Here is a 115,343-nt window from a genome sequence, read left to right on the forward strand (position 1 = left end):
GACGACCGGCAATGATAATCAAGTCCGATCGCTGGAAGCCTTGGGTCATGTTGTCCAGATCATAGAAATTGCAGGATAGACCCGGCTGAATATGACCGATCGCCCGCTGCTCCAATTCCGTAAACGTGCGGGTAAGAATTTCATCGGTGCGGGTCAATCCCTGCTGAATCCGATCCTGCGTCACACTAAAGATCTGCTGCTCGGCCTGATCCAAGATCACATTCAATGGGAGGCTGCTATCGTAACCCAGCTTCACCACATGGGTACCGGCTTCAATAAGCTTACGGCGCAGGTATTTTTCCTTGACCAAGAGGGCGTAGCGATCGATATTGATCGCGCTCACTGTGCGCTCGACCAGTTCCGCCAGCTTGGTGTGCCCCCCAACTCGTTCCAATAGCCCCTGATCCTGTAGCCAAGCGGTAACGCACAGCAGATCCGTGGGGCTGCCGCGACTGTGGAGCGAAACCGCTGCCCGATAGATCTCGCGGTGGGCACTGAGGTAAAAGGCCTCAACCGGCAAAATATCCACCACGCGGTTGATGGCTTCCGGGTCTAAGAGAATACCCCCCAAGATCCACTCTTCCGCTTCGAGGTTCTGGGGGGGAATCAGTTGGCTATCGGGCTGAAAACTTGGCTCCTGAACCATCAAGGAGGCTAGCCCTAATCGGCAACGACTTGGATATTGAGTTTGACACTCACTTCGGGGTGAAGCTTGATTTCAGACGTGTAGGTGCCCAATTTGCGAATCTCCGGCAGAGTTATTTCGCGACGATCGATGGTTTCACCCGTAATCGCTTGAATTGCATCGGCCACATCTTTGGGTGTAACGCTGCCAAAGAGCATATCTTTTTCGCCCACGGGCATTGAGATGGTAATGGTGGCCAGTTTTTCGAGGGTGGCTTTTTGTTTTTCAGCAACGCCTTTAAGTTCGGCGAGCCGCTGCCGTTCTTTTTCTTGGAGCCGCTCTACGCGCCGCAGGGCACTGGGGGTTGCTGGCTCGGCAATCCCTCTTGGAAATAGGTAATTACGGGCATAGCCGGGGGCGACTTCGACAACTTGACCCATTCGCCCGAGTTTATTGACGGTTTCATTCAAGACAACTTGCACCCGCTTTGCCATGGGGATCCTCTTTCATTGAACTGGATGGGTTAACAGCAAGCGTCAGCGCTGGTGGCTACGGCTGCTATTTTAGGACAAATAACTATTCTATAGCCTCTCGGCAGCAATTGCGACAAAAAAAGGGCAGAACGCTGTTCCACCCTTGTACCGAGTTTGTTCCAAAGTTAAGGGTTCACTTAGAGGGGATGGAAGAGCAAGTCGGGATAGAAACGATTAAACTCAATCAAAATCCCAGCGGTAATCGTCATCCAAATGGCGGCCAGCACGGGCGCGGTGGAAAGATAGGTCAAAAAGTGTTTCATGGTACGTCGTCCTTATGACAGTCAACAAACAGTGAAGCTAGCGAGGGGAAACGGTGATTTCGTTGTCTTTGGCGGTGAGTTCACCCGATGCCAGCTCCTTGAGGGCAGCCAATGGCCAAGCAAACCCCGTGAGCATGCATTTGATGGCAAGGGGCACATCAATAATGATTTCTTTTTCATTGGCCTCACCGCTGTTGCGCACAGCAATCAAGTAGGCGCGACCCACCCAGCCAATCCAGCCGGCAATGTACAGGAAGAGCACACTGGGAATGAGAAAATCACCGGCACGGCTGAGGCGACCATCCACAACGAGGTGGGGCAAACCATCTTGGCCGCATAGGGCTTGACTATAGCGCTCAAACCGTTTTTGACCGGAGGCGGGATCAGCGGTGGTATTCACAGCAGCGGCAGCACGTTTTTGAAAGGCAGGAGAATCTTTGCAGGGGACGAGTCCTGCCACATCAGCGGCGGCTAGAGGGGTAAAACCTAGCCACAGGGTCAAGACAAGGAGTAGGGCTAACAATCGACGCATGGAGTGTTGTCCTCAAATGCAGACAGGTCAAAGTGCATTCACGGAGAGAGCAATCCCTCCCAAAGCTGCCATCATTTTAGCGGATGGGCTTCAACCCAACCCTAGGGGAAAGGTTAATAATTTTTACGAGGGCAAATGCTGACTAATGCTTCCTCTGGCGATCGTTCTATGGTTGATTGGTGCTACCGCACAAACTGCATCTATTGAGCCAGACAAAGCTCCTTTGCTAGACTGGATCTATTGCTGGATTTGACTTTGAAACATCTACACATCGGTGGCGCTGGGGGGAGAGCTGACCCACGGTGATTTCGCAACCATGAAAAGTGTTTCTCCTATTTTACCCCCCATGGATGCTGACCTGACCTTTAACTTGCCCGACCAAAAGATCCTCGAGACCTTACCTGCCCAACAGTTAGTGGCGATTATTTTGCGTCAGCAGCAAATTATTAATCAACTCCGCCATACCCTCTCGCAGATTCCCGGCGCCCCTGAGGTCGTTCACCTTGAGACCCCACCCCCCTCAGAACCCCATCTGGCACTGGTGAGTGAGGACACGGTTTGTTATTTTCCCTTGACAGGGGGGAACTGCTGGACCATTGGCCGCAGTGAAGACAATTCCATTGTGCTCAGCGATCGCTGGATGTCACGGAACCATGCCATGATTCAGCGCATGGGACAGGGGGAGTTTTATCTCATTGATCTCGGCAGTCGCAATGGCACGTTCGTCAATGGTCGCCGCGTCAGTATTCCCGTGGCCCTGCACAATGGCGATCGCATTACCTTTGGCCAAACGGAACTGGACTTTTTTAACGAACCCTTTGCCTCCCTATTTGCCGAAAATGCCACTCTGTCTTTGCCTCAATCCGAAGGCTCCTCCACAGCACTGCTCCATGTCCGCCGCCTGTTGACGGTTCTGGTGGTGGATATTCGTGACTTTACCAAGCTAACGCGGCAACTCGAAGAGGAGCTACTGTCGGAGCTAATTGGCACGTGGTTTCATCGGGCGGGCGAGATTATTCGTCAGTACGGCAGTTGGGTTGATAAGTACATTGGCGATGCGGTCATGGCGGTTTGGATCCACGAAAGCGAGGAGATTGGCTATCAAGAAATTTGCCACACCCTCTCTGCCTTAGAGGATTTACGGCTGATGACGGGAGAACTGCACCAGCACTATCCCTTGCCGTGGCCACTGCGCATTGGTTCTGGTTTGAATACGGGCTATGCCATGGTGGGTAATACGGGGAGTGGCGATCGCCCCGACTATACTGCTCTGGGAGATACCGTTAACGCTGCCTTTCGCCTTGAGAGTGCCACCAAAACCATTGCCGCTGATCTGGCTATGGGGGCAACCACCTACCACTACCTTGTGCAGTCTTGTCCAACCGTTGTCCCCTTTCGACCCCAAGTGCTGAACCTCAAGGGCTATGATGCTCCTGTACCCGCCTACGTGGGCAGCTTTGATGACCTCCATCGGTTCCTTGCCCAAGCCATCAAAGGGAGGGACACCCTGCACTAAACACCTGAAAAAAGGGATTAAGGGACGGCCTCCCTCTGATATTATTGAATCACCTGTAGGGGGCAGTCTAGACATCAGTCTATTGTGGGCGTGATGCCTCAGTTTCCTCTGTCACCCTGCTGGCGATCGGCTACCGCCGCCTGCGCTCGCTGTGCGATGTGGTCAGTTCTTTGCTTTGACTCTTAATGAACCGCTGTTTTTTGTAATGACCTGTGAGATTTGGGAGGTAAAGGAATTATGCAACGTTTGGGCCGCTGGCTAGCACTGGCTTACTTCGTGGGCGTTAGCCTGTTGGGCTGGATCAACTGGAGTGCCCCAACCTTGGCGGCAACTGCATCCACCGAGGAAGAACTGGTCAATGTGATAGATGAGAAACTTGGCACTGCCTATGGTGAAAAAATTGACCTTAACAATACCAATATTGCCGCCTTTATTCAATACCGGGGGTTATACCCAACCCTAGCTAAGTTAATCGTTAAAAATGCCCCCTACCAATCCGTTGAAGATGTCCTGAATATTCCCGGCTTGACGGAGCGGCAAAAGGAAATTCTGCGGGAAAACTTGGATCACTTTACCGTGACCGAGGTGGAAACGGCTCTCGTTGAGGGTGGCGATCGCTATAATAATGGGCTATACAAATAACTACCCTCATTAGATCAACTTTGGGTTAGCGTTGACTCCCGCAACTTCTGGATTTGATGTCTTAATCATTGGCAGTGGTGCTGCGGGTCTCAGTGCTGCCCTTGCCCTTCCCCCTAGTTATCGCATTGGCCTGATTACCAAAACTGACCTTCGACAATCTGCCAGTGGCTGGGCACAAGGTGGTATGGCTGCGGCCATTGACCCGGCGGATTCTCCCCTACTCCATGCCCAAGATACCCTTGCTGCGGGGGCTGGCCTCTGTGATCCAGTGAGTGTCCAGTTTTTGGTTGAGCAGGCACCGGCACAGGTGGAGCGGCTCTTGGCGATGGGGGTAGCTTTTGATCGCGTGGGCGATCGCCCGGCTCTGACCCTCGAAGCGGCTCATTCTCGTCCTCGGGTACTTCATGCCGCTGACACCACAGGTCAAGCCCTGATTACAACACTGCTCGAACAGGTCACTGCTGCACCCCATATCGCGCTTCTGCCCAATAGCTTTGTCTTTGATCTGTGGCTAGAGTCGGGGCGATGCTGTGGGGTGTGTCTGTTGCGTCAGGGACAACTTCAGTGGCTGCGCTCGGGGGCAGTTGTTCTCGCCACAGGGGGCGGCGGTCAAGTTTTTGCCCAAACCACGAATCCCCCCTTAAGCACTGGCGATGGTGTGGCAATGGCATGGCGGGCAGGAGCACACATTCGGGATGTCGAGTTTTTCCAATTTCATCCCACCGCTCTTGCCGTTGAGGGAGCACCGCGATTTCTGATCAGTGAAGCAGTGCGCGGTGAAGGGGCACATCTCATAGACCACACAGGGCATCGCTTTGTGGCGGACTACCATCCTGCTGGCGAGCTGGCACCACGGGATATTGTCAGTCGCGCCATTTACCGTCACCTTCAGCAGAGCCATGCCCCCCATGTCTGGCTGGACTTACGACCGATTTCTCGCGATCGCCTGCACTACCGTTTTCCGAAAATCATTGCTGTCTGTCGGCAGTGGGGCATTGATGTTGAACAGCAACCCATTCCCGTGTCTCCAGCAGCCCATTACTGGATGGGAGGAGTCGTCACCGATTTACAGGCCAAGACCAGCCTTCCCGGCCTCTATGCCGTTGGTGAAGTTGCCAGTACTGGTGTCCACGGTGCCAATCGCCTTGCGAGTAACTCCCTTTTGGAATGCTTTGTCTTTTCAGCTCAACTGGCACATCTGCACCCTCAGCCCCTTCCCTTGGCGGTGTCCCCTGTTAGCCAGCAAGCCCTTGAAATTGAGCCAGTGAGTTTTCGGCAGTGGCGCCAAGATCTGCGGGAACTCCTGTGGCAAAGTGCTGGCATTTGTCGCGATGCTCCCACACTGATGGCCGCTCTTTCCCAAGTGAAAGAATGGCGCCAAGAACTGCTGGCTCATCCGATTGCGATCGCCCTTCGTGAACTCAACCCCAATCACTGCTATACCCTCAGCAATACAGCCGCCCAGACAACTCTTTGGGAATGGGGCGAGCTACGCAATCTCTTGGACATTGCCTACTTAATTCTCAAAAGTGCCCTCTTTCGGGAGGAAAGCCGCGGAGGCCACTACCGTCAAGACTACCCCCAACCCGATCCCAATTGGCAAATGCACACCCTAATTTGGGGAGAGCACTGGCAAAAAGCGGCAATTCAAGGCGTCCAGAGTAAACTATAGTTGCTATAGATTCCAAAAATTTTTTGCGGTGATCTATCCCTATGATGCAGTCACGGCGTGTGCAGGAAAGTTTGGTGGGTCTGGTGATCCTTGCGGGCTTAGCCACATTAGGGGTCGGCCTACTCTGGTTGCGGGGCAACCTTGCCGGTACCAATAGCTACACCCTTGAGGTGGAATTGGATACAGCACCCGGCTTAGCGGTGGGGACACAGGTGCGCTATCGCGGTGTCCAAGTGGGTCGCGTCACGGCCATTGGGTTTGACGCCAATGGTGTCCAAGTGAGTGTGCGCGTCAATAATGTGTTGATTCCCCGTAGTGCTGTACCGGAGATTCGCCAGTCGGGCTTTATTGGTCAGGCTTTCTTGGACTTTACCCCCAAGGAGCGAGTACCGGAGATTCCCGAGGGCGTCACTGCCTTTGCCCCCAAGTGCCAACCAGACTTGATTTACTGCAATGGCGATCGCGTGACGGGCGTCCGAACAGCCAGCCTCGAAGACCTCATACGGGCAGCTACCCGCTTTACTCTAGCGCTGGAAGAATCAGGGATTATCAATAACGCCAATACCCTCATTCTGGGCGCAACCCGCACCGTCAATCGTGCCGATCAATCCCTGACGAAGGTGACCACTGCCCTCGATAGTTTCAACGCCCTCAGTAATGAAGCCCGTGCTGAACTACGGAACTTTAGCACAGCCTCGCAAGCGGTGACCCGTGCGGCCAACCAGATCAGTGAAATGGTTGAGGTCAACCGCAACACGATTAACTCCGCCTTGCGCAACATTGATGGCGCGGCCCGCGATCTGAGAACCACGCTTCATGCCCTTCGTCCCCTGACCAAGCAGCTGGAGCAGGGGGAATTATTGGCCAATTTGGATGCCCTCATTAAAAATGGTGCTGAGGCAGCAGCCAATCTCAATAAAGTCTCTGGGACACTGAGCAGTCCTATCATTATGCTGTCGATCGCCCAAACCCTAGATGCAGCACGGGCAACATTTATCAATGCCCAAAAACTCACGAATGACTTGCTCAAACTCACGGGCGATGAATCGTTCCAGTCTGATTTGCGACGCCTCATTAAAATCCTCAGCCGCCTACTGGCTTCGAGTGAGGAGCTTGAGCAGCAATTCTTGGCACTCCATGCCACTTCCCTAGGAGAAACTCAGCCACCACCCCCCAACCCTGCCCCGAGTCCAAGTGTGGCTGCGACGCCCCCCAAAGAGGAAGAAGCTGCCGTGACCAGTGATCCCTAGGTTGGCAATTGGTTGAGCGGGCGGTTTCTGTGCTACCCATACAGGTAAAGCGCACTTCGCTACGACGACGGGAAACATCTGGATTGCGGTTTACTGGTGCGAGTTGACCATTGAGCCAGTAGGGCTGCCCCGCAGAGTAGGCGCGAAATTTCAGGCCAGCCAGTTTGGGTTGTTTTGCTTGGGCCTTGCGCAGTTCGTTGGCGATCGCCAGCGCCCGCATCAGACCGAGATCAGCATTCGAGCCGGGGGTCAAGCGGTTCAATGTATTACTGGCTGCCGCCTGCTCTAGCAAGGCAAGGATTGGCGTTTAGTACAGCCCTTTTCCAAAATATCCCGTGCCCAATCCCGACGTAAAAATCCGTAACGTTGATTTTAACGAGCTGTTCGGGTTTCTCCTGTGCGGGTAAAGCGCACTTCGATACGACGCCGGGAAGCATCTGGATTGCGGTTCGCTGGTGCGAGTTGACCATTGAGCAAGTAGAGCTGCCCCGCAGAGTAGGCGCGAAATTTCAGGCCAGCCAGTTTGGGTTGTTTTGCTTGGGCCTTGCGGAGTTCGTTGGCGATCGCCAGCGCCCGCATCAGACCGAGATCAGCATTCGAGCCGGGGGTCAAGCGGTTCAATGTATTGGTGGCTACCACCTGCTCCAGCAATGTATCGAGATTACTGCCACTGCCTTGATTGGGCTGGCCGTCGGTATGGCCAATGATTTCCACGGTGTCAATGGCGTATTCGTCGCGAGTAGCCATAATCTTGGCGGCTCAATCAACCCAAATGTATTGGCGAAACGGTTCAGAGAGTTGCGCACTGCCTGTAGGGAAACAAAATTTTTCATTATCTGGAATAGAGCGATCGCCGGCAACCGCAAGTGGATTCATGGTCAGTGGATGAAATTGCGAGATTTCTAGGGTTAAAGGGGTCGCCTCTGTTTATCATAGACCTAAGGAATAAATGCGTAGAGCCTCAATTTTAGAATGATCGGTTGTTACTGGGGATACGACTTACCATGGAGAATGCCTTACCTGCGGTTTATTTAAGTGTGTTGATTATTCTACTCGGCGTCTCAGCTTGGTTTGTGGTCAAACAAATCCTCAAAACCCGCCGCATTGAATCTACTTTGGCACGCCTGCAACGAAAACTCAAGCAGGAACTAGGGACCACTCAAGAATACTTTGAACTCGGCAGCATCTACCTCACCAAAAAACTGGCCAGTCAAGCGATTCCCCTGTTTCAAAAAGCCCTGAAGGCGGCTGAAAGTGAAGGTGAAACCTATGTGGCTCCCATCTACAATGCCCTTGGCTATGCCTATTTCATGCAGGAGCAGTATGATCTCGCAATTCGCCAGTACAAGGAGGCTCTGAAAAATCAGCCTGAGTACATCACGGCTGCCAACAACCTAGGCCATGCCTATGAGAAAAAGAATCTAGCCCAGCCAGCCCTTGAGGCCTATCAGCACACCCTGAAATACGACCCCAACAATGCGATCGCCCAACGGCGGGTGAATTCCCTGAAAAAACGGCTGAGTGGCGCGGCGGCTTGAGGATCCCTCGTCAAGCAAAAACTGGTTAACAATAAAAAACTGGCTAGGACATTCCCCAACCAGTTCGCAATTCACTCTGTGTATTTAGCTGGATAAGCTACCCCTCGGTTTAGGCGTCTCCTTCGATGTAGAGGAACAGCAACCCCATCACCACCGTGGGCATCAGCCAGCACACCACGGGAATAAAAATCCAAGGCAAAAAGGATGCAGCGTAAGATCCCATCATAATCAGCGGTTCTCCTTCTGGGTGATCAAAAGTAAAGTGTGACCAAGACCCTAGTTAAAGAGGCCGGTCATGATGCCATCCACAACAGCAAAGTTTTCGAGGAGGAAGAAGGCAACAAAGGCACCACCCATAGCCCCCACAAAGAAGCCAGCCGTAAACTGACTCCAACCCTCACCGGTTTTCAGGGGATCGCTGCTGCTGCCACCCTTTTGAAAACTCACAAGGCCATAGGCGGCTAGGCAAGCTGTGGCAATCAAAATCAGGGCGATACCAGAAATTAAACCGCCCAAGTTGGCCACATCGGAATCCCGCAAGGGACCGAGCTTGACCCAAGGACCAATGACAAAGTAGCCGTGAGCCATCCCTACTTCTAGCCCCCGCAGAATGGGCGAGAGGCCTTGACGATAGGCGGGGAGATTGCCAATAAAGGTCTTGACTAGGCCAGAGTCAGAAATGGGTGTAGATAGGTGACCGATAAAGGGATCACCATTGTATGGCTTAACCAGTTCTTCTGCCATGATTTTTATTTCCCTAGCATTCCGTCATGTCCGCGCACAGGCACGAACCTAAGTGGTTATTCTAGGCAAGGGCGGGCGATCGCGCGAGAGAGAGCGTTCATCTCTTTAAGAAAGTTCATGTATCGCAACATCCCCTTACGCAGCCCCGCCCTCAAGTTGGGGTTAGTAGGTGGGTACGCTGGGATCGACTTCCTGACTCCAAGCGTTGATGCCCCCTTTGATATTGATCCCCTCAATGCCAGCCTGTTTCAGTATGCCCAAGGCTTTGGCAGAGCGACCCCCCATCTTGCAGTGCACCAAGAGGCGATGGCCATTCACCAGATTGCGGATTTTCTCCACACCGGGGCCATTTTCAATCTCCGAGAGGGGAACGAGTACAGCGCCGGGAATCCGAGCAATTTCGTACTCGTTGGGGTTGCGCACATCCACAAGAACGTAATCTTGGGCACCGCTGTCCATGAGGGCTTTGAGTTCCTGGACGGTCATTTCGGGAATTTCTGCCATTTGGGCGGCCTCCTGTGCTTTGGCTTGGCGAATACCACAAAATTCTTCGTAGTCAATGAGCTTGTCAATGACTGGCCGTTCGGGGTTTGGGCGCAGCTTGAGTTCACGGAATTTCATCTCTAGGGCGTTGAAGAGCAAGAGGCGGCCACTGAGGGTTGTGCCTTTGCCAAGAATAATTTTAATCGTCTCCGTGGCTTGGATGACGCCAATAATACCCGGCAGAATCCCAAGAACGCCCCCTTCCGCACAGGAGGGCACTAGGCCCGGTGGCGGCGGTTCCGGATAGAGATCACGATAGTTGGGGCCGCCTTCATAGTTAAAGACCGTGGCTTGGCCCTCAAAGCGAAAGATGGAGCCATAGACATTGGGCTTATTCAGGAGCACACAAGCATCGTTCACCAAGTAGCGGGTGGGGAAGTTATCGGTGCCATCCACCACAATGTCGTAGTCCGCCATAATCTCAAGGGCATTGGCGGCGCTCAAGCGAGTTTCGTAGAGATCCACTTGGCAGTAGGGATTGATCTCAAGGATGCGGTGCTTCGCCGATTGAATTTTCGGCTTGCCCACCCAAGAGGTGCCGTGGATCACCTGCCGTTGCAAATTGGAGCTATCCACCACATCAAAATCTACAATGCCAAGGCGGCCAATACCGGCAGCGGCGAGATAGAGCAGCAAAGGCGATCCCAATCCACCCGTGCCAATGCAAAGCACGCTGGCAGCTTTGAGGCGTTTTTGACCCTCAACACCCACCTCTGGCAAAATCAGATGGCGGGAATAGCGTTCATAGTCGTCTTTCGTGAGTTCAATCGTAGAAAGGTCTGGATTTAGCATGGTAGCCCTTCATAAAAAATGCGGCTGATCTAACCCGATCAGCAAGGGTGAGGGGATTTTCTTATTTTACTTAGGGGCGCGACAGAGGATCTGCCAAGGTTTCAATTGTCAACACTTGCGGGGGGGTGGCATCCGGCGGATAGAGCAGGGTGAACTGTACCCAGCGGATTTCTTGGGGTTGTAGCGTGAGCCGCACCAGATCGTCCCCCTGCTGGCCTTGGCGTTGGACAAGGTGAATGATCCGACTTTGGGGGGTGCCTTGATCATCGCGGAAGCGCAATCGGACACTGCCTCGGAAAAAGATGCGGTTGGGTGGTTCAGCAAAGAACCGTAAGCCCCTGGCGGGGGCGTCGAATTTGATGGGGGTTTGGAGGGCAAGGCGCAGGGTCTGGGGGCGATCGCTGGTGTTTTGTAGCGGTAGCACCAGATCATATTCAATGCCATAGTTGCCATGGGCAGCATAGGCCGTATCGGGATAGCGCACCACGAGGGGAGCCGTTTGCACTTGTCCTGTGCCCAAGCGCCCTGCCACTAACGAACTAATGGGATAGGAGAAGGCGGTCCCCGCGGCGGGAATCGGAATTGGTTGTTGTTGGGGATTGTGCCAGCGGGAGCCAAGGGCGACACCCGCCACTCGGCCATAGATAATGCTGCCCCCTTGATCGGGGGGGGTGGGGGCGCGATCGCGGGGGGTGACCAATTCCCCTGCCGTCAGTGTCTGCTGCCATTGCTCTAGGGTCGGCGGTTCATTGCCAAAGCGGGCTAAACTGGCGAGGTAGAGGTTGCCACTACTGCGGGCACGAATCAGCAGCGAACGGCCATTGAGGGGGGGGTCGAGTCCCTTGACCGGAATCGGTAAATTGGCGATCAGGGCATAACTGCGCGGGGGAATCATGATTTGTGCGGGCCATCCCGATTGCCGCCGTTGTCGCAAAATATCCAGCATGACGCGATCGCCCGGACCAGCAAAAACTTGGCCGAGATCATTGGCCTGCTGATTGGGCAGAGGACGAAAGGGCGCATCCGGCTGACTCAAGTAACTGGCGGCATGGATCAAATTCACCGTTACCGGTTCAGAACTGGGGTTGTAGGCGAGAATCCCTAGGTAGAGGGTCGTGAGATCCTGCGGGTCGAGGGGCTTCGCAATATGGTGGGCAAAAATATCAAAGCGATCGCGAAAAGCAAAGTTCAAGTGGGCACTAGGAGTTGCTTTGCCCTCTGGCGGAAATGTGGACAGGAGAATCCCTGATCGCTGCACCACCTCTGGGCTATTGCTATTCAACACAGGCACCCGATCAAGGGCACCCGGTAAAGGGAGCACTTTTTGCGGTTTTTCAATTGTTGCCGGCACCTGAGCTAGCACTGGGAAAATGACAACCAAGGCCGCACCGCTCGCCAACCACCAACGGAAATCAACAGACATTACCGAGACCTAGTAGCTCATTTGCAGCGTTACACTCGCCTCTACCTGTAATTCCCCGGACACCACAGGGGTGCTATCGGCCATGTTTGCTGCGCGAACGGCAAGGGGTCTTGGCGGGGGTGCCGCCTGATTAATTTGAATGCTCACCACTTGGCGCGGTTGGAGATTGAGGGCACTGAGTACCGCTTGAGCTTGACTTTGGGCATCTTGGGTCGCTCGCTGCAGGGCAGTGCGTTGGGCAGCGGCAATCGTCGCCTCTGGTGCGGTGAAGCTAATATTGTCAATCGTGGTTGCGCCAGCTTGGACAGCGGCATCAAGAAGGGGCCCCACGCGATCGCTAGCAATGCGAAAACTCACCGTATTGCGCCCGATATAGCCCACCAGTATCCGCTGATTGTTGGTGTACTGATAATTGGGACTGAGGCTCAGCCCCGTGGTTTGCAGTTGACTGACTTCCCGTGCCCGCAGAACCGCCAAAACGGCATTGGCTCGCCGCGCCACCTCTTGCTGTACCTCTTGAGCCGTGCGACCTTGCACCTCGACCCCTAGGCTGACTTGGGCAAGGGTTGCTGAAATGGCTTCTGTCCCTCGACCTGTAACCGTCAGGGTACGTTGGGCTTCTTGGCTCACGGCGGGTCGCTCAGCAACCACCACAGATCCCCCAACAAGAAGCGCGGCAAGACTGAGGGTATAAAAAGGCGTTAACGGATGTTTCACAGCGGTATTCACCACAGCTCAGCAAAAAACTCATGAACCTTGTTTCTCTCCAGACCGCCTCCCACTCGGATTCTGTTCCCCTTTAGGCGCTAATCGTATGAATTTTAATAAAATTCGTTCCTTGGGGAGTTTGGGCAGGAATGCCGCCCAGAATCAAAATTTTATCGCCCTCAGTGACCATCTGGCGCTCCTTGAGTTGGTTCTCAGCCACGGCAATCATCCCTTCAAAAGTCATAGGCAGCGTTTCCAAAAGAATCGGCTTCACACCCCAGAGCAAATTCATCCAGTGATAAACGCGGGGGCGATCGGTAAAGGCGACAATCATGGGTTTCACCCGTTCCCCAGAGGCAATGGTTGCGGTATAGCCCGTTTCCGTAAAGCAGGCGATCGCCCGCAGATCGAGGATTTGAGTAATGGTGGTTAAGGCTTCACCTAGGGCATGGGTCTCATCATTGCGGTAGGCGGGCATATTGTCAAACTCAAGGTGCGGCTCCACATCCGCTGCAATCCGCGCCAACATCTTCACCGCCTGCCGGGGAAAAGCCCCCACAGCAGATTCGCCCGACAACATCACCGCATCTGTACCATCAAGAATGGCGTTGGCGACATCACTGGCCTCTGCCCGCGTCGGACGGGGATTGTGAATCATGCTCTCTAGCATTTGGGTTGCCGTAATCACAGGAATACTGCGGTAGTTGCACTCGCGAATAATTTGCTTTTGCAGCAGCGGCACCTTCTCTACCCGCATCTCCACACCGAGATCGCCCCGCGCAACCATGATTGCATCGGCCACCCCCAAAATCGCTGAGAGATTTTCCACTGCTTGGGGTTTCTCAATTTTTGCCAGCACGGGCATATCACTGGCACCGTGGGCCGCCAAGTACTCCCGCAACTCCCAGAGATCCTCAGCTCGGCGCACAAAACTCAGGGAGATAATATCAACCCCCTGCTCAATGCCAAATTGAATATCCTGCTTGTCTTTGTCTGTGAGGGAAGGCAGCCGCAGATTGAGATCTGGCAAGTTTACCCCCTTACGACTTTTGAGCGTGCCCCCCTGCACCACCCGGCAGGTGACCCGATCTCCCGCAATGGCCTCGACCACCAATTCCAAGAGGCCATCATCCAAGAGCACCTGCATCCCCGGCTGCGCCTCTTCGGCAAGATAGGGATAATCAATGCCAATGCCTTGTGTCTCTTCCTCAGTGAGCGGCACGAGGTGGACTTGCTCCCCTTCCACTAATTCGATGCTCCCTTCAGGAAGCTGGCCAACGCGAATCTTCGGCCCTTGCAAGTCTTGCAGCAGGGTTAAGGGGGTTGCTGCTTCATTGGCCACTTGTCGTAGCAGAGTAATGGTTTCGGCATGATCTTTATAGTCACCATGGGAGAAATTTAACCGTGCCACATTCATGCCGGCGGTTAGCATCTGCTGAATCACTTCCCGCGATCGACTGGCAGGGCCAATGGTGGCCACAATTTTGGTGCGACGAAACAGCATAGGAGAGGGGGATAACTTCATGCTCTCCTAAATCTTAGGCATAGGTCAGGGAATCCGGTGGTGTTCTGGCTTGCATTGGACATTAACTTTTGTGGCTACAGGGATGTGGCTATAATTTGCCTCGTGGAGACTACCGCTGGAGGCCGCGATGGCACGCCCCCTTACCCCCGATAATCAAACGCTGAATCGTGCTTGGACTTGGCAAGATGGCCTGATTATTTTGGCCTTGATTGCCCTGATCTTTTGGATTGTCAACACGGCGGCGCAGTTTACAGGACAGTATGACCCCACGATCACCATTGAGCTGAGTCCAGCGGTCTTGCCCAGTTACACCGCTCAAACGCTGCTGCGGATGCTCATTGCCTACGTCATCTCCTTGGTGTTTAGCATCCTCTATTCCTATATTGCCTACTACAATCGCACTGCTGAAAAAATCCTGCTGCCGCTGCTGGATATTCTGCAATCGATTCCCGTGCTGTCGTTTTTGCCGGGGGTGGTGCTGGCACTGATTGCCCTCTTTCCGGGGAGCCGTATTGGCGTGGAATTGGCGGCCATTATCCTCATCTACACGGGAATGGCTTGGAATATGACGTTTAGCTTTTATCAGTCTTTGATTAGCGTGCCTCGAGAGCTGCGGGAGGTGGCAAAAATTTATCGGCTGGGGTGGTGGCAGCAGGTGTGGACGCTGGATTTGCCGGCGGGTGCCATTGGCCTGATCTGGAATAGTGTGATGTCAGTGGCGGGGGGCTGGTTTTTCCTGATGGCGATCGAGTCCTTTACCATTGGCGAGAAAACCTTTACGTTGCCGGGGTTAGGTTCCTATCTGGCGGAAGCAGCCAACCAACAGGACTATGCAGCATTGGCCTACGGTCTGGCGGTATTAATTGGCATCATTATTGTAATTGATATTCTGGTGTGGCGCCCTCTCATTGCTTGGGGCGAAAAATTCAAGATGGAAATGGTCGAGGCGGAGAATGTGCCTAAATCCTTCGTTCTTGATTTCCTGCGGCGATCGCCCACGTTGCGAGCCTTCCACCAAAATATCTTTGCCCCCGTCTGGGAACGACTGGATGAGCAGTTGCGCCCCAAACCCCCACGTCAATCCGTTGCCCCCCAGAATGACCAAGGCAACTGGCCGATAACCCCCATCATTTTGCTGATTTTTGCCGCCTTCGTGGGTTGGGGAGCGATCGCCTTTTTGCGGCAAATGTTTGGTGTCAGTTGGCAAGATTGGCAGCAAATTGGTCTAGGGGCGGTTCTGACCACGGTGCGGGTAGCGGTGGCACTGGTTCTCTCCCTACTGTGGACAGTTCCAGTGGGGGTGGCGATCGGTCGCAATCCCCGTGCTGCTCAAGTGTTGCAACCCATTGTCCAAATTGCGGCATCGGTACCGGCTACGGCGCTGTTTCCAGTGCTGCTGTTGGCGCTGGCCAATGTGGGTGGGGGTTTGGAGATTGGCTCTGTGGCGCTGATGATGCTGGGCACGATGTGGTACATCCTCTTTAATGTCATTGCCGGTGCCCAAGCGATTCCCACGGAATTATTTGAAGCAGCGGTAGTCTATCAACTCTCTTGGTGGCAGCGGTGGCGCACCCTGATCCTGCCCGGCATTTTTCCCTATTTGATTACGGGCATCATTACGGCGGTGGGCGGCGCTTGGAACTCCAGCATCGTCAGTGAATATGTGGAATTTCAGAATCAAACGGAGCAAACCCTTGGCTTGGGGGCCACGATTTCTGAGGCTAGCGTTCGGGGGGATTTTCCCCTACTGATGGCCGCCACGGCAGTCATGTCACTATTGGTGGTTTTGACCAACCGCTTGGTTTGGCGCCCCCTCTACCGCTTGGCGGAAACCAAGTATCAACTGCTGTAGGCGGTGAAGATGCGCGTTATTGGCCTCATGAGCGGTACCTCGGTGGATGGCATTGATGCGGTTTTAGTGGAGCTACAGGGGGGCGATCGCGACCTTGAGGTACAGGTGCTGAATTTTTGTACGGTGCCCTATCCCACAGCCCTACGGCAGCAGATTCTCGACATTTGTGGCGCAAAACCTTTGACCCTTGCAGCGTTGGCGGAGTTGGATGAGGCGATCGCCGAGGCCTTTGCTTTGGCAGCACAAACGGTTCAACAGGGATATCCCCGCGCAGATCTCATTGGCTCCCACGGTCAAACGGTCTTTCATCGCCCCCCCACGGGCGATCGCCTCGGCTACAGCCTACAACTGGGACGGGGAGATTGGATTGCTTGGCGCACGGGGATTACCACCATTGCTAACTTTCGTGCTCAAGATATTGCCCTAGGCGGCCAAGGAGCGCCCCTTGTGCCTCGGATCGATTGGTGTCTTCTCAGTCATCCCACGGAAGTCCGCTGTGTGCAAAACATCGGTGGCATCGGCAATGTTACCTACTTGCCGCCTCAACGAGAGGATCCTGAGGGCAAAGGGGTTATGGGTTGGGATACAGGTCCCGGCAATGTGCTGCTTGATCTGGCCGTAACGGAGTTATCGGGGGGTGAATTCACCTACGATGCCGATGGGGCATGGGCGCGGCAGGGCAAAATTATCGATCCCCTAGTAGAGCACTGGCTGCAAGACCCCTTCTTTCAGCAGCTGCCGCCAAAGTCCACAGGGCGAGAATACTTTGGTCTGCCCTTTTGGCAGCGATGCCGCACTGAGGCTGCTGGTCTGGCGCCTGCGGATCTGCTGGCCACACTGACGGAATTTACGGCTCGCAGTATGGTTGAGAGCTATCGCCAATTTTTGCCCCAAAAACCGCAGCGGCTCTTCCTCTGTGGCGGCGGTGCCCACAATCGTTTTCTCAGGGAGCGCCTTCAGGTGCATTTAGGAGACATTCCCGTGGAAACCACTGCGACGGCGGGCGTACCGGTGGATGCCAAAGAGGCGATCGCCTTCGCTATTCTCGCCTACTGGCATGAGTTGGGCTTGCCGGGGAATTTGCCCCAAGTCACAGGTGCGCGCCAAGCGGTTCCCTTGGGTCAGTGTTGGCTGGGACAGTCATGAAAACAACCTTTCCAGCCATTGTCACCACGGCTGAAATGCAGGCAATCGAAGGGGCGATGTTCAATGCCGGCTTTCCAGTGCCTGCCCTGATGGAAAAGGTGGGACAACGCCTCAGCGACTTTCTCCAGCGTCAGTTTCCACCGTATTCCCGTGTTGGGGTTTTGGCCGGTCCGGGGCACAATGGCGGCGATGCTCTGGTGGTGGCGCGGGAACTATGGCACCGCGGCTATGGGGTGAAGGTCTGGCAGCCCTTTGAACGTTTGAAACCCCTGACGGCAGATCATGCCCGCTATGCCCGCTTTCTCGGTCTGCCCTTTGTCGAGACAGTGGACAGCTTGCAAGAGGTTGACCTGATCGTGGATGGTCTTTTTGGCTTTGGCCTAGAGCGGGAACTGACGGGTGACCTTGCCGCTGCCATTGACCAAATCAACACATGGCGGCAACCACGGGTGAGTATTGATGTCCCCTCGGGGCTACACAGTAATACCGGGGCAGTTTTGGGTACGGCAATTCAGGCCGATCGCACCCTCTGTTTAGGACTCTGGAAGCGGGGGCTACTGGTAGAGGAAGCACAGCCTTGGGTGGGGCAGGGGGTGTTAATTCCCTTTGATATTCCCTCGACGCTGATTGAAGCGGTGTTGGCGACTGCGCCTCGGCGATATTGCTTAGATGCTTCCTGTTGGCAAGAATTGCCCCTGTCGCGATCGCCCATTACCCACAAGTATCAGCAGGGACAACTGTTACTCATTGGCGGCTCTGCCCAGTTTGGCGGCAGTATTCTCCTCAGTGCCCTTGCTGCACGCTGTACGGGTGTGGGAATGCTGGTGGTGGCGGTGCCCCAGTCCCTGAAGTCCCTTGTGCTCTCACGAGTCCCCGATGCCATTGTTGTTGGCTGTCCAGAAACAGCGAGGGGGGCGATCGCTGGCTTGCCGGAACCACTAGACTTGAGCAAGTTCTCAGCCATTGCCTGTGGGCCGGGGCTAACCCCTGAGGCGGTGCCCGTTGTGGAAACCGTTCTCGGTGCCGGGCAACCCCTTGTCTTGGATGCCGATGCTCTGAATATCCTAGCGACGCTCTCGCCATGGCCGCTGCCAAGTCCGACCATTTTGACCCCCCACTATGGCGAATTTCGGCGGCTCTTTCCAGACCTTGTCACCGGCGATCGCCTTGATCAAGTGACCGCCGCCGCGAGCCGCAGTAATGCCATTGTTCTTCTCAAGGGCGCACGCACAGCCATTGCCTCTCCGAAGGGTGAGCTTTGGATCAACCCCCACAGTACCCCTGCCCTTGCCCGAGGGGGTAGTGGGGATGTTCTCACTGGCCTCATTGGTGGCCTTTTGGCGCAGCAGGAAGCCCTCAGCGCCACCTATGGTGGGGTTTGGTGGCATGCCCAAGCCGGCCTTCAGGCAGAACGAGAGGCCACTGCTCTAGGGGTCTATCCTGAACAACTGATTGCCCACCTGTTACCGACGCTGCACGCTGCTCTAACTGCTGGCGTTTAGCTTTTTGGCCAAGAGTTGATTGGTCAGCTTCGGGTCGGCTCGCCCTGCTGTTTTCTTCATGATTTGGCCAACAAAGAAGCCCTGAAGTTTCGTTTTGCCCGCGCGGTATTGTTCCAGTTCATTGGGGTGCGCTGCTAGCACTTCATCAATCATTGCCTCTAGGGTAGCCACATCGGAAATTTGGCTGAGGCCTTTTTTCTCGACAAGGGCTTTCGGGGAGCCACCTTGAGCCAGTAATTCCGGCAGCAGATCCTTGGCCATTTTGCTACTGATAGTGCCCGCCTCAATGAGTTGGATCAATTCCGCCAATTCAGCAGGTTTCAGAGGTAGTGCCTCGATCGCCAGTTTTTGTTCCTTGAGATAGGCGGTAATATCGCCCATGATCCAGTTGGCCGCTAATTTCGGGGGTGCCCCGGCGGCAACGGTGGCTTCAAAGTATTCGGCAACGGCTCGCTCATCGGTGAGGACACGGGCATCTTGGGGGGGCAGGCCCCACTCGGTCTCGTAGCGGTGCCGCTTTTGCGCTGGCAGTTCAGGCAAATCCGCACGCCAAGTGGCCAGTTGCTCCGCACTGACTTCAATGGGGCCGAGATCGGGTTCAGGAAAGTAGCGGTAGTCACTGGAGCCTTCCTTGACCCGCATGGTGCGTGTTTGCTGCGTGGCCTCATCCCAGAGGCGGGTTTCTTGAACGATGGCTTCGCCCGCTTTCACAGCAGCGACTTGCCGCTCAATTTCATAGTCAATGGCGCGTTGGATGGCACTAAAGGAGTTCATGTTCTTAATCTCGACCTTGGTGCCAAAGGTGTTGCTGCCCACGGGGCGCACGGAGATATTCACGTCGCAGCGCAGCGACCCCTCCTGCATATTGCCATCGCAAACCCCCAAGTAACGGAGAATACGCCGCAGTTCTTGGGCATACTCGGCAGCTTCTTGACCCGTGCGCAGATCTGGCTCAGAGACAATTTCCACAAGGGGCACCCCTGCCCGATTCAAGTCCACTAGGGAGTAGGTGGAGCCAGACAGGCGATCGCTCCCCGCGTGAACCAGTTTGCCGGCATCTTCCTCCATGTGCAGGCGAGTAATGCCAATTTTTTTACGGTGGGCGGTGCCGTTGTCATCCACCAGTTCAATCTCAAGGTAGCCATGCTGGGCAATGGGCAGGTCGTACTGCGAGATTTGATAGTTTTTCGGCAAGTCGGGATAAAAATACTGCTTGCGATCGAATTTGCTGTAGGGGGCAATCTGACAATTGAGGGCTAAGCCCGCCTTCACGGCATACTCGAGCACCTTTTCATTCAAGACAGGGAGTGTCCCCGGCAAACCCAAACACACTGGGTCAATGTTGGTATTCGGGGGTGCCCCAAACTGGGTCGAGCTAGACGAGAAAATTTTGGTTTGGGTACTCAGTTGGCAGTGAATCTCTAGGCCAATCACCGCCTCGTAGGTGAGACTGGCGGGATCCACAGGGGTGGGTTCAGGCGCAATGGTTGCTGCCTGCTGCGTCGAGGTTGGTGGGGTGGATTTCGCCGTTTTTGATGTTTTTGAGGTTTTCGATGCTTGCCGTTTGCTTGATTTTGCCTTTGCCATCAGAAACTCCACAAGGGTACCGCCACTATAAAGCAGCTTACAGCCCTTTTCCCAAGGATGGAACACGCTCAAGGCTGTGAAAGCAAGTACAGGAGAGTATTTGATTGCCCTAGGTCTATATGCATTTTCAGAAAAGGACTGTCTTCAGGGGGGGGAATTGAGGATCAAGAGCTAGGGGCGATGATTGCGCTCCTCCATGGGCACATAGGGCTGATTGTGGGCACCCGTATAGACTTGGGTGGGGCGATAGATGCGATTGGCCTCCAGTTGTTCTTTCCAGTGGGCTAGCCAACCGGCCACGCGGGCGATCGCAAACACAGGCGTAAACAGATCACTGGGAATGCCCAACCGCCGATAGACAAGCCCCGAGTAAAAGTCCACATTGGGATAAATCCCCTTGTAACTGAGGTATTCACCCACCACTTCTTCCAGTTTCAGGGCAATGTCGTAGTAGCGATCGCCACCAAACTTATCAAACAACTGCTCCGCCAGCTTCTGCAAAATCGTGGCACGGGGATCCTTGACCTTATACACGCGGTGGCCAAAGCCGGCAATTTTGATCTTATTCTGAACGCACTTTTCCACATAGGGACGCACATTCTCGACACTGCCGATTTCCTCGAGCATATTGATCACCTCTTCATTGGCGCCCCCGTGGAGCGGCCCTGCCAGTGTACCCACCGCTGAAGCAACCACAGCGTAAGGATCTGTCAATGTCGAGGCCGTCACCCGCGCCGAGAAGGTAGAGGCATTCATCGTGTGCTCGGCATGGAGAATCAAGCAAATATCAAATACCCGTGCCGCAAAGGGATCGGGACGCCGCTCATTGAGCATGTAGAGAAAGTTGGCCGCATAGTCCAGCTCATCACAGGGCATGACCGGATCATTCCCCTTGCGAATCAGTTGAAACGCCGCCACCATTGTTGGAATTTTGGCCAAGAGGCGGATGACTGCTGCCCGAATGTACTCCGGATCGTCGAGGGCCCGCCGCGAATAGAACAATCCCAAGGCGCCCGCCGAGGCCTGTAGGGCATCCATGGGGTGGCCACTTTCTGGGAAACATTTCATCATGTCGCGAATGCGATATTTGACCCGACGGTGGTAGGTAATATCGTGCTCAAAAGCGGCCAGTTCTTCCTTAGTGGGCCAGTAGCCCCAAATCAACAAAAAGGCGGTTTCCAAAAATGTGCTTTTTTCCGCCAGTTCCTGAATTGGGACACCGCGATACTCCAGAATACCGGCTTGGCCATCCACATAGCTAATGGCCGACTGGGCAATGGGAATCCCTTCAAGACCAGGGCTAAATTCGCAAGCAACCATGCGTGGGTGTCCTTAAAAGGGGGCAAACTGAATCGCAATTGCAACATCTATCAATTTTAGGGGAGAGGGGAAAGATGTTGAGATGTTAAGCTGCATTCCCGCTTCCTTGAAGTTTTCCAACGTTTTGTCGGGCGAGGGAAAGAGCCTCGCTACGATCGCGATCGGACATCAAAATGCCTTTGCCCAAGGAGTTGACGCGATGAAACTTGCCTACTGGATGTATGCAGGGCCGGCCCACATTGGTACTCTGCGCATTGCCAGTTCCTTCAAAAATGTTCATGGCATTATGCACGCGCCCCTTGGAGATGACTACTTCAACGTCATGCGATCGATGCTCGAGCGAGAGCGCGACTTTACGCCTGTCACCGCCAGTATTGTCGATCGCCATGTCTTGGCACGCGGCTCCCAAGAAAAAGTGGTGGACAATATCACCCGCAAAGACACTGAAGAGCACCCTGATTTAATTGTGCTCACCCCCACCTGCACCTCTAGCATTCTTCAGGAAGACTTACAAAACTTTGTCCAACGCGCCAGCCTCAGCACCACTGCCGATGTCCTCTTGGCGGATGTCAATCACTATCGCGTCAATGAATTGCAAGCCGCCGATCGCACCCTTGAGCAAATCGTGCAGTTTTATATTGACAAAGCCCGCCGCCAAGGCACCTTAGTGACCAACAAAACCCCCACCCCTAGCGTCAACATTATTGGCATCACCACCCTCGGCTTCCACAATCAGCACGACTGCCGCGAGCTGAAACAACTCATGGCCGACCTTGGCATTCAGGTGAACCTTGTCATTCCTGCCGGTGCCAGCGTCCACGACCTTGCCCGACTGCCCCAAGCTTGGTTTAACCTAGTTCCCTATCGAGAAATTGGCGGTCTCACCGCCCAGTACCTAGAAGCCGAATTTGGCCAGCCAAGCGTCAGCATTACGCCGATGGGTGTGGTGGAAACCGCCCGCTGTATCCGTGCCATTCAAGCGGTGCTCAATGCTCAGGGGGCCAATGTGGACTACGAAGCCTTTATTGAACAGCAAACACGGGAGGTGTCCCAAGCCGCTTGGTTTTCCCGCTCCATTGACTGCCAAAACCTCACCGGTAAAAAAGCAGTGGTCTTTGGGGACAATACCCATGCAGCGGCAATGACCAAAATTCTCAGTCGGGAAATGGGCATCCACGTTGTTTGGGCGGGGACGTACTGCAAATACGATGCCGATTGGTTCCGCGCAGAGGTGGCGGGCTTTTGTGACGAAGTACTCATTACCGATGACCACACGGTGGTGGGGGACGCGATCGCCCGCGTTGAACCCGCGGCCATCTTTGGCACCCAAATGGAACGCCATGTGGGCAAACGCCTCAACATTCCCTGTGGCGTCATTGCCGCTCCCATCCACATCCAAGACTTTCCCGTGGGCTATCGCCCCTTCTTGGGCTATGAGGGCACGAATCAACTGGTGGATTTAATCTACAATTCCTTTACCTTGGGCATGGAAGATCACCTGCTAGAGATTTTTGGTGGCCATGACACCAAGGAAGTGATTCACAAGGGGCTTTCCGCCGACTCGGATTTGACATGGACCGCGGATGGGCTAGCGGAATTAAACAAGATTCCCGGCTTTGTGCGCGGCAAGGTGAAGCGCAACACCGAAAAATTTGCCCGCGAACAGGGGATTAGCGAGATCACCGTAGAAGTGCTCTACGCTGCCAAAGAAGCCGTGGGGGCTTAAGTTTCACCTCTGGAACCTGTATGAACCTGACCCTTGCAGCGTATAGCGATTGGCATTTAACAAGCAATTGCTATGGTATTGCTGAAACGTTTCATTGCCCTTGGTTTACTGGCAGCAGGGGTTGGCTTTGCACCAAGTGCCCTTGCGCAGCGGGTGCCGCGTTTACGCCAAGGCATGAGCTATGCGGATGCCCGCCAACGCCTCCTTGATCGGGGTTGGCAACCCGTGGTTAATCCAGCAATGGTGAATCCGACAACAACGACCCCGATTGTGGCCTATCTCGTCGGTCAAGGCTATAGCGAACTGATGGGTTGTCAACTAATAGGGGGGGTAGATCTCTGCACCTTTCAGTTTCGCAATCGCAAGGGGCATCTTTTGGAAATTGGCACCGTGAATTTGCTCATTTTCCCCGGCGGCACGGTGACCAGTTGGGTACTGCGGAAGAATTCCCCCTAGGCGATTCTTGCGTATAATGGGGAGCCGTAACCTTTTTTAAGGAACCGCAGTATGGTGTCTTCTCCGATTAAATCTGAAGCCCCTGTTCGTCACGATGTCAAAGACTTGAGCCTTGCACCCTTAGGGCAGCAGCGCATTGAGTGGGCCAGTCGGGAGATGCCGGTACTGCGGCAGATTCGCGATCGCTTTGAGAAAGAAAAGCCCCTTGCCGGTATTCGCTTGGCCGCCTGTTGCCATGTGACCACAGAAACCGCCAATCTAGCGATCGCCCTCAAAGCCGGCGGTGCTGACGCGGTTCTTATTGCCAGTAATCCCCTCTCCACCCAAGACGATGTCGCCGCTAGCCTAGTGGTGAACTACGGCATCCCGGTCTTTGCCCAAAAAGGGGAAGACACCGCCACCTATATGCGCCACGTCAATATTGCCCTTGATCACCGTCCCAACATCATCATTGATGACGGCTGTGATGTGGTTGCCACCCTCGTCAAAGAGCGCCAGCACCAACTCAGTGACATTATTGGCACCACCGAAGAAACCACCACTGGCATTGTCCGCCTCAAGGCCATGTTCCGCGATGGCGTCCTCACCTTCCCCGCCATTAATGTCAACGATGCCGACACCAAACACTTCTTTGACAACCGCTACGGCACTGGTCAATCTACCCTCGATGGCATCATTCGGGCAACGAACATTCTGCTTGCCGGTAAAACCGTTGTCGTGGCTGGCTATGGCTGGTGCGGTAAAGGGACAGCGCTGCGGGCACGGGGCATGGGTGCCAATGTGATTGTGACGGAAATTGATCCTGTGCGTGCCATTGAAGCAGTCATGGATGGCTTCCGGGTCATGCCCATGCTTGAGGCGGCGCCCCTTGGGGATATTTTCATTACCGTGACGGGGAATAAGCATGTGATTCGCGCCGAGCACTTTGCCGTCATGAAAGATGGGGCAATGGTAGCCAACTCTGGTCACTTTGACATTGAAATTGACCTTGCCACCCTGAAAACCCTCGCCAAGGAAGTCCGCGTCGTGCGCAACTTCACCGAGGAATACATTCTCCCCAGCGGTAAATCCATCATTGTTTTGGGTGAAGGCCGCCTGATTAACCTTGCGGCTGCCGAAGGCCACCCCGCCAGTGTGATGGATATGAGCTTTGCCAACCAAGCCCTTGGCTGTGAGTATCTTGTCAAAAATAAAGGTCAGTTGGCAGCCGGCATCCACCCTATTCCCGCAGCAGTGGATCAAGAAATTGCCCGTTTGAAACTCCAAGCCATGGGCATTGCCATTGACACCCTCACTCCCGAACAGGTGGAGTACATGAACTCTTGGACCTCTGGCACTTAGACCCCCCATCCACCTGCAAAATCATTAGAACGTTGCGTGCTGCGTCCTAGCTAGGGCTAACCTCAGGGTGCAGCTTTTTATTTATCGCTTAATTTATTGTCATCAACAGCCTTTTTCTAAAATAGTGGCTACCGCTACCGGCTGTCATCTTGTTATAGAGCAATTTGGGCTGTTTTAGTTGTTTGGGCAGATTTAATCTCCCGCCCTGAAGTTAAGGTTAGATACAGTTTTGGCATATTTTTAATACGGAAACTGTATAGCGACAAAGAAAATGTAGCAAAATTTACAAATGTTCATGATTGACCTGCCTAAATTGGGTGTTCAAGTAACCCGTTGAAACCAAGGGCAACAACCGTGAGCAACAAAATTGAAGCCATTAAAAAAGAGAAAGATGTTTTAGCGGTTAAACAAGAGCTAGAGAAATTCGCAGCCATGGGCTGGGAAAACATTCCTGAAGCTGACCGCGATGTTCGCCTCAAGTGGCTTGGGATTTTCTTTCGCCCCGTTACCCCTAGCAGGTTCATGATGCGGCTGCGGGTACCCAATGGGATTCTCACCAGTCAACAACTGCGAACCCTTGGCGAAATTGTGGATCGCTATGGTGAGAACGGCAATGGTGACATCACCACCCGTCAAAACATTCAGATTCGGGGTCTGCCCATTGAGGATATTCCTGAAATCATAGAGCGGCTGCAAGCCTGTGGCCTGACCTCTGTGCAATCCGGCATGGACAATGTGCGCAACCTCACTGGATCGCCAGTGGCGGGCATTGATGCGGCCGAACTCATTGATACTCGCCCCTTGATCATGAAATTGCAGGCCATGATTACCAACAATGGTCAGGGGAATTTGGAATTCAGCAATCTACCCCGCAAATTCAACATTGCGATCGAGGGGGGGCGGGATAACTCTGTCCATGCGGAAATTAACGATGTTGCCTTTGTGCCTGCCTATCGGCAAGGGCGTTTGGGCTTCAATGTTTTAGTCGGTGGTTTCTTCTCTGCTCGGCGTTGCGCTGCCGCTATCCCCCTCAATGCTTGGGTGCCTCCCGATGATGCTGTGGTGCACCTCTCACGTGCCATCCTTGAAATTTTCCGTGACCATGGCCTACGGGGCAATCGCCAAAAAGCGCGGCTCATGTGGCTGATTGATGAATGGGGTATCGAGAAATTCCGGGCAGCAGTCGCCGCTAAACTCCCCTTTGAACTCCTCAGTGCCGCTCCCAAGGATGAAATTGACTGGGACAAGCGAGATCATCTGGGGGTGCATTGCCAAAAACAGCGGGAGTTGAACTATGTGGGACTGCATGTGCCCGTAGGGCGCCTCTATGCCACTGATTTTTACGAGTTGGCACGGCTAGCTCAAGTCTATGGTCAATCGGAAGTGCGGCTGACCGTGGAGCAAAATCTGATCATTCCCCATGTACCTAGCGCTGTTTTACCAAGCCTGCTGCGCGAACCCCTCCTCACTAAGTTTCGGCCGGAACCACCGCCTTTAGAACGTGCCCTCGTTTCCTGTACGGGTGCTCAGTTTTGCAACTTTGCCCTCATTGAAACCAAAAATCGTGCCCTTGCCCTCGTCCGCTGGCTGAATCAACAACTGGTGCTCCCTCAACCGGTGCGCATTCACTGGACCGGGTGTCCCAACTCCTGTGGTCAACCCCAAGTAGCCGATATTGGCCTAATGGGTACAAAAGCCCGTCGTAACGGCGAAACCGTGGATGCCGTGGATTTGTACATGGGTGGCAAGGTCGGTAAGGATGCCAAGCTGGGCACCTGTGTGAAAAAAGCGATTCCCTGTGATGAACTGCCGGAGGTACTGCGCCAACTGTTGATTGATCACTTTGGTGCTCAGCCCATCAGTTCACATACGCTGCAGGTTCCGATACACGCTGAATTAGCCTTGTCGATTGTTTAGGAATTAAAGGATTTGTAAACCAATGGTGACTTTCTCCCGGCGTCACTTTCTCGTGACCGCTGCGGCTACAACGGCCGTGACATTGATCTCCCACGGTTGTGGTAATAGCCAGCAAACTAGTGATGTTGCCCAACCCACCACCCTAGCGGAAACTCCAGAAGTGATGGGAGCGAAACTGGGCTTTATTGCTCTGACGGACGCGGCTCCCCTGATTATTGCCAAGGAAAAGGGCTTGTTTGCCAAGTATGGGATGCCCGATGTGGAGGTGATTAAGCAGGCTTCTTGGGGCGTGACCCGCGACAACTTGGTCTTGGGTTCTGCCGGGGGTGGCATTGATGGTGCCCACATTCTCACACCAATGCCCTACCTGATGACCGTGGGAACCATTACCGGTGGCAAACCTGTACCCATGTATATCTTGGCGCGGTTAAACACAAATGGTCAGGGAATTGTCTTGGCTAATGCTTACAAGGATCTCAATATCAGGACTGACAGTAGCCCCCTGAAGGAGGCCTTTGCTAAAACCCGTGCTGAACGGCGTGCCCAGAATCAGCAAGAGCAGATCAAAGTGGCAGTGACATTTCCAGGGGGCACCCATGATCTGTGGATGCGCTACTGGCTGGCTGCCGGCGGCATTGATCCTGAGAAGGACGTTTCTGTGATCGTTGTGCCTCCTCCGCAAATGGTGGCCAATGTGAAAACTGGAACCATGGAAGCTTTCTGTGTGGCTGAGCCATGGCCACAACAAGCGGTGAATCAAAAGGTGGGGGTTGATGCTATTACCACGGGTGAATTTTGGCAGGATCATCCTGAGAAATCGCTGACTTTGCGGGCGGATTGGGTTGATCAGCATCCGAAGGCCACTAAAGCTCTATTGATGGCTGTGATGGAAGCACAACAGTGGTGTGACCAACCTGAAAATAAACCAGAAATGGTCAAGATAATTGCCCAGCGGCAATGGTTGAAGGTACCCGAGAAGAATATTTTGGATCGCTCCCTCGGTAAGTTTGACTTTGGCAATGGCCGTACCTTTGACAACCCCGATCTAGCGATGAAGTTCTGGCGAGACAATGCCTCTTATCCCTACCAAAGTCATGATCTGTGGTTCCTGACGGAGGACATTCGCTGGGGGTATTTGCCGCCGAATATGGACACTAAAGCTCTCATCCAAAAAGTGAACCGTGAGGATCTGTGGCGCGAAGCCGCTCAAGCGATGGGGGTGCCGGCAGCGGAAATTCCCACCACCACCTCTCGGGGCGTGGAGACCTTTTTTGATGGTGTGGCCTTTGATCCCCAAAATCCTCAGGCCTACTTGAGTGGTTTGGATTTGAAAAAAGTTTAGAGGTAAAGAGCAATGGCAAGTTCTTCTATGGGTTTCACTCAATCTCGACGGCGGCGCTGGTTAAAGCATCTCAAGAAGTCAGCGATGTTCCGCAAAGTGGTACTGGGTAGTTTGGGGGCGCTGTGTTTCTTGGTCATTTGGCAGTTTGTCTGCATGGCGGGGCTACTTCGCCTGCCAACGCCCCTCACTGTTATTACTGAAACTTGGGGGTTGATAGTTGATCCCTTTTATCAAGGGAGTGGCACGGATGTGGGGTTGGGGTGGCAAATTCTCTCCAGTCTGCGGCGGGTGGCCGTTGGCTTTTCCTTGGCAGCAGTCATTGGAGTGGGGCTGGGGATGCTGATTGGCTCTAGTCGAGTGCTCTACGATGCAGTGGATCCCATTTTGCAGGTGTTGCGTCCGGTGCCCCCCCTTGCGTGGTTGCCCATTTCCTTGGCGGCTCTGCGGGACAATGAACCGGCAGCGATTTTTGTGATCTTCATTACCGCAATTTGGCCGATTATCATCAACACAATTGTTGGTGTGCAGCAAATTCCCAAGGACTACAAGAATGTGGCACGGGTGTTGCAGCTTTCCCGCAAGGATTATTTCCTGAATATTCTCGTACCAGCAACGGTGCCCTATGTGTTTACGGGGCTGCGCATTGGCATTGGGCTGTCTTGGTTGGCGATCGTGGCGGCGGAGATGCTCATTGGCGGTGTCGGCATTGGCTTCTTTATTTGGGATGCCTGGAACAGTTCTCTGATTAGTGAAATTATTGTTGCCGTGATCTATGTCGGCATTGTCGGCCTGGTTCTGGATCGCTCGGTGGCCTTTGTGGGTCGCCTGCTCAGCCACGGTGAAGAGGCGCATTCCTAGCTCCCTCACGTAACCCATCCTCCCCTCTTTTCCCCTTACTGTCGAACATTAGGTTGTTTAACCCTATGGCCAAGTCTTTACCGTTTATTGAAATTGACCATGTGGATCAGGTTTTTGATCTGCCCGGGGGCGATCGCTACATTGCTCTCAAGAATATCCACCTCGAAATCCAAAAAGGGGAGTTTATTTCCCTTGTCGGTCACTCTGGCTGCGGCAAGTCCACGCTCTTGAATATCATTGCTGGCTTTCAGCGGCCTAGCAGTGGTGGCGTGGTGATGGCAGGACGGCAAGTGACGGAACCGGGTCCCGATCGCATGGTGGTGTTCCAAAACTATTCGCTGTTGCCTTGGAAAACGGTGTACCAGAATGTGGCCTTGGCGGTGGCGGCGGTGCTGGGGCATTTGAGCAAGGCAGAGCAACGACAGCGGGTAGAGGCGGCGCTGGAACAGGTGCACCTCAGTAAAGCCCGCGAGAAGTTCCCTGCCCAACTGTCGGGGGGGATGAAGCAACGGGTGGCGATCGCCCGTGCCTTGGCGATTCAACCGGAGGTGCTCCTGCTGGATGAACCCTTTGGTGCCCTTGATGCTTTGACGCGAGGCTCTTTGCAGGATGAGTTGATGCAAGTGTGTCAAGGCAGTCAAACCACCTGCATTATGGTCACCCATGATGTGGATGAGGCACTACTGCTCTCTGATCGCGTGGTGCTGCTCACCAATGGCCCTGAAGCCCACATTGGCCAAATTCTCAAAATTCCCTTTGCCCGTCCCCGCAATCGCCATGACGTGCTCAACCATCCCAGCTACTATGGCCTGCGCAATGAGATGATTGCCTTTCTCAATCAGCAGAAACGCCGCCGCCCGCCTTTGGAGGTGCCCATGGTTGCACCAACAGTGCCGGCAGGTCTGACCCTTGGCTTTATGCCCCTGATAGACAGTGCCCCCCTCATTGTCGCCAAGGAAATGGGCTTCTTTGCTAAGTATAGTTTGGAGCCAGTCACGCTGCATCGCGAAGAAAGCTGGCAGGACTTGGTGATGGGGGTGATCGCGGGTCGCTTGACGGGCGCTCAACTGTTGGCGGCCATGCCCTTAGCCATGACCTTGGGGTTAAACGGTCAGCCTTCACAACCGCTGATGACCTCGTTGGTGCTGAGTCGCAATGGCAATGCCATCACCTTTAGTCGCCAGTTGTGGCAGCAGGGGGTGAAGACTGCTGAAGATCTGCGCGCCTATATTCAGCGCACGGGCGATCGCCCCCGGCTGGGAGTGGTTCATGCCGCATCAATGCACAACCTCCTGTTGCGGTACTGGCTGGCCGCCGCTGGCATTGACCCCGATTACGATGTCGAGTTGTTGGTGATTCCCCCCTGCCAAATGATCTATCACCTCAAGGCCGGCCATATCAGTGGCTTTTGTGTCGGTCAACCGTGGAATTCCCATGCAGTGCGCGAGGGTATTGGGGTGATTGTCGCTACGGATTTGGATATTTGGTCGGGGCACCCGGAAAAAGTTGTGGGTATGCGTTCCGATTGGGTGCAGGCCAACCCGCAGCTACACCAAGCGTTGGTCAAGGCATTGATCGAAGCCTGTGAGTACTGCGATACGATCAAACATCGCCCCGAAATTGCCCAACTGCTTTGTCGGCCAGAGTATGTGGGGTGTACTCCTGAGGATGCCTATGCCGGCTTTGTGGATCCCCTTGATTGGGGGGATGGCATTGTTGCTGCTTTTCAACCCCGGTTTCACCAGTTCTACGTGGATCGCTCTCCCTGTCCTGGGCGGTTGGAAGGGCTGTGGATCATGACCCAATTGGCTCGCTGGCAACTTACGCCCTTCCCAAAAAACTGGCTAGAAATTGTTGAGCAGGTGCGGCGGGTAGATCTCTTTGGGGCGGCAGCGCGGGAACTGAAGGTTGTAGATAATGAGCCAGATCGTTCTGCCTTTGCTCTTTTCGATGGACTGCCCTTTGACCCCGATAATCCCCTTGGCTACATTGAGGCGGCTGCGATTCGCCGTGGCCTTGATATTCGCACTGTTGATCCCCAAGAGGTTGTTGCTGTCTAGGTATTTTTGAGAGAAGTCTATGGAAACCCTCTATCGTCTTGACCCCCATTTAACGGCCACCCAGCATCTACGCATTGATGGGGTGAGCAAAGCCTACCCTACGGCTAATGGCGACCAGGTGGTACTTGAGGATATTCACCTTGAGGTGAGCAGCGGCGAATTTGTCTGTTTCATTGGCCATTCCGGCTGCGGCAAAACCACACTCTTGAATATGGTTGCGGGTTTTACAGCGCCAACACGAGGGGAAATTACTCTCAATGGCGTGCCCGTGCGCCGTCCGGGGCCGGATCGCATGATGGTGTTTCAAAACTACGCGCTGCTGCCTTGGCTGACGGCCTATCAAAATATTGAGCTAGCAGTGAAGTCTGTCTATCCCCAGAAAACTCGCCAACGCCGGCGCCAAATTGTCGAGGAGCACTTGGAACGAGTGGGGCTAACAGCGGCTGCCCACAAACGCCCTGCTCAACTGTCGGGGGGCATGAAACAACGGGTGGCGATCGCCCGCGCCCTCGCCATTCGCCCTGAAGTGTTGATTTTAGATGAACCCTTTGGTGCCCTCGATGCCATCACGAAGGAGGAGTTACAGGATGAACTCTTAAAGATTTGGCGCAGCCACCGACTGACGGTACTGATGATTACCCACGACATTGATGAGGCGCTGTACCTCGCGGATCGGGTGGTGATGATGACCAATGGCCCTGCCGCCCGCATTGGCGATATTGTGAAGATTCCTTTTCCGCGGCCACGGCGGCGATCGCAACTCCTTGAGGATCCGCAGTACTACGATCTCCGCAACCAAGTGGTTGACTTTCTGTACACGCGGTTTGGGCACTAAGTAGCGTATGAGTACCCCACGGGTTGGCTCGTTAGCCGTTCAGTCCAGTCGTTACCTCTGCTACTACCGCAATACCAGCGAGAGCGTTCAGCAGATTTATTTGTCAAATCAGCCCACTTGGCAACGGGTAGTGTTTCCGAGGCAAGAGCTTTTTTTCCATGGCGATGCTACAGCGGATCTGATCATTTGCTCAGAGCAAGGGGTCAGGTGCTGTTCCTGTGAATTCCTGCGGTTTGAGGAAAAAGGGCGTGCTGTGCCTGAACCAAGTGAGCCAGTGTCCTCGCTGTGTCCCTACTGTGGGGTGGGCTGTGGCTTAGAAGCAGTCCCTCAAGGCAAGGGAGCCTATAAAATTCGGGGCGATCGCCAGCATCCCTCCTCCCAAGGCATGGTCTGTGTCAAGGGGGCAACTATTCTAGAAGCCCTTGATCGCGATCGCTTGGTTTACCCCCTGTGGCGGGAGCGTTTGGATCAGCCCTTTACGGTCATTTCGTGGGACGAGGCCATGACCCGCCTTGTGGAACGCATCCAATGGGTACGCTGTGAGCGGGGCACCGATGCCATTTGTATGTACGGTTCCGGTCAATTTCAAACCGAGGACTACTATGTGGCGCAAAAGCTAATCAAGGGCTGTTTGGGTACGAACAACTTTGATGCCAACTCGCGGCTATGTATGTCCTCGGCAGTGTCGGCCTACATGGCTAGCTTCGGCGCTGATGGCCCCCCCTGCTGCTACGACGATTTGGAGGCTACCGATTGTGCGTTCCTTATGGGTACTAATACTGCCGAATGCCATCCCATTGTCTTTAATCGTCTGCGCAACCACCACAAGCGCGATCGCCGCGTCAAGTTGATTGTTGTGGATCCGCGGCGCACCCCGACAGCGGAAGTGGCGGATCTGCACCTTGCCATCCGACCTGGCACGGATATTGATCTGCTCCACGGCATTGGCCATTTGCTACTGCAATGGGGACAGATCGATGCTGAGTTTATAGAGGAGTGTACCCAAGGCTTTGCCCAGTATGTAAAGCTGCTGGCGGCCTACACCCCAGACTGGGTAGCGGAACGCTGTGGCATTGCTCAAAGTGATCTAGAACAGGCGGCTCGCTATTGGGGGCATGCCCAAGCGGTACTCTCCCTTTGGTCAATGGGCATTAACCAGTCTGCTGAAGGGACGGCCAAAGCTCGTTGTCTCATCAATCTCCACCTGTTGACGGGGCAAATTGGCCGCCCAGGGAGTGGTCCTTTTTCGCTGACGGGGCAACCCAACGCCATGGGGGGGCGCGAAGCCGGCGGCTTGAGCCATCTGTTGCCCGGCTATCGCCAAGTGACCAATCCACAGCATCGCCAAGAGGTAGAGGACTTTTGGGGACTGCCGCGAGGGCAAATAAGCGATCGCCCCGGTCGCACGGCATGGCAAATTGTCGAAGGTCTAGAACAGGGAGAAGTGGGTCTGCTGTGGATTGCGGCCACCAATCCTGCGGTTAGTTTTCCCCATTTAGAGCGTGCCAAGGCGGCCTTTCTCAAATCTCCTTTTACCGTCTATCAGGATGCCTACTTTCCCACTGAAACAGCAGCCTATGCCCATCTGATTTTGCCGGCGGCGCAATGGAGTGAGAAAACAGGTGTGATGACTAACTCTGAACGCCGCGTCACCCTTGCCCCCGCCTTTCGATCGCCCCCCGGTCTGGCTCGCCCTGATTGGGAAATTTTTGCTGAGGTGGGGCGCCGCTTGGGATATGGGCATCTCTTCCCATTTGCCGATGCCGCTGCCGTCTATGCCGAATTTGTCCAACTCACTGCCGGTCGCCCCTGCGATCAATCGGGTCTGAGCCACGAACGCCTTGCCCGTTTAGGCGCCTTGCAGTGGCCCTGTCCTGCCGGTATGGATGATGAAGAAGCCCGCAAACCCAAACGCCTCTATACTGACTGGCGATTTCACACACCCAATCAACGGGCATATTTTTGCCTTGCCCACAGTCAGGGCGTGGCGGAACCCACCGATCACATCTATAGCTTTACCCTGACAACGGGTCGTCTCTACGGCCACTGGCACACTCAAACCCGTACCGGTCGCATTGCCAAAATTCAAAAAATGCACCCCGATCCCTTTGTGGAAATGCACCCCGACGATGCCGCAAACTTACATCTCAAAGACGGGGATTGGGTGGAGGTGCGATCGCGTCGCGGTCAAGTGTGCCTGCCGGTCATCCTCACCAAGGCCATTCGTCCGGGCACTCTCTTTGTACCCATGCACTGGGGCTTTCTCTTTGCTGATAGCGGTGAGGCAAACCAACTGACCCATCCCATTGCCTGTCCGGTCTCAAAGCAGCCAGAACTCAAAGCCTGTGCGGTGCAGGTGCTGCCCCTGAAGTTGCGGCAGACGCCCCATACCCCCACCATGCAGGAAAGCGGCACTGCCCTCAAGCAATAATAGAATCTGATTCCCTGTGGAGGGTTATGGCTATTGATGTCCCACTTCTTTGCGTTTGAGGCCGAATTCACGGCTTCGTTACGCTGTATTCCAATGATTGTTCGCTATAAACTAGATTTATGTGGGGTCAAGCTGAAGCTGCTCCACTGGCATCAACTTTCCCAAGAACAGCGACAATGGCTTGTGGTGACTTCCTGCGACACCCCCGAAGCTCAGGCAGACTATCGTCAGCAACTGCGGGATTGGGTGACCCACACCCATGGAACCCCACCGAGTGATATAGAGATTCGCCAACCCTACCCTTGGGACATCACCACTGAACTGCCAGAGACAGTGCAGCAACAACTGACCAACGTACCTCACCACAGCCTGACGGTGGAAAAATGGTCAGCCCTGACCCCCCTGCAACGCTTTGCCCTTGTGAAGCTCAGCCAGCCCGGCCACGAGAATCGCAATTTTTGGCCAGCATTGCAGGAATTTGGTCTGGCCTAGAGGGCTAGGAGAGTTGTAGTGGCATTTTTCTGCTGAGGTAGTACAGAGTTGTACCAACAAGGGTGCCCACTAAGAAGCCTTGGGGCACACTGAGGGCGATCGCCCCCACTAAGAGGGTAATCATCCAATTTGCGGGCATGGCGGCTTGATCTTTAATAAAGCCCATGAGTACCCACGCTTCAAACAAAAGAATGACCCCCAAAATCGAGAGGGGAAAAATTTCCAGCAGCTTATCCACACTGGAACCAAAAAAGAGACCCAAGAGAAGGTAGAGACTGCCATAGATCACCACCGCCCCACCTGTGCGGGCACCAAGGGCATAGTGTCCTGCCAAACCGCTACAGCCATGGCAGAGGGGGACACCACCAAAGAAGGGCAGGATCAAGTTGGTGAGGCTATACGTGAGGCCAATTTGGCGAATCGAGAGGGGGCGATCGGGAAAGAGATCGTGGGCAGTTTGCTGGGTTGCAATCACTGCATTGGCGATCGATAGGGGTAACTGCGGCAGTGCCAATAGCACGAGTCCGGGAATCAAGGCCTGAGGATCTAAAGGCTGCAGGTAGGGAAGCTGCCAAGCAATGGTTAACTGCAATTCTGTCTCAGCCAGAACACGGCTAATCGCTACACCCACCCCCAGCAACACCACCAGTAACCCTGCGGGAACTCCCCGTTCCTTGGGTAAAAGGAGCAAGATCAAAAAGCCCATGGCACCCAACAGATAACCAAAGAGGCCACCCGCGGGCAAGTAGGTCTTGAGGGCAACGGCGGCTAGGGACAGTCCCAGTCCCAATTGACACCCCCGCACCACGGGTTGGGGAATCCAGCGAGCCAGTCGGGTCAGGATTCCGGTGGACGTTAACACCAACATCATCGCTCCTACCATCAGTCCCCCTGCCCAAAGGATAGATCCAGTGAGTTTTTCCGTCATCACAATTACAGCCATTGCCTTTAGGGGTTGCATCGGCATGGGAAGGCCATAGAATACCCCCGTGAGAATTTGTGCCACGCCAAACAGAGTGAAGACGTTAGCACTATCCAACTGGGCAGCCATGATCATCCCCACCAGTAGGGGCAAATCCGTACCCAAATCACCAAAACTGCCACTGAGTTCTTGCCAATTAAAGCGCAGTCGCTCCCGCAACATCTATATCTTCTCCAACATGGTTTGCAATTTCTGTAGGTGTTGAGCCACCCGACCACTACGGAGGAGTTCGCTGCTGAGTGCGAGTCCGGAATTGAGACTATCGGCTTTGCCCCCCTGCCACAGGTAAAACCCACTGTTCCAGATAACGGAGGTGGTGAGGAGCTGCTCCTCGGCAGCTAAGACGGCAGCCATCATTTTTGCAGCAGTTGTTGTGTCCGCTGGCCAAGGCACATTACTGCTGGCCATACCATACTCTTGGGGATGGAGACGCAGGCGTTGCCAAGGAGGGTCTTGATCACGGGCAAGGCCGATAATGGCGGTGCGTTCGCGGGGCAAATCACAACTGCCTTCAAGACCTTTGACGGTAGTAAATTCATGAACACCGTGGAGATAGAGGGCATCGCGCATGATCCCTTCCGTCGGCGGATGAACAAACCCTGCTACGAGGTGACTGCGCCCTTGGTAAGGATTCCAGATTAATTCCAATGTGGCAATGGGGGGACGTTTACCAATTTGCTCCCGGTAGGGGACTAGCCCTTGGGCTGCTGGAAAATGACGCGGGAGATAGACAAAACCTAAACCCGTTTGCTCTAGGCAGTGGGTGATTTGTTCTAGGGTTAGGGTTGACCAGTCCACCCCTAAACATCGCCATAGCTCAATGAGGGGAATGCCTTCTTTGGTGGGTATGCGATCGCCCCCGTGTTGAAGTACTGGAATCCCAGCAGCCGCCAAAACCAATGCTGTTAATGGACTCAGGGGAAACGTGCGATCGCGACCATCATAGGGCTGACTGAGGATCATCACGGGGCAACTGGTCTCAACCGCTGGAATCTTTGGCCCTAGCTCGTTGTAGGCATCGAGCATACCCGCCATCTCTTCCGAGGTGGGTCGCTTAATCCGATGAGCAATCAAAAACGCCCCAATTTGGGCAGGGGTTGCCACCTGCTCCAGCATGAGTTGCAACGCCAAGGCTGCCTCGGTGCGGCTCAGGTCTTTGTGGGTGTGGGCACCACTGCCGACTTTTTTAAGGAGATCACGAAAAAGAGGACTCATGGGCAGCCTGCTGGCGGATCAACGTAAGCAACTGGGCAACGGGCGGTAAGGTCAGGCGATCGCGGGTGGTAATGGCCAACACCTGACGCAGGGGCAGTGGCGTGGATAAATCACGAATCCCTAGGGCAGGATCGTGGAGCGCTTCCTTGAGGGCAGAGCGCGGCAGCAAGGCAACCATCTCACTTTCGCGGATCACAGCAATAAACGCATCAGGCGTGTTGAGTTCAAGAGCGGGTTGCCAAGGTAAACCCCGACGGCTAAATTCTTCAGCCACCAAGCGGCGCATGCCATAGCCATCCTTAAATACCACATGGGGAAAGCGAGCTAGTTCTTGCCATGTCAAGGTCTCATTAACAGCGAGGGGATGTTCAGCCGCCATTAGCACTTGCACAGGCTCACTGTACAGCGGTTCAATCACCCATTCCGCCTGTTTTAAGAGGTGGCGATCGCCCATGACAATTGCTAGATCTACTAGGCTATCCTGCAAGACTTTGAGGGCGCGATCGCTCCCTAGGGCAGTCACCCGCAACTGCATTTGGGGAAATGCTTGGCAAAACGTCGGTAACAGCGTGGGCAAAAAGTAGCGGCAAATGGAGTGAATAGCGGCAATGCAGAGTTCCTGCTGCTGGCCATTTTGCATGGCTTTGAGTTCAGCATTGGCGGCCTGCCACTCTTGCCAGATGCGATGGGCACGGCGCAAAAACAAGTCCCCCGCCACAGTTAACTTGGCGCGATTCGAGCGGTGAACAAGTTGCATCCCCAAACTTTCTTCTAGAGCTTGAATTTGCCGACTAATTGTGGGTTGCGTCACCCCACACCGCCGCGCTGCCGCTTGAAAACTCCCCGTTTCAGCAACAGCTAAAAAAGATTGAAACTGATCAAGTCGCATAATACTTGCTGTGTTCTCCCTCTGCGTCTATGTCTATTGATGCAATTGTGGCTCTTGTGGCTCTTCATCTTATGCAACTTTCGGATAGTAAAGGGTGTTAATTGATACAGTTTCTTGAGAATGTCCTACAGCATACCCTCTTGGTTCCAGCGCTGAATGAGGTAAACTGATTGGTCATACTTGCCCTCCCATGCCAGTTCTGTTTCTTCTGTGCGCATTTGAGAGGTTAGGCTATACTCAAGGCTATACTCAAAGCGTCATGAATGTTACTCAAGAATATGAGCTATAGCTTGGACTGACGAGAGCGGGTTGTCTCCTACATCCAGCAAGGTGGCAAAATTAGTGAAGCAACTCAAATCTTCCAAGTCAGTTGCGCCACTATCCATCGCTGGCTGAAGCGAGACGACTTAGCCCCCACGGTTGTCCCCCGTCGTCATCAAACAGACCGTAATGGTGATGCTCACGGCAATACACCCAAGTAGCTGGCTCATTTAGATAGTATTCCTTTTTCCAAATGGGTAGGCGGTGTTTAATTTCATCAATGATGTAGGCCGCACCAGCAAAGGCTTGTTGGCGATGAGGCGCCGTCACCCCTACCCACACAGCAATCTCGCCAAGAGTTAGCGTTCCATAGCGATGGCTGGCGATCGCCCCCAGCAAGTCAAATTTCCCAATGGCTTCTGCTAGGATCTGTTCTCCTTCTTTAAGAGCCAAGGCAGGATAGACCTCGTATTCTAGGGCAGTGACGATCTTGCCGTGGTTGTGATTGCGCACCCAACCCTCAAAGCTAACAAAGGCACCGGCTCGCAAGTTGGCTAGGGGCTGCCACAACTGAGCTGGCTCTAGGGGAGTATTGGTTAGGGAAAATTGCTTGATCACCATCGCTTAGTTAACCCCCGGCAACAGGGGGAATAAAGACGACCTTATCTCCAGCTCGTAGGGGTTGATCCAGTGTCACAAACGTATCATTAGCCGCAACCTTAACATGGGTCAGATCAAGGGTAAACCCGTACTGGGTCTTTAGTTCTTGGTATAGCTCGCCATAGGTTTGGGCGGTGGTCACTCGCTCCTCCTGTTCCCGTTGGCTTTGCTCGCGTAACTGGGCAAAGTAGTGTAGATGAATAGTTTTAGGGCTGTCGGACATGGTGTAGGGCTTCCAGATAATCTTCAGGGGTGTTGATGTTGGCAGTAATGGTCGGCTGGGGTGGGGCAATCCGCTGGCAGGGCGATCGCTGGAGAATTTTCACAGGGCAGTAGATCCCTTCTGCATAGGCGGCCTCAAATACCGGCAGAGCTTGGGGGGTATAAATGGCACACAATGGCTCTGGGAAACCCTCTTGGGGATGGTGATAGCAGGTGGCCACCACATCTTCGCGGTAATGGTGCAACAGGGGCGCAAGGGTTTCTGTGGTCAAATAGGGCAAGTCACAGGCCACCACTAACCAGTTCACGTGGGGATAGGCACGTAAAGCTGTTAGGATGCCGGCAATGGGGCCAATCTGAGGCAGGGTATCGGGGAGGGTTGGCAAATCGGCAAGGGGAGTCCCCTGCCATTGATTGGGTTGCGCTGAGAGAAAGACTTGTTCGCAGGATTGAGCCAACAAATTGTAGAGGTACTGGGCATGGGGTTCGCCGTAGTAGTCTAGCAGGGCTTTGGCCTGACCCATGCGCTGACTCTGGCCGCCAGTGAGCACAAGGCCGTAGAGGGGATATTGGCCGAGGGTTTTCTTGCCACCACTTTTCGCCAGCAGGCGCACCTCGCGAATCACAATATGGGGGCTGAGGGCTTTGGCCATGTCGTAGATTGTGAGGGCTGCGATCGCCACCCCATGCAGGCTTTCCATTTCCACCCCGGTGCGATCGCGGGTTTTGACCTCACAGCGCAGGCGAATTCTAAGGCCACTCTCAAGTGACTCGATATCCGTCTCAAAGCGACAACTGGTAATCGGCAGCGAATGGCAAAAGGGAATGACTTCAGCGGTGCGTTTTACCGCCATTGTGCCAGCAATAATCGCCGTTTGCACCACAGGCCCTTTCGTGAGAAAGAGATCTCCCCCTTGCACATAGGCCTGAAAGACTGGTGGCAATTCAATCAGGGCTTCTGCCACCGCTCGGCGATCGCTCACGGCCTTCTCGCTAATATCCACCATCTGGGGTTGTTGGTGCTCATTGATGTGGGAGAGCATTCTCCTAGCCTCCAATCTGGTGCATCGCATGGTGAACTTCTGCTCCGCGCAAGCTGGGTTTCATGCCCAACACTTGCTCATAGGCGGCATACCGTTCCCTTTGACTTAAGCCCCGTAGGGACACCCCCGCCTCCTTAAACAGGCACGCTCGCAGGACACCATCCGCAGACAAGCGCCAACGGGAGCAGTGGCCACAAAAGGGTTGGGATTCTGAAGCGATAAAACCAATCTGCCCGCCACAGGCCGTCTCAAAGTTAAACGAAGTGGAATCCAAAGGACGTGGCACAGGTCGCAGATCATAATGCTGACGCAAGCGCTCAATCATCGTGGCAGCACTAACAAAGCGATCGCCCCCCAAGTGGCAAGCATAGCCAATGCGCATCAGCTCCAAAAAGCGCACCTCAATCCCCAACCCCTTGGCGTACTCCACCATCGGCACCAGTTCGTGATCATTGACACCCGCCATAACCACCATGTTCAGCTTCACCTGAAACCCTTGGTGAACCGCAGTGGCCACCGCCGCCTTCACCGTTTCCAAGTGGTGGCCATGACTAATGGCGGCAAAGGTTTCGGGGTCTAGGCTATCCAGACTGATATTCAAACGCCGTACCCCATATTGTTCCAAGAGGGGCAAAAAGGGCACCAAGCGAATCCCATTCGTGGTTAAGCTTAGCTCTGGCACCCCCACTGCCACCAAGGCTGCGACAATCTCAGCAAACTCGGCTCGCAGGAGCGGTTCACCCCCCGTTAGGCGCACCGACTCAATCCCCAGTGCCACCAGTTCAGCCACAATCGTGGCATACTCTGTGGGGCTTAAATAGGTCTGGGGGGGCATAAAGGCGGCATCCACGGGCATACAGTAAGTACAGCGCAAATTACAGCGATCGGTAACCGACAGGCGCAACTTGCGAATGTGTCGCCCTTGGTTATCCAGCAAACGTTGGCTAGGGATAGCTGTGGTGACAACCATCCGCCCTAACTCCACGGAAAATAGCGATAGCACTCCCCAGCGGCAAATATCCCTTGCGAGGCAGGTAGTTCCAAGAAGCCATCACTGTCAGCCAAGGCCAAAAAATCACCAGAGTTTTGCATCGGACGGGGGTGGGCAATCAGTTCAGCAGTTTTCGTGGTTTCTAGTTTAACGGGTAAAAAGTAGGTTAAGGGCTTCTCAAAAGAGAAGGGAGTGGCCAAGCGGGCATAGAGGCGTGGCATGTCCAAAATATAGCGGTGTAAACACACCAAACTGGAGACGGGGTTCCCCGGCAAGCCAAAGACTGCCGTTTGCTGCGTGTGATCCACCCCAAACCAGAGGGGTTTTCCGGGGCGCTGAGCGACACCGTGGATATATTGCTGCACGCCATGATCGCGCCACAGTTGCGGTAAATAGTCAAACTTGCCCTTGGAAACGCCGCCGCAATAAATCAGGAGATCGTACGCTTGGCTCGCTTGGCAGTAGTGGGTTGCCAGTTGCAGCGGATCATCGGGTAAATGGGTGATGCTGACGTGGCTGTACCCTTGGCGCTTGAGGGCAGCCATTAGGGCGTAGGCATTGGAGAGGCGCAGTTGATGGGGTTGAGGGACGTGGTCTGGCGGAATCAGTTCATTGCCGGTGGCAACAATTTGAGTGCGGGGGGTGCGCTGGACACAAACTTCGCTCTGCCCCACAGAGGCAAGAATGCCCCAAGCCGGACTGTGTAGAGGGGTACCTGCCGCCAGCACCTGTTGACCCGCCGGCGCATCACTGCCACAGCGGTGAACAAATTGATAGGGCGACCACAGTTCGGCGTGGCGGATATGGGCAATGCCGTCACGAATTTCCAGAGCCTCGTAGGGAATGACCAGATCGCAGTTCTGGGGCAACGCGGCACCAGTCATCACTTCCAAGCAGGCCTGTGGATCCGTCAACGTGGGGGGTACCTCACCAGCAGGGACAACCCCCAGAATCGGGAAGGCACGCTGACCAGATTCATAGGCGGCCCACCGCAGGGCAATACCATCCATCATGATGCGGTCAATGGGTGGGTAGGGGCGATCGCTGGTAATGGCTCCTGCTAGTCGGCTGTACTGAGGCTCAGTCAAAGAGATGGTCTCTGTGCCCCAATCGGGCAAATGCTGCTGAATCAGGTCAACGGCTGTTTCGACGGAAATCATTTTCTAGACAGGATTAACTGCGAAATAGGCGGCAGTAGAGCGTTTCGTGCTGCATACTGGCGAGGGCTAAGCCCAAGGTACAGCTTTCTAAATCATTGTCAGTCACATTTAAGCTCTGCTGCACGGTTTGCTGAATCTGGGGCTGAAGTTGGCGCAGAAGCACTTGACCCGCCGTCTGACCAAGGGGAATCAGTTTCACCGCTGCATTGATCAGAGTAGTGACCCAACTATGGAGATAGCCTAGAAGTGCGGTTTCTAGGGGAATGTCGGCAAGGGCAGCGGCAATGCAAAAGGCAACACTGACATTCCAAGGGTAGGGCTGACCAGTCTGAAGTTCTGGCGGTAGGCGATCGAGGGCAGCGACGAGGTTGATCAATGCTGTTCCCATTTGCCAATTTTGGGCACGCAGTTCGGCGCTTTCGCGGGCAGCCGAGAGCCACGCATTCCACTGGTGAACAGCGTCAAAATCGCCCTTGGCGATCGCCCCATAGACCCGCCCCATCACTGCTGTTTCCAAGTGAGCACTGCCAAAAGCCAGTTCAAAGGTGAGCCAATCCTGTACGGCGGCTGCTGAGGTGATCTTGCCTTGGGCAATCAGGGTCTCCAAGCCCTCGGAGTAGTTAAAGCCGCCAATGGGCAAAGCGGGACTCACCCACTGCAACAAGGTTAACAGCGCTGACTCAGTGAACATGGTAGGCACCGCGCTCGGGACAAAAGGGCGCGACTTCAAACGTTACTATTAAGCCCCGCTGTTCCAGCATGGTTTGCAACACGGAATCTGCCCCCCAGCGAAGATAATCGGTGTGAATTTCCAAGGGGAGGTGGCGATTCCCAAGGTGGTAGGCGGCCTGTAGAAGGTCAAGGGGAGTGGTAGCCATCACCTTTAGCGTGGGTTCGGGTTTGGCGTGAACCGTGACGACTACTGTGCCGTCCTCGTCCTGAAGGCGATCGCCCGGCTGTAACGTCATCCCGCGCGGCAACTTCAGATAGAGAGATTCCCCCTCATCACTGTGGCAATGGAGACGACTGCGACAGCGTTCCTCTGCGGTCAATGAGAGGTGCAACTGACGGGCATTTTCCAATGTTGTAGGGCAAAGTTGCGTCAGCGTGAACATCAAACCAGCGTCAACTCGACAATTTTATCAAAGCGGAATGTTTTCACCAGTTGCTGAAGGCCTGCAATCAAGGCGGCTTCTTCGGATGGGATTTCAGCAATCAGTTCGCGAATGCGCTTGGCATTGAGCTTTTTGGCCGCTTCTTGGAGTTCAGCAATCCAAGGGCGGGGCATCACCATTAGGGCGGCTGGATCCAGCACCTGAGGACGGGGAGCACTTGCGGGGGGCAGAGCATCCTCGTAGGCATACTCTAGATTTAACTGGGCGGCGAGTCGTTCAAAAATCGTTTGCGGACGGAAGGGCTTGGCAATGTAGTCATCACAACCGAGATTCAGCAGTTCCTGTTTGTCCTGCTCAAAGCCACTGGCGGTCACCGCAAGAATTTTCGGGGCGCAGACGGCTTCGCCGCGTCGGAGGCGATCGCTCACTTCTTTCTTGATCTGTCGCGTTGCCGTTTTACCATCCATCACGGGCATGCGAATATCCATGAGAATTGCATGGGGCTGCCATTCTCGCCAGATCTGCACCGCCTCTTGACCATTGCCGGCTTCTCGACAGCGAAAGCCCACGGGTTTTAGGAGTTGGGTGAGCAGTTGGCGGTTTTCGGGAATATCATCTACCACCAGAATGCGGACTGCTGAGGTGGGCGATCGCAGGCCAACAACGGTTTGTGCCCTTTCCTCCTCTAGCGCTTGGGGATCGCCAAGGCCAATGTTGATCTCAAAGTAAAAGTGACTTCCCTGCCCCTTGGTGCTGCGCACCTGAATATCCCCCCCCATCAATTGCACAAACTGGCGACTAATGGCCAACCCCAGCCCAGTGCCTTCACTGACTTTTTTACTGCTATCGGTTTGGACAAAGGGCTGGAAGAGCATTTTCAACTCTGCCGCGGTCATGCCAATACCCGTATCACTGACTTCAAAGGCGAGTCGCGGGGGTTCTTGGGCTTTATAGCTGACCTTGAGGGAGACGCCCCCCTCTTTGGTGAATTTAATGCCATTGCCCAAGAGGTTCACCAATACTTGGCGCAGCTTCATTTCATCAGTGGTTACCGCCACCGGCAGATTGGCGGGCAAATCAAAGACCAGACGCAACCCTTTAGCTTCAGCTCGCACCTTGAGCATTTCTTCGAGGGTTTGCAGCATCCGCCGCAAATCAAAGGTGGTTTCCTGAAGCGTGATACGCCCAGCTTCAATTTTGGCCATGTCAAGGACATCGTTAATCAAACCCAAAAGGTGTTCACCGCTGCGGTTGATCTTTTCAAGGGTTTGCCGATGCTGCGGTGCAAGGGTGCGATCGCTGAGCAAAATTTGACTAAAGCCGAGAATGGCATTGAGGGGGGTGCGCAGTTCATGGCTCATGTTGGCAAGGAAAATACTTTTGGCTTTGTTGGCTGCCTCTGCTGCCTCTTTGGCCTTGAGTAACTCCCGCTCCGCTTGATGACGTTGATGGGCTGCAAGGGCGATTGTGACAATATCCGCCACATTGGAGACAAAACTGCGTTCCTCCACCAGCCAAACCCGATGCTCGCCAATACTCTCAACACAGATCACCCCCAATAATTGACCATTGAAGATGATCGGCGCATCAATCCGAGAATACACCCGCTGAAGTTTGGCATAGTCCCGCAGTTCGTGGGTGCGCGGATCCGTGAGTAAATCATTGACCACGAGGGGTTCCCCGGTGCGCAGCAGTTTCAAGTACTCTGGATAGGGGGGCTGGGTGAGGTAGGTGGATTGAGTAGGGTTGTTGGCGGCAGGGTCGTACTGGACAACACATTTGAGGCGATCGCCCTGGAGTTCCCATGCCGAAGCCCGCTGGACGCGCAGTGTTGTTGCCGTCACTTGGATAATCTCCTGCAACGCCATACGAAAGTGTCCCTGTTGCACATGGGGAGATTGGCTCAGCTGCACCAAAGCAACATTGTGGTCATGAAGTACCCGTTCTTTTTCGGTCAGTTGTCGATTGGCCGCTTCAAGGGCAGCCGTCCGGTGCGCCACTTCCTCTTCGAGGCGTTGATTAAAGCGGTGGAGTTCACTAAAACTTTCCTCTAATTGCCCTGCCATATCCACAAAGGTGCGACCGAGGTTGCCCAACTCATCCTGAGTTGCGGTGTCCACCTCAGCGGCAATGTCTAGATCACCCACTGCAATTTTGTGAGCTGCAGCATTTAGCCGCTTCAGGGGGCGCACGATGTAGCCTGTCACTCCCCAAGTCAGCAAACTAATCAAGCCAAAGGACATCCCCAAAATCCACAGACCCGCCCACGTTTCTTCATGAATAAAGTCAAGCAGTGTGTCTTCATTGATACGAATGGCCAGACTCCAGCGTGCCTCGGGAATCGGCGCATAAAAGACCCATTGGCGCTCTTGGGAAAGCCAATCAGTGACCCATTGCTGTCCCCTTTGACCCGCCACCATTGCTCTGCCTAGGGCGGCAAGATCGCCGTGGTTGTTTTCCTTGGCAATGTAAAAAATAGATTGACCAATGAACTGGACATCGTTATGAAAGATAATCCGTCCCTTGCGATCCAAGACAAAGAACTGGCCTTCTTGGAGGGCTTGAATGTTCATGGTCTGCTGCAGGCTTTCTAGAGCCACATCCACCGTGGCGACTCCCCGAATTTGACCTTGGCGGCGGAAGGGCACCGAATAGGTTACCATCCAACTATCCCCCGCACCCCGATCAAAATAGGGATCACTCCAGCGGGGCTGACCGCTTTGAATTGGCTCTGTGTACCAGTTCCATTGGGGTTGGGTGTAGTCGTAAATTGTTCCCGTATCCTTTTGCCGCCATGTGCCCCCCTGCCGATAAATATAGGGGCAAAAGAGGCGCTTGCGGGGAGAAAAGCTATAGGGAGTAAAGGCAATCGCCGATCCATAGACCAAGGGATTGACAGTGACATTGCGGCGCAAAAATGCATACAGCTGCTGTTCATCGACCTTGGGGAAGGTTTCTAGGGCATAGGCAGTGGTGGTTGCCAGTTGCGCCACCTGCGCCAGTGAGTCGTTAAATTGATCGGCGTAGAGGGACACCAGCGTTCCCTGCCACTTTTCATAATCGGCAGTACTGCGGCCAATCAGGCGCGCCCGAATGTAGAGGAAAAGGCCGGTGTAGATGACAACAATCGGCAGGAGCGTCCCCAGCAAGAGCTTATGGCGAAAGGATAGCTTGCTGAGCATGGCGGCCTCGACCTCCCTAGGCTTTCCCCTTAATTTTAGGCTGCCTAAAAAGACCAATCCTCTAGGAAAGGGGACTGAGTACTTTGCTGTCGCTGTCAGTGGCCACTTCACCCACCACTTCCGGGGTATTGGCTTCCGAAGGCGGCACCACCTGCCAGAAGAGGGGTAAATAGTGCTCCCACTGCTCCAGAATCATTGCGGCCTTGGCACTCCCCGTGCGCTCGTGGTGGGCAGTAATCAGTTGTTTGAGTTGGGCGGCACCAATGGCAGAGGTGACCCGCTGGAGTTTGACAACTTCGGGGTTGACCTTGGCGGGGAAGTTACCCGCTTCATCCAAGATGTAGGCCAAGCCACCGGTCATACCGGCACCCACATTGCGACCCGTAGTGCCCAAGACCACGACCACCCCACCGGTCATGTATTCGCAGCAGTGATCCCCTGTGCCCTCGACAACGGCAGAGGCTTTGGAGTTGCGGACAGCAAATCGTTCACCGGCGCGGCCATTGGCAAAGAGAAACCCCCCCGTGGCGCCGTAGAGACAGGTGTTGCCAATAATCACATTCTCCGCAGCCGCATAGGGAGCATTGGCCGGCGGCTTGATAATGATTTCACCCCCATGCATCCCTTTGCCGACATAGTCATTGGCTTCGCCGGTGAGGTTGAGGATCATCCCCGGCAGATTGAAGGCGCCAAAGCTCTGGCCAGCGCTGCCTCGGAAGTGGAGGGTAATCTGACCTTCAAAACCCGTGTTGCCATACTTTTTGGCAATGGCACCCGCGATGCGTGCCCCGACAGTGCGATCGGTGTTGACAATGGGCAGCTCTAATTCAACGGTTTGCTGTTTCTCAATGGCGGCTTGCACCTCTGGGCGTGCCAAAATTTCATCATCGAGAACGGCACCGTTACTGTGCACTGTTTCGTGCTGCAACCACTGGCGATCGTGCCGCGTGTCGGGCAGCTTCGTCAAGCAATCCAGATTTAGGGGTGCAGTTTTTGCAAGGGTAACATCCTGGCGCGGTACCAGCAAATCCGCCCGGCCAATGATCTCGTTCAGGCTGCGGTAGCCCAGTTGAGCCAGAATTGAGCGCACCTCTTCGGCAATAAAGAGGAAGAAGTTCACCACATGCTCAGGCATACCGGGGAAGCGCTGGCGCAGTTCTTCTTTTTGGGTGGCCACGCCCACGGGACAGTTATTGGTGTGGCAAATCCGCGCCATGATGCAGCCCTCGGCAATCATTGCCACCGAGCCAAAGCCAAATTCCTCGGCACCCATCAAGGCCCCCATGACCACATCCCAGCCACACTTGAGGCCACCATCCACCCGCAGAATCACGCGATCGCGCAGTTGATTTTCCAAAAGAACGCGGTGCACCTCCGTCAACCCCAATTCCCACGGACTGCCAGCATGCTTAATCGAACTCAGGGGCGAAGCACCGGTGCCACCATCGTGACCGGAAATTTGAATCACGTCGGCGTTGGCTTTTGCCACCCCAGCAGCAATCGTACCAATACCAATTTCGGCCACTAGTTTCACGGAGACTTGCGCTTGGGGATTGATCTGGTGCAGATCAAAGATCAGTTGCGCCAAATCCTCAATGGAGTAAATGTCATGGTGGGGCGGCGGCGAAATTAAGGACACGCCCGGCTTTGATCGCCGCAGCATAGCAATGTAGGGGCTGACTTTCGTGCCTGGCAGTTGACCGCCTTCCCCCGGTTTCGCGCCCTGGGCAATCTTGATTTCAATTTGCTGGGCATTGATCAGGTACTCTGGAGTAACGCCAAAGCGCCCAGAGGCCACCTGTTTAATGGCGGAACTGGCGGTATCACCGTTGCGCAAGCCCCGCAGATGGGGAAATTGGGGAGAGTGCCCCTCAGCATCCACATCCGTCAGCACTTGGAAGCGAATCGGATCTTCGCCCCCCTCGCCAGAGTTGGATTTACCGCCAAGGCGGTTCATAGCGATCGCCAGCACCTCATGGGCTTCCCGCGAGAGGGCACCCAAGGACATCCCCCCTGTGCAGAAGCGTTTGACAATTTCACTGGCGGGTTCAACCTCTTCGAGGGGAATACTGGGGCGATCGCTCTGGAAGTCCAGCAGATCCCGCAGTGCCGTGGGTACCCGACCGGTGAGTTGACGGCGATAGACCTCGTAATGGTCATAGCTATTGCTGCTCACGGCTTTGTGGAGTGCCTTGGCCATCTCCGGATTATTCATGTGGTACTCGCCACCGGGACGGAATTGGACAAAGCCAAAGTTCTCCAGTTTCTTGGCGGTGAGTTTGGGGAAGGCCTTGTGGTGAAAAGCAATTGTTTCTTGAGCCAAGTCTTGAAGCGTCAGACCCCCCACCCGCGACGTAGTGCCAATGAAGGCCTTGTTGAGCAGGTCATCACCAATACCAATGGCCTCAAAAATTTGGGCACCGCGATAGCTAGCAATCAGAGAAATCCCCATCTTGGAGAGGATTTTTAGGAGTCCCTCCTCGACCGCTTTGCGATAGTTGGCCTGCACCTGTTGCAGTGTCAGTTGCGGCAGTTTGCCCTTGGCCATCAGGTTTTGGGTGCGATCGCTATGCCACCACTGGCGAATTGTTTCCCATGTCAAGTAGGGACACACTGCTCCGGCGCCATAGCCAATCAGGCAGGCAAAGTGATGGGTACTCCAGCATTGGGCTGTTTCCACGACAAGGGAGACGCGACGGCGAATGCCTTGGGCAATCAAATGGTGGTGCACTGCCCCCACCGCCAATAGGGGTGGGATATAGGACGTGTCGGCATCCAAAAGATGGGGTTCGCCAGCAAGGTTGTGGCGATCGCTGAGCACAAGGATTTCGGCGCCTCCTTTGACGGCGGCAGCGGCCTGTTCACAGAGCCGATTCACAGCGGCCTCAAGCCCCGCAGGCCCTTGGGCGATCGCAAACTGTGTCGAGAGCCGAGTGGTACCAAAGGGAGCCTTGAGAATTTCCTCTAGCTCTGCTTCATTAATGAGGGGAGAATTGAGTTGCAGCAGGCGGGCATCTTCTGGGCTTTCAACGAGCAAATTCCCCCGCGCACCAAGGCGAGTCACCAAGGACATCACCAGTTTTTCCCGCAGCGGATCAATGGCCGGATTGGTGACCTGGGCAAAGCGCTGCTTGAAGTAGTCGTAGAGTAGGTGGGGTTGTTGCGACAGCACCGCCAAGGGAATGTCATCCCCCATGCAGAAGGTGGGTTCCTTGCCATCCTTGGCCATGACCTCAATGATCATTTCCACATCTTCGGCGCTGAAGCCAAAGGCCATTTGCTGTTGTAGGCAGGTTTGGCTTTCGAGGGTGGGGGTTTCGCCATAGGGTTGAGGGGCAAGTTCTTGGCGATAGGTTTTCAGCCATTCGCCGTAGGGTTGCTGCTGTGCCACCCGCTGTTTGATTTCCCAGTTGGTGAGCAGCTCTTGGTGTTCTAAGTCAACGGCAATCATCTGCCCAGGGCCAAGGCGGCCTTTTTCAATCACCGTTGCTTCATCAATTTGAATGCTGCCCGCCTCGGAAGAGACAATCACCAGATCGTCATTAGTGAGGGTGTAGCGTGCAGGTCGCAGGCCATTGCGATCAAGGGTGGCGCCGACAATTTTGCCATCAGCAAAGGCCACTAGTGCTGGACCATCCCACGCCTCTTGAAGGCCACTGTAGTATTCGTAAAAGTCCACCACCTCGGGGTGATCCGCCAAATCGGGCTGGTTTTGATAGGCCTCGGGAATCAGCATCATCATTGCCTGCAGGGGCTGCCGTCCCGATTGCACCAGCAATTCCAGCACATTGTCGAGGTTGGCGGAGTCACTATTTTCGGCATTGACAATGGGCATGAGATCCGCAAAGGCTTCGCCCCAATAGGGATGGCTCAGTTGGGCGGCTCGTGCCCGCATCCAGTTGATATTCCCCAAGAGGGTATTGATTTCGCCGTTGTGTCCCAGCATCCGCATCGGTTGCGCCAAGGGCCACTTAGGCATGGTGTTGGTGCTAAAGCGGCGGTGATAAAGGGCAAAGGGGGTGATGTAGTTGGGGTTGCGCAAATCCTCATAAAACTGGGCCAGTACTGCCGAGCGCACCATGCCCTTATAGACAATGGTGCGGGTGGAAAAGGAACAGATATAGAAGTCCTGTCGCCAGTCCGCCTTGATTTGGGCGATCGCCCGCTCAATGCGCTTGCGCGCTAAGTAGAGCTGCCGCTCCAGTTCATCACCACTGGCTTTACTGGAAGCCACAAAGAGCTGTTCAATTTGGGGCTGATTTTGCCTTGCTTGGCGCCCTAAAACACTGGGATTCACGGGCACTGCTCGCCAGCCCAACAGGCGCAGTTCATTTTCACTGAGCACCCGTTCCACAATCCCCTTTGCCGCTGCCGTTGCCGCCCCTTGGGGCAAAAAGATCATCGCCACCCCAATCCGCTGCCGCGGCACGCCAAACTCCGGCAACAACTCCCACGGAATCGCCGTCATGATGCCAGCCCCATCCCCAGAGTCGCGATCGGCACTACAGCCCCCGCGGTGTTCAAGGCAGGTCAATCCCTCAAGGGCTTGGGTCAAGATGCGATGACTAGCTATCCCCTTGCGATGGGCAACAAAACCCACACCACAGGCATCTCGCTCGGCCACAAGCCAAGGCTGTCCATGGTAACCAACTTGATGCACGGGGGAAGAAAAGGCGGATTGTTGCATGGGTCTGAAAGCGTTCAATCGACTGAGGGGTCTAACGTTGTCTTGACAACAGCAACCAGCTCTAGGGACTGAAAAACGCCACGACTCGAAGGGAGGAGCCAAGGCGACAGTATACAGAGATTAGAGAGGGCTGGTGATGGAGCAACGTATAGGGTCTTTCGCTATTATAGGGGCTTCGCTTGGATCCAGAAACGCCAAAGCAAGAGATTGTTAAGGTTTGGCCATAGGAGCCGGCAAACCAGCGATCGCTGAGGCTGACTTGAGGGCTAGAACGCCGCAGCAGAGAGGGGTTAAGGTTGGCGTTTAGGCTGGCGTGATATCATTAAATTTTCCAACTGAACAACAAGGCTTCCCGATTAATTGCTTGGTAAAACACGCCCATGAGCTTTGCTGCTGATTCTTCTCGGATCATTCCCACTGAGTTGCGGGACGAAATTTCGCGCTCGTACCTTGAATATGCCATGAGCGTTATTGTTGGGCGTGCCCTTCCCGATGCCCGCGATGGTCTCAAACCCGTACACCGCCGCATTCTCTATGCCATGCATGAGTTGGGGCTGACCAGCGATCGCCCCTTCCGCAAATGTGCCCGTGTGGTGGGGGAAGTGCTAGGGAAATATCACCCCCACGGCGATTCCGCAGTCTATGATGCCCTCGTGCGGATGGCGCAGGACTTTTCTATGCGTCACCCCCTCATTGATGGCCATGGCAACTTTGGCTCGATTGACAATGATCCGCCGGCCGCGATGCGCTACACCGAGTGTCGGCTGCAAGCCCTAGCCACAGAAGCCCTCTTGCAGGACATCGAGCAGGAAACCGTTGACTTTGTTGATAACTTTGACGGCTCGCAGCAGGAACCCCTAGTTTTACCGGCGCGGATTCCCCAGTTGCTGCTCAATGGCACCTCCGGCATTGCCGTGGGGATGGCGACGAATATCCCACCCCATAATTTGGGAGAACTGGTGGATGGGCTGGTGGCCTTAATTCATAACCCCCAGATTAGCGATCGCGAGCTAATGCGCTACATTCCGGGGCCAGATTTTCCCACTGGGGGGCATATCCTCGGCCAAGGGGGCATTGAAGAGGCCTATACCACCGGTCGCGGCTCGATGACGCTGCGGGCAGTGGCCACGATTGAAACCCTTGAAGCACCGGGTCGCCAACCCCGCGAGGCGATTATCGTGACGGAGTTGCCCTACCAAACCAACAAGGCAGCGCTGATGGAAAAAATTGCCGAGTTGGTCAACGAGAAAAAAATTGAGGGCATTGCCGATCTGCGGGACGAAAGCGATCGCGATGGCATTCGGGTGGTGATTGAGCTAAAGCGGGATGCCTACCCACGGGTGGTACTCAACAATCTCTACAAGCAAACCCCCCTACAGGTGAATTTTGGTGCCAATATGCTGGCGATCGTCAACGGCGAGCCGCAATTGCTGACCCTCAAACGCAGTTTAGAGGTGTTCCTTAGTTTCCGTGAAGCGGCGATCGCCCGCCGTACCCGCTATGCCCTGCGCAAGGCTGAAGAACGGGATCACCTGCTCCAAGGGTTGCTGGTGGCGCTGGCCAATCTCGATGCCGTGATTCAACTCATTCGCAGTGCGAGTGACACGACCCTTGCTCGTCAGCAATTGATGCAAACCTATGCCCTCAGTGAAGCCCAAGCCGATGCCATTTTGCAGATGCAACTGCGGCGCCTCACGGCCTTAGAGGCGGAAAAAATTGAGCGGGAGCACGCAGACCTTCAGCGGCAAATAGCCGATTATCGCGATATTTTGGCCAATCGCCAGCGGGTACTGGAGATTATTGAAAAAGAAGTCACCGACCTCAAGGCCAAGTTTGCCACGCCCCGCCGATCGCTGATTGTGCAAGCGGATGGCGAGATTAGCGACACCGATTTAATTGCCAACGATAAATCCGTCATTCTCGTTACCCAGCAGGGCTACATCAAGCGGATGCCCGTGGATACCTTTGAAGCCCAAAGTCGCGATGGGCGGGGACGCAAAGGGGCAGAGATTAAAGAGGATGATGCCGTTGAGCACTTCTTTAGCTGTAATGATCACGATCGCATTCTTTTCTTTAGCGATCGCGGTTTAGTCTATGCCTTGCCCGCCTACCAAATTCCCAGTGGCTCGCGCCAAGCCCGCGGCACCCCCATTGTCCAACTGCTGCCCATTCCCCGCGAGGAAAAAATTACCTCCGTCATTGCCGTCCAAGAGTTTAGGGAAGATGAGTATCTGGTGATGCTCACCCGCAAGGGCTTCATTAAGAAAACGGCGCTAGCGGCCTTTAGCAATATCCGCACCAATGGCCTGATTGCCATTTCCCTTGAGGAGGGGGATCAACTGCGGTGGGTGCGGCGTACCCGCGAAGAGGACACCATTATCATCGGCTCGCGGCAGGGCATGGCGATTCACTTTCGCGCCAGTCACGATCAACTGCGCCCCCTTGGCCGTGCCACGCGGGGGGTCAAATCCATGAGCCTGCGTCCGGGGGATGAACTAGTGGGGATGGATATTCTGCCGGCGGCGATCGCCAACCGTTTTGCTACCCCCCCGGAGGATGACAGTGCCGAGATGGAAGACGTTGAGGAGACGGTGGCGCACAGTGAAGGCCCTTGGGTACTGGTGATTACCACCAATGGCTACGGCAAGCGGGTACCCGTGCAACAGTTTCGGCTGCAAAACCGCGCCGGCATGGGCATTACCGCCACCAAATTCAAAGCCAAAAGTAACGAGGATCAACTGGCGGCTCTGCGGATTGTCAATGCCGAGGATGAATTGATGATTGTCACCAGTCGCGGCATCATTATTCGCCAAAAGGTGATGGATATTTCCTCGCAGTCGCGATCGGCCACGGGCGTCCGTCTGCAACGCCTAGATGAGGATGATGTGATTGTCACGGCAGCCGTCTTGCCCCCCGGTAGCATGGAGGCTGAGGAAGATTGAGCACCACCGCCTTTCTCACGGGTGCCAGTGGCTTTGTCGGTACCCATGTGGCACAAGTCCTTGCCGAGAGGGGGTATCGTGTCCGTGCCCTTGTGCGCCAACCGCAGCAGGCTGCCCATCTCAAAGCGTGGGATGTGGCGTTGGTGCAGGGGGATCTCCGCACCAGTGACTTAGTGCCCTTGATGCAAGGGTGCCAAGTGCTCTTCCATGTTGCCGCCCATTACAGTCTGTGGCGGCGCGATCGCCCCCTCCTCTATGCCGTCAATGTGGAGGGCACCCGTCGCATCTTAGCTGCTGCCCGTGAGGCTGGCATTGAGCGCACCGTTTACACCAGTTCCGTGGCCGCCATTGGTGTGGATCCCAGTGGCCAACCCACCACCGAAGCCTACCAAAGCCCCCCCGAAAAGCTGATTAGCGAGTACAAGCGCTCCAAGTACTGGGCAGAGCAGGTGGCTCACGCGGCAATCCGCCAAGGGCAAGATATTGTCATTGTCAATCCCAGTACCCCCATTGGCCCTTGGGATGCGAAGCCCACCCCCACTGGCGAGATGATCCTGCGTTTTTTGCGGCGACAGATGCCCTTTTATGTCAACACGGGGTTGAACCTGATCCATGTGCGGGATGTGGCGATCGGTCATCTCTTAGCCTTGGAAAAGGGCAAAACCGGTGAACGCTACATCCTTGGCCACCACAACCTCACACTGGCAGAAATTCTAGGACGCCTAGCCACGATAACTGGATTGCCGCGTCCCCTTGGCGAAATTCCTGTGGTGATTCCCCTCGTAGTAGCTTGGTTCGATGAAGTGGTGCTGGGGGCTTTGGGCAAACAACCAACCATCCCCGTTGACGGAGTGCGCATGGCACAGCAAAAAATGTTTTACGATGCCCGCAAAGCCGTGGCCGAATTGGGCTTGCCCCAGACGCCAATTGAGGAGGCGCTCCGAGACGCCGTGGCTTGGTACCGTGAACGCGGCTACTGCCCCTAGGGTTTGCGATATAGTGAGGAATGGAAATTATGAAGTTTAGTTAAGAACTATGCTGGTTGCGCCCTTTACCTCGCAGTTGCCGCTTGTGGAAGAGACGCTTCATCGTGGCTACCAAGCCCTGCAATGGGGCAAAAACATTTTCGCGATCGCCCACAAAACCCTGAGTGCTCGTCTTCTCAATACTCTCTTTCCCACCGAAGAGCGGACGCAACCCCTCAGCCCTGAGTTGCAAGCATGGCTCAAGGAACGTTATGAAGCCCTACTCCAGCAGGATTGGCAGGATGCGGTGGCTGGCTTGTATCCCCCCACACTTCTCTTTGATGCCCCTTGGGAAGAATTTTTGCGCTTTTATCCGGTACTGTGGCTAGATTTGCTGCAGATGTGGCAGCGGGCGCGATCGCGCCAATTTCAGGAATTTGCCAAGGACGTGCGCCTTGAGGACTATCCGCAGTATTATCGCCAAAACTTCCACTACCAAACCGATGGCTACCTCAGTGAGACCTCGGCCAACCTCTACGATCTGCAAGTGGAGCTGCTCTTTGGCGGTACGGCAGATGCGATGCGGCGGCGCGTGATTGCTCCCATTGCCCAACATTTTGCCACTCATCCTCCTACGCCACCTGTACGCATTCTCGATGTTGCCTGTGGCACCGGTCGCACCCTAAAACAACTGCGCTATGGCTTCCCCAAAGCAGCCCTCTTTGGCATTGATTTGTCCCCTACCTACTTGCGCAAAGCCAACTCCCTACTGGCCACCCAGACCGGGGATTTGCCACAACTCATTCAAGGGAATGCCGAAAGCTTGCCCTACGTGGACAACTACTTTAGCGCCGTCACCTGTGTCTTTCTCTTCCATGAACTGCCCGCCCCAGTGCGCCAAAACGTGATCAATGAATGTGCCCGCGTTCTCCAGCCGGGGGGTGTCTTTGTCATCTGTGACTCGATTCAAGCCCTGGATTCCCCAGAGCAGCGCCCGATGATGGAAAACTTTGCCAACCTTTTCCACGAGCCCTTTTACCGGAATTACATTGAAGATGATCTCAACATCCGCTTAGAAAAAGCAGGCCTAGTGGTCAAAGAGGTGCAGCACCACTTTATGAGTAAGTATTGGGTGGCCGTTAAGCCTTCTTAGCCCAAAGGTACCAGTCCGCTACACTTTGTAACGGTGCCCACCTCCTGCGATGCGGGGCTGCTAGGCTGAACACAGTATGTCAAAATGTCTTTTCCCTGTGGCAGTCTGGAGGGTTAATTGATGGATGGGCTGGCATGGCAAGCGGAGTTTGTCTCTGGCTTGGCGGAAATCGATCAGGAACATCAGGCACTGCTGGCGATGTTACAGCAGTTACGCTCGGCGATCGCTGAGGGAGCAACCTTTTCGCAAGTGAAGCCGCAATTACTAGAGTGCGCCAGCGAAACAGAACGCCACTTCCAGCACGAAGAAACTCTGATGGCTGCTGCCAACCATCCCCTCTATCTCTCCCACCGTGCGGCTCACCAAAATCTGCTACGGGATTTGAGTGGGGTGCTTGAGCAGGTGCAGGGTCATCCCGAAAAGCTGACACCAGAGACGATTGAGGCGATTGGTGCTCTAGTCGTGCGCCATATTCGCGAAGAAGATCTGCCAATGCTCTACCTGCTCACCCATCCCGAGGAGCTAGCACAGCAACAAGCGGCTGAGTTGACGGCGGAAACTGCCTTTTAGATCTCGGGACTAACCACTGGTTTTGCGATGTTGGATGGCCGTTAAGCCACTGGTTTGCAGCAATTCACCACTCTCGACCACGGCATAGATCAGCGAGTGGTTGCCACAGTTCATGCGGGACTCTACCGTACATTCCAAATAGGCAAGGGCATCGAGCAAAATCGGGGCACCACTCTCAGCGCTTTTGAGGCCAAGGGTGGCTAATTGTTGCTCACCAAGGCGTTGTGCCTGCTGAAATTGGCGAACGAGGGGACTGCCTTCCTTGAGAATATTCAAGACAAAGCGATCGCCCACCAAGCAGAGGCTTTCTGCCCATTCCTGCGGCAAGGACACTGTGATACCGGGGGGATTAAACGAGGCTTGGGAGACCGACGACACCAAAATCGCTGCCGCTTGGGTGAGGTGAAAACACCCTTCCGGTAGGGTGGTCAGAACACACAGGGAACCCACGACCCGATTCACTGCCTGCTCGGTGCGATCCACCTGTGCCTCGACGAGACTGGGGGGGCGGACGGTGCGACTCTTGCGCAGTTTCTTCAGGGCTTGGGCAAACTCGTTGGCGGCAATTTGGCATTTTTCAAGATCGCTCGCCGTGGGGGTAAACTTCACCCGCAGCGTTTCAAAGCCAAGGGTATAACCAGCATCAAGCAACTTTTGTTCAATGTCATCAATGGCCTCACCACTCCAGCCGTAGGAGCCAAAGACCCCCGCTAACTTTGTTTTGCTGCCCTCCGCCAAAATAAACCCCAAGGCGGTCTGCACCTGTGTCGGCATGTGTCCCCCTAGGGTGGGCGAGCCAATAATAAAGCCGTCGCTACTGTGGATCAGGGCTTGCATTTCTGCTGGGGGTGTGGTTTCACAGTTAATGGCCTCCACTTGCACACCGGCTGCCGTTAGGGCTTGGGCGATCGCGTTGGCTAGAATTGCTGTATTGCCATAGGCAGAGGCATAGAAAAGTGCTACCTTGGTGTCCTGTTCCGTTTGGGCTTGGCACCAGTCGCGATAGTCCTGAAAGAGGCGGCTACGGCTAAACTTGACGATCGGGCCGTGGGCGGGGGCATAGAGGCGCGGTGGCGGTGTCAGTTCTACCAAGCGATCCAAAATGCTTTCCACTTGGCGGGTTTGCGCCGCATGCAAACATTCAAAGTAGTAGGCACGATCCGCATCGAGTTTTTTCCACTGCTCATCGTAGAGGCTATCGCCACAGACATGGGCACCAAAGAGCTTATCGGTAAACACAATTTGATTCTGAGGATCAACGGTAATCAAGCCATCGGGCCAGCGGGGCGTAGCAGCAGCAATAAACTCCAGTTGGCGATCGCCCCCTAACTCTAGGGGTGTTTCCGCACGGGGAATCCAGAGATTCAATTGCTCGCCAAGGGTGGAGCGCAAGGTTACTGCCCCTGCCTTAGAGCAGACGATAATGATCTGGGGCGCTTTTTCCAGCAAAACCTTGACGGTCGCCAGACGGTTGGAGTTGACATGACTGAGAATCAGGTACCGCAGTTGACTCAGATCAATGTGCTGCTGGAGTTCCTGCAAATAAATTTGGGTAAAGGATTCCCCTGGCGGATCCAGCAGGGCGGGTTGGGGTGCTCGGATCAGGTAGGAATTGGAGGTGGTTCCCTGCTGACGGCCGTACTCCACTTCAAACTTCAGCCGATCCCAAGTGCGCGATCGCAAGACCAAAACCCCGGCCGCAATTTCTGCGACTTGAACATCACGGGGACGAGTTTCCGTGAGCATTGGACACCTCCTGAAAACCTATCTGCGGTACTGCTATCGAAAATATCGAAATAGCACTGCCACTATAACGTAGTTTAATCGCCTAGGGAATTACCAGTAAAATTTTTATTGTTGATCATTGATGTTTTATTTGATCATTTTTCAAATCGCAGGGTTATTAAGAAGGCTATTAAGTAATTGGAATTCAAGAAATTGGTTAACGCTTAAAAACTTTAATAATTTTTTAATCTTATCAAATAAATAGATTCAATATTATGGTTTTTAATCTTTGTTTTTATATTTGCTTTATAATACCAATTCAATTTGAAGATAGGGTTAATAAAGGCTGTGTAATGAATGACCAGCCCGTCAAAGAACGAATCACTGCCGTCGTCAGTTGTAACAATACAGCTTGCAGGTTTTGACGCAGGGCTTCCAGCGCCTCGAACGACTGCCATGCTCATGCTGCTCCATGGGATTGACCTTGGGGGCAAACACAGGCACAACATTCCGTGGCTTCTTGAGTGATATTCATGAATTTTTGAGTATAGCTTATCCCTCTTAAAAATATCTCACTCCCTTTCGAAATAGCCATAGGTGACAACCAGCAGCTCGCTAATCTTACCGCGTTTGTGGCGATTGGAGTTGATCACACGGCTGGCCTTGAGTTCAATACAGCGCCAAGAGCGATACAGGTGCAGCATGGGTTCAACCCAAGCATTGCTAAGCATGACGTAGCATCCCCGTTGAGCCAACTCAGCGACAACGTTGGCCAGGGCAATCTGTTCTGCCTCGCCAAAGGGCTGATCAGTGTAACTGGTGAAGCTGGCTGTTTTAGAAAGAGGATAGTAAGGTGGATCAAAGTAGATAAAATCCCCCGCCGTTGCCCAAGTTAAGACCTCTTGAAAATCCGCCACACTCAATGTCACCTTTTGCAGAGCAAGGCTCGCTTGGCGCAGAGCCTCTGGATCAAAAATTTGGGGATTGCGATAACGACCCATGGGAACGTTGAACTGCCCGGCACGATTAACACGATAGAGGCCGTTAAAACAGGTTTTGTTCAGATAGATGAAGCGAGCTGCTCGCGTGAGGGGATCAAGTTGCTGCTGATCTAAGCTACGAATGTGGTAGTAAAAAGCTTCGCTGTGCTGTTGGCGATATGCCGTGAGTTCTTGAATTAAGTCCTCCACGCGATCGCGCACAATTTGGTAGCAGTTCATTAGTTCAGGGTTGCGATCGCTCAACCGCACCTGCTGAAACTGAAATTCCCCCTGTTGGGCTTGGCCAAAGAGATACCAGTAGAGCGCTGCACTGCCACAAAACGGCTCAGCATAACAGCGACATTGATGGGGTAAATAGGGAGCCATTTGGCTCAACAATTGCGACTTGCCCCCCGCCCACTTGAGAAATGGCTTCGGGCTGAGGATCGTTGTTGTCCCCACTAGACCGGTGGAAACAGGATGAACAACAGTCCCTGCTGCCCCACGAGCAATTCCCGTAGGAGCGTGACAATACCCACCCAGATAATGGGACTAATATCCACTCCCCCAAGGGGCGGCACAACGCGGCGAGTTGGTGCCAGCACAGGCTCTGAAAGCCAGTAAATCACTTTCAATGGCCCTTGGGTGAGGTTAATCTGGGGGTACCACGTGAGGACAATCCGCACCAGAAAGATCAGGGTAAAAATGGCGAGGATGATTCCCAGTACCCAATTGATGACAACAACCACAGGCATTGGCATCGCTTACACTATCCCAAATCATTATCCCAAAAAATGATCAAGGGCAGCTTTAAGTTCTGCGAGTTCCTGATCAATGCGTCCCTCTTGAGCGGCACGAGTCACACATTCATTCAAATGCTCATCGAGAATCAGCCGTGCCACCCGATCCAACGCTCCCCGCACTGCGGCAATTTGAATCAGTACCTCTGGGCAAGGGCGACTATCCTGAACCATCGTTTTGATACCACGCACGTGCCCTTCAATGCGCGAGAGCCGATTGACGATCGCCCGCAGCGATTCCTCACTGTGATGATGGGGATGGGAATGCAGGGAAGGGGAAGAATGGGAATGGAATTCAGTGCCCACGGCAAATAGTCCTAAACAATCAGTACAACAATCAACCTATTCAACAGAATATTCAACAGATTAGGAACTAGGGTTGTGTTGCTCCCTGTTGAAAATAATGTCTTAAATTCACTAAGCGTTGGCGATTCATAGCCGCCGGTTGTTGGCGCTGAGCAGGGCTGAGAACTTGTTGGACTTCTAAAGCAGCCGCAAAATGTGTTCGTTGCAGCATCTCCCGTAAGCTCATCACCAATGCCGCCGCTCAAACGCTTGGTCTAGCCGCTTCAAGACTTGCTGCAATGCTTGGGCGTTAACCGACGCTAAATCAGGGTTGAACTGCTTTGCTTCAGTCAATCGTTGGCACTGCACGTTGAAGCTGGGGTAAGGGGCATCCGCTGGGATGATGTACTCGCTACGCACAGAGCAGGCATTGACTGGACATTTGCGCGAAGCAATCCAGTCTTTGCGTTCCCTCAGCGGATCATTCCAAACTTGGCGACACACGTCTAGATCGTGGTCGATCTGCTTGGCCTGCTGCTGGGTTAGTTTGAGTTTGTACTCGTACGTCAGGGTGAGCATGAGTGCATTATAGCGATTAGTCACGCCCGATGTTCGGTGCTAGCTCAATATATCCAGCAACAAGCTGAGATTGAGTGGCTGCTCCCTGCGGTCGCCCGCCGCCTCACCACCACCTAACCGCTTTGCGGTATAGACGGAGCACTGCGGCGAATTTTGGTAGCAAACTTGCTAGCTGCGCTTGGTTTTGGCCATGAATGTGACGGCTCTTTCCTAAATTTTCAAGTGGGCGTTTGCCTTGGACGTCACTCCCGTAACTGTTGTCCCTAGGAAAGTCGTGATAGTATCGGGACACATCCCCCGCAGGATTCAGTGGACGAACCAACGTGACAGAACCAATTTTTTGGTTGGCGGTGTCACTGGTATTAGTGGCCGTATGCTTGGCAGCCGTTCTGGTTGCTGCGATTCCGGCGTTTATGGAATTGGCACGGGCGGCGCGCAGTGCCGAAAAGCTCTTTGATACCTTGGGGCGTGAATTGCCCCCTACCCTAGAAGCAATTCGCTTGACAGGTCTAGAGATTAGCGATCTCACCGACGACATTAGCCAAGGGGTAGAAAGTGCAGGCAATGTCGTCAAGCAGGTGGATCAAGGAATTGCAGCGGCAAAACGCCAAGTTCAAGAGGCGAAAGTGACCACCCGTAGTGTTTTTGCCGGGGTAAAAGCCGCATGGCAAACGTGGAATCGTCCCAGTCGCAAACCTTCGCGGTTGCCGCCGAGTCAATTGTCACCGCCGCCCGAGCGATCGCCCCAAGAACGCCGTGAGCAGGCCAAGGAAAGCTGAATCATCCCTTGGCGTAGAGTCGCCACTGGCTCAGCCCCTAGCTTGAGTTGATACTCCGTGGTTAAGAGAATCTGCAAACAGGCTTGAAGGGCCGGCAAAGCAACAGCGTTCACTTCTTTTTGCAGGAAATAGACCCGTTTCGGATTTCCCACTTCGGCGAGCTTGGCAATGCGTTGATGGTCGCGCTCATGGCTGAGCAACTTGACCCACAACCAGGTGCGAAATTGTTTCGTCAGGGTGGCCAAAAGGCGCAAGGGGGGTTCATTTTGGAGTAGCAAGTCCTCCAGTTGGCTCAGGGCAGTGGCTGTGTCTCCCCGCAGCAGCGTACTGGCAAGGGTGAGGCTACTTTGTTGGGTGGCATGAACAAGGGTGGTGATGTCTTCAGCGGTAAGGGGGCGATCGCCCGCAAACAAGGCCAATTTTTCTAATTCATTGTGGAGTTGGCGACTGTCATTGCCCACGGCTTCGGCAAGCAGTTGTATTCCTTCTGGGGGCAGGCGGACTGGATAGCGTTGAGTCGCCTCACGGATTTGCTGTTCAATCTCAGCGGTTTTCCAAGCGGCAATCGGACTAAATTCCTGAATCTTGCCATGCTGTTGCAGCAGCTTGACGGCTTTACTGCGGCTGTCGGGTTTTTGGCGACTGGTAAGAAGAAAATGACAGTTCGGGGGAATTTGTGGCAAGGTGAGTTCTAAATCTGCGAGTAGTTCCGCACTACAGCGTTGACCTAGCGTTGTATTCACTAGCCACACCAAGCGATCGCCTTCTCCAAAGGGCGGCGTCATCACCTGCGCCAACGCGGCTTGAACGGCCTCAGCATCCTCCCCAGCAAATTTTTCGAAGTTAAAACTCTCCCACAGGGGATCGACCACTTGTTGCCGTAGGTCTTTCACGGCCTGCTCGAGTCGGAATTGATCCTCCCCCCAATAGAAGTAAACGGGCATGATGCGGAAATTTTCCCTTATCCACTAGGATAAAGACATTGTGGCGGAGACTTTAAGGAAATGTTGCACTCTTGTTCCCGATGGCCATCCCGCCTTTTGGCGCTGGGTACACTGGGGGTAGGGTTAGCAATCGCTCCCCTCTTCTGGCAGCCCGCAGACTCCCAAGAAACGCCTTCCCAAGCACTTACCATTTTGGCCGATGTGCAGCAGGCGAATGCCGTCACAGGCGTGATCACGGCACGGGGCAATGTGCAACTGCGTTATCCCGCCCGCCAAATTCAGGCCACGGCGGCACAAGCACAATACTTTAGCCGGGAGGGGCGCATTGTCCTCAGTGGGAATGTGTATGTTTTGCAACAGGGGAACAGTCTCCGCGCTGACACCATCACATATCTTATTGAGGAAGCAAAATTTGTCGCTCTGCCCGCCCCCAGCCGCCAAGTCGAATCTATTTTAATGATCCCCGATGACCCTAACCAACAAATTCTTACACCTGTGCAGCCCTAATGGGCGGTTTGCGCTACCGACCACGCTTCGCCTAGAGAGGGTATGTAAACGGTATGGCAGTCGTTGGGTGGTGGATCACGTCAGTCTCTCGGTGGCTCGCGGAGAGGTGGTGGGTCTGCTGGGGCCCAATGGTGCAGGGAAAACGACAACCTTTTACATGGCAACGGGGATTGAACGACCGGATGATGGCCGAGTATGGCTGGATGATGAGGATATTACCCAAGCTCCCTTACATCAGCGAGCACGGCGGGGCATTGGCTATCTGCCCCAAGAACCGAGTATCTTTCGCCAGTTGACGGTTGCTGAAAATATTCTCTTGGTTTTAGAGGAGACGGGAGTGCCGCGGCGGCAGTGGCGCGATCGCTTGGATCAACTACTCACGGAATTCCGCCTCACCCACATTGCCCACACCCTCGGTCGGCGAGTCTCAGGGGGAGAACGGCGGCGCACCGAATTAGCCCGTGCCTTGGCAGCAGGTAAGCAAGGCCCCAGTTTTTTACTGCTCGATGAACCCTTTGCGGGCGTGGATCCCATTGCCGTGCATGACCTCCAGGACATGATTGCCAAGCTGCGCGATCGCCAAATGGGCATTCTCATTACCGATCACAATGTGCGGGAAACGCTGGAAATTATTGACCGCGCCTACATTTTACGGGAAGGGCAGATTTTAGCCGCAGGGAATAGCTGGGAATTGGCCCAGGATGCCAAAGTGCGGCAATACTACCTCGGTGAGGATTTTCGCTTCTAGACATGATCAGAGCACTGCGGCGGATCTGGTTGCCGACCCTTCCCAAGTTAGATCAGTATCTTCTCTCGCTACTGCTGCCGGGGTTTGTTTTTGGCGTTACAATCTTTACCACTTTGGCGCTGACCGTCGGCACGATTTTTGATCTGGTGCGACAAATTGCCGATGCTCAACTGCCCCTAACGATTTTGCTGCAATTGATTGGCTATCAACTGCCCAGCGTCTTGGTCTTGGTGTTTCCGATGGCCGTGTTGCTCGCGGTTGTGGGGGCGATGAGTCGGCTCTCAGAGGAGGGGGAGTGGATTGCGCTGCGCAGTGTGGGGATTTGTCTGCGCCGTGTCCTCGTCCCTGTGGTGGTTTTTGCATTGTTTGTGAGTGGGTTGACCCTTGCGCTCAATGAAATCGCCGTACCCATCGCCAAGTATGAATCGCAAAAACTCATGCGGGAGTTACTGCAACAGGAGCGTACCCTCGGCTCAGGCACCGATATTTTCTACCCTGAGTACGATCGCCAAGGAGATGTGCGGCGACTGTATTATGGGCATCGCTTTGATGGCAGCCGCATTCAGGGAATCACGGTTTTGGACTTTTCACAACCACAGGTGACTCAGGTCATTAGCGCTGAATCCGCTGAGTGGAATGTGCGTGAGAGTCGCTGGTTACTCTCTCAGGGGGTAGCCTATTTGATTACCCACACGGGAGTCAGCCGCAATCTCTTGCAATTTGATCAACAGGAGATCCGCTTGCCGCGGCCTGCCCAATCTCAACAACTGCGGCCAACAGATGTGGATGAACTCTCGATCACCCAAGCACGCCGTGCCCTGCAACGTCTCGATCCCAATCAAGAGCCAGAACTGGTGCGTGCCCTCAAGGTTCATCTGGCTCAGGCCTATGCCCAACCCTTCTTGGCGGTGGTCTTTGCCCTTTTGGGGGTGGGGTTTGGCCTCAGTCCCTCCCAACGACGGGGGCGCCAAGGATTTGGCATTAGTGTGGCAGTGGTGTTTGGTCAGTACGTGCTCACGTTTTTTCTCGGTGCACTGGGGACGATTGGCACCCTCTCCCCCCTTGCAGCAGCGTGGTTGCCCCACGGTATTGGCTTGGTGGTGGCGATCGCCCTACTGTGGCGCGCGGATCGTAGCTAGAGAGGTATGATGAAAAAAGTGCTGATTGCTGATCCATGCCGCAAACGTTTGATCTTCACGTTGTTGAGACGCGACCCTTGTTGACGCCTGCTACCCTGCTGGCGGATTTACCGCTGACCGAATCCCAAGCCACCCTTGTGGCCACAACCCGCGATCGCATTCGTGACATTTTTAAGGGGCGCGATCGCCGACTGCTGGTCATTGTGGGGCCTTGTTCAATTCACGATGTCAAGGCAGCCTTGGAATACGGGGAAAAGTTGGCGCGGCTGCGCGATCGCCTGCGGGATAGTCTTGAAATTGTCATGCGGGTTTATTTTGAAAAACCCCGCACCTCTGTAGGCTGGAAAGGGCTGATCAACGATCCGCACCTCGATGGCAGCTATGATATCAACACCGGCTTACGCCTCGCACGGAAGCTGCTGCTGGATTTGGCCAACTTGGGGATGCCCGCCGCTACAGAATTGCTCGATCCGATCATTCCCCAGTACATTGCTGACGTTGTGAGTTGGACCGCCATTGGTGCTCGTACGACGGAAAGCCAAACCCACCGTCAAATGGCGTCGGGTCTCTCGATGCCCGTAGGCTTCAAAAATGGCACCGATGGTCACTTAGATTCCGCAATTAATGCCATGATCGCGGCACAGCAGTCACACCATTTTCTGGGAATTAATGCTGAAGGCCGTGCCAGTATTGTTGCCACCACTGGGAATCCCGATACTCACCTTGTACTGCGCGGCGGCAAAGAGGGCCCTAACTATTCTGCCGCTCACATCGAAATGGCGGCTGCCCTCCTAGAGCGTAAGGGACTCACCCCCCGCCTGATGGTGGATTGTAGCCATGCCAACGCTGCCAAAGATGCCCAACGCCAAGTGCTAGTGTGTGAAAATCTTGCCCAGCAGGTACAGCAAGGTTCCCGTTATTTGGCGGGTGTGATGATCGAGAGCCATCTCAAGGCGGGTAATCAACCGATTCCCAAGGATCTCTCGCAATTGGTCTATGGCCAAAGTATTACCGATCCCTGCGTGGACTTTGCGACAACAGTAACGATGCTCGAACAATTGGCTAGTGCGGTGGGGTCACAACTGGTTGCCAGATAACTGAATCGCCTATTGTAGCAGGGGAAGCTAGTTACTTGCCCCTTGGGAAGGTAGATTCAATGAAAAGAACTCTTCCTCATTTTTGAGGATGTGAAAGACCTTATCCATGCTCGTGAGTTCAAAGAGCATCATCATCTGCTTGGGAATATTGCATAGGTAAAGCTGTCCCCCACCTGCCCGGACGGTTTTTAGGGCAACAACAAGAGCGCCTAAGCCAGAACTGTCAATGAAGGTGACCTCACCACAATCCAGCAATAGGGCTTGAGTCCCCCCTTGAACCAGCTCACCAATGGTTTGACGAAATTCCTGAGCTTGGGGGCCACCAAAGACCCCAGACAGCTTAATCACTTCGACAGTATTAGCCATAACAGGATGATGGAAAGGAGTTCCCCGCTAGTATACAGCCTTTTTTTCACCGAGATTCGTCACGCGACCAACCCATAACCGCCCTTTGCTGGGTTCCAGAGATGGGGTGCTCTGTGAAATTTTGTGGAGTGAGCGTAACAGGCCGTAGTAGTCATAGTAGGCTTAACTCTAGCCGTTGAGAAATTTTTAGGACGATAACTCATGGTGCAACGTGGTTCTAAAGTCAAGATTCTCCGCCCTGAATCCTACTGGTACAACGAAGTGGGCACCGTCGCCTCTGTGGATCAAACCCCCGGCGTCAAATATCCTGTGATTGTGCGCTTCGACAAAGTCAATTACACCGGCTACAGCGGCAGTGCCAGCGGTGTGAACACCAATAACTTTGCGCTGCACGAAGTGCAAGAAGTGGCTCCGCCCAAAAAAGGTAAATAGTTTCTCAGACCGTGCCGGAATTACCGGAAGTTGAAACCGTACGTCGTGGGCTAGAGGTGGTCACCCTTGGGCAACCCATTGTGGGGGTGGAGGTGCTTCTAGCCCGTTCTATTGCGCTTCCTGAAGAGCCGCAAGCGTTTATTGATCACCTGCGCGATCGCGCCCTGCAACAATGGCAACGGCGCGGCAAGTATCTTTTAGCCACCCTAGATGACGGCAGCCACCTCGTCATTCATCTGCGCATGAGTGGTCAGTTACTGTGGCTCACTGATCCGGTGCCCCTTTGTTCCCATACCCGTGTACGCTGGTTTTTCGCAACGGGGGCGGAACTCCGCTTTGTGGATCAACGGACGTTTGGTCGCTGTTGGTGGATTCCTGCACACTGCCGCCCCGAAACGGCGATTCCCACACTGGCCAGCTTGGCACCAGAACCCCTGAGTGAGGCCTTTACAGTTTGGTTCTTGGCGGAGCGGTTGGTGCATTATCGTCGCGCGCTAAAAACGGCACTTTTGGATCAAACCGTTGTTGCCGGCATGGGGAATATCTATGCCGATGAAAGTCTTTTCTTGAGTGGTCTGCACCCCGCCCTACCCACCTACACCCTAACGATTGAGCAGATCGTTCACCTCCATCAGGTGATTCGCCAAGTGCTGAGGGAAGCGATTGCAGCGGGCGGTACGACAATTCGTAGCTTCGTCACTCCGGCGGGGGTGAATGGTCGCTATGGGGGTCAAGCATGGGTCTATGGTCGCAAGGGGGAAGCCTGCCGCGTCTGTGGCACAACGATTGAACGGCTGCGCTTGGCAGGACGCTCCAGTCACTATTGTCCCCGCTGTCAGCCGCTGTCTTCCGCAATGGGCAAATAAAGGGTGAGAATTTCGCCCGCTTGGCGATCGCGCCGTTGAATGACCTTAGCGCCGACTGCTTCTATTAAGAGTTTTGCCGCCTGAAAGTTGAGACTCAGTTGGCCGGTTGCGGGATGCCACAGGAGCAGGTGCCCCAAGGCGGCCAGATCGCTGCGGTGTTTGTACTGGGGCGATCGCAATTCTAGCTTCACGTGCTGCCCTGCCCGCTGCACCACCAATTTCAGTTCACTCTCTGGGGCAAGGGTTTGGCTATAGTATTCCACTAACCCAGTCAAGACCTGATCCAAAGACGCTGGATCACTGAGAACAAGGGGTAAATTGGGCGGATAGTCGAGAACCAATTTGACTTGACGACGCGCCGCCTGTTTTTGCCAGCGAGCCAAGTTGGTCGTGAAGAGTTCCGTCAAGTGGGTTTGCCCAAACGCAAGGGGGGGTTTGGGGCTAGGACTAGTGAAGATTTCGGCGGCATCACTCAGGAGATTAAAGCGGGTGATTTGATCCTGAATCTCTTGACCAATCTTTTGCAGATACTGGTACGTGCGCTGCGGTAGATTCTCTTGCCGTTGTAGCAATTGGATAAAGGTATTGATGGTGGTGAGGGGAGTGCGCACCTCGTGGGAAAGGGCTTGCAGCAGGCTAATATCCGCAGCCATGGGGGTAGAAGTCACAGTCAGGGGCGTGGCCGCCGGTTGACTATAGTCCAGCAGCCATTGAGCAAACTGACTCACCAAACGATAGCTGGGGGGCACCATCTCGACACTGGCCAGCCACTGATCAATGGGGTGGAGATTGGCTAAGGGAAGTTGCTGCCGCAATTGCTGCCAAAAAGCATGAATTTCCTCAGGGGCAAAGGAAAAGTGCAGTCCGCGCTCCCCTTGATAGATCAGTAAAAGATTGACCTCTGGACTCAGAAGCAGGCAAAAGGGATTCATGCCTTCTCGCGCTGCGGGCAAAAGGGTCATTGCTGGCAAAGCAGGATTGGCGTCTGTAGGGGGCAGGTAGGGCAGCGATCGCCCTTGGGGCATGAGGACATAGGTTTTTAGGGGACAATCTTGAAGAATGAGGCTGGGGAAGGAAACTAAAAAGCCCTCAATGGGATGCGTGACTGCCAATAATCTTTCTAAGGCAGCAACCCCCGCTTGCCACTGCCAAAAGCGATCGCCAGCACGGGTATCATACCGATCAATGGTGGAATGCGAGCGTCCCATAGCAGCCGATGCAACGTCCCCAACTGCCTCGACCATAGCCCCAATGATTCCAATCTGCCTAGGAGTAAAACCGTACTTAGGCAGGGATGATGCCGTACAGGTCGTAAATATCAGCAGCAGTAATCTTCACGGGGACAATTGTGCCCAAGGTGGCTCTTCCCTTCACATAGACCACACCATCAACATCGGGGGCAAATCGGGGCGATCGCCCAATCAATTCCCCAGTTTGTGGGTTTTCCTGCTCAATGAGCACAGGCATGGTTTTGCCCACTTCAGCAGCATTTTTGCGCTGGGCAATGGGTTGTTGCAGTTGCATCAGGCGATCGCGCCGCGCCATTTTGATTTCCTCTGGAACCTGATCCGGCAGATCATAGGCGGCAGTCCCTTCCTCAGCGGAGTAGGTAAAGACCCCCACATGGTCAAATTCATGGCGCTGCACAAACTGGCAGAGATGCTCAAAGTGGCTCTCGGTTTCCCCCGGAAAGCCGACAATAAAGGTCGTGCGCATCACTGCTTCGGGTAAGTCCTGCCGTAGCCGTTCAATCAGGCGATCGTTCACCCCCGCTTGCCAAGGCCGATTCATCGCCCGCAGCACCTCTGGGTGGGAATGTTGCAACGGCAAATCCAGATAGGGCAAGATGTTAGGAGTTTCCCGCATCGCTGCAATCACCTCAGGCGTTAGCCCCGTAGGATAGGCGTAATGCAAGCGAATCCAAGGTACATCCACCTCCCCAAGGGCACGGATCAGCGCCGCGAGTTGGGGTTGACCATAGAGATCAATGCCATAGTTGGTGGTAATTTGCGAAACAATAATGATTTCTTGGACGCCCTCGCTGGCGAGTTGATGGGCTTCCTTAACAATGGACTCAATGGGGCGCGATCGCTGGTTGCCCCGCAGATGGGGAATGATACAAAAGGCACAGCGATAGTCACAGCCCTCAGCAATCCGCAGATAGGCCACCGGTTCCGGCGTGGTGCGGTAGCGAGGAACGGTTTCATCGGCAATGTAGGTGGGCACAGCACTAATTTGTTGCACCCGCTCACCCGTTTCTACCCGCTCAATCACCTCAACAATGTGCTGGTAATCGCCACTGCCAACGACGGCCACCGCCTCAGGAAGCTCCGCCAAGAGTTCCCCTTGAAAATGCTGCGCTAAGCAGCCTGTGATCACAATCTTCTTATTGGCTTCTGCCAGTTCTACCAGTGTGCGCACCGACTCTTCGCGGGCGGCTTGGATAAAGCTACAGGTATTGACAATAACGTAGTCGGCTTCGGTTTCATCGGTACCCACCCCATAGCCCGCTGCCGCAAGGAGACCAATCATGTGCTCCGTATCCACGCGGTTCTTATCACAGCCAAGGTGGGCAAAGGCAATTTTCGGTTTGGTTGGGTTTGGCATCTAAACGGGTCAGCACCATCTAACAGTAGGGGGTAATATCTTCACCACACTCGTCGGCCAAATAGCTGAGCGAGCGGAAGCGCAACCCCACTAATTGATCATAAAGGGGATTGAGTTTACAGAGGGGGGGAATATGGACAATCTTGCGACCAAAAAGGGTAATGTCGCGCTCAAAGGGGCATTGGGGGGGAATCAGGCGGCAGAGAAAGCGAGCTACCTTGGCATCTTTGACCTCTAAACCATCCAGCCAGTGGCGCACGGGATCCAATAGGCGCAGGGTTTGTTCATTGCTCTCGTGCTGACCATCAAGGGTGTGCTTCAGGGACTCAAGGGCAGTAATTTCCAGTCCCAAGGCGTTGCAAAAGCGTTGCAGTTCGGCATCCTCTGGTTGGGAGTAAATGCCATTGGCAAGCGCCACCATCACGGCTGTACGCACGAAATTTTCCGCAAGGGCGCGATCGCCGCCAAAGGTGGCCACCAGTTCTTCATTAGTGACTGGAGCAAAATGTTCAAGATCTATTTCTGGGGCAATTTCCTCGCGAATCAGGCTCGCAATCAGTTGCTTCTCTTCGGGATCAAAGTGACCATCGGCGCCGGCAATGCTCAAGAGACCCTTAATCCAAATGGCCGTTTGTTCCGGTGTCAGTTCTAGGGTAGATGCTGCGGTGGTTGCCATAGAGATTGCCCCAAGATTGCTGCTCACTACGACTGTACTCTAGGTCTGGGTCTTTCGTGCCATCCTGAAGGACGGATAAAATCCTTGCTACAATTGACGAAGTTTTGTTAAGCACTGTGTCCCGTCCTTGACTGTTTCGCTGTTGCCCTCCACCTGCTCAACCCCTTGGTATGCCCTTGATCCCATTTGGCAGGGGGATGCGGCGGCGATCGCCCAAGGATTACCTCATGATCTTTTAGCGCCGGCGTGGCAAATCCTGATTCTTGGGGATGGCTCCCCCACCCGCCACCTGCAACTGCTGACGGGTGAAACCACGGAAGTGGACGTGATAGATATGTCCGCCATTGGCCATGCCAGCGATCGCGCCCCGGCGCAACTGCAACTCATTCCCGGCCCGCGGCTGCGGCGTCAAGTGTGGCTACGCACCGCTTCAGGTCAACGTTTGGCCTACGCCACCTCTTGGTGGGAAGCTGCCCATGTGGATGAGTATTTGCAAAACCGTGCCATGCCCATTTGGACGAACCTCGCCCAACGCAAGGTGGAGCTTTATCGCGACATTCAGGCGGTGTATCTCGGGCACTCTGAAACCTTGGCGGCAGCCTTTGGCGAGGCGGGGCCTTTTTGGGGGCGGCATTATCTCTTTTGGCACGATCGCCGTCCCATTACGCTGATTTATGAAGTCTTTTCGCCCTACCTCTGCCGCTACCTTGGTCCGATGGGAAGTACGGCCTATTTGGCAAATTCAGGCTCAACATTAGCCTAAAGCGGCTGCCTCCGTAACGTTTTGTAAATATAATATGAACAGCTTTTTGTCCCCCTAGGGGGTTGCGTTCATCTTCGTCAGTTAGGGTAGCGTCATTCATGCGAGTTGCAATTGCCGGTGGTGGCTTAGCGGGCTTAGCTTGCGCCAAGTATCTAGTGGATGCAGGACATACCCCCATGGTGTTTGAGCGTGCCAATGTCCTTGGTGGCTTGGTGGCGGCATGGCAGGATGCCGATGGGGATTGGGTGGAAACGGGCTTGCACGCCTTTTTTGGTGCCTACCCCAATATGCTGCAACTCCTAGCGGAATTGGGGATTAGCGATCGCCTGCAATGGAAACGCCATGCCCTGATTTTTAACCAACCGGAAAAGCCGGGGGTGCTCTCGTGGTTTGATGTTCCCGATATTCCTGCGCCTTTTAATGTACTGCTCTCCATTTTGCGCAACAACGATATGCTGACGTGGGAGCAGAAATTCCGCTTTGCCTTGGGGCTGTGGCCAGCGATCGTGCGCGGCCAAAAATACGTCGAGGCAATGGACAAGTACACCCTCCTCGAATGGCTGCAACGCCAAGGGATTGATGAGCGGGTAAACTCCGACATTTTTATTGCGGCCTCAAAGGCACTGACCTTCCTGAACCCCGATGAGGTCTCGGCCACGATTCCCCTGACGGCGATGAACCGCTTTCTGCGGGAACGCTATGGCTCAAAAATTGCCTTCTTGGATGGGGCACCCCCCGAACGGTTGTGTCAGCCCATTGTGGATTATGTGACCGCGCGGGGCGGTGAAGTGCACACCAATGTGGCTCTGCGGGAGATTGTCCTCAATGAGGATCTCTCGGTGCAGTCCTTTGTCATGGCCGATCGCGAGGGACAACAGCGCTTTGAAGTCACAGCGGATGCCTATGTCTCAGCAATGTCGGTGGATGCCATTAAACTGCTGCTGCCGAAGCCGTGGCAAGACCTGCCCTTTTTCCAGAAACTCAATGGCCTCGAAGGCGTCCCGGTGATTAACGTCCAAATCTGGTTTGATCGCAAATTGCCGACAGTGGATCATCTCCTCTTCTCGCGATCGCCCCTGTTGAGTGTTTATGCCGACATGAGCGAAACCTGCAAGGGCTATGCCGATCCCGACAAGTCAATGCTAGAGCTGGTATTGGCGCCTGCTGCAGAGTGGATTGGCCGCAGCGATGAGGAGATTGTTGAGGCGACCCTTGCGGAACTGGCCAAACTCTTCCCCAATCACCTACCGGAACCTGCTAAAGTGCTGAAAACGGCGGTGGTGAAAACCCCCCGCTCAGTCTATAAAGCCACCCCCGGTCGCCAAGCCTTTCGTCCGGATCAGGCCACACCCATTCCCAACTTCTTCCTTGCGGGGAGCTACACGATGCAGCCCTACCTAGGGAGTATGGAAGGTGCGGTACTTTCTGGTAAGCTGACAGCGCAGGCGATCGCGAAGCGGCTCGCAGAGAGCAACGCCCCGCAGCCCCCTAAAACCTCTATTCAAACTGCCGCCAATGCTGCAACTGCCTAGAGCCGAGTACGTCCCTCCCCTGATTTCCCTCGACGAGGCCTACGAGTTGTGTCGTCAGGTCACTGCCGCCTATGCCAAGACGTTTTACCTCGGCACGCTGTTGATGCCCCCCGCCAAGCGCCGCGCCATTTGGGCAATTTACGTCTGGTGTCGGCGCACCGATGAACTGGTGGATGGCCCCCAAGCCGCAACGACAACCATGGCCACCCTTGATGAGTGGGAAGCGCGCCTTGAGGATATTTTTGCTGGACGTCCCCACGATGGCATGGATTTAGCTCTAACGGCAACGCTGGAACAGTACCCCCTCGACATCCAGCCCTTTCGGGACATGATTGCTGGCCAGCGGATGGACTTGCACCGCAGTCGCTATGAAACCTTTGCTGAATTGGAACTCTATTGCTACCGCGTGGCCGGTACCGTCGGCCTCATGTCCCTTGAGGTAATGGGGGGAAACCCCTACAGCGATCGCCTGTGTTCCCCTTGGGTGGATCCCTATCAGGCTAAAGGTACCCTCAAGGATCAAGCCATTGCTCTTGGCATTGCCAATCAACTGACCAATATCCTGCGGGATGTGGGCGAAGATATGCGGCGGGGGCGGATTTATCTGCCCTTAGAGGACTTGGCTGCCTTTAACTACACCGCAGAAGACTTGCAGCGGGGAGTGATTGACGATCGCTGGCGGGCATTGATGCGCTTTCAAATTCAGCGGGCACGGCAATTTTATCGGGAAGCCGAAGTGGGGGTGGCTTACCTAGAGCGGGATGCCCGTTGGCCCGTGTGGTCGGCATTGATGCTCTATCGCCAGATTCTTGATGTCATCGAAGCCAACGATTACGATGTCTTTAATCGGCGCGCCTTTGTCTCTGACTGGCGCAAGCTGCTGTTTATCCCTATTTCTTGGTTCAAGGCCAGCTTCTAGCACCATGGCAGATCTGTACGTGGATTGGGACGAGTATCATCGCACCATTGAACAGTTGGCGATCGCTATCTATGAATCGGGATGGCAGTTCAATCAAATCCTCTGCTTGGCCAAGGGGGGGCTGCGGGTAGGGGACATTCTCAGCCGCTTGTTTAATCAACCCCTCGCGATTCTGGCGGTGTCCTCCTATGGCGGTGTCAATAACCAAGAGCGGGGTCGCATCACCTTTGCGCGAGATTTAACCATGACCACCGCTACCCTTGGCAGTCATGTCCTCTTAGTGGATGATTTGGTAGATTCTGGCCTTTCCTTGCAGAAAACCCTGCGCTGGCTAGAGGTCAAATATGGCTTTGCGGTGGAGGAAGTGCGCACTGCCGTTCTCTGGTACAAAGCGGCCTCTTGTATTCGTCCGGACTACTATGTTCATTACCTGCCGGAAAATCCGTGGATCCATCAACCCTTTGAACGCTACGAACAACTGACAGCGGCTGATCTTGCTCAAACCCTAACCCCCTGTCCATGACGCCTACCCTCACTCCCCCCCTCCAATGGCAGCGTCGCCACGTCCTCTCCCTGCAAGACTTTACGGTGGCGGAACTAGATATTGTGCTGCAAACAGCGCTCAGTTTTCAGGAAGTCCTGAATCGTCGCACCAAAAAAGTCCCCACCCTGCAAGCGCGGGTGGTTGCTAATCTTTTCTTTGAAAGCTCGACGCGCACCCGCAATAGCTTTGAACTGGCGGCCAAACGTCTTTCTGCGGATATTCTCAACTTTTCGCCCGGTACCTCGGCCCTGAGTAAAGGGGAAACGATCCTCGATACCGCTAAGACCCTGTGGGCGATGGGGGCAGAGTTCATGGTGATTCGCCATCAGCAGTCGGGGGTGCCCCATACGATTGCGGCAGAAATGGATCGCCTTGGCGCTCAGGTGGCGGTTCTCAATGCCGGTGATGGCTTGCACGAGCATCCCTCCCAAGCCCTGCTAGATTTGTTTACCCTTTGTCAACTCTACGATCCGCGTCAGCCCCGCTGTGCCCTGTTGCAGGGGAAGAAAATTGCCATTGTCGGGGATATTCGCCATTCCCGTGTGGCGCGATCGAACCTCTACAGCCTGAAAACGGCCGGTGCTGACGTGCATTTGGCCGGCCCCCCCACCCTCTTGCCGCCAGAATTTGCAGACTATGGAGCAACGCTCCACTGGACACTGGAACCTGCCCTTGCTGATGCCGATATTGTGATGACGCTGCGCCTGCAACGGGAACGCATGGATCAGCACCTGATTCCCAGTTTGCGGGAGTACCATCAGCAGTTTGGTATCACCCATGAACGGCTGCGCCTATGCCGACCGGAGGTGCGGGTTTTGCATCCGGGACCGGTGAATCGCGGCGTGGAATTGAGTTCGGCATTGCTGGATGATCCGCAGTTTAGTTTAGTGAATCAGCAGGTGACCAGTGGGGTAGCGGTACGGATGGCGTTACTGTATTTGATGGGAACGTATCATGGAGGCAGGCCATGATTAAGGTCACCTTTGTGCCGGATCAGGTTTCCGTTGAGGCCGAAGTGGGGGAAAGTTGGCTGAGCGTTGCAGCGCGCGCTGGGGTCGACATTCCCACGGGTTGTTGCATGGGCAGTTGTGGTGCCTGTACGTTGGAATTGGAGGATGGCGAGGAAATTCGCGCCTGTATTTCTACGATTGCGGGCGATGGCGAGGATGGTACCCAGATTACTGCCTATGTCTTTCGAGATCCCACGTGGTGATCACAGGAATCAAACCCTTAGCGCCAAATGAGAAAGCGCACAGTTAGAAAGAGTGCTGAAACCCCCAACTGCAAGGCCGTAATCGGTACCCCATAACGCAGGAAGGTTTTGAAGCTAATCCGGCGGCCATGGAGTTCCGCAATCCCGGCACCAACAATGTTGGCAGAGGCGCCCACCAGCGTGGCATTGCCGCCCAACGTTGCCCCTAGCATCATGGCATAGAACAGGGGCAGCACCTGGGGGGGCAAATCACCCCCATAACCAGGGTGGAGAATTTCTGAACCTGCTAGACCCACATCGACAAGGTATTTTTTCAGCAGTGGCACCATCGCCACCACAAGGGGGATATTGGAAATGACGCTAGAGAGAATGCCAATCGCAAATAAGAGCAGCAGGGAGCCAAAAAAGATATTTTGGCCAATGAGAATGGCGAGGAGGTGGGAGAGTTGACCAATGATGCCGGTTTTTTCTAGGCCACCGATCAAGACAAAAATGCTCATAAAAAAGATCAGGGTGGCCCAGTCCACATCCCGCAGAATGTGGGTCACCGTATCGATTTTGCTTTGATGGGATAAAAGGAGTGCAAGGGCAGCCCCCATTAAAGCGACCGCAGGGGGAGACACTTTGACGACCATGCCATCGCCAATAACAAAGAAGGTCAAGACAAAGACGATGATCACACAACCCACCGCTAGGGTGCGGGGATGATTAATTTTGGGGTGGGGCAAGTGATCAAGGGAGTTGAGTTCTTTGCGCCAAATGCGGCGAAAGAGAACCGGCAGACAAAAAACAATGACAGCGATCGCCAGTACACCCCCCAAGCTGAGACGCAGGAGATAATCGGCAAAGCTGAGATTAATGGCATCCCCGACAATATAAGTCGCTGGATCCCCGACAAGGGTCAGCAAGCCAGCGCTATTGGAGACAATCACCATCAAGATAATCAGGGGGACAAAGTCCACCCCCACTTCAGCCGCCATGGGGGGCAACAGGGGGGCAAGGAGCATCACTGTTGTGGCATTGGGCAGTACGGCACAGATGGGGGTTGTCAGAGCCACGATCCCCAGCAGCAGGCGTTTTCCCTGACCGCGGGCAAGCAGAACCATTTGGGTGGCCAGATACTCGAACACCTTAGTGGGTTCAAAGGCTCGCACCAGAACCATGACGCCGAAAAAGAGGGCAAGGGTGCCATGACTGCGGCCAATGTAGCTAATGGCCTCCCCAAGGGTCATAATGTTGAGAAAGACAAGAAGAATCGCACCCAAAAAGGCAGCAACCGTGATGTTGATCCACTCGGTGATGATCAGCAGGATCACCCCCAGAAAAATGGTGCCAGCAGCGAATGCATGCCAGTGTTCAATCAGCATTGAGATTCCTAAAAGAGTTCTAAAGTCAAAAATTCGGTCAACACCACGAAACTGCATCCTTGGAACACTGAGCAGTTGTGAAAAACAGCCAGTCTCCAACTAAATCCCGACAAGGTTAGCTGCCGGACGAGGATTTATTAGTCTGCCTTCGCGGTTGAGAACGCGCTCCCTATTAGTTAATTCCTCCGAATCTACGCCGCAAACGCTCAGATGAGGCAAAAAAAGATAAATTGGTACTCAACCTAGCATAGGCCTCTTAGAGGATTCAAGAGAAGTCCTTCTATGAAGTGAATAGAAAATCTTAATAAAAACTTTCCCAGACTGTTGCGCCGCGGTTAAATGTGTCAAAATGTTTCCTGTGTCAATTGAATAGCGGCCTACCCTTGCAAACTCCTACGGCGATCGCCCTTGGCAATTTTGACGGTGTCCATCGAGGGCACCAAGAGGTTATCCGTACGCTTGTTGAAGCAGCGCCTCCCGACTGTTACCGGTCAGTGATTACGTTTTCGCCCCACCCGCAGGCATTTTTTACGGGAGAAGAGCGCCTGCTGCTGACCCCAGAGGCGGAAAAACGTGCCCTTTTGAACCACTATGGCATTGAGCAGGTGATTGTCCTGCCCTTTACCCATGCTCTTGCCCAACTGTCGCCCTTGGAGTTTGTTGAGCAGATTTTGGTACAGCAGTTGCAGGCCAAGGTATTGAGTGTGGGTTTTAATTTTGGCTTTGGCCGTGGGCGATCGGGGACAGCGGCGGATTTGCGCACCCTCTGTGCTGCCTTTGGTATTCCAGTGCATATTGTGCCCCCCTATTGTCGGGGGAGCGATCGCGTCAGTAGCTCAGCAGTAAGGGCCGCCCTCGCCGAGGGAGATGTGGGCTTGGCACGGGAGCTTTTGGGACGCCCCTACCAATTGAGCGGCACCGTGATTCAAGGGGAACAGTTGGGACGGCAGTTGGGATTTCCCACCGCCAATCTAGCCCTCCCCCCAGACAAATTATTGCCTCGCCACGGCGTTTATGCTTGCCGCGTTACGGGGGCAGCGTTTGCGACTGAGCAATTGGGGGTGGTGAATGTTGGGATGCGACCGACGGTGACGGGTCGGCAAGTGACCACAGAGGTGCATCTATTCAACTGGCAGGGGAATCTTTACAATCAAGAGATCACACTTCATTTAGAGGCCTTTATTCGCCCAGAGGTACGGTTTCCCAGTTTGGCTGCCCTACAGGCGCAAATTGCTGCCGATTGCCAAGTAGCGGCTGATCTTCTTGAACGAGTGGTCTCCTATGCGTGAACCCCTACAGCGACTGGTCAATAACCTTGGACAGGTCATGGTGGGCAAAGAAGCCGCCATTGAACTCATGCTAGTGGGGTTGCTGGCGGGGGGACACGTTTTGCTGGAGGATGTACCGGGGGTGGGAAAAACCCTCTTGGCCAAGGCCTTGGCGCGATCGCTGGCGGGTACCTTTCAGCGCATCCAAGCCACACCCGATCTCCTACCCACGGACTTATCGGGCACCAATATCTGGAATCCCAAAACAGCGGAGTTTGAGTTTCGCCCAGGTCCTGTCTTCTGCAATATCCTGCTGGCGGATGAAATTAACCGCGCCACACCCCGCACCCAATCGGCACTCCTAGAGGTCATGGAGGAGTACCAAGTCACCATTGATGGCGTCACCTACCCCCTGCCCCAGCCCTTTTTTGTCATTGCCACCCAAAACCCCGTGGAATACCAAGGCACCTTTCCGCTGCCCGAAGCCCAGTTGGATCGCTTTGCCCTGTGTTTTAGCTTGGGCTACCCCACCGAGGAAGAGGAACTACAAATGCTGCAACGGGTGCAGGGGGGCTTAGATGTCAATCAACTGGAACCGTGCCTCAGCTTGGCGGAGATCCAACAGTTGCGGCAGCAGGTGCTACAGGTGCGGGTAGATTCAGTGTTGCAAAAGTACATTCTTGCCCTTGTGCGGGCGAGCCGCGAGAGCGATCGCATTACCTTGGGGGTGAGTCCTCGCGGTACCGTGATGCTCCAGCGCACAGCTCAGGCCTTGGCCTTTCTCAATGGCCGTGACTATGTCCTCCCCGATGATGTCAAGCAATTGGCGCCCCATGTTCTAGCTCATCGTCTGATTACAGCAGCAGGGCGCTCAGGGCGGGCCTGTGTGGCAGAATTGTTGGAAACGGTAGCCGTTCCCTAGGGAGAGTTGGCGCGACTGTTCTCTATGAACATTTCTGCGATCGCCAACCTGTCATTGTAGTGTTAAGTCTTTTTAACATCGCGATCGCCCTCGCAACCGTCGAAGGATTTAGGCATTGATGACAACGATACTCATGACACAAGCCCTCCAACGGCAGGGAGAAATTTGGCACAACATCCTCAGCAGTCAAAACCTTACGGTCATCTGGGAAAACCTTGATGCTGACATCCTTGCTGTGCTAGAGGGCATGGAGACGGCTGGCCTAGCATTGTCCCAATTGCTGCTGTTAGATATGGGCATGATGGGCAGCGCCGCCGTCGCTATCGTGGCTCAAGTTATTAAACTCCCCAGGCTGGATTCGAACCAGCGACCAATCGGTTAACAGCCGACCGCTCTACCGCTGAGCTACTGAGGAATATTGACGATTTTTTAATGTAGCGTAGTTCACCGCTCTTGGCAAGTCTCAACCGGACTGAAGTTTTGGCCAGCGCTGCCGCAGTTCATTCACTACGCGATCCAAGGCAACGGCATGGGAGGCCTTAAAGAGGAGGCGATCGCCCGGCTGTAAATGCTGCAGCAAATAGGCCACCAATTCTTCATGGGAAGCAAATTGCTGACTGGGAACGCGCCCTGCCCCCCGCGCAAGAGCTGCTCCCTCATCGCCCTTATCGAGAATTAAAAGGCCATCGAGGTCTAATTGGGCAACCGTGGCTCCCACCTGCTCATGGAAGGCAACCGCAAAGTCCCCCAGTTCCCGCATGGGGCCAAGAACTGCCAGATGCCGCTGACCGGGGAGCGATCGCAACAGGTGCAAGGCGGCGACCATCGATTCCAAGCCTGCATTGTAGGTTTCATCGAGTAGCCAAATATCGGGTTCGAGGTGATAGCGACCGCCCCGACCACTGGGCAATTCTAACGTCAACTGTCGGGGCAGGCGATCGCTCTTTAAGTCCAAGGCTTGCAGCACCCCAAGGGCAGCCAGAAAGTTCAAGGCATGGTGTGCCCCCGCAAGGGGAACGGTGTAGGTGCGTCCAGCCACGTGGAGGGTTTGGGGCGGTTGATAGATTCCCCGTAGGGTGCCCCCCTCAAGGCCATAGGTAATTGTGGGCCCTGACCAGACCTGCGCCGCTGTCGGCAAAAGTAGGGGGCTATCGGCATTGAGCACGGCTGTTCCCCCTTGGGGCATTTCGGCAAGCAGTTCGCATTTGGCTTGGGCAATGGCTTCGCGGGAACCGAGGCGGCCAATATGGGCAGTACCAACATTGGTAATCACGGCAACATCCGGTTGGGCAATCTGGCTCAAAAGGGCAATTTCACCGCGCGCCCGCATCCCCATTTCAATCACGGCAAATTGGTGGTGGGGTTCCAGTTGTAAAAGGGTTTTGGGCACGCCAATCTCGTTATTGAAGTTGGCTTCGGTTTTGAGGACGGCGCCATAGTGACTCAGAACAGCGGCAATCATTTCCTTGGTGGTGGTTTTGCCCACGGAGCCAGTGACGGCAATGACTTTGGCTGGACATTGCTGCCGCCACCACTGTCCCAAGCGTTGATAGGCACTCAGGGTATTGGCTACCTGAAGTTGCGGCAGAGCAGAAGACACCGGCACCTCGACAATTAGGGCGATCGCGCCGGCGGCGGCGGCCAGATCGACAAATTGATGGCCATCAAAGGTTTCCCCCCGCAGAGCAACAAAGAGATTGCCAGTTGCGATTTGGCGGGAGTCAGTGGAAATGCCTGTGATTGGCAGATCTGGATGAGTTGTATCTAACCCCAAAGCTTGGGCGATCGCCCCGAGGGTGGTGTTCACGATTTTGCCCCGCCAATGTGGCTACACTTCAAGTAAGGTTGCAGCACCGCTGGTACCCGCACCGTCCCATCGGGTTGTTGGTAGTTTTCGAGAATGGCTGCCATGGTTCGTCCAACGGCTAGGCCAGAGCCATTGAGGGTGTGGACAAACTGTGTCCCTTTTTGCTTGGCAGCTTTGAAGCGAATCTTGGCACGCCGCGCTTGGAAATCGCCAAAGTTCGAGCAACTGGAAATTTCGCGGTAACAGCCGGCAGCGGGCAGCCACACCTCTAAGTCGTAGCACTTCATGGCGCCAAAGCCCAAATCGCCAGTACACAGTTCAATCACTCGATAGGGCAACTTCAGGGCTTGGAGAATATACTCGGCATCGGCCACAAGGGCTTCATGTTCAGCGGCAGAGGTTTCCGGGTGAACAAACTTGACCAACTCCACTTTGTTGAATTGGTGTAGGCGAATCAGGCCACGTGTATCTTTGCCATAGCTCCCCGCTTCACGGCGAAAACAGGGGGTGTAGGCACAGTGGTAAATGGGCAATTGATCGGCAGCTAAAATTTCATCGCGGTAGAGATTCGTCACCGGCACTTCCGCTGTCGGAATCAGCCAGAGATCATCATCGGCACAGCGAAAACTTTCCTCGGCAAACTTGGGTAACTGCCCCGTTCCCGTCAGCGAGACACTATTGACTAGCAACGGCGGCAAGACCTCCACATAGCCGCGATCGCGGTGCGTATCAAGCATAAATTGGATCAAGGCTCGCTCAAGGGCAGCCCCCATGCCCAAGAGGGTAACAAAGCGACTCTGCGCTACTTTCACCGATCGCTCCACATCCCAGAGTCCCAATTGAGTCGCAATGTCCCAGTGGGGCTGACAAGGCTGGCTCGGTTTATACTCCTCACCCCAGCGGCGTACCTCAACGTTTTCGGTTTCATCGCGGCCAATGGGGGTGGTCTCACTGGGGGGGTTGGGAATCGTTAGCAGCAGGCGTTCCAATTCTTCCTTAAGTTGCCGTTCTTGGGGTTCAAGATCACTGAGTTGCTGCTTGAGATCGTTGGCCTCGGCCTTGAGGGCTTGAATTTCGGGGTCAGTGGCGGCAACGCCGGACTTGATCTTTTTGCCAACGAGGGCACCAATTTCGTTACTGCGGGCTTGGAGGTGCGATCGCTGTTGTTCCAGCTGACGCTGTTGCGCATCCAACTCTAAAATGCGGTCAAGGTCAAAGTCACCGCCGCGCCGCCGCAGGCGATCGCCAAAGGCTTGGGGATTTTCTCGCAGTTGTTTGAGATCAATCACAGGTGAACGAAAACCAGTGCAAACCGCATTGATCCTATCACCAAGGGAGCAGATTGGCTCTAGGGGGCTGTCTTGCTGTGGTTTGCCATCGACACCGCTAAATTCCTCTATCAACCGTCGAGATTTTGATCAGGAGTGGCGTCAACAAGGGGTCGCCGTCCTCTAAAATGAGGGATGTATTAAGCGGTGTTAGCAATATGAGTGTCATTAGTCAGGTTCTTCTTAAAGCGGACGATGAATTGCGCTACCCCACCACGGGCGAACTCCAGACGATTAGTGACTTTTTCCAAACGGGTGAGCAACGCCTCCGCATTGCCACGACACTGGCCGAAAATGAGAAACGCATTGTTGAGCAAGCCAGCAAACAACTGTGGCAGAAGCGGCCTGACTTCATCTCACCCGGGGGCAATGCCTACGGCCAGAAACAGCGTGCCCTCTGTCTGCGTGACTATGGCTGGTACATGCGCCTGATTACCTATGGCATCCTCGCGGGTGACAAAGACCCCATTGAGCGCACGGGTATTATTGGGGTGCGGGAAATGTACAACTCCCTTGGTGTGCCAATGACAGGGATGGCAGAAGCCATTCGTTGCCTCAAGGACGCCTCCTTGGCACTGCTAAGCACTGAAGATGCTGAAGTGGCGGCACCCTACTTTGACTACATTATTCAAGAAATGTCTTAGGGAGACTGACGGCAGCCAATTTTGCATTCAAGGGGAACATAACCCATGACATCTCCCCTTGAAATTGTGGTTGTCAGCAATGGCCCCGGTGAACTGGCTACTTGGGTGTATCCCTTTGTAACAACGCTGCGGCAACAGGTCAGAGAGGGGCTGCGGGTTTCAGTGGTCATTGTTCCCTGTCCCCATGCCAGTGGTCAGGAGGCGGGGATTGCGCGCCGCTATGCGGGGGTGGATCGGGTGCTGCCCGCGGCAGAGTTCTGGCACCTCCTGCGCACAAAGACCACCCGTAGTAATTGGGATTGGTTTGCCCAAGGGGTTGTGGTCTTCTTGGGGGGCGATCAACTCTTTGCGGTGCTGTTGGCCAAGCGTCTGGGCTATCGCTGTGTGCTCTACTGTGAGTGGCAGGCACGCTGGCAAGGGTGGGTGGAGGGCATTGGGTTGCGGCGTCCGCTCCCCGTGGGCAAAACAAGAGCTAAGGTGGCGGTGGTGGGGGATCTGATGACCGATGTGCAAGCCCTTGCCCTCGATTCCCTGCCTGATGTGCGCCAACAGTTAGGCGTTGCTTCAGATGCTCCCCTTGTGGGTCTGATGGTGGGTTCCAAGCCCAATAAGCTCAAGCTGGGGGTGCCCCTTTCGCTGGCGATCGCCGACCATTTAGCTGCTGCTCATCCCCCGATTCAGTGTGTGATTCCCGTGGCACCCACCCTGACGCTCAAGACCCTCAGTTGCTACGCCGATCCCCGCTTTAACCCCGAACTCAAGCACGTTGAGGGCACGACGGCGACACTCATCCAACCCAGTGAGGGGCTACCCTATCTGGAGACGCCGAGGGGTACGAAGGTCTATCTCTGGCAGCAGTTACCCAACTATCCCCTGCTGCGGCAGGTTGCCCTCTGTGTGACAACCGTTGGCGCCAATACCGCTGAACTGGCCGCCTTGAATGTGCCGATGATTGTTCTTTTGCCGGCTCAACAACTGCGGGTACAGCGGGCTCACCCTTGGGATGGGTTAGCCGGGTTGCTGGTGGGCTTGCCAGCGATCGGGCGACAGTGGACGGCATTGGTGTTTTGGGCACTGGTGGCCAAGGGATTGGGCTGGCGGCGATTTTGGCAGTTGTGGCGATCGCCAGAGATGGATTGGGACTTAGTGAAACAGGGTCTCGGCTACAAGGCGTGGCCGAATATCTGGGCAGGCAGAGAAATTGTACCAGAACTGGTGGGTCCGATTGAGCCGGCGGTGGTTGCTGATCAGATTAAGTCTCTATTGAGCCATCCTCAGAAATTGCATCAGATGCGGCAGGATTTGCGGCAGCAGGTGGGGGCGGCGGGGGCAGCGGCAAAATTGGTGGATTTGACCCTGCAGGTGGCGGGCTGGGCTGCCAGCGATCGAGAATGTCCTTGAGCACAATTTCTGTAAACCAAATTTGACCCACAATCACCAGAGGCAGTGCCAGCAGTAAGCCCAGAAAGCCAAAGAAAATGGCAAAAACAATTTGTGACACCAGCGTCACAGCGGGCAGTAGAGCCACCTGTTTGGCCATGACGACGGGCACCAGCAGGTATTGCTCCAACTGTTGAATCACAATGTAGGCAATGAGAACGGCCACCGCCCGCCACGGATTGTCAATAAAAGCAATGATCATCGGCGGAATCACACTCAGGGCAGGGCCAATATTGGGAATCGCCTCCAGCAGACCGGCCAGGAAAGCATTGGCCAAGACCAACCGCACCCCCAGTAGCGCAAGAGCAATGCCACTGACCACACCAATGACCAGCATATTCAAGCCTGTGCCCGCCAGCCATGCCAAGAGCGCCTGTTCACTTTCGGTGAGAATCGTGTCAATGCGAGACCGATAAAACGCTGGAAAGAGGCGAATGAATCCCCAACGGTAGGACTGAGGATCAATCACTAGCATCACCGTCAGCACCAAGACCAACAGCGTATTTAGTAAGACCGCCAGTGTATTGGAAAAGAGGGCAAGGAAGTTATTAAAGATTTGCTCAAGGAATGGCTCTAACTGGGTAATCAGCCGATTAATGACAGGGGTATCATCAAAGCTGCTACTTGGCAAAAGGTAAGCCATCTCATCCAGCCATGCTTCCACCCGTCCTAACCCCTTGGGAATCAATACACCCAGTTGCTGCGCTTCCTGCAAAAAGGGGGGAATGATCATCCAAAAGAAACCAAAGATGATCAGGAAAGTCAAGCTAATACTGATGGCGATCGCCCGGCCTCGTTGTAGTCCCCAGCTCTGGAGTCGCAATTGCAGCCAGTTGAGTGCCGTTGCCAAGACCACCGCCAAAAAGACCAAGAGTAACACTTGGCGAATTTCCCAGAGGATGTAGAGACACACCCCCAGTACCAGCAAGCCAATCCACTGACCAAACGTCACTACTTTGCGTCCAATTCGTGCCTCAACCCCCTATTAGAGCAGGTTTTGGGACTCTACCATCCCAACCAAAGGAATTGCGAGGTGCTAAATGACAAAGACCGTATTGTTGTCCCGCAGCTGGGGATACTCCGCTGGTGCTCTGTGGTTAAACTGGGCAAAGTAGGCGGCCAAGGGTTCGGGTAGGGTCGGTAGTGTGACTTGGGTATCTCCTTGGGCAATTTCTGGCCAGAGGGACGATAGGGCTTGGGCGAGGGGCTGGGCCTCAGTTTCCGATAAATTAAAGGGCGGTAAGGTGAGAAAGCGCACCATAAACCCCGCACCCCGCTGCAGCATCCATTGGCGGGAGAGATCACTCAAGGTGGGATAGGTCTTCAGAGATTCAATGCGGTAGGATTCCACATCCACTTGCCAGCCCCCTTGGGGATGTTGCTGCAAAATGAGCCGGCGATAGGGATGGGGATAGCTGACGAGGGAACCCGTCGTTAGATCAAACAGCCCCTGCTCATAGGCAATGTCTTGGACATGAAGATGTCCGGTTAAGACCAAGGCCACCCCCGCCGATCGCAGGAGGTTGAGGAGTTCCACCCGATTCTCCAAGAGGTAGCGCTGCCCCATTGGACTTTGGCTCTGTTGTGGCCAATGCTCAAGGACATTGTGGTGAATCATTACAAGGCGCAGTCCGGCAAAAGGTTTTGCCAATAGAGCCGCCAACCATGCCAGTTGTCCTTGATCGACTGCCCCCATCTGCTGACCTGTCGGGCTAAATTGGTTGGAATTCAGGGCAATCAGTTGTAGGTTGTCTGCAAGCAGGGTTTGATAGTAATGCTTGGCGCCCTTGCCATAGCCCGCATGGGGATACCACTGGGGAAAGTCAGCCCAACCAATACGCTTGTGATCTCCTAGCGGCAGAGGCACATCGTGATTCCCCGGAATCACATAGCAGGGAATGGGCAGGGTTTGCAGATAGTGACTGAGCCAGCGGTGGTTAACGACTTCGCCATCCCGTGTCAGGTCACCGGGCATCAACAAAGCATCAATACCCAGATCAAGAAGATGAGTGACGGCTGCTTCAAAAGCAGGAATACTCACTTCATAGAGAAAAATGGGGGGATGATCCGTCGGAATCGTCTCCGGCAGAGCAATGTGGGGATCACTGATAATACCGAGCCGCACCGCCATCGCTATTTCCTAGTGGCGGAAGTGTCGCCGGTTGGTAAAGACCATGGCAATTCCCGCTTCATTGGCTGCTTGGATAGACTCATTATCCCGCAAACTGCCCCCCGGTTGAATAATCGCCGCAATACCAGCAAGGGCAGCGGCTTGCACAGAATCGGCAAAGGGGAAAAAGCCATCACTGGCCAGTACAGCGCCGCGGGCAGCCTCACCGGCCTCCCTGAGGGCAATGTGTACAGCACCCACCCGATTCATTTGACCGGCGCCAATGCCGCGGGTTTGGCGATCGCGACTGACCACAATGGCATTGGACTTAACGTGTTTCACCACTTTCCAAGCAAAGATCAGTTCTGCCATCAACTCTGGACTGGGTGCGGTGGCGGTGACCACTTGCCACGCCTCTGGATCAATGGGGACGGGGTGAATATCTTGGACAAGAAATCCGCCAGCAATGGTTTGAATCGCCGTCGTGGGAGCCGTCTGCAACTCAGGTAAGGTGAGAACCCGCATCTTGGGTTTGGTTTTCAGGATCGGTAGCGCTGCTTCCTCACAGGCGGGAGCCACCACACACTCTAAAAAGGTACGGGTGAAGGCTTCAGCGGTGGCCACATCCAAGGGGCGATTCAGGGCAACAATGCCGCCAAAGGCAGAAACACTGTCGGCTGCAAAGGCACGTTCGTAGGCTTCCACAAGGGTTTTGCCCTCAGCCACGCCACAGGGATTGGTGTGTTTAATAATGACGGCAGCGGGGGCACCCTCCCCTAAAAATTCACTGATCACTGCCCGTGCCGCTTCTAGATCTAGCAGGTTGTTGTAGCTAAGTTCTTTGCCCTGAAGCAGGTCGGCGGCTGCCCAACCACTGGGGTGTGCCCCACTGATGTACCAAGCAGCCCGTTGATGGGGATTTTCGCCATAGCGCAAGACTTGTTTTTGCTGCCCCGTCAGGTGGAAGACCGGCGGCAGAATTTCTGGTTCAGTACCAGGGGACGTGATTTCTTGGAGATACTCGGCGATCGCCTGATCGTAACTGGCCGTCAGCGCAAACGCCCGCTGGGCACAGGCAAGGCGAAAAGCAGGTTGAGCTTCCCCGTGTAATCGTAATTCCTGAAGGTAAGTTTCATACTGGCTGGGATCCACCAATACTGTCACATGGGCATGGTTTTTGGCAGCAGCGCGAATCAGCGTCGGCCCACCAATATCAATTTGCTCGATCGCCTCGGCAAGGGTCACGTTGGGCTGGGCAATTGTTTCGGCAAAGGGATAGAGATTGACAACCACCAGATCAATCGGATGAATCCCTTGGGCTTGCAGATCAGCCGCGTCTTCGGGGCGATCGCGCCGTGCCAAAATACCGCCGTGAATTTTGGGATGCAGGGTCTTGACCCGCCCACCAAGGATTTCCGGTGCCCCTGTGTACTCCGAGACCGTTGTCACGGGAATCCCCGCTGCCTGTAAGGTCTTTGCGGTGCCACCACTACTCAGGAGCGTAAAGCCAAACTCCTGCACCAAGGCCGTAGCCAACGCCACCAGTCCCTGCTTATTGCTGGTGCTGAGTAAGGCCATTCGCCCCATGCCTGCAATCCTCCTAGGCGACTAAGAACACCTATTTTAGCGGTTTTAGCGGAACATACTGCTCACAGAGCTATCTTCATGGATGCGCCAAATGGTTTCGCCGAGAATACTCGCCACCGACAGCACCGTGAGTTGGGGAAAGCGTTGCGTCTCCGGTACAGGAATCGTGTTGGTAACAATCACCTCTTCAAAATCGCCTCCTTGGAGTCGCTCGATCGCTGGCGGTGAAAAAACCGCATGGGTGGCACAGGCATAGACTTCCTTGGCACCTTCCCGCCGCAGTAACCGTGCTCCTTCTAAAATCGTGCCGGCCGTATCAATCATGTCATCCACGAGCACCGCTGTCTTGCCCTTAACATCCCCCACCACGTTCATCACTTCAGCCACATTGTGGGCTTGGCGTCGTTTATCAATAATGGCTAGGGGCGCATCATCAAGCTTATTGGCAAAGGCACGGGCACGAGCCACCCCACCCACGTCGGGGGACACCACCACAATATCCTCAAGATTTTTGCTGCGCAGGTAGTCAAGGAGCACGGGTGAACCATAGACATGATCCACGGGAATGTCAAAATAGCCTTGAATTTGCGCTGAGTGCAGATCCATGGCCAGAACGCGACTCGCTCCCGCTTGAGTAATCAGGTTGGCTACTAGTTTAGCGGTAATGGACTCGCGGCCAGCGGTCTTGCGATCGGCACGGGCATAGCCATAGTAGGGAATCACCGCAGTCACTTGGCGGGCTGAAGCGCGGCGGCAGGCATCCACCATGATCAGCAGTTCCATCAGGTGGTCATTGACGGGTCGGCAACAGGGCTGGATCAGATAGACATCACAACCGCGAATGGATTCTTGAATCTGCACATACAGCTCGCCATCAGCAAATCGCTTGCGCACCATTGGGCCGAGATCAATACCGAGGTAGCGGGCAATTTCCTGAGCAAGGGCAGTGTTGGCAGAACCCGAAAACAGCTTTAGACGATTATGATCAGAAATGTGAGAGGGGGTAGTCGTGGGCAATGGCGCAGTGTGAATCACAGCATCTCCCCAAGATGGCGTGCATTTTGATTTTGATCTTATCATTTCCAATTTTGGGAGCCACTACCCTAGGATTGAATTTATAGAAAGATGAATTTTGAGGTCATCAGCTTTGCCAATGGCGCGATCGCAACTCCCACGATTGGGGGATGTTTTTTTGTCACCGATAGGAGTCGCTTGGTTATTCCTTTTACCCGCACTTTTGTTTCTGACAATTTTTGTTTTTTTGCCGATTTTGTACCTTGTCTATCTTAGTTTTACGACGGGGAGTTTTAGTCAAGAAGGGGTGCGTTGGGTTGGGCTGCAAAATTATCAGCAATTGCTCCTGAGTCCAGACTTTTGGCAGGTGATTGGCAATACCATTTATTTCACAGGGGCAACGGTGCTCCCCACGATTGTGCTGCCCTTACTCTTGGCGGTGGGTCTCAACCAAGGGATCAGGGGACGGGATCTGCTGCGCACGGCCTACTTTTTGCCAACAATGACCTCGATTGTGGCGGTGGGTTTAGGGTTTCGTTGGCTGTTTCAAACCGATGGCCCGGTGAATCAACTGGTGCAAACCTTAGGGGGGCAGCCGATTGCTTGGCTGAGTGATCCCACTTGGGCAATGCCAGTGCTAATTTTGCTCAGTAGCTGGAAGCAGTTGGGGTTTAATTTAGTGGTCTTTTTGGCGGGGTTGCAAACCATTCCTCGCGATCGCTATGAAGCGGCACTGCTCGATGGCGCCAATGCTTGGCAACAGTTTCGCTACATTACGCTGCCGGGGCTGCGACCCACCTTAATTTTGGTGTTTGTCACAACAACGATTTTCACATTGCGCAGTTTTGAACAGGTCTATGTGGTGACCGGTGGCGGCCCCTTAGATACAACAAACCTGCTGGTATTTTATATTTACCAACAGGCGTTTGCGTTATTTGACTTTGGCTATGCCGCTGCCGCAGCAACGGTTCTTTTGGGAGTCACCCTAGGACTGATCTGGCTACAATTGCGTACGCGCCAAGACCCCAATCTTTAGAGAGAGGAGCCAAGACCAGCGTAAGCACCGTAGAAGAACAGCCCGACAATCACAATGACCCCCATGCCAGCCACCGTGGCCACAACCCACAGGGGAATGCGTCCGCCTTCAGACAACATGATCAATTCCTCCTAAGCAGATTCAGTTATAGAGAAGAATTTAGTTAAAGAAGTAGCTTGAAAAGAGCAACGCAAGGACGAAGATCAGCAACAACCCTAGGTACAGGGATGTGCGATTCAGTTCGACCGGCTGACGATTGGGATTCGGTTCCATGGCTGCACCTTCCTAACGTTGGATAAACTGCATAGCCGCGATCGCCCCGAGGAAGAAAATCGTGGGCACAGCAAGCGTGTGAACGGCCAACCAGCGGACCGTAAAAATCGGGTAAGAAACGGGTTCTTGATTGGGGGTATTACTGGTCATGGCAATCCTACTTCACCTGTTCTAAGAAGGTTTCAACTTGTTGTTTAGCTTGAAAGCGATCGGTCACCAGAGGAATCGACCGCTGTTCCTGAGCATAGTAGCTATCGGGGCGTGGTGTGCCAAACACATCATAGGCCAAACCGGTGCTGACAAAGAGCCAGCCAGCAATGAACAACGCCGGAATGGTGATGCTATGAATCACCCAATAACGGACACTGGTAATAATGTCGGAAAATGGTCGTTCTCCTGTCGTTCCAGCCACGTTGCGATGCCTCCAAAGTGTCTAATGTTAAAAAAAGGAAACGGTACTATCTATCATACAGCCTTTTTTCACAACGATTGAGCCGCATAAATAAGAACTGCGAACCCCCTCTACAGCGCTAAAACTTGGGTCTATAGGCCTAAAGTCCAGCCTTGGTCAAATCGGTGAGCACCTCTGCAGCACTCTGGTAGCGATCGCGAAAGTTATACTTGATCATTTTATTGATAATGGCAACAAACTGCGGCGAAAGATGCCGTCCCGGCTGCCAAATCATATCACCCGTGTTGCGATCAGAGGGCAAATCCATCGGGGCGAGCCCCGTCAGACCTTCAACAATAACCATACCCAAAGAGTAAATATCACTGGCAATCACCGGTCGTCCTGCCATTTGCTCGCTAGGGGCATACCCACGGGTACCAATTGAGATCGTATATTTGCCGTGCTGGAGCAACTCCTCGGGCTGGACATGGCGTACCGCCCCAAAGTCAATCAAAAACAGTTGTTGATCACTGCGGCGGCGCATGATATTGGCAGGCTTAATGTCGCGATGCACCACCCCAAACTGATGCACATACTGCAAAATTTCCAGAATGCTCTTGAGAATGGTGAGGGCTTCGGCTTGGGAGAGGGTAATTTTCTTTTCAAACTCCTCCTTGAGGGATTCCCCATCCACATACTCTTGGGTGAGATAGAAATATCCCCCCTCTTCAAAGTAAGCCAGTAATCGAGGGATACGCTCGTGTTGACCCAATTGGGCTAAGGTTTTTGCTTCCCGCTGAAAGAGGCGACGGGCAATGGCCAAAAAACGTTCATCCTTACGGGAGGGCACCAACTGCTTGACCACGCAGATCGGATGATCTGGCAGATGTAAATCCGCAGCCAAGAACGTGCGCCCAAATCCCCCTTCGCCGAGTTGACTGAGGACACGGTAGCGTCCCCCCACAGTTTGTGGTAAGGGTTCACTGGCTTTTTCGCTGATGTCAGAAATGACGGTGGTTTTGGGTTGGGTGCCGCTCGGTGTTTGCGTTTCTGTCGTTGGGGGTGGCGGCGAGGGGACTGTCGTGGTGGGAATCACCTCTGGCCGCTGGGTGGGATCCACAGGCGCCGCGGTTAAGGGGTCAGGGTTGGATGGCTGGGTTGCTGGTAGGTCTCCCTTGGGGGTGGCTGGGATTGACAATTGGGTTTCGGGCAAATCTGCGCTGGTTGTAAATTGGGTGGGTGGAGTTGAGGTGATGTCCGGTGCCGTCTCAGGAATGGATAGTTGCGTTTCAGGCAAGTCCACACTGGTTGCAAATTGGGTTGAGGGCGTCGAGGTCGGTTCTGGGGTCGTTAGTGGCTCAGGTAGGGTGAGTTGCGTTTCGGGTAAATCAACAGTAGGGATGCTAGGGGTCTCTGGCATCGTTGTTAAGGCTTCGGGAACCGTCAGTTGGGTTTCTGGTAAATCAGGGCGCAGTGTCGAGGGGATCTCTGAGGGAACTGTTGGCTGCGGGGTAGGAACCACCCTCTGGGTTTCAGGAAGATCAATATGGGTAGGTTCAGGAGCAGTTGTGGGAGTTTCTGGCAATTCGGTGGCGGCAGTGGCAGCATCCTCAGGGTGAACCACTAAGAAGGTTTCCCGCTCAGTGATGGATTGTGGTGGTGTCTCGCGGATCTCTGTGGGGGGAATTTGATCAACGACGGAGGTGAGGAGGGTAGGTGCGGTGTGGGGTTGATCTCTAGGGGGTGGGGTAGGTTCGATGGGGGTAAAGGAAATTGCTGTTTCCGGTTGCAGCACCGTTGCATTGGCATCCGTCTCTAGGCGAGAGACTTCTGTTGGCGAGGTTTCGGGGATTTCCAGAATGGGGGCTGATTCAGGTGTGGTTGATTGACTGATGCCTTCAGTCATGAACTCCAAGGGAGTTGCTGAGCAGCCACTGGGAACAGCCGTCGGTGTAGAGGGGGTAGGGGTGGATTCTGCAGGACTGAAGGCACGATAGCCCAGCATCAAAACCGCCGCACTGCCAAAGCCAACCAGAGGTGCCACCAGCGGAATCCAACTCCCCTGTAAAAAGAGGAGGAATGTCAGGCCACTGAGACCCAGTCCCCCAGCAACCAGCAGCGGCACAATCACCCAGCGCTGTCCCTTGGCGATGATCAGGGCACCAAGGCCAGACCAAGCCAGAATCCAAAGGGCGATCGCCCCCTGCGGCCATGTACCCATAGGAGAACGGTTATCGAGAGCCGCTGCTAGCAAATCTTCAAGGATCGCTGCTTGAACCACAACACCGGGGGTCAGGCGGTTGGTTTGCCCCGGCAGTGTCATTGGAATCAAAAACTTATCGTTACTACTACTGCCAGTGAGGCCAATGAGGACGGCGCGATCGCGCACCTTAGAGGGCAAGACTTGCCCCTTGAGCACCTCGCTCAGGGTCACGGTTTCATAGGGCTGGGTTGGGCGGGCGTAGTTGATCAGGATTTGAAACCCGGCTGCATCTAAGTGGCTGTAGCCTCCCCAGTTACTGGTTAAGGCTTGAAAGCGAGCCGTTCCCAAGTCAAGGCGGTTCTGAGTCACTGCTTGGGGATTCACCCCTAAAAAAAGACGCGCCAAAGCTAAAGCGAAAGATTGAGGGGTAGAGCAGCGATCGCTGGCTTCGGGTTGAGTTGCCAAAATCGCCCGCCGCACCACACCATCCTCATCAATGGGAATGTCTGCAAATCCCACCTGATCATTGAGCAGTCCAGCGGGTGGGGCAATTCCGGGATCTGTTTCGCCCCCCACTTTACAGACAATAACGGTGTTGGGCTGGGTCATCATCACCCGTCCGAGGGAGGGCAGCACATCGCTTGGCAGCTTGAAGCGATCGGGCACCGGAAAATCGCGAAAAATGTCAATGCCAATGACCTTGGGTTGGTGCTCCTGCAATTCATTGACAGCTTGAATGAGCACCTCGTCGGGAATGGGGTACTGCTTGAGGGTTTGAATATCAGCCTCGGTAATTTCAACAATCAGCAGTCGCTGGGACGTGGCCGGTGTCGATCGCCAGCGCAGCCATTGGTCATAGGCTCTTAATTCCAACGGTTCGAGCAGGCCCCCCACTCGCAGCGCAAGGACACCCACCGTGGCGATCGCCGTGGCAATGGCCGCCGGTAGAGCGCGTTTAAGATAATCAGGGATGGAGACAGGGGTCATGGCACAATCTGCGGTTGTTCCACTGACGCTGAAGGATTCTAGAAGGATTCTAAAAGGAGTTTCGCTTCTATCCTGACCTACACCACGGGCGATCGGCAAATTTACGAGGACAACTTTTAACATCCTGCCCACGCTAGAGGGCAACATGATCCCCCTAGGTGGCGGAAGGTGAAACGACTATAATCATTGAGGTGATTGCTGAGCACAACAAGCGCTATGACGGAAACCCCCGATTCAACGACGACTTCAACATCCACGGAAACCACTACTGCAGCCGCACGGCAACTGCTGGGCATGAAGGGTGCCAAAAGCGGCGAGACCAATATCTGGAAAATTCGCCTGCAACTAATGAAGCCGATTACATGGATCCCCCTCATTTGGGGCGTGGTCTGTGGTGCAGCCTCGTCGGGGGGATTTACCTGGAGTCTGGAGGATGTGCTCAAGGCAGCGACCTGTATGCTGCTGTCGGGACCTTTGATGGCGGGCTATACGCAAACGCTCAACGATTACTACGATCGCGAGATTGATGCGATTAACGAACCCTACCGTCCCATTCCTTCAGGGGCGATTTCCCTTAACCAAGTGCGGGCGCAGATTATCTTCCTCGTTGTCGCAGGTTTGGGTCTAGCTGTTCTACTCGATCTATGGGCTGACCATCCCACGTTCCCTGTGACCAAAATTGCTTTGCTGGGAGGCTTTTTGGCGTATATTTATTCCGCACCGCCCCTGAAGCTGAAAAAGAATGGTTGGCTGGGGAATTATGCCCTCGGAGCCAGCTACATTGCTTTACCGTGGTGGGCAGGTCACGCCCTTTTTGGCGAATTGACACCGACGATTGTGATCTTGACGTTGATTTACAGTTTGGCGGGCTTGGGTATTGCCATTGTCAATGACTTCAAAAGCGTTGAGGGCGATCGCCAACTCGGCTTGGCTTCCTTGCCGGTGATGTTTGGCGTTACTACCGCCGCATGGATTTGTGTTCTGATGATTGACATTTTCCAGTTGGGGATTGCGGGCTACCTGATGGCCATTCATGCCAATCTTTATGCAGTGCTGCTGATTTTGCTGATTATTCCCCAAATCGTCTTTCAGGATATGTACTTCCTGCGGGATCCCTTGAAAAACGATGTCAAGTACCAAGCCAGTGCTCAACCCTTTCTCGTCTTAGGGATGTTAGTGGTGGGTTTAGCCCTTGGGCATACACTGGTGTAGTTGGGGGCATGACGACATCGCTGACCTTCAAGGTAGAACAGGGGGGCGATCGCCTCGATACGTTTCTTGCACAGCGGCATCCTGAACTCTCGCGATCGCGCTGGCAGCAGCTGATCCAACAGGGCTATGTGCGGATTAATGGCCAAGTGTGCGATCGCAAAAATCAGCCCCTCAGTGGTGGTGAGGTACTGCAGGTGGTGCTCCCTGAACCAGAGCCGTTGGATTTAATCCCTGAACCCCTACCCCTGAGTATTCTCTATGAGGATGATGAGTTACTGATTCTCAATAAACCCGTGGATCTAGTGGTGCATCCTGCCCCCGGTCATCGCCACGGCACCCTAGTTCATGGTCTGTTAGCCCATTGCCCTGAGTTGACAGGCATTGGCGGTGTCCAGCGACCGGGGATTGTGCATCGCCTAGACAAAGACACCTCTGGGGTGATGGTTGTTGCCAAAACGGAGTTTGCCCTACACCATCTGCAACAGCAATTGAAAGCACGGCAAATGCAGCGCCATTACCTTGGTGTCGTCTATGGCCAGCCCCCGCAGGACAGGGGAACGGTAATTACGCCCATTGGTCGTCACCCGGTGGATCGCAAAAAGATGGCGGTGGTGCCTCCAGAAAAAGGCCGCACAGCAATTACCCACTGGTACGTGCAGGAGCGCTTCCGCCACTGTGCCCTTGTGGAGTTTCGCCTTGAAACCGGTCGCACCCATCAAATCCGCGTTCATGCCGCCCACTTGGGTTGGCCGCTGTTGGGGGATCCTGTCTATGGCCGCGGTGCACCGCTAAAAGTAAAACTGCCCGGCCAAGCGCTCCATGCCTATCGCTTAGCGTTGCAGCATCCCCGTACAGGTGAGGAGATTGTGGCGATCGCCCCTCTGCCAGAGCATTTAGAAAAACTACTGCGGATATTGGGCCAGAATAACACCTTGTGACCCGCCGCTTTGACCGCTTCCTGAATCGCCCTTTTCGGATGAATTGGTGCATTATCCATCATCAACAACGATCCCTAACGCCGGCAAACAGTATTGACTCAGCCGAATACTGTGATGGCAAACGTGGTCATGGTGTCTGACCACCTTGCTGTGTGATTACGGAAAGGTTGGGTATATTCTGGAAGTCTTTCTCGTTATGAGTAACGAGCGGCACCTGATAGCACAGTGCACAAGCAGCGATCCAAGCATCGGCAAAGGAAATCGGCTTACCGATACGCTTTCGTCCTGCAACAATCTCGCCGTACTTTTTTGCGATTTCGTAGTCATAAGGAATCACCACAAAGTTACGAAGCACGCTCTCAAGCTTCTTTCGCTTCTGCTCTCCCCACCCAGCGTATTCTGCCCCTGCCCAAAGTTCGCCAACGGTGATGAAGGAAATCGCCAAGGTTTTGCCGAAGAGATGATTCTCATAAAGCCTCGCCTCTGGCGCACCTTTCATGATGTATGAGAGAATGTTAGTATTCAAGAGCAGATAGGCGGATGTCACGAGCCATGCCTCCCGATGACATTGCCTTGTCGCAATTCTTGAATAAACTCCTCAAAGCTATCGTTGCGTTCGCCGGGCCAAGTGCCATATAAAGTAGCAAGATTAGCTACAGGCTGGACGCCCTGCATTTGGGCAAGTTCTTTCAGTGTTCTTGAAGTCCAGAAATCATAAACTTCTGCTGGAGCGAGCGGAATTTCCTCTATCGCCTCCGTGAGTTCCTCTAAAGGTTCGATGTCGTGGATACGCACTCGGTTAATCTTGCCGGTCTCAGGATCGCTGAGTGCTTCACCGATTATGCGGACGCGACGCAGAAGATTCTCAAGTACCTCTTCCTTTTGCTCCTCGTCGAACACGCATACGACTGGATCACCAACAGGAGGATGAACCCGTAACCGCATACCTTCTTCTTTGAAGTCCGCCATAAGCAAGCGGCCTTCAATGGTAGTGAGGTGAGTTTTGGGTCCCTGAATCCGCTGCTGGATTACTTGGAACGCTTGGGGGGTGTACTGAACCTGTAGCGGACTCGGACGATGATTGAGTTCAAAAGTTATTGAATATACTTCTTTCTGGAAAAGCCTGCCGACATCACGCCATGCAAGTAAGACTCCCCGATCAAATCCACGAGGAAGGACATCACCCGGCTCCTGGACTTCGTGTATGCCTGTAAGAGCAGTCTCTAAGATGTGAAGTAAAAAATCCTCTTCGGGGAACAAGCTTGGTTCAGCTCGCCTGTCGAAGCGGAGTAGGGTTGATGGGCTTCCGTGGTTAATCTCAATAAGGTCTAATTCCAGAAGCTGCTTGAGCTGTTTCGACTTGGGTTCTTTGCGAATACTATCGGTTTCGCCTAAGAGCACTTGGCCGGTTCGGTAAAAGACTTTTTGAAGGCTCGACAAAAGCTCTGAAAGCTGTGAAACAGCTATTCGACCTGAGCGGACAAACCTGCCTTCTAAAATCAGGGTCAACAGTGAAGTTTTCCCGTTCATGGTGCGCACCTCCTCATGACTAAGCTAATTTATTAAGCATTTATCATTAAGCATTTATCGAGCGTTGTGAACTGCTGACAAAATTATTTCCCGATACCATCGCCAGAAGCTGGCGCAGGTCTTCAGTATATTTCCTCCTCTAGCTCCAGCAGGCGATTGATGAGCACCTCCGGCTTTTCGTGCTCGACGGCCTCGGCTTGGTGCCGGCAGTAGCGGCGTGCGGTCGGGTTGTCGTCGATCGCGCGAATCTGGTCTATCGTTGCCCACTAGGATTTTTCGCTTTCAAACTGCTTGAGGTCATCGGCTTTGAGGATCGCCCTTACACCGCTGTCCTTTTCCTGCCGCTAGGTGTAGGGCCAGAGCGAAACCATGTGTGCGAGATCCCCGTCGGTTGCAAAATCGGGTAGCGGGCGGCGGGTGGCGCCGAGGTCACGCCCGTCGCTTTCCACCCGATAGAACCACACCTTGGAAGTCCGCACATCGTCCCTGCCTAGGGGCTTGCGGAAGACCCCGACGCTGGTCTTGGCTCCGCTGTAAGGGTTGAAGACGCCGTTGGGCAGGCTGATCACCGCCAGGACCTCGAACTGCTCCACGAGTTTGCGGCAGATGTTGCGGAGCATCTTCTTCGAGTCGAATAGCAAGCCTTCCTTGAGTACCACTGCGGCGCGCCCACCGGGGCGCAGGGCATTCATCATGTGCTGGATAAAGAGCGCCTCGTAGAGCTTGATGTGGTATTCGAATTGCGCCAGCAAGCGCTCACTTCCGAGATCAATTCCTATAAATTGCTAACTTCAGGCAGGGAAGAGGGGCAGTTTCCGCGACGGAGGACGGTATCATACAAGCCGATCTCCTTCCCTTCATGCTTATTGATCCCTGTGTAGGCCAAGCTCGGGTCTTCATATCTTTTGAACTTATACACCGCATCGTTCATCAACGCGCTGTTGAATACCCCCAAGCTGACGAGCAGTTCAAAGTCTTTGACCGTCAACCCTGTGACCTTCTTGAACAACCTAGGCTCCAATTGCGTGATCACGTCCCGCAGTGTTCGTTCCCGGTAATCGGTCAGGTACATGAAAATGGGGATGCGGGTGGCAAGTTTGATCAGTTTTTCCTGAATTTGCTTGCGCTTGCTCTTGAATTCCTTTTCTTCTTCTGTAAGCTGCTTTTTCTTTTGAGAGGAAAGTTTCTGGTCATTTGCCTCTTTCTTCGCCTTCTTGACCGCTTCAGATTTGTTGATGATGGTCTCGATCTCCTGATTGAGATTGCGGAACCCCTCGATGCGCATCAGCGCCTGCATCGCCTCTTCATTGTTTATCAACCGCCGCAGCGTGTCGTCGTCCACGTTCACCAGCAGCGCGCTTTCCCAGCGGCGAGCCAACAGGGTTGCCGTGGTCCCGGCCATCGCCATATCGAGCACCCCGGCGGCGTCAATCTGCTTCATGGAACTGCCGTCGTAGGCCAACACCGGCAAAAATTGGATAAATTCCGCCACCTTCCTTTCCGGGTCTTCCCCGTTGACGTTCAGGCGGCAACTGTAGTCGGCGATCTGGCGCAAGGCCCGATCCGGCGCAAAATCGAAGACGTAGCACTCCTTTTTGAGGATCAGCTCCTCATTGGGCGAAACGCCGTCGGGATTTTTGATGATCCAAGGGCTTTGCACGCGAAAGGCGGCCTGAAAGTAGGTCTCTGGGCTGGAGGTGTTGCGCAGCATGAAGATCCCTGTCCAAGGCCGCACCGTCACGCCGGTGGTGAGCTTACCGCAGGTGAGGGTGATGGTTTTGGTCTTGAGGGGATCACCCATTGCTTCGAGAACAGGCGGTAGAGCATTGACCCCAATACCCGCAGCTGCACCGGCAGCAACGATGACTTTGTAATCGTGGTAGAATTTATTTTGGCTCTTTGCCAGCAGATTCCGCATAGCGTAGCAAGAGGCAACGCTGGGCAAGAACCACAGGGTATGCGAGAGCACATTCAACAGCCGCATATCCGAAAAGGGCAGCGGCGGTTTCTCCGCACCCAGTTTTAAGTTGTCTAAACTCGTGGGGAGATAGGCGCCCCGAATCAGATCGAGCCACTTCTGTACTTCCTCTTCATACGTGAACCGCGCCTGATCGTCGACGCCTTCCGCCGCAAAGAAGAGGTTCAGGTCGAACTCGTTAAACTCGCCCTTCATCGCCACGTCGCGGATGTCATCCGGCAGTTGATAGGTCATCAACACCATCCGCGGCAAGGCGGCGTAGGGGTTATTGTCTCCCTGCCACTCTTCTTTAGCTTTCTGTTCGTCAGAATAGGTCCAGTTGTAGATCTGCTCCTCGATGAACTCGCCGGTGGCAATGGCTCGGAACGGTGTGCCGGAAAGATACAGATAGTGATCCGCGGTGATGGGCAGAATGTCTTCATCAAAGTAGTCGATGGCTTCACCTTCCGCCGCTTTTCTTTCCTGTTCGTCTTCGGATTCGAAAAGATCTTTAGCTTTCTCCCGCCAGGCGCCGAAGTGATATTCATCGAACATCACGCAGTCCCAGTGTGTGGTATGCACCCATTCATTCTTGGTTTTAATCCCGCCGGTGCTCGGATTGCGACCCAGATAATCCTGAAAGGAACCGAAGCAGACGATGGGTCTGTTCTTGTCCGCCTGTTCGTAGGTGAGGCCGCCGGGTTTGATGAATTGCCAGCCCTGAAAATCCACGTGACAGCGCAAGTCTTCTTCCCAAGCGCTTTGCACTGCCGGCTTGAAGGTGAGCACCAGTATCTTTTTCCAGCCCATGCGCTTGGCCAGTTGGTAGGCGGCGAAGGTCTTGCCGAAGCGCATCTTGCAGTTCCAGAGGAAATGGGGCGGCTTGCCGTTTTCCCGGCGATAGTTCTGGAAATAGGCCATGGTCTTCTCAACCGCTGCTTGCTGCTCTGGGCGCAGGGGGAAGTTAAGCGATCGCTGTTCTTCCATCAATTGACCTGTCCGCACGGCTTGAATGGCGGCCTTGACCTGCTCCACGGTGCAACGAAACCACTCGCCGCCGGCCTGCGGGATGCCGTTGATGCGCAGCATGCGGTGCACCTCGTGGTCGGTAAACCCCGTGCCGTCGTTGCGAATGGCCGGCTCCTCCAGCACGATGCGATAGGGCTTCTCGCCAGGGCGGAGCGTGGGATACTGCTGCGCCACCCGATCCTGCACGCTCTTCGTGGTGTAGCCGATCTTGAGCAGGCCCGCATACTGCGGGTTGGTGTCCTCGTAGGCGTAGATTTTCGGCTCGATTTTGGGACGGGGCGGGAAAAAATCTTTTGTCATGGTTTCATCTTAGCAATTCTCATTCCAAGCACAGCGTACGTCATTTCGACCGAAGCGAGAAATCCTCACACTCTAGGCAAGATTTCTCAGTCGCTGCGCTCCTTCGAAATGACAAGGTCGCCTCGCTCCTTCGAAATGACATGGTCGCTGCGCTCCTGCGCAATGACAAGGGTGTGTTGCGCCATTCGGGCCGTGCGTGCGTCATTTCGAGCGAAGCGAGAAATCGTCATGCCATGATGGGTAGGATTTCTCAGTCGCTGCGCTCCTTCGAAATGACAAGGTCGCTGCGCTCCTGCGAAATGACATGGTTGCTATTGCTCTTTCGAAATAGCGGTGTTGCCTTGCTCCTTCGGTGTTGCTTCCCATTCCAAACTCAAGTCCTTCCACTCGGGGTTCGTGGTCATAACCAATTGGTTCTTTTTTTCTCGCCGCCATTTTTTGATTTGTTTTTCTCTGGCAATTGCGGCGTAGACGTCAGTTGTGTGCTCGTAATACACAAGTTTGTTCACGTTGTATTTTTTGGTAAAGCCATCCACCAGTTTGTTTTTGTGTTCGTATATTCGGCGTTCAAGGTTGTTTGTCATACCAACATACATGACTTTGTTATTCCAGTTAGTAAGGATGTAGACGTAGAAGTGATAGTCTCTTTTCATGAGCGCTCCTTGCTTTGTGATTTCAAGAGAGGTTCATCCTTGTGGGTTCGATCGCAGTGTGCGCCATTCGAGCCGTGCGTGCGTCATTTCGAGCGAAGCGAGAAATCGTCATGCCATGATGGGTAGGATTTCTCAGTCGCTGCGCTCCTTCGAAATGACATGGTTGCTGTGCTCCTGCGCAATGACAAGGGTGTGTTGCGCCATTCGGGTCGTGCGTGCGTCATTTCGAGCGAAGCGAGAAATCGTCATGCCATGATGGGTAGGATTTCTCAGTCGCTGCGCTCCTTCGAAATGACAAGGGTGTGTTGCGCCATTCGGGCCGTGCGTGCGTCATTTCGAGCGAAGCGAGAAATCGTCATGCCATGATGGGTAGGATTTCTCAGTCGCTGCGCTCCTTCGAAATGACATGGTCGCTGCGCTCCTGCGCAATGACAAGGTCGCTCCGCTCCTGCGAAATGACATGTTCTATTCCTTCCGGCGCAACGGGAAGCAGGTGTCAGGCATCACCAGCCTCCATCGGGCGAATTTTCGACTCGATAAAGGCAATTTCTTCTTCCGTAAGCCCGTATCGCTCGTAGAGCTTTTCGTCGGTCCATTCGGTGTTCATGTCAAGGATGGGGACGAAGGCGTAGGCATCTTTTGTAATGTGATGCGAATACATGAACTGCGATACTAGGAAACGAAAGAACCGCGTCTTCATATAGGCCGCCAAATGTTCAGCCTGCTTTTGGGAATCATAAGCTCCAATTACCAGATACGTTTCTGTGCAGATGGTTCTCGGGGGTAGTATGTCTATTTTGGAAAAAACCCTTCTCCTTCCGTCTGTTCCGGGATTTCCGGCATGGTCATAGCCCACGTAGGATGTAATCACCTTCCATTTGTCGATCATTTCCACGCCAACGGTTATATCCTCCCTTTTATACGGACCTTCGCCATTTTGCCAGCGCAGTATGAGATCGCCAGATTTTTGGGGGCGCACGAAAGTGCGCAATCCGAAAGGTTTACTAGCTGATACCTGTTCGCTCATACTCCTTTCTTTCTTAGCGAGTACTTTCCTTACAATGGACACGGCCTGACTATGGCGGATGAAGGTTGGGAATTCATCGAGTTTTCGTGTCGAAACGACCTTTTCTCCTTTATGCACATTGGTCACTTCGCAAGTCCCACGCGCGTCCCGTTCCCAAAGGAAATAACACACACCGCCAGCAATATCTACGCCGGGGAAGACCTCTGATGCATCCTCGAAGTCCACCAGTTTTCGGATGCGATCATCGCCAAGCATCTCGGCTCGGAAGGAATCCAAGCCCTTACCGCCAGCAAACCAGCGGGAAGGGATGATCATCACCAGATAGCGTGGATTCAGTTTTTTTGCTTGATGGACAAACTTGTTGTAAATGGGCGTTGCGCTTCTACCAAACCCCCCGTCGCTCAACTGATACGGCGGATTGCCGATGATGACATCGAATTTCATCGATTTCTCCTCGCTGTGCTCGTCGAAATGACATGGCTCGCTGTACTCGTCGAAAAGACGGAGTGGGTTTTCCGTATGGATGAACTCGTAGGCGTGGGTTTCCAGTTCCTCGCCACGGGCGTAGTTGGCTTCGTTGGCGCCGCAGAAGAGGCAGCGGCCGTTTCGCCAGGTGTGCTCGGTGCGTCGGTAGCGGATGTTGCCTTCTTCGGTGTTAAAGGCGGTGCAAATGGAGTATTTGCCGTTGGCGTGTTTGGAGCAGTAGAGGGTGCGGCGCGCGATGAGCGCCGTCAGTTCGGTGATGGCGATGCCGAAGAGCTGGTGCTTCATGATGTGGTTGATGCGCTCTTGGCGATCGGGGATTTGGGTTTCTAGGCCCTTGTCCAGCCGCTTGGCGATCTCGCGCAAAAACACCCCCGACTTGCAGGCCGGATCGAGAAAACGGGCGTCGGGGTTACTCCAGAGATCGGGCGGCAGCAGATCCAGCATCTGGTTAGCCAGCGCCGGCGGGGTGAAGACCTCGTCGCTGGAGAGATTGGCTAGGCACAAGAGCACGTCCGGGTTGTGGCTACTCATCGTAGGCATGGGCAACCTCCAGAAAATGCACCGGCGGGTAGTCTTTGACCGGTTCAGGGATGAATACCTCCTCGCCGGCATCCGAAAAGAGCGGTAACTCCCGCATCGCTCCCTGGTTCACCAGTTCATGGAAGGCAAAGTCCCGCCGCTTGAGCAGGCTGCCATTGACCAGCGACCATTCAGGAAAAATAATCGGTTGGGGGTTCGCCCCTACGGTTTTCAAGGTCAGCGCGTCGCCATGAACAATATTTTTGCTGAGGATATAGCGCACTGTTTCTTGGCATGGCGCTTTGGCCTTGTCTTTGAAAAGCCGCGTGTAGGCTTCATCAAAAACGGCAAACAGCCGCTGCCGGCATTCCGCAGCGTTGTCTTCCAGAATGTCAATCCCGTAGAGCGACGACACGGCCAAGATGGCGTAGCGCTCGTATTCCAGTTGGACCCTAGCATAGCGCGCTTCCACCACGCGTAGTTTCCGGTTCAGGATTTCGACGAGAAAGTTCCCCGTGCCGCAGGCCGGCTCTAGGAAGCGCGAATCAATCCGCTCTGTTTCCTGTTTAACCAGATCGAGCATGGCGTTGACGATATGCGGCGGCGTCAGAACCTCGCCGTAATCCACAACCCGCTGTCTGGATTTTGTCATGGTTCTCATCGCTCACCAACATGGAAGTCAAACCTGAATCTCGACCTGTGGGCAACGGTTTGGCCTGTGGGTCGGTCTGGAAGGGAGGATTAAGCGCTCCTTGTTTCGGGTGGATGCGATCGCGGGTGCCATGGTTCATTGCAGTGCTAATTTGAAGTGACAGCCTATACTGACTGCACCCCTCGGTCTAACAAAAAGTATGGTTTGCGTTTCCACTGGAGCTAAGCGGATTCGAACCGCTGACCCCTTCAATGCCATTGAAGTGCTCTACCAACTGAGCTATAGCCCCGCATCAGCAGAACTTTATCATTGCGCAAAATGCTGCCCTTTGTCAACTCCTGCCCCCAAAGTAACCCTCTGCCTAGGATGGACAACCATGGTTTCCCCTCGCGATCGCCCTCTCGCTCAAAGGAAGTATCAAGTACCCAGTGTATAGTGGGTGTGAGTGCTGAGCAGGTCGGACTTTGGGAGTCTCATCGTCCCCCTTGCAGTTGATACGGGTACCAATGAATCGCGATCGCTCCCCTCTCCATCCAACGCTGAAGTATGCGGGTGTGCTGCGGCAAGTTTCCCCTGAAATGGGGCAGTTTTGGCTGTCTCAGGAGGAGGTGACCATTATTGGTCGTGACCCCGCTACCTGCCACATTGTCCTTGACGCTCACATCTATACTTCTGTTTCCCGCCACCATGCCCAACTCACCTGTCAAAAGCGTGGCAGTATTCCCGTGTGGGCGATCGCTGACCTCGGCAGTGTCAATGGCACCTATGTCAATCAACAGCGAGTAGAGAGCTTAACTGTGCTCAATGCCGGCGATCGCATTCAATTGGGGCGCCAAGGGCCTGAATTTGTCCTAGAATATCTTCCCCTCACCGAAGTCGTGAGTACCCAGCCCGATCAACCCCTCACCCTTACCCAACTCCTGCCTATTTTTGCCATTCATCCCGACTGGGTACGCAAAGCCTATCTGGTACCGGGGATTGTTACGGTTGTTGCGGTTATCCTCCTTTTCGCCACGGCTGGCTCCCCCGATGCCTTCAAGGTCATCTTGGCGCTCTATTTGGGCAGTGCTGCCTATTACTTTATCTATCAACTCTGTGGCAAGCGCAAACCCGCATGGGTTCTACTGGGCACATTGACGCTGGAAATGTTGATTCTGCAAAGCCCAATTTTGCCAGCCATGATCTATCTCTTTCGCACCATTTTACCCGGCCAACTGCATCCGCCCCATCCTTCATTTTGGGTGTTATTCAGCCGCAACTTCATTGGTGCCGGCTTAATGGAAGAACTCCTCAAGGCGTTACCCATTGTTGTGGCCTATGGCTTAGGGCGATGGCTGCCGAGTCCGTGGAAACAAAAGGTGGGCGTATGGGAACCCCTCGATGGCATTCTCTTGGGAGCGGCTGCCGGCCTCGGTTTTACTTGGATAGAAACCCTTGGGCAGTATGTCCCTAGTATTGCCGGTCAATTTGGTAATTTAGCTGGTCTGCAAGTACTGATTCCTCGGGTCTTGGGATCCCTAACGGGGCACATGGCCTACACGGGCTACTTGGGCTATTGTGTGGGATTGAGTGTATTGCGCCCCCATCGAGCGCCCTTGATTTTAATGGTTGGCCTAGGTCTAGCGGCCTTTCTGCATGCCCTTTGGAATACGGCTGCCGCCCGTTTTGGTCCGATGGGTTTGGCAGTGGTGGGGATTTTGGCCTATGTATTTCTCACCGCCGCGATTTTGAAAGCGCGTCAACTGTCCCCGACGCGATCGCAAAACTTTGCCACCCGCTTCTATGGTTATCGCTAGGCAGGTGTATAAAATATATTCATTTTGATTCCTTCATCCACTGGCGCGATCGCAACAGCGCAGCGCAACTGTCTCGCCCTTAACTTCGATGATCTAAATGGTTGGCTATCTCATTTCCCTTGGTATCTTCACTGCCACCTTTGCCCTTTTTAGCTTGGGGCTGAATTTGCACTGGGGCTATACGGGGCTAATTAACTTTGGCCATGTTGGTTTTTTGGCCATTGGTTCCTACACCACGATTTTGTTGGGGATTGCTGGCGTCCCCATGTTCTTTGCTGTCCTTGCTGGCGTGGTGCTGGCGATGGGACTGGGCTTTTTAATGGGGATTGCGACGCTGCGGCTGCGGGAAGATTACCTCGCGATTGTGACGATCGGCATGGCGGAAATTGTCCGCTTGATTGCCCTCAATGAGGATTGGCTAACCCGAGGCGGTCGGGGGGTGTATGGGTTTCCGCTGCCCCTTGCTCAGTTCAATCCCAATCTGCCGACCAAACTGGGGATGATTGCTCTTTTTTGGGTTGTGGTGGGGGCGGCTGCAGGGCAGTGGTGGCAATGGCTACAGCGGCAGTATGGGCGATCGCACCCCCGCTGGTTACTGCCTAGCTACGCAGCTTTATTCATTGCCGGTACCCTCAGCCTTTGGGCCACGTTGCTCCCCTTAAGCTTAGGCCGGGGAATGGCCATTTTTCCTCTTGGGTTGACACTGGTGACGCTGGGTGGGGCGATCGCCCTTGTGAGCTATTATTGCCATCCAGAAAAACGAGCCGTGGTTCCCATTGCCCTGAATACCTTGGCCGCTGCTTTGGTGGGTCTGGTGGTCAAAGCCCTGACCCTTGGTCTGTGGGCCTTTAGCTACCGCGCTGGGTTGTTGTGGCTGCTGGTATTGGTGCTTGCTTTGGTGATGTGGCAGTTGGAGCGTTTGATCCGTTCTCCTTGGGGACGGGTGCTCAAAGCCATCCGTGAGGATGAAGAAGTGGCCAAGGCCTTGGGTAAAAATGTCTTTGCCTACAAAATGCAATCCTTCCTTCTGGGGGGGGCGATCGCGGCGGTGGCCGGGTCGTTTTATGCGTGGCAGCTGACCTTTATTAACCCCGACGGCTTTGTATCCCTGATTACATTTCAGGCGTGGACCATTGTGGTTTTGGGGGGCGCAGGCAATAACATGGGTACCCTCCTCGGCGCTGCTCTCTTTTGGGCCTACACTGCCCTGACCCGCTTTATTCCCCTTGATGGCGGTCGCCTAGAGGCCTTGCGGATGATGCTCATTGGCCTTGTCCTCATTATCTTGATGATGTGGCGACCCCAAGGTATTTTGGGCAAAAAGGAGGAACTCAGCCTTGGTCGATGAATCTTCTCTTGCGCCCGTCTCTAGCGGTATCAGTCAAGTCTTGCCTTCGGATCTCCTAGTGGCCACGGGGCTGTGCAAAAGTTTTGGTGGTATTCGCGCTGTCGATCATGTGGAAATTCGGGTTGCCCGCGGCAGCATCACCGGTCTCATTGGCCCCAATGGTGCGGGCAAAACCACCCTATTCAACCTGTTGTGCAACTTCCTCATCCCCGATCAAGGCCGCGTGATCTTTGACGGCGTCCCGATTAGCCATTTGCCCGCCCACCAAGTTGCTCTCCAAGGACTCCTGCGAACATTCCAAGTGCCCCGTGTGCTCTCGCGCCTCTCGGTTCTCGAAAATATGCTCTTGGCTGCGCCGCTGCAAACAGGGGAGAAATTCTGGAATAGTTGGCTACAACCGCTGCGCATTCGTCAAGAGGAACAAAAGCTGCGGCAACGGGCGTGGGAGATTTTGGAGTCTGTGGGGTTAACCGCTAAGGCCCATGACTACGCTGGCGCCTTGTCGGGAGGGCAACGCAAACTTTTAGAAATGGCACGGGTGATGATGCACCATCCCCGCATGGTGCTCCTCGATGAGCCAGCAGCAGGTGTTAACCCCACCTTGATCCATCAAATTTGCGAGCACATTGTGCGGTGGAACCAACAGGGCGTGACATTTTTGATTATTGAACACAATATGGACGTGGTCATGTCCCTGTGTCAGCACATCTGGGTCTTAGCAGAGGGGAAAAATCTGGCTGATGGTTCCCCCACTGAGATTCAAACCAATCCTGAGGTTCTGACCGCTTACCTCGGACAGTAGTTCCTACTCCCATTAGGGGCTAAAGCCTTGGGGATCGTTGGCACCCCTGAGGCTCTCCACAGCTTTGAATCCTCCCCCTCCTGAAGGGCGGCGCATTGAGCCAAAACCGCTAAAAAAGCTAAGGTCGAGGCAAATGGGCAGGCAACAGCGCCGCAAGGATCAGGCTGAGAAATAAAAATGCTGAGCCTGTTTCCAGCAAGGCAACGTTTTTTATGGCTGTGTTTCTGTACCAGTTGGCTTGCCAAACAATGAGGCCAAACTTGAGCAGTGCAATGGCAAAGGCCGCCGCTGCCAAGGGGGGCAACCACCCTAGCCACCACAAAAGACCAATGAGGAGAGCGGCAACACTGTGATAAATCAAACCAGGGAGCCAAAAGGCGGTTTTGTGCTTACGCAGCTTCACAGCAAAAATCGCACTGCCAAAGAAAAGGGTATTCAACAGCCATAATCCAACAGACAGGAAAGAGACCTCTTCAGTGGTGGCCATCTCCGTTAGGGGAGCCACCAAGCAGACCCCTGCAAAGGTGAGTAACTCGTTCCAGATGGCTTTGCGTTGACGATAAACTACGGCAATACTATCAATCGCAAAAATGGCGATCGCCCCTAGGTAAATCCAAAGTAACCGTGGCACCTCAAGGTAAAGATAAAAAGCAAGGCCAAGGGCAAGGGCACTGTAGACGCCTCCCCACATCAGGCAACGGGGTTTCCAACTTCGCCGCTGCTTGATTTGTAGTGTTAAGGGATGCTCCGCCTGAAAGGCACTAAAGGCAGTCACCAGAGCCAGCGTGGTTCTCCAACTCCAGTGCTGCGCTGCTGCTGCCCCCGTGAGAAACGCCACAATCAACATCACATAAACCCCATGTTCTGGGGAGAAGGTGGGCACGTACCAAGGTGTTCCCCTCCTTGCTGCTGATGCAGTTTCCGCAACCGCTGATGGCTCTGAAATGGTCATGATTGCATCCTCCACTAAACCAATCCCCCTAGACGAATACCAACACCAAAAATAGTCAACAGAACAGCCAAAACTGTGACCCCCATAATGTGAAACCCCAGCCGGGGCAGTGTTTCTGCTGTCAGCTTGGGCAAAATGAACCAGCGAGCCTGTACAGCGAGGGCAAGGGTTGCCAGCAACAGTCCCAACTTCACGAGAACATATTGGGAGACCACAGACTGCGGTGGCCAAAATCCCACCCCGCCGGGAAAATAAATGAGGGTTAGGGCAATACCCGTCAGCAGCTGCAGCAATAATGCCCCCAGACCCAACCTTTCAAAAGGCTGCTCAAACTGCTGGATGGGCGTTGCATCCTGCTGCCTGAGGGCCTTGGGCAGAACGGTTAGGGCAAGAATAAGGTGCCCGCCCACCCATACAGTTGCGCCGAGGGTATGGAGAATCACCAGGAGTTTGAATAACATCACGACGCACAGGCTAGACGCTTGGCTTCAAGGAGGGCGATCGCCTTGGGAAACAGGAGATTGTTTTCCTTGTGGATATGCTGGTGCAAGTCTTTCTCAAGGCTCAACAGCCCTGCCAAAAGCACGCGGTACGTATTGCAGGCCCACTCAGGCGGCGTAAAACCATCGCTCAGGCGCCGCAACTGGGTGAGGGCTACGCCCGTCTCTGCATGCTCCCGTTGCATACAATCAATCGCAGCTGGGATCAAGACATTGACTGCCTGATCATAGTTTTTCTCCAACTGCCGCAGCCTAGGGAACAGAACTTGCTCCTCTTTTTGGAGGTGGGTTTTTAGCTCTGCGGCCAAGGCCACGACGGTTGCGTGCAGTTGCTGGAGACGGGCATCCCGCGAGCCGTGAACGGCCGCCACCTTCTCCGCCTGCGCCTCGAGGCGGGGGAGTTCCCGCTGCAAGTAGGCATGGTGCACTGTTTCAATGTGGTCAACGAGGGCGGTCAGTGAAAGGTCAGCGATCGCCGGCTCAGGAGCAGTTTCTATGGCAGCTTCTAGCTCCTTAAGGAAGGTTTGGGCATCGATGCCCCGCTGGGCACAGGCTTCAGCAAGGGTTTGCCGACCGCCACAGCAGTAATCAATCTCTGCCGTCTCAAACAAGGCCGCTAAGGAAGGGTAATCCCGCACAAGGGCACCCACCGTATCCGTCAGTTGTAAAGATGTCATGGTCAGGCCTCCAAATACAAGGTGGAGAGAGAATCTAGTGGGTAAGGTCGAGGGAGACCGCAACACTGGGCTGCCGCCAAATCCCCCAGAGGGCGCGTCCTACGCCATAGATGAGCAGTCCGGCACCAACGGCAAAGATGACATCCCCAGGAATCCGCAGCCAGACGGTCCATTCCATCCAGGGGGAGTGAATGACGGCTCCACTGCGGGCATACCAAGTACCGTGGTTAATGGATTGCACCAGCTGATAGAAGCCATTGGGAATCAGACCGAGCACCAGCATGCCCACCAAGCCACCGTTGAGCCACCAAAATGCCCAGTTGAAGGTCTTTTCATCCCAAGCAGTTTCCGGGGTGATTTCCCGCAGAACAAAGAGCATTAAGGCGATCGCCAGCGAGCCGTATACGCCGTAGAGGGCGGCATGGGCATGAATTGGCGTCGTATTCAGTCCTTGGGAATAGTAGAGAACTATCGGTGGATTGATTAGAAAACCAAAAACCCCTGCCCCCAGCAAATTCCAAAAGCAGGTAGCAATGAAAAATCGCAGGGGTAGCCGATAGAACCCTTGGGCTTCTTGGGAAAGCTGCAGCGACTTCAGAACCTCAAACCCAATCAGGGTCAAGGGAACCACTTCCAACGCTGAGGCCACAGCGCCCAAAGCAGTGATCAAAACCGGTGTACCCGCAAAATAGAGGTGATGGAGTGTGCCAATGACACCACTGCCGAGGTAGAGAATGGTGGTCAAGTAGGTGGCCCGCAGAGCTGCGGAGCGCCTTAGGAATCCCAGTTCACTGCACAAGTAGGCGATCGCCACCGTGGCAAAGACCTCAAAGAAGCCCTCTACCCACAGATGAACCACCCACCAGCGCCAATACTCAGCCACACTGAGAGGGGTATGGTTGGTGTACATCAGCCCTGCCCCATAAAAGAGGGGAATGGTAATGGCGCTGTAAAGGAAAAAGTGGTTGAGGCCTGTCTTGCTCCCTTCTGCCTGAAGGGCAGGTCGCAGCGCCCGAAACATCAACCATAACCAAAATACCATGCCACCAATCAGCAAGAGTTGCCAAAGTCGCCCTAGCTCCACATACTCATAGCCCTGATGGCCCAGCCAAAAACTCCGGGCACCCAGATAGCCCTGAACGGCTGCCCAAGCTCCCCCAAGGGAACCAAGAACCACTACGGTGAGGGCAATCAGAAGCCCCATGTTTCCCCAAGCCTGAAACTTCGGTTCATGGCGCGCAAAGCGAGGGCCAAAGTATAGACCGGCCGCCAGCCAGCAGGTGGCAATCCAAAAGACCGCCAGTTGCACGTGCCATGTCCGTGAGGCAGCGTAGGGGAGATACTGCTGAATTGGCACACCATAAAATCCATCTCCTTCCACGGCATAGTGGGCAGTGACCATGCCCATGAGGATCTGCAGGAGAAACAGACCCATGGCCACCCCAAAGAAAAGGGTAGTCACTTTTTGGCTGGGGGTGGCAAGGCGGATGGCGGGGCGCTCTGTTACCGCTTGAACCGCATCCTCCCCTTGGAGCAGATAGACAACGAGAAAGCCGGCGATCGCAGCAATTAACACAACGACTGAGACAATCGACCAAATGACAAACTGCCCTGGGGGTTGGTTGCCCACCAGTGGATCATGGGGAAAATTCGCCGTGTAGGAAAAGGGCGCCAAAGGACGAGTGGCGACTGCTGCCCAAGCGGTCCAAGCAAAAAAAGCAGTCACATCGCGGATTTGCGCGGGATCAGTAAACCAGTTGCGCGGAATAGAGTGCGCCGCTGCACCTTGGGATAGCAGTGTTTTGTACTGCTCAAAGACGTGGCGCAGTCCTTGGGCTTGAGCACGGGTGAGCGTCAGCACTCCTGTTTCAGGATTGTAACGGTTGGGCTTAAATTGCTCTTGGACTTGCACCTGTAGTTGAGCCCGCTCAGAGGCAGAGAGTGCCTCCCAATCTGCTTGGCTAAAGCTCGCATCGCCGCGGTAGAGAATTCCAGCGGTGGCTAGACCCCAGCGGTGCAGCACATCCGCTGTCCAGTCTGGAGCCAGATAACTGCCATGACCCCAGATGCTGCCAATGTGCTGGCCGCCCCGTGCCAGATACAGTTCTTGACCTCGCTGTATGTTCTCACGGCTAAAAAGCACCTCCTGTTGGGGCGAGACAATCGTTGTCGGTATTGGCGGGGCATGCCGGTAAATAACGGCGCCTGCTGTCAGCAGCACACTAAAGGTAATGACACAGACTAGCACTAACCAAGCGGGTAGCCGCAAGTGCCACCCTCGCTCTAGGTGAGCTGCTTGAGTAATATTGAAGGGGACGTTTGCCATAGACACTTCCTCTCGGCAGCTATTGAGACTTAAGGTAGCTGCGGCTTGGGGGGTAGCGCCTTGACTTAGGTCAAAAGGAACCTTGAGAAATATTTAACTTTTACGGTGGGTCATGAAAGCGGGTATTGAGGAATGTCTGCGCCAGTCACCAATGTTTAGTGAGCTTTCGCCACCCCAGCTAGGGCGGTTGGTTGCAATTTCGCAGTTACAGACTTGGCAACGGCAGCAAATCATTTTTAGAAAAGGCGATGCCGCTGCGGGGTTTTTTGTTGTGAAAACCGGGCGGGTCAAGGTCTTTAATCTCTCAGCGGCAGGGAAGGAGCAAATCCTGAATATCTTTGAACCGGGCGACAGCTTTGCGGAGGTGGTGGCCTTCGATAACCAGCCCTATCCTGCCTCGGCAGAAGCAATTGAATACGTTGAACTGATCTTTTTGCCGCGGTTCGCTTTTTTGAATTTGCTCCACCAAGATGCGGATCTAAGTGTTCGTTTGCTAGCTAGCTTTGCTAGGCATCTGCGTCATTTGGTGAGTCTTATAGAAGACCTTTCCTTTAGACAGGTGCCCCAACGCCTAGCAGCCTATTTGTTGCAACGATTGGCCACTAGCGATCGCCCAGATAGTATTACCCTAGATTTGAAAAAAACAGAGCTGGCCGCTTTGCTAGGCACTATTCCTGCAACGCTGTCGCGGGCGTTTTACGACCTGAATACCCAAGGCATTCTGAAGGTAGAGGGCAATGAGATTACCATCTGCGATCGCCAGCGGCTACAAAGATTGAGTGAAGAATAGTCGAGCTTTTTCCCCAAGGCTCAACCGGCTCAAAACCTTCAGAAACAATTTTGGGGAGCGATGAAGGGGCTCAGTATTGAACAGCGCCAGAACTAGACCTAGGTATAGCTGCGAATTGCGGCCAACGGCGGACAGCGCTGCTGATCCAATTGCTGCAGGTATTGGCGATGCTGGTAGTAGTCACGGCGCAGTTGGGCAAGCACTTGCAGTCGCTCTGGCGCCACACCGGGGATGTCGTCAATCGCAGGTTCGTTGTCGGTGAGTAGGCGATCCAAATACTGGCGCAGGGCTTCGCTGGCAAGGGATTCACTTAAAATCAGCGCGACAGTTTCCTGCCAAGTCCGGAGAATATAGCGACATCGCTTTTCAACAGCAATGCGCTCAAGGGCTGCTGCCGCTGCTTGGATCACGAGTTCAGGACGATCCAGACTCACGGTAGTCGTTTCATCCAAATGGAGTAGTGGAGTAATGAGGGCGGCCTCCTCTGCCTCATCGAGGCGATCAAAAAGGTGCGTGACCAAATCTAAATCCGTGAGTTGGGTTTCTGTTTCCGTGGGCGAATGAAGGGGCCACTCAGTGGTATAGGGATCATCGGGCGCTGGCAGACCGGCACAGTACGCTTCTTCAATGGCCAAGATCTGCCGCCACAGCCAACGATGGTGGGAGAGGCTAAATTCAATGTCCCGCGCTTGCAGGGCTTGGCGAATCAGGGGACGATAGTCGCCGCAGTGGAGGTAGAGGCGCAGCAGTTGTTCTTCCGCCG

General features: G+C 54.3%; 105 protein-coding genes, 2 tRNA genes and 1 pseudogene (2 of these 108 cut by a window edge). 45 read left to right on the forward strand and 63 right to left on the reverse strand.

Annotation, left to right across the window (positions count from 1 at the left end; all coding sequences use genetic code 11):
• The 4 genes from dnaB to RHH27_RS02375 form a co-directional block, all read right to left on the reverse strand.
• Nucleotides 1-646, reverse strand: partial view of a replicative DNA helicase gene (gene dnaB / locus RHH27_RS02360; RefSeq protein WP_302678746.1) — the 5' end (the start) only. Its footprint begins 704 nt before the window's first position; only the first 646 of its 1,350 coding nucleotides appear in the window; the start codon lies at nucleotides 644-646; its stop codon lies beyond the left edge, outside the window.
• Between the two features lie 14 nt (nucleotides 647-660).
• The gene (rplI, locus tag RHH27_RS02365) at nucleotides 661-1,119 is read right to left on the reverse strand and encodes a 50S ribosomal protein L9 (protein WP_302678747.1); all 459 of its coding nucleotides are present in this window, start codon (nucleotides 1,117-1,119) and stop codon (nucleotides 661-663) included.
• 176 nt (nucleotides 1,120-1,295) lie between these two features.
• The gene (gene psaJ / locus RHH27_RS02370) at nucleotides 1,296-1,421 is read right to left on the reverse strand and encodes a photosystem I reaction center subunit IX (RefSeq protein WP_011058244.1); all 126 of its coding nucleotides are present in this window, start codon (nucleotides 1,419-1,421) and stop codon (nucleotides 1,296-1,298) included.
• A gap of 37 nt (nucleotides 1,422-1,458) precedes the next feature.
• Nucleotides 1,459-1,953, reverse strand: coding sequence for a Photosystem I reaction center subunit III (locus RHH27_RS02375; RefSeq protein WP_206200909.1), 495 nt, complete (start codon nucleotides 1,951-1,953; stop codon nucleotides 1,459-1,461).
• 316 nt (nucleotides 1,954-2,269) lie between these two features.
• On the opposite strand from RHH27_RS02375, the gene RHH27_RS02380 reads away from it, so the two are divergent.
• The 4 genes from RHH27_RS02380 to RHH27_RS02395 all read left to right on the forward strand — a co-directional run bounded on the left by RHH27_RS02380 (nucleotide 2,270) and on the right by RHH27_RS02395 (nucleotide 7,033).
• Nucleotides 2,270-3,469 (forward strand): adenylate/guanylate cyclase domain-containing protein, encoded by a 1,200-nt coding sequence (locus tag RHH27_RS02380; protein ID WP_206200910.1) that lies wholly within the window; start codon nucleotides 2,270-2,272, stop codon nucleotides 3,467-3,469.
• 237 nt (nucleotides 3,470-3,706) lie between these two features.
• Entirely contained in the window at nucleotides 3,707-4,111 is a 405-nt protein-coding gene (gene psbU, locus RHH27_RS02385; protein ID WP_302677231.1) for a photosystem II complex extrinsic protein PsbU, read from the forward strand.
• A 31-nt stretch (nucleotides 4,112-4,142) separates the two neighbouring features.
• A complete protein-coding gene (nadB, locus tag RHH27_RS02390; RefSeq protein ID WP_302678748.1) occupies nucleotides 4,143-5,783 on the forward strand; it encodes an L-aspartate oxidase in 1,641 nt (546 codons plus the stop codon).
• Nucleotides 5,784-5,824: 41 nt separating this feature from the next.
• A complete protein-coding gene (locus RHH27_RS02395) occupies nucleotides 5,825-7,033 on the forward strand; it encodes an MlaD family protein (protein ID WP_206200913.1) in 1,209 nt (402 codons plus the stop codon).
• A gap of 372 nt (nucleotides 7,034-7,405) precedes the next feature.
• Here the strand turns inward: RHH27_RS02395 and RHH27_RS02400 are convergent, their stop codons facing one another.
• Entirely contained in the window at nucleotides 7,406-7,780 is a 375-nt protein-coding gene (locus tag RHH27_RS02400; protein ID WP_302678749.1) for a hypothetical protein, read from the reverse strand.
• Nucleotides 7,781-8,037: 257 nt separating this feature from the next.
• On the opposite strand from RHH27_RS02400, the gene RHH27_RS02405 reads away from it, so the two are divergent.
• Nucleotides 8,038-8,571 (forward strand): tetratricopeptide repeat protein, encoded by a 534-nt coding sequence (locus RHH27_RS02405; RefSeq protein ID WP_302678750.1) that lies wholly within the window; start codon nucleotides 8,038-8,040, stop codon nucleotides 8,569-8,571.
• A gap of 109 nt (nucleotides 8,572-8,680) precedes the next feature.
• On the opposite strand, the gene RHH27_RS02410 is transcribed toward RHH27_RS02405, so the two are convergent.
• The 6 genes from RHH27_RS02410 to pyk all read right to left on the reverse strand — a co-directional run bounded on the left by RHH27_RS02410 (nucleotide 8,681) and on the right by pyk (nucleotide 14,306).
• Nucleotides 8,681-8,797, reverse strand: coding sequence for a photosystem I reaction center subunit VIII (locus tag RHH27_RS02410; protein ID WP_149820283.1), 117 nt, complete (start codon nucleotides 8,795-8,797; stop codon nucleotides 8,681-8,683).
• Between the two features lie 50 nt (nucleotides 8,798-8,847).
• Complete coding sequence (locus RHH27_RS02415; protein ID WP_302677239.1) at nucleotides 8,848-9,315, reverse strand: photosystem I reaction center protein subunit XI; 468 nt, start codon at nucleotides 9,313-9,315, stop codon at nucleotides 8,848-8,850.
• Nucleotides 9,316-9,477: 162 nt separating this feature from the next.
• A complete protein-coding gene (gene moeB / locus RHH27_RS02420) occupies nucleotides 9,478-10,650 on the reverse strand; it encodes a molybdopterin-synthase adenylyltransferase MoeB (RefSeq protein WP_206200917.1) in 1,173 nt (390 codons plus the stop codon).
• A 70-nt stretch (nucleotides 10,651-10,720) separates the two neighbouring features.
• Nucleotides 10,721-12,073 carry a DUF3370 domain-containing protein gene (locus RHH27_RS02425; protein ID WP_302678751.1) on the reverse strand — a complete coding sequence of 451 codons (1,353 nt, stop codon included), beginning with the start codon at nucleotides 12,071-12,073 and terminating at the stop codon, nucleotides 10,721-10,723.
• Nucleotides 12,074-12,082: 9 nt separating this feature from the next.
• Complete coding sequence (locus tag RHH27_RS02430; RefSeq protein ID WP_302678752.1) at nucleotides 12,083-12,790, reverse strand: SIMPL domain-containing protein; 708 nt, start codon at nucleotides 12,788-12,790, stop codon at nucleotides 12,083-12,085.
• A gap of 82 nt (nucleotides 12,791-12,872) precedes the next feature.
• Nucleotides 12,873-14,306 carry a pyruvate kinase gene (gene pyk / locus RHH27_RS02435; protein WP_302678753.1) on the reverse strand — a complete coding sequence of 478 codons (1,434 nt, stop codon included), beginning with the start codon at nucleotides 14,304-14,306 and terminating at the stop codon, nucleotides 12,873-12,875.
• Nucleotides 14,307-14,433: 127 nt separating this feature from the next.
• Here pyk and RHH27_RS02440 point away from each other — a divergent pair, with 127 nt between their 5' ends.
• From RHH27_RS02440 to RHH27_RS02450, 3 genes are read left to right on the forward strand one after another with little or no spacing between them, the layout of a single operon-like run.
• Nucleotides 14,434-16,158: an ABC transporter permease subunit gene (locus RHH27_RS02440; RefSeq protein WP_302678754.1), complete on the forward strand. Its 1,725-nt coding sequence runs from the start codon at nucleotides 14,434-14,436 to the stop codon at nucleotides 16,156-16,158.
• A gap of 9 nt (nucleotides 16,159-16,167) precedes the next feature.
• The gene (locus RHH27_RS02445; RefSeq protein WP_302678755.1) at nucleotides 16,168-17,304 is read left to right on the forward strand and encodes an anhydro-N-acetylmuramic acid kinase; all 1,137 of its coding nucleotides are present in this window, start codon (nucleotides 16,168-16,170) and stop codon (nucleotides 17,302-17,304) included.
• Nucleotides 17,301-18,806 (forward strand): NAD(P)H-hydrate dehydratase, encoded by a 1,506-nt coding sequence (locus RHH27_RS02450; RefSeq protein ID WP_302678756.1) that lies wholly within the window; start codon nucleotides 17,301-17,303, stop codon nucleotides 18,804-18,806. The genes RHH27_RS02445 and RHH27_RS02450 overlap by 4 nt, the downstream gene beginning before the upstream one ends.
• Here the strand turns inward: RHH27_RS02450 and gatB are convergent.
• Both gatB and RHH27_RS02460 read right to left on the reverse strand, forming a co-directional pair.
• On the reverse strand, nucleotides 18,789-20,291 hold the full coding sequence (gene gatB / locus RHH27_RS02455; RefSeq protein WP_302679144.1) for an Asp-tRNA(Asn)/Glu-tRNA(Gln) amidotransferase subunit GatB: 1,503 nt from the start codon (nucleotides 20,289-20,291) through the stop codon (nucleotides 18,789-18,791). The two genes, RHH27_RS02450 and gatB, sit on opposite strands and share 18 nt — an antisense overlap.
• Nucleotides 20,292-20,564: 273 nt before the next feature.
• Nucleotides 20,565-21,713 carry a citrate synthase gene (locus RHH27_RS02460; protein ID WP_302678757.1) on the reverse strand — a complete coding sequence of 383 codons (1,149 nt, stop codon included), beginning with the start codon at nucleotides 21,711-21,713 and terminating at the stop codon, nucleotides 20,565-20,567.
• A 199-nt stretch (nucleotides 21,714-21,912) separates the two neighbouring features.
• Between RHH27_RS02460 and bchB the strand changes: the two genes are divergently transcribed.
• The 10 genes from bchB (at nucleotide 21,913) to RHH27_RS02510 (ending at nucleotide 35,171) form a co-directional block, all read left to right on the forward strand.
• Nucleotides 21,913-23,439, forward strand: coding sequence for a ferredoxin:protochlorophyllide reductase (ATP-dependent) subunit B (gene bchB, locus RHH27_RS02465; protein WP_302679145.1), 1,527 nt, complete (start codon nucleotides 21,913-21,915; stop codon nucleotides 23,437-23,439).
• Between the two features lie 72 nt (nucleotides 23,440-23,511).
• A complete protein-coding gene (locus RHH27_RS02470) occupies nucleotides 23,512-23,895 on the forward strand; it encodes a hypothetical protein (RefSeq protein WP_302678758.1) in 384 nt (127 codons plus the stop codon).
• A 51-nt stretch (nucleotides 23,896-23,946) separates the two neighbouring features.
• Nucleotides 23,947-25,236: an adenosylhomocysteinase gene (ahcY, locus tag RHH27_RS02475; protein WP_302678759.1), complete on the forward strand. Its 1,290-nt coding sequence runs from the start codon at nucleotides 23,947-23,949 to the stop codon at nucleotides 25,234-25,236.
• 354 nt (nucleotides 25,237-25,590) lie between these two features.
• Nucleotides 25,591-27,153, forward strand: a complete 1,563-nt coding sequence (locus RHH27_RS02480) for a ferredoxin--nitrite reductase (protein ID WP_302678760.1) — start codon at nucleotides 25,591-25,593, stop codon at nucleotides 27,151-27,153.
• Between the two features lie 22 nt (nucleotides 27,154-27,175).
• Nucleotides 27,176-28,495, forward strand: coding sequence for a CmpA/NrtA family ABC transporter substrate-binding protein (locus tag RHH27_RS02485; protein ID WP_302678761.1), 1,320 nt, complete (start codon nucleotides 27,176-27,178; stop codon nucleotides 28,493-28,495).
• 12 nt (nucleotides 28,496-28,507) lie between these two features.
• Nucleotides 28,508-29,353, forward strand: a complete 846-nt coding sequence (ntrB, locus tag RHH27_RS02490; RefSeq protein ID WP_302678762.1) for a nitrate ABC transporter permease — start codon at nucleotides 28,508-28,510, stop codon at nucleotides 29,351-29,353.
• 65 nt (nucleotides 29,354-29,418) lie between these two features.
• Nucleotides 29,419-31,413: a nitrate ABC transporter ATP-binding protein gene (locus tag RHH27_RS02495; protein WP_302678763.1), complete on the forward strand. Its 1,995-nt coding sequence runs from the start codon at nucleotides 29,419-29,421 to the stop codon at nucleotides 31,411-31,413.
• A gap of 19 nt (nucleotides 31,414-31,432) precedes the next feature.
• Complete coding sequence (locus tag RHH27_RS02500; protein WP_302678764.1) at nucleotides 31,433-32,248, forward strand: ABC transporter ATP-binding protein; 816 nt, start codon at nucleotides 31,433-31,435, stop codon at nucleotides 32,246-32,248.
• Between the two features lie 7 nt (nucleotides 32,249-32,255).
• Nucleotides 32,256-34,679 (forward strand): molybdopterin oxidoreductase family protein, encoded by a 2,424-nt coding sequence (locus tag RHH27_RS02505; RefSeq protein WP_302678765.1) that lies wholly within the window; start codon nucleotides 32,256-32,258, stop codon nucleotides 34,677-34,679.
• Nucleotides 34,680-34,715: 36 nt separating this feature from the next.
• A complete protein-coding gene (locus RHH27_RS02510; RefSeq protein ID WP_302678766.1) occupies nucleotides 34,716-35,171 on the forward strand; it encodes a nitrate reductase associated protein in 456 nt (151 codons plus the stop codon).
• A gap of 4 nt (nucleotides 35,172-35,175) precedes the next feature.
• On the opposite strand, the gene RHH27_RS02515 is transcribed toward RHH27_RS02510, so the two are convergent.
• The 12 genes from RHH27_RS02515 to RHH27_RS02570 all read right to left on the reverse strand — a co-directional run bounded on the left by RHH27_RS02515 (nucleotide 35,176) and on the right by RHH27_RS02570 (nucleotide 51,578).
• A complete protein-coding gene (locus tag RHH27_RS02515; RefSeq protein WP_302678767.1) occupies nucleotides 35,176-36,315 on the reverse strand; it encodes a putative sulfate/molybdate transporter in 1,140 nt (379 codons plus the stop codon).
• Nucleotides 36,316-37,368, reverse strand: coding sequence for an anthranilate phosphoribosyltransferase family protein (locus tag RHH27_RS02520; protein ID WP_302678768.1), 1,053 nt, complete (start codon nucleotides 37,366-37,368; stop codon nucleotides 36,316-36,318). It lies immediately after the preceding gene.
• The gene (locus tag RHH27_RS02525; RefSeq protein ID WP_206200936.1) at nucleotides 37,349-38,257 is read right to left on the reverse strand and encodes a LysR family transcriptional regulator; all 909 of its coding nucleotides are present in this window, start codon (nucleotides 38,255-38,257) and stop codon (nucleotides 37,349-37,351) included. The genes RHH27_RS02520 and RHH27_RS02525 overlap by 20 nt, the downstream gene beginning before the upstream one ends.
• Nucleotides 38,258-38,635: 378 nt before the next feature.
• Entirely contained in the window at nucleotides 38,636-39,139 is a 504-nt protein-coding gene (locus RHH27_RS02530; protein WP_225901625.1) for a molybdenum cofactor biosynthesis protein MoaE, read from the reverse strand.
• 7 nt (nucleotides 39,140-39,146) lie between these two features.
• Nucleotides 39,147-39,401 carry a MoaD/ThiS family protein gene (locus tag RHH27_RS02535; protein WP_302678769.1) on the reverse strand — a complete coding sequence of 85 codons (255 nt, stop codon included), beginning with the start codon at nucleotides 39,399-39,401 and terminating at the stop codon, nucleotides 39,147-39,149.
• Entirely contained in the window at nucleotides 39,385-40,443 is a 1,059-nt protein-coding gene (gene moaC, locus RHH27_RS02540) for a cyclic pyranopterin monophosphate synthase MoaC (RefSeq protein WP_302678770.1), read from the reverse strand. The genes RHH27_RS02535 and moaC overlap by 17 nt, the downstream gene beginning before the upstream one ends.
• A 4-nt stretch (nucleotides 40,444-40,447) precedes the next feature.
• A complete protein-coding gene (moaA, locus tag RHH27_RS02545; protein WP_190278050.1) occupies nucleotides 40,448-41,413 on the reverse strand; it encodes a GTP 3',8-cyclase MoaA in 966 nt (321 codons plus the stop codon).
• 5 nt (nucleotides 41,414-41,418) lie between these two features.
• Nucleotides 41,419-42,594 (reverse strand): molybdopterin molybdotransferase MoeA, encoded by a 1,176-nt coding sequence (locus tag RHH27_RS02550; protein WP_206200940.1) that lies wholly within the window; start codon nucleotides 42,592-42,594, stop codon nucleotides 41,419-41,421.
• A gap of 13 nt (nucleotides 42,595-42,607) precedes the next feature.
• Nucleotides 42,608-43,285 carry an urease accessory protein UreF gene (locus RHH27_RS02555; protein WP_206200941.1) on the reverse strand — a complete coding sequence of 226 codons (678 nt, stop codon included), beginning with the start codon at nucleotides 43,283-43,285 and terminating at the stop codon, nucleotides 42,608-42,610.
• Nucleotides 43,275-43,709, reverse strand: a complete 435-nt coding sequence (gene ureE / locus RHH27_RS02560; RefSeq protein ID WP_302678771.1) for an urease accessory protein UreE — start codon at nucleotides 43,707-43,709, stop codon at nucleotides 43,275-43,277. The genes RHH27_RS02555 and ureE overlap by 11 nt, the downstream gene beginning before the upstream one ends.
• On the reverse strand, nucleotides 43,709-46,891 hold the full coding sequence (locus tag RHH27_RS02565; protein ID WP_302678772.1) for an ATP-binding protein: 3,183 nt from the start codon (nucleotides 46,889-46,891) through the stop codon (nucleotides 43,709-43,711). The genes ureE and RHH27_RS02565 overlap by 1 nt, the downstream gene beginning before the upstream one ends.
• A gap of 61 nt (nucleotides 46,892-46,952) precedes the next feature.
• Nucleotides 46,953-51,578, reverse strand: a complete 4,626-nt coding sequence (locus tag RHH27_RS02570) for a glutamate synthase-related protein (protein ID WP_302678773.1) — start codon at nucleotides 51,576-51,578, stop codon at nucleotides 46,953-46,955.
• Nucleotides 51,579-51,958: 380 nt separating this feature from the next.
• On the opposite strand from RHH27_RS02570, the gene gyrA reads away from it, so the two are divergent.
• The 4 genes from gyrA to RHH27_RS02590 all read left to right on the forward strand — a co-directional run bounded on the left by gyrA (nucleotide 51,959) and on the right by RHH27_RS02590 (nucleotide 57,208).
• Complete coding sequence (gene gyrA, locus RHH27_RS02575; RefSeq protein WP_302678774.1) at nucleotides 51,959-54,520, forward strand: DNA gyrase subunit A; 2,562 nt, start codon at nucleotides 51,959-51,961, stop codon at nucleotides 54,518-54,520.
• Entirely contained in the window at nucleotides 54,517-55,506 is a 990-nt protein-coding gene (hpnA, locus tag RHH27_RS02580) for a hopanoid-associated sugar epimerase (protein ID WP_206200945.1), read from the forward strand. Before gyrA ends, hpnA begins: the two co-directional genes overlap by 4 nt.
• Nucleotides 55,507-55,555: 49 nt before the next feature.
• Nucleotides 55,556-56,638 carry a class I SAM-dependent methyltransferase gene (locus tag RHH27_RS02585; RefSeq protein ID WP_302678775.1) on the forward strand — a complete coding sequence of 361 codons (1,083 nt, stop codon included), beginning with the start codon at nucleotides 55,556-55,558 and terminating at the stop codon, nucleotides 56,636-56,638.
• Nucleotides 56,639-56,758: 120 nt separating this feature from the next.
• The gene (locus RHH27_RS02590; RefSeq protein WP_206200947.1) at nucleotides 56,759-57,208 is read left to right on the forward strand and encodes a hemerythrin family protein; all 450 of its coding nucleotides are present in this window, start codon (nucleotides 56,759-56,761) and stop codon (nucleotides 57,206-57,208) included.
• Nucleotides 57,209-57,217: 9 nt separating this feature from the next.
• On the opposite strand, the gene RHH27_RS02595 is transcribed toward RHH27_RS02590, so the two are convergent.
• The 7 genes and pseudogenes from RHH27_RS02595 to RHH27_RS02625 all read right to left on the reverse strand — a co-directional run.
• Entirely contained in the window at nucleotides 57,218-58,954 is a 1,737-nt protein-coding gene (locus tag RHH27_RS02595) for a diflavin flavoprotein (RefSeq protein WP_302678776.1), read from the reverse strand.
• Nucleotides 58,955-59,166: 212 nt separating this feature from the next.
• On the reverse strand, nucleotides 59,167-59,391 hold the full coding sequence (locus RHH27_RS02600) for a hypothetical protein (RefSeq protein ID WP_302678777.1): 225 nt from the start codon (nucleotides 59,389-59,391) through the stop codon (nucleotides 59,167-59,169).
• A gap of 114 nt (nucleotides 59,392-59,505) precedes the next feature.
• Nucleotides 59,506-60,375, reverse strand: a complete 870-nt coding sequence (locus RHH27_RS02605) for a DNA adenine methylase (RefSeq protein ID WP_206200950.1) — start codon at nucleotides 60,373-60,375, stop codon at nucleotides 59,506-59,508.
• On the reverse strand, nucleotides 60,375-60,668 hold the full coding sequence (locus RHH27_RS02610) for a YggT family protein (RefSeq protein ID WP_206201587.1): 294 nt from the start codon (nucleotides 60,666-60,668) through the stop codon (nucleotides 60,375-60,377). Before RHH27_RS02610 ends, RHH27_RS02605 begins: the two co-directional genes overlap by 1 nt.
• 27 nt (nucleotides 60,669-60,695) lie before the next feature.
• On the reverse strand, nucleotides 60,696-61,019 hold the full coding sequence (locus tag RHH27_RS02615; protein ID WP_206200951.1) for a metal-sensing transcriptional repressor: 324 nt from the start codon (nucleotides 61,017-61,019) through the stop codon (nucleotides 60,696-60,698).
• 67 nt (nucleotides 61,020-61,086) lie between these two features.
• Nucleotides 61,087-61,230: a hypothetical protein gene (locus RHH27_RS02620; RefSeq protein WP_302678779.1), complete on the reverse strand. Its 144-nt coding sequence runs from the start codon at nucleotides 61,228-61,230 to the stop codon at nucleotides 61,087-61,089.
• A gap of 29 nt (nucleotides 61,231-61,259) precedes the next feature.
• Nucleotides 61,260-61,577: pseudogene (locus RHH27_RS02625) on the reverse strand (helix-turn-helix domain-containing protein); the annotation flags it as partial.
• Between the two features lie 323 nt (nucleotides 61,578-61,900).
• Between RHH27_RS02625 and RHH27_RS02630 the strand changes: the two are divergent.
• Nucleotides 61,901-62,356: a hypothetical protein gene (locus RHH27_RS02630; protein ID WP_206200953.1), complete on the forward strand. Its 456-nt coding sequence runs from the start codon at nucleotides 61,901-61,903 to the stop codon at nucleotides 62,354-62,356.
• On the opposite strand, the gene holA is transcribed toward RHH27_RS02630, so the two are convergent.
• The gene (gene holA / locus RHH27_RS02635) at nucleotides 62,293-63,300 is read right to left on the reverse strand and encodes a DNA polymerase III subunit delta (protein ID WP_302678780.1); all 1,008 of its coding nucleotides are present in this window, start codon (nucleotides 63,298-63,300) and stop codon (nucleotides 62,293-62,295) included. The two genes, RHH27_RS02630 and holA, sit on opposite strands and share 64 nt — an antisense overlap.
• 60 nt (nucleotides 63,301-63,360) lie before the next feature.
• Here holA and RHH27_RS02640 point away from each other — a divergent pair, with 60 nt between their 5' ends.
• Genes RHH27_RS02640 through RHH27_RS02655 form a run of 4 tightly spaced genes read left to right on the forward strand, consistent with a single transcriptional unit; the run spans nucleotide 63,361 to nucleotide 66,791 of the window.
• Nucleotides 63,361-63,807 carry an LptA/OstA family protein gene (locus tag RHH27_RS02640; protein WP_302677271.1) on the forward strand — a complete coding sequence of 149 codons (447 nt, stop codon included), beginning with the start codon at nucleotides 63,361-63,363 and terminating at the stop codon, nucleotides 63,805-63,807.
• Entirely contained in the window at nucleotides 63,767-64,555 is a 789-nt protein-coding gene (gene lptB, locus RHH27_RS02645; RefSeq protein ID WP_225901628.1) for an LPS export ABC transporter ATP-binding protein, read from the forward strand. Before RHH27_RS02640 ends, lptB begins: the two co-directional genes overlap by 41 nt.
• Nucleotides 64,556-64,557: 2 nt before the next feature.
• Nucleotides 64,558-65,694 carry an LptF/LptG family permease gene (locus RHH27_RS02650; protein WP_206200956.1) on the forward strand — a complete coding sequence of 379 codons (1,137 nt, stop codon included), beginning with the start codon at nucleotides 64,558-64,560 and terminating at the stop codon, nucleotides 65,692-65,694.
• A 35-nt stretch (nucleotides 65,695-65,729) separates the two neighbouring features.
• Entirely contained in the window at nucleotides 65,730-66,791 is a 1,062-nt protein-coding gene (locus RHH27_RS02655) for a 3-deoxy-7-phosphoheptulonate synthase (RefSeq protein ID WP_206200957.1), read from the forward strand.
• A 27-nt stretch (nucleotides 66,792-66,818) separates the two neighbouring features.
• Here RHH27_RS02655 and RHH27_RS02660 read toward each other — a convergent pair whose 3' ends face one another.
• Entirely contained in the window at nucleotides 66,819-67,157 is a 339-nt protein-coding gene (locus RHH27_RS02660) for an STAS domain-containing protein (protein WP_206200958.1), read from the reverse strand.
• Between the two features lie 201 nt (nucleotides 67,158-67,358).
• On the opposite strand from RHH27_RS02660, the gene RHH27_RS02665 reads away from it, so the two are divergent.
• Nucleotides 67,359-67,589 (forward strand): photosystem I reaction center subunit IV, encoded by a 231-nt coding sequence (locus RHH27_RS02665; protein ID WP_011057407.1) that lies wholly within the window; start codon nucleotides 67,359-67,361, stop codon nucleotides 67,587-67,589.
• 11 nt (nucleotides 67,590-67,600) lie between these two features.
• Nucleotides 67,601-68,455, forward strand: a complete 855-nt coding sequence (locus RHH27_RS02670; protein ID WP_206200959.1) for a DNA-formamidopyrimidine glycosylase — start codon at nucleotides 67,601-67,603, stop codon at nucleotides 68,453-68,455.
• Here the strand turns inward: RHH27_RS02670 and RHH27_RS02675 are convergent.
• The 3 genes from RHH27_RS02675 to RHH27_RS02685 form a co-directional block, all read right to left on the reverse strand.
• Nucleotides 68,425-69,663, reverse strand: a complete 1,239-nt coding sequence (locus RHH27_RS02675) for a sensor histidine kinase KdpD (RefSeq protein ID WP_302678781.1) — start codon at nucleotides 69,661-69,663, stop codon at nucleotides 68,425-68,427. The two genes, RHH27_RS02670 and RHH27_RS02675, sit on opposite strands and share 31 nt — an antisense overlap.
• Nucleotides 69,664-69,739: 76 nt before the next feature.
• Nucleotides 69,740-71,062 (reverse strand): 30S ribosomal protein S12 methylthiotransferase RimO, encoded by a 1,323-nt coding sequence (rimO, locus tag RHH27_RS02680; protein WP_302678782.1) that lies wholly within the window; start codon nucleotides 71,060-71,062, stop codon nucleotides 69,740-69,742.
• A gap of 19 nt (nucleotides 71,063-71,081) precedes the next feature.
• Nucleotides 71,082-71,738, reverse strand: a complete 657-nt coding sequence (locus RHH27_RS02685; RefSeq protein WP_302678783.1) for a Mo-dependent nitrogenase C-terminal domain-containing protein — start codon at nucleotides 71,736-71,738, stop codon at nucleotides 71,082-71,084.
• A gap of 127 nt (nucleotides 71,739-71,865) precedes the next feature.
• On the opposite strand from RHH27_RS02685, the gene RHH27_RS02690 reads away from it, so the two are divergent.
• From RHH27_RS02690 to RHH27_RS02715, 6 genes are all read left to right on the forward strand, one after another.
• Nucleotides 71,866-72,501: a chorismate lyase gene (locus tag RHH27_RS02690; protein WP_302678784.1), complete on the forward strand. Its 636-nt coding sequence runs from the start codon at nucleotides 71,866-71,868 to the stop codon at nucleotides 72,499-72,501.
• A gap of 98 nt (nucleotides 72,502-72,599) precedes the next feature.
• Nucleotides 72,600-74,033 carry a 15-cis-phytoene desaturase gene (gene pds, locus RHH27_RS02695; RefSeq protein WP_302678785.1) on the forward strand — a complete coding sequence of 478 codons (1,434 nt, stop codon included), beginning with the start codon at nucleotides 72,600-72,602 and terminating at the stop codon, nucleotides 74,031-74,033.
• Nucleotides 74,017-74,952: a phytoene synthase gene (locus RHH27_RS02700; protein WP_206200965.1), complete on the forward strand. Its 936-nt coding sequence runs from the start codon at nucleotides 74,017-74,019 to the stop codon at nucleotides 74,950-74,952. The genes pds and RHH27_RS02700 overlap by 17 nt, the downstream gene beginning before the upstream one ends.
• A 4-nt stretch (nucleotides 74,953-74,956) precedes the next feature.
• On the forward strand, nucleotides 74,957-75,475 hold the full coding sequence (locus tag RHH27_RS02705; RefSeq protein ID WP_149820490.1) for a phosphoribosyltransferase: 519 nt from the start codon (nucleotides 74,957-74,959) through the stop codon (nucleotides 75,473-75,475).
• A complete protein-coding gene (locus RHH27_RS02710; protein WP_206200967.1) occupies nucleotides 75,472-76,467 on the forward strand; it encodes an aspartate carbamoyltransferase catalytic subunit in 996 nt (331 codons plus the stop codon). The genes RHH27_RS02705 and RHH27_RS02710 overlap by 4 nt, the downstream gene beginning before the upstream one ends.
• Complete coding sequence (locus tag RHH27_RS02715) at nucleotides 76,464-76,709, forward strand: 2Fe-2S iron-sulfur cluster binding domain-containing protein (RefSeq protein WP_302677281.1); 246 nt, start codon at nucleotides 76,464-76,466, stop codon at nucleotides 76,707-76,709. Before RHH27_RS02710 ends, RHH27_RS02715 begins: the two co-directional genes overlap by 4 nt.
• A 17-nt stretch (nucleotides 76,710-76,726) precedes the next feature.
• Here the strand turns inward: RHH27_RS02715 and RHH27_RS02720 are convergent, their stop codons facing one another.
• Entirely contained in the window at nucleotides 76,727-78,076 is a 1,350-nt protein-coding gene (locus tag RHH27_RS02720) for an ArsB/NhaD family transporter (RefSeq protein WP_302678786.1), read from the reverse strand.
• A 365-nt stretch (nucleotides 78,077-78,441) separates the two neighbouring features.
• On the opposite strand from RHH27_RS02720, the gene RHH27_RS02725 reads away from it, so the two are divergent.
• Nucleotides 78,442-79,365 carry a bifunctional riboflavin kinase/FAD synthetase gene (locus RHH27_RS02725; RefSeq protein WP_302678787.1) on the forward strand — a complete coding sequence of 308 codons (924 nt, stop codon included), beginning with the start codon at nucleotides 78,442-78,444 and terminating at the stop codon, nucleotides 79,363-79,365.
• Nucleotides 79,358-80,266, forward strand: a complete 909-nt coding sequence (locus tag RHH27_RS02730; protein ID WP_302677284.1) for a MoxR family ATPase — start codon at nucleotides 79,358-79,360, stop codon at nucleotides 80,264-80,266. Before RHH27_RS02725 ends, RHH27_RS02730 begins: the two co-directional genes overlap by 8 nt.
• Before the next feature lie 343 nt (nucleotides 80,267-80,609).
• On the opposite strand, the gene RHH27_RS02735 is transcribed toward RHH27_RS02730, so the two are convergent.
• The 3 genes from RHH27_RS02735 to serS form a co-directional block, all read right to left on the reverse strand.
• Nucleotides 80,610-80,681 (reverse strand) — tRNA-Asn (locus tag RHH27_RS02735).
• Between the two features lie 48 nt (nucleotides 80,682-80,729).
• Nucleotides 80,730-82,073 carry a UDP-N-acetylmuramoyl-tripeptide--D-alanyl-D-alanine ligase gene (gene murF / locus RHH27_RS02740; protein ID WP_302678788.1) on the reverse strand — a complete coding sequence of 448 codons (1,344 nt, stop codon included), beginning with the start codon at nucleotides 82,071-82,073 and terminating at the stop codon, nucleotides 80,730-80,732.
• Nucleotides 82,070-83,362 carry a serine--tRNA ligase gene (gene serS, locus RHH27_RS02745; protein ID WP_206200972.1) on the reverse strand — a complete coding sequence of 431 codons (1,293 nt, stop codon included), beginning with the start codon at nucleotides 83,360-83,362 and terminating at the stop codon, nucleotides 82,070-82,072. The genes murF and serS overlap by 4 nt, the downstream gene beginning before the upstream one ends.
• A gap of 197 nt (nucleotides 83,363-83,559) precedes the next feature.
• Between serS and apcD the strand changes: the two genes are divergently transcribed.
• Entirely contained in the window at nucleotides 83,560-84,045 is a 486-nt protein-coding gene (gene apcD / locus RHH27_RS02750) for an allophycocyanin subunit alpha-B (RefSeq protein ID WP_190278062.1), read from the forward strand.
• Between the two features lie 1,252 nt (nucleotides 84,046-85,297).
• On the opposite strand, the gene RHH27_RS02760 is transcribed toward apcD, so the two are convergent.
• The 4 genes from RHH27_RS02760 to RHH27_RS02775 form a co-directional block, all read right to left on the reverse strand.
• Nucleotides 85,298-86,437 (reverse strand): AI-2E family transporter, encoded by a 1,140-nt coding sequence (locus tag RHH27_RS02760; RefSeq protein WP_399373157.1) that lies wholly within the window; start codon nucleotides 86,435-86,437, stop codon nucleotides 85,298-85,300.
• An 84-nt stretch (nucleotides 86,438-86,521) separates the two neighbouring features.
• Entirely contained in the window at nucleotides 86,522-87,616 is a 1,095-nt protein-coding gene (locus RHH27_RS02765) for a metallophosphoesterase (protein ID WP_302677288.1), read from the reverse strand.
• A 9-nt stretch (nucleotides 87,617-87,625) separates the two neighbouring features.
• Nucleotides 87,626-89,182 (reverse strand): bifunctional phosphoribosylaminoimidazolecarboxamide formyltransferase/IMP cyclohydrolase, encoded by a 1,557-nt coding sequence (gene purH / locus RHH27_RS02770; RefSeq protein WP_206200975.1) that lies wholly within the window; start codon nucleotides 89,180-89,182, stop codon nucleotides 87,626-87,628.
• A gap of 45 nt (nucleotides 89,183-89,227) precedes the next feature.
• The gene (locus tag RHH27_RS02775; RefSeq protein WP_315862898.1) at nucleotides 89,228-90,262 is read right to left on the reverse strand and encodes a ribose-phosphate pyrophosphokinase; all 1,035 of its coding nucleotides are present in this window, start codon (nucleotides 90,260-90,262) and stop codon (nucleotides 89,228-89,230) included.
• 73 nt (nucleotides 90,263-90,335) lie between these two features.
• Between RHH27_RS02775 and RHH27_RS02780 the strand changes: the two genes are divergently transcribed.
• A complete protein-coding gene (locus RHH27_RS02780; protein WP_310744066.1) occupies nucleotides 90,336-91,232 on the forward strand; it encodes a sugar ABC transporter permease in 897 nt (298 codons plus the stop codon).
• On the opposite strand, the gene RHH27_RS02785 is transcribed toward RHH27_RS02780, so the two are convergent.
• From RHH27_RS02785 to RHH27_RS02805, 5 genes are all read right to left on the reverse strand, one after another.
• Complete coding sequence (locus RHH27_RS02785; protein WP_099798822.1) at nucleotides 91,229-91,348, reverse strand: photosystem II reaction center protein J; 120 nt, start codon at nucleotides 91,346-91,348, stop codon at nucleotides 91,229-91,231. The genes RHH27_RS02780 and RHH27_RS02785 overlap by 4 nt on opposite strands.
• Before the next feature lie 43 nt (nucleotides 91,349-91,391).
• Complete coding sequence (locus tag RHH27_RS02790) at nucleotides 91,392-91,505, reverse strand: photosystem II reaction center protein L (RefSeq protein WP_149820459.1); 114 nt, start codon at nucleotides 91,503-91,505, stop codon at nucleotides 91,392-91,394.
• A 12-nt stretch (nucleotides 91,506-91,517) separates the two neighbouring features.
• A complete protein-coding gene (psbF, locus tag RHH27_RS02795) occupies nucleotides 91,518-91,655 on the reverse strand; it encodes a cytochrome b559 subunit beta (RefSeq protein WP_099798824.1) in 138 nt (45 codons plus the stop codon).
• A 7-nt stretch (nucleotides 91,656-91,662) separates the two neighbouring features.
• A complete protein-coding gene (psbE, locus tag RHH27_RS02800; RefSeq protein ID WP_149820457.1) occupies nucleotides 91,663-91,917 on the reverse strand; it encodes a cytochrome b559 subunit alpha in 255 nt (84 codons plus the stop codon).
• Nucleotides 91,918-92,056: 139 nt separating this feature from the next.
• Complete coding sequence (locus RHH27_RS02805; RefSeq protein WP_302678792.1) at nucleotides 92,057-95,086, reverse strand: CHASE2 domain-containing protein; 3,030 nt, start codon at nucleotides 95,084-95,086, stop codon at nucleotides 92,057-92,059.
• Between the two features lie 216 nt (nucleotides 95,087-95,302).
• Between RHH27_RS02805 and chlG the strand changes: the two genes are divergently transcribed.
• Nucleotides 95,303-96,298 (forward strand): chlorophyll synthase ChlG, encoded by a 996-nt coding sequence (chlG, locus tag RHH27_RS02810; protein WP_206200978.1) that lies wholly within the window; start codon nucleotides 95,303-95,305, stop codon nucleotides 96,296-96,298.
• An 8-nt stretch (nucleotides 96,299-96,306) separates the two neighbouring features.
• Nucleotides 96,307-97,236, forward strand: a complete 930-nt coding sequence (locus RHH27_RS02815; protein WP_302678793.1) for an RluA family pseudouridine synthase — start codon at nucleotides 96,307-96,309, stop codon at nucleotides 97,234-97,236.
• A 127-nt stretch (nucleotides 97,237-97,363) separates the two neighbouring features.
• Here RHH27_RS02815 and RHH27_RS02825 read toward each other — a convergent pair whose 3' ends face one another.
• From RHH27_RS02825 to RHH27_RS02860, 8 genes are all read right to left on the reverse strand, one after another.
• Nucleotides 97,364-97,783 carry a type II toxin-antitoxin system VapC family toxin gene (locus RHH27_RS02825; RefSeq protein ID WP_302678794.1) on the reverse strand — a complete coding sequence of 140 codons (420 nt, stop codon included), beginning with the start codon at nucleotides 97,781-97,783 and terminating at the stop codon, nucleotides 97,364-97,366.
• Entirely contained in the window at nucleotides 97,780-98,766 is a 987-nt protein-coding gene (locus tag RHH27_RS02830) for a hypothetical protein (RefSeq protein ID WP_302678795.1), read from the reverse strand. The genes RHH27_RS02825 and RHH27_RS02830 overlap by 4 nt, the downstream gene beginning before the upstream one ends.
• 344 nt (nucleotides 98,767-99,110) lie before the next feature.
• On the reverse strand, nucleotides 99,111-99,518 hold the full coding sequence (locus tag RHH27_RS02835) for an N-6 DNA methylase (RefSeq protein ID WP_302678796.1): 408 nt from the start codon (nucleotides 99,516-99,518) through the stop codon (nucleotides 99,111-99,113).
• A gap of 23 nt (nucleotides 99,519-99,541) precedes the next feature.
• Nucleotides 99,542-102,052: a GIY-YIG nuclease family protein gene (locus RHH27_RS02840; protein WP_302678797.1), complete on the reverse strand. Its 2,511-nt coding sequence runs from the start codon at nucleotides 102,050-102,052 to the stop codon at nucleotides 99,542-99,544.
• A 311-nt stretch (nucleotides 102,053-102,363) separates the two neighbouring features.
• On the reverse strand, nucleotides 102,364-102,705 hold the full coding sequence (locus RHH27_RS02845; RefSeq protein WP_302678798.1) for a GIY-YIG nuclease family protein: 342 nt from the start codon (nucleotides 102,703-102,705) through the stop codon (nucleotides 102,364-102,366).
• A 496-nt stretch (nucleotides 102,706-103,201) separates the two neighbouring features.
• The gene (locus RHH27_RS02850; protein ID WP_399373163.1) at nucleotides 103,202-104,758 is read right to left on the reverse strand and encodes an Eco57I restriction-modification methylase domain-containing protein; all 1,557 of its coding nucleotides are present in this window, start codon (nucleotides 104,756-104,758) and stop codon (nucleotides 103,202-103,204) included.
• Nucleotides 104,742-105,398, reverse strand: coding sequence for a DNA methyltransferase (locus RHH27_RS02855; RefSeq protein WP_225901632.1), 657 nt, complete (start codon nucleotides 105,396-105,398; stop codon nucleotides 104,742-104,744). The genes RHH27_RS02850 and RHH27_RS02855 overlap by 17 nt, the downstream gene beginning before the upstream one ends.
• Before the next feature lie 207 nt (nucleotides 105,399-105,605).
• A tRNA-Ala gene (locus tag RHH27_RS02860) sits at nucleotides 105,606-105,678 on the reverse strand.
• A gap of 196 nt (nucleotides 105,679-105,874) precedes the next feature.
• Between RHH27_RS02860 and RHH27_RS02865 the strand changes: the two genes are divergently transcribed.
• The 3 genes from RHH27_RS02865 (at nucleotide 105,875) to RHH27_RS02875 (ending at nucleotide 109,335) form a co-directional block, all read left to right on the forward strand.
• Entirely contained in the window at nucleotides 105,875-107,185 is a 1,311-nt protein-coding gene (locus RHH27_RS02865) for a PrsW family glutamic-type intramembrane protease (protein ID WP_225901633.1), read from the forward strand.
• Between the two features lie 97 nt (nucleotides 107,186-107,282).
• The gene (locus tag RHH27_RS02870; protein ID WP_302678800.1) at nucleotides 107,283-108,533 is read left to right on the forward strand and encodes a branched-chain amino acid ABC transporter permease; all 1,251 of its coding nucleotides are present in this window, start codon (nucleotides 107,283-107,285) and stop codon (nucleotides 108,531-108,533) included.
• Entirely contained in the window at nucleotides 108,523-109,335 is an 813-nt protein-coding gene (locus RHH27_RS02875) for an ABC transporter ATP-binding protein (RefSeq protein ID WP_225901634.1), read from the forward strand. The genes RHH27_RS02870 and RHH27_RS02875 overlap by 11 nt, the downstream gene beginning before the upstream one ends.
• Nucleotides 109,336-109,453: 118 nt before the next feature.
• On the opposite strand, the gene RHH27_RS02880 is transcribed toward RHH27_RS02875, so the two are convergent.
• Genes RHH27_RS02880 through RHH27_RS02895 form a run of 4 tightly spaced genes read right to left on the reverse strand, consistent with a single transcriptional unit; the run spans nucleotide 109,454 to nucleotide 113,790 of the window.
• The gene (locus RHH27_RS02880; RefSeq protein WP_302678801.1) at nucleotides 109,454-110,287 is read right to left on the reverse strand and encodes a YwiC-like family protein; all 834 of its coding nucleotides are present in this window, start codon (nucleotides 110,285-110,287) and stop codon (nucleotides 109,454-109,456) included.
• Nucleotides 110,288-110,301: 14 nt separating this feature from the next.
• The gene (locus RHH27_RS02885) at nucleotides 110,302-110,748 is read right to left on the reverse strand and encodes a CopD family protein (protein ID WP_206200990.1); all 447 of its coding nucleotides are present in this window, start codon (nucleotides 110,746-110,748) and stop codon (nucleotides 110,302-110,304) included.
• Nucleotides 110,748-111,464, reverse strand: a complete 717-nt coding sequence (gene ric, locus RHH27_RS02890) for an iron-sulfur cluster repair di-iron protein (RefSeq protein WP_302678802.1) — start codon at nucleotides 111,462-111,464, stop codon at nucleotides 110,748-110,750. Before ric ends, RHH27_RS02885 begins: the two co-directional genes overlap by 1 nt.
• 34 nt (nucleotides 111,465-111,498) lie before the next feature.
• Nucleotides 111,499-113,790, reverse strand: a complete 2,292-nt coding sequence (locus tag RHH27_RS02895) for a nitric-oxide reductase large subunit (RefSeq protein ID WP_302678803.1) — start codon at nucleotides 113,788-113,790, stop codon at nucleotides 111,499-111,501.
• A 112-nt stretch (nucleotides 113,791-113,902) separates the two neighbouring features.
• Here RHH27_RS02895 and RHH27_RS02900 point away from each other — a divergent pair, with 112 nt between their 5' ends.
• Nucleotides 113,903-114,580 carry a Crp/Fnr family transcriptional regulator gene (locus tag RHH27_RS02900; RefSeq protein ID WP_206200993.1) on the forward strand — a complete coding sequence of 226 codons (678 nt, stop codon included), beginning with the start codon at nucleotides 113,903-113,905 and terminating at the stop codon, nucleotides 114,578-114,580.
• A gap of 98 nt (nucleotides 114,581-114,678) precedes the next feature.
• On the opposite strand, the gene dnaG is transcribed toward RHH27_RS02900, so the two are convergent.
• Nucleotides 114,679-115,343: the 3' portion of a DNA primase gene (gene dnaG / locus RHH27_RS02905; RefSeq protein WP_302678804.1), read on the reverse strand. Its footprint extends 1,414 nt past the window's final position; the window shows 665 of its 2,079 coding nt (coding positions 1,415-2,079); its start codon lies beyond the right edge, outside the window; its stop codon occupies nucleotides 114,679-114,681.

Origin of the sequence: Thermosynechococcus sp. PP555, assembly GCF_031583225.1 — a bacterium.
Taxonomy (GTDB): Bacteria; Cyanobacteriota; Cyanobacteriia; order Thermosynechococcales; family Thermosynechococcaceae; genus Thermosynechococcus.

Coding starts and splice junctions, on each gene's coding strand:
- RHH27_RS02375 (WP_206200909.1), bottom strand. CDS start 1,953: ATGCGTCGATTGTTAGCCCTACTCCTTGTCTTGACCCTGTGGCTAGGT.
- RHH27_RS02450 (WP_302678756.1), top strand. CDS start 17,301: ATGAAAACAACCTTTCCAGCCATTGTCACCACGGCTGAAATGCAGGCA.
- moeB (WP_206200917.1), bottom strand. CDS start 10,650: ATGCTAAATCCAGACCTTTCTACGATTGAACTCACGAAAGACGACTAT.
- RHH27_RS02765 (WP_302677288.1), bottom strand. CDS start 87,616: ATGGCGGTGCGGCTCGGTATTATCAGTGATCCCCACATTGCTCTGCCG.
- RHH27_RS02515 (WP_302678767.1), bottom strand. CDS start 36,315: ATGTTGCGGGAGCGACTGCGCTTTAATTGGCAAGAACTCAGTGGCAGT.
- RHH27_RS02720 (WP_302678786.1), bottom strand. CDS start 78,076: ATGCTGATTGAACACTGGCATGCATTCGCTGCTGGCACCATTTTTCTG.
- RHH27_RS02665 (WP_011057407.1), top strand. CDS start 67,359: ATGGTGCAACGTGGTTCTAAAGTCAAGATTCTCCGCCCTGAATCCTAC.
- chlG (WP_206200978.1), top strand. CDS start 95,303: ATGACGGAAACCCCCGATTCAACGACGACTTCAACATCCACGGAAACC.
- gyrA (WP_302678774.1), top strand. CDS start 51,959: ATGAGCTTTGCTGCTGATTCTTCTCGGATCATTCCCACTGAGTTGCGG.
- RHH27_RS02570 (WP_302678773.1), bottom strand. CDS start 51,578: ATGCAACAATCCGCCTTTTCTTCCCCCGTGCATCAAGTTGGTTACCAT.
- RHH27_RS02445 (WP_302678755.1), top strand. CDS start 16,168: ATGCGCGTTATTGGCCTCATGAGCGGTACCTCGGTGGATGGCATTGAT.
- RHH27_RS02595 (WP_302678776.1), bottom strand. CDS start 58,954: ATGCTCACGGAAACTCGTCCCCGTGATGTTCAAGTCGCAGAAATTGCG.
- RHH27_RS02620 (WP_302678779.1), bottom strand. CDS start 61,230: ATGCTGCAACGAACACATTTTGCGGCTGCTTTAGAAGTCCAACAAGTT.
- RHH27_RS02550 (WP_206200940.1), bottom strand. CDS start 42,594: ATGATTTCCGTCGAAACAGCCGTTGACCTGATTCAGCAGCATTTGCCC.
- RHH27_RS02610 (WP_206201587.1), bottom strand. CDS start 60,668: ATGCCTGTGGTTGTTGTCATCAATTGGGTACTGGGAATCATCCTCGCC.
- RHH27_RS02780 (WP_310744066.1), top strand. CDS start 90,336: ATGGCGCGATCGCAACTCCCACGATTGGGGGATGTTTTTTTGTCACCG.
- ric (WP_302678802.1), bottom strand. CDS start 111,464: ATGACATCTTTACAACTGACGGATACGGTGGGTGCCCTTGTGCGGGAT.
- RHH27_RS02640 (WP_302677271.1), top strand. CDS start 63,361: ATGTTGCACTCTTGTTCCCGATGGCCATCCCGCCTTTTGGCGCTGGGT.
- RHH27_RS02590 (WP_206200947.1), top strand. CDS start 56,759: ATGGATGGGCTGGCATGGCAAGCGGAGTTTGTCTCTGGCTTGGCGGAA.
- holA (WP_302678780.1), bottom strand. CDS start 63,300: ATGCCCGTTTACTTCTATTGGGGGGAGGATCAATTCCGACTCGAGCAG.
- pyk (WP_302678753.1), bottom strand. CDS start 14,306: ATGAAGTTATCCCCCTCTCCTATGCTGTTTCGTCGCACCAAAATTGTG.
- RHH27_RS02705 (WP_149820490.1), top strand. CDS start 74,957: ATGGCAGATCTGTACGTGGATTGGGACGAGTATCATCGCACCATTGAA.
- RHH27_RS02900 (WP_206200993.1), top strand. CDS start 113,903: ATGAAAGCGGGTATTGAGGAATGTCTGCGCCAGTCACCAATGTTTAGT.
- RHH27_RS02510 (WP_302678766.1), top strand. CDS start 34,716: ATGTCCCACTTCTTTGCGTTTGAGGCCGAATTCACGGCTTCGTTACGC.
- RHH27_RS02730 (WP_302677284.1), top strand. CDS start 79,358: ATGCGTGAACCCCTACAGCGACTGGTCAATAACCTTGGACAGGTCATG.
- RHH27_RS02650 (WP_206200956.1), top strand. CDS start 64,558: ATGATCAGAGCACTGCGGCGGATCTGGTTGCCGACCCTTCCCAAGTTA.
- RHH27_RS02700 (WP_206200965.1), top strand. CDS start 74,017: ATGCTGCAACTGCCTAGAGCCGAGTACGTCCCTCCCCTGATTTCCCTC.
- RHH27_RS02535 (WP_302678769.1), bottom strand. CDS start 39,401: ATGTCCGACAGCCCTAAAACTATTCATCTACACTACTTTGCCCAGTTA.
- moaC (WP_302678770.1), bottom strand. CDS start 40,443: ATGCTCTCCCACATCAATGAGCACCAACAACCCCAGATGGTGGATATT.
- RHH27_RS02710 (WP_206200967.1), top strand. CDS start 75,472: ATGACGCCTACCCTCACTCCCCCCCTCCAATGGCAGCGTCGCCACGTC.
- apcD (WP_190278062.1), top strand. CDS start 83,560: ATGAGTGTCATTAGTCAGGTTCTTCTTAAAGCGGACGATGAATTGCGC.
- RHH27_RS02840 (WP_302678797.1), bottom strand. CDS start 102,052: ATGACAAAAGATTTTTTCCCGCCCCGTCCCAAAATCGAGCCGAAAATC.
- RHH27_RS02685 (WP_302678783.1), bottom strand. CDS start 71,738: ATGGCAACCACCGCAGCATCTACCCTAGAACTGACACCGGAACAAACG.
- RHH27_RS02425 (WP_302678751.1), bottom strand. CDS start 12,073: ATGTCTGTTGATTTCCGTTGGTGGTTGGCGAGCGGTGCGGCCTTGGTT.
- RHH27_RS02895 (WP_302678803.1), bottom strand. CDS start 113,790: ATGGCAAACGTCCCCTTCAATATTACTCAAGCAGCTCACCTAGAGCGA.
- RHH27_RS02885 (WP_206200990.1), bottom strand. CDS start 110,748: ATGTTATTCAAACTCCTGGTGATTCTCCATACCCTCGGCGCAACTGTA.
- RHH27_RS02500 (WP_302678764.1), top strand. CDS start 31,433: ATGGAAACCCTCTATCGTCTTGACCCCCATTTAACGGCCACCCAGCAT.
- RHH27_RS02830 (WP_302678795.1), bottom strand. CDS start 98,766: ATGAACGGGAAAACTTCACTGTTGACCCTGATTTTAGAAGGCAGGTTT.
- RHH27_RS02525 (WP_206200936.1), bottom strand. CDS start 38,257: ATGCGACTTGATCAGTTTCAATCTTTTTTAGCTGTTGCTGAAACGGGG.
- ntrB (WP_302678762.1), top strand. CDS start 28,508: ATGGCAAGTTCTTCTATGGGTTTCACTCAATCTCGACGGCGGCGCTGG.
- moaA (WP_190278050.1), bottom strand. CDS start 41,413: ATGGTTGTCACCACAGCTATCCCTAGCCAACGTTTGCTGGATAACCAA.
- RHH27_RS02815 (WP_302678793.1), top strand. CDS start 96,307: ATGACGACATCGCTGACCTTCAAGGTAGAACAGGGGGGCGATCGCCTC.
- RHH27_RS02400 (WP_302678749.1), bottom strand. CDS start 7,780: ATGGCTACTCGCGACGAATACGCCATTGACACCGTGGAAATCATTGGC.
- pds (WP_302678785.1), top strand. CDS start 72,600: ATGCGAGTTGCAATTGCCGGTGGTGGCTTAGCGGGCTTAGCTTGCGCC.
- RHH27_RS02850 (WP_399373163.1), bottom strand. CDS start 104,758: ATGCCTACGATGAGTAGCCACAACCCGGACGTGCTCTTGTGCCTAGCC.
- RHH27_RS02790 (WP_149820459.1), bottom strand. CDS start 91,505: ATGGAACCGAATCCCAATCGTCAGCCGGTCGAACTGAATCGCACATCC.
- psaJ (WP_011058244.1), bottom strand. CDS start 1,421: ATGAAACACTTTTTGACCTATCTTTCCACCGCGCCCGTGCTGGCCGCC.
- RHH27_RS02380 (WP_206200910.1), top strand. CDS start 2,270: ATGAAAAGTGTTTCTCCTATTTTACCCCCCATGGATGCTGACCTGACC.
- RHH27_RS02600 (WP_302678777.1), bottom strand. CDS start 59,391: ATGGCAGTCGTTCGAGGCGCTGGAAGCCCTGCGTCAAAACCTGCAAGC.
- RHH27_RS02470 (WP_302678758.1), top strand. CDS start 23,512: ATGGTATTGCTGAAACGTTTCATTGCCCTTGGTTTACTGGCAGCAGGG.
- RHH27_RS02485 (WP_302678761.1), top strand. CDS start 27,176: ATGGTGACTTTCTCCCGGCGTCACTTTCTCGTGACCGCTGCGGCTACA.
- RHH27_RS02775 (WP_315862898.1), bottom strand. CDS start 90,262: ATGATAAGATCAAAATCAAAATGCACGCCATCTTGGGGAGATGCTGTG.
- ahcY (WP_302678759.1), top strand. CDS start 23,947: ATGGTGTCTTCTCCGATTAAATCTGAAGCCCCTGTTCGTCACGATGTC.
- RHH27_RS02845 (WP_302678798.1), bottom strand. CDS start 102,705: ATGAAAAGAGACTATCACTTCTACGTCTACATCCTTACTAACTGGAAT.
- RHH27_RS02520 (WP_302678768.1), bottom strand. CDS start 37,368: ATGAGTCCTCTTTTTCGTGATCTCCTTAAAAAAGTCGGCAGTGGTGCC.
- RHH27_RS02555 (WP_206200941.1), bottom strand. CDS start 43,285: ATGTTCACTGAGTCAGCGCTGTTAACCTTGTTGCAGTGGGTGAGTCCC.
- RHH27_RS02460 (WP_302678757.1), bottom strand. CDS start 21,713: ATGGTTGCTTGCGAATTTAGCCCTGGTCTTGAAGGGATTCCCATTGCC.
- RHH27_RS02410 (WP_149820283.1), bottom strand. CDS start 8,797: ATGATGGGATCTTACGCTGCATCCTTTTTGCCTTGGATTTTTATTCCC.
- psbU (WP_302677231.1), top strand. CDS start 3,707: ATGCAACGTTTGGGCCGCTGGCTAGCACTGGCTTACTTCGTGGGCGTT.
- RHH27_RS02585 (WP_302678775.1), top strand. CDS start 55,556: ATGCTGGTTGCGCCCTTTACCTCGCAGTTGCCGCTTGTGGAAGAGACG.
- RHH27_RS02415 (WP_302677239.1), bottom strand. CDS start 9,315: ATGGCAGAAGAACTGGTTAAGCCATACAATGGTGATCCCTTTATCGGT.
- purH (WP_206200975.1), bottom strand. CDS start 89,182: ATGGGGCGAATGGCCTTACTCAGCACCAGCAATAAGCAGGGACTGGTG.
- bchB (WP_302679145.1), top strand. CDS start 21,913: ATGAAACTTGCCTACTGGATGTATGCAGGGCCGGCCCACATTGGTACT.
- RHH27_RS02565 (WP_302678772.1), bottom strand. CDS start 46,891: ATGCTCAGCAAGCTATCCTTTCGCCATAAGCTCTTGCTGGGGACGCTC.
- RHH27_RS02855 (WP_225901632.1), bottom strand. CDS start 105,398: ATGAGAACCATGACAAAATCCAGACAGCGGGTTGTGGATTACGGCGAG.
- RHH27_RS02675 (WP_302678781.1), bottom strand. CDS start 69,663: ATGGGACGCTCGCATTCCACCATTGATCGGTATGATACCCGTGCTGGC.
- lptB (WP_225901628.1), top strand. CDS start 63,767: ATGACCCTAACCAACAAATTCTTACACCTGTGCAGCCCTAATGGGCGG.
- RHH27_RS02660 (WP_206200958.1), bottom strand. CDS start 67,157: ATGGCTAATACTGTCGAAGTGATTAAGCTGTCTGGGGTCTTTGGTGGC.
- RHH27_RS02495 (WP_302678763.1), top strand. CDS start 29,419: ATGGCCAAGTCTTTACCGTTTATTGAAATTGACCATGTGGATCAGGTT.
- RHH27_RS02805 (WP_302678792.1), bottom strand. CDS start 95,086: ATGACCCCTGTCTCCATCCCTGATTATCTTAAACGCGCTCTACCGGCG.
- RHH27_RS02395 (WP_206200913.1), top strand. CDS start 5,825: ATGATGCAGTCACGGCGTGTGCAGGAAAGTTTGGTGGGTCTGGTGATC.
- rimO (WP_302678782.1), bottom strand. CDS start 71,062: ATGCCAAACCCAACCAAACCGAAAATTGCCTTTGCCCACCTTGGCTGT.
- rplI (WP_302678747.1), bottom strand. CDS start 1,119: ATGGCAAAGCGGGTGCAAGTTGTCTTGAATGAAACCGTCAATAAACTC.
- RHH27_RS02505 (WP_302678765.1), top strand. CDS start 32,256: ATGAGTACCCCACGGGTTGGCTCGTTAGCCGTTCAGTCCAGTCGTTAC.
- RHH27_RS02870 (WP_302678800.1), top strand. CDS start 107,283: ATGGTTGGCTATCTCATTTCCCTTGGTATCTTCACTGCCACCTTTGCC.
- psbF (WP_099798824.1), bottom strand. CDS start 91,655: ATGACCAGTAATACCCCCAATCAAGAACCCGTTTCTTACCCGATTTTT.
- RHH27_RS02655 (WP_206200957.1), top strand. CDS start 65,730: ATGCCGCAAACGTTTGATCTTCACGTTGTTGAGACGCGACCCTTGTTG.
- RHH27_RS02405 (WP_302678750.1), top strand. CDS start 8,038: ATGGAGAATGCCTTACCTGCGGTTTATTTAAGTGTGTTGATTATTCTA.
- ureE (WP_302678771.1), bottom strand. CDS start 43,709: ATGTTCACGCTGACGCAACTTTGCCCTACAACATTGGAAAATGCCCGT.
- RHH27_RS02440 (WP_302678754.1), top strand. CDS start 14,434: ATGGCACGCCCCCTTACCCCCGATAATCAAACGCTGAATCGTGCTTGG.
- RHH27_RS02880 (WP_302678801.1), bottom strand. CDS start 110,287: ATGACCATTTCAGAGCCATCAGCGGTTGCGGAAACTGCATCAGCAGCA.
- RHH27_RS02530 (WP_225901625.1), bottom strand. CDS start 39,139: ATGGTGATCAAGCAATTTTCCCTAACCAATACTCCCCTAGAGCCAGCT.
- RHH27_RS02715 (WP_302677281.1), top strand. CDS start 76,464: ATGATTAAGGTCACCTTTGTGCCGGATCAGGTTTCCGTTGAGGCCGAA.